General features: G+C 61.7%; 100 protein-coding genes, 4 tRNA genes, 1 pseudogene and 1 riboswitch (2 of these 106 cut by a window edge). Of the genes and pseudogenes, 45 read left to right on the top strand and 60 right to left on the bottom strand.

The window, feature by feature from the left end; all coding sequences use genetic code 11:
- A protein-coding gene (locus BBJ66_RS24510) for an AprI/Inh family metalloprotease inhibitor (RefSeq protein ID WP_071090512.1) crosses the window boundary here: on the top strand, positions 1-440 show its 3' portion. The gene continues 253 nt to the left of window position 1, outside the view; the window shows 440 of its 693 coding nt (coding positions 254-693); its start codon lies beyond the left edge, outside the window; the stop codon is at positions 438-440.
- 34 nt (positions 441-474) lie between these two features.
- Here BBJ66_RS24510 and BBJ66_RS24505 read toward each other — a convergent pair whose 3' ends face one another.
- Positions 475-1,209 carry a hypothetical protein gene (locus tag BBJ66_RS24505; RefSeq protein WP_071090601.1) on the bottom strand — a complete coding sequence of 245 codons (735 nt, stop codon included), beginning with the start codon at positions 1,207-1,209 and terminating at the stop codon, positions 475-477.
- A 206-nt stretch (positions 1,210-1,415) separates the two neighbouring features.
- Here BBJ66_RS24505 and BBJ66_RS35060 point away from each other — a divergent pair, with 206 nt between their 5' ends.
- A complete protein-coding gene (locus BBJ66_RS35060) occupies positions 1,416-1,574 on the top strand; it encodes a hypothetical protein (protein WP_003587211.1) in 159 nt (52 codons plus the stop codon).
- 166 nt (positions 1,575-1,740) lie between these two features.
- Entirely contained in the window at positions 1,741-1,878 is a 138-nt protein-coding gene (locus BBJ66_RS35055; protein ID WP_167347795.1) for a hypothetical protein, read from the top strand.
- Between the two features lie 75 nt (positions 1,879-1,953).
- Here BBJ66_RS35055 and BBJ66_RS24500 read toward each other — a convergent pair whose 3' ends face one another.
- Both BBJ66_RS24500 and BBJ66_RS24495 read right to left on the bottom strand, forming a co-directional pair.
- The gene (locus tag BBJ66_RS24500; RefSeq protein ID WP_071090509.1) at positions 1,954-2,295 is read right to left on the bottom strand and encodes a hypothetical protein; all 342 of its coding nucleotides are present in this window, start codon (positions 2,293-2,295) and stop codon (positions 1,954-1,956) included.
- Between the two features lie 183 nt (positions 2,296-2,478).
- Positions 2,479-2,554, bottom strand: a tRNA-Thr gene (locus BBJ66_RS24495).
- Positions 2,555-2,710: 156 nt separating this feature from the next.
- Here BBJ66_RS24495 and BBJ66_RS24490 point away from each other — a divergent pair.
- Genes BBJ66_RS24490 through BBJ66_RS24480 form a run of 3 tightly spaced genes read left to right on the top strand, consistent with a single transcriptional unit; the run spans position 2,711 to position 5,049 of the window.
- Positions 2,711-3,484, top strand: coding sequence for an NAD kinase (locus BBJ66_RS24490; RefSeq protein WP_049734088.1), 774 nt, complete (start codon positions 2,711-2,713; stop codon positions 3,482-3,484).
- 4 nt (positions 3,485-3,488) lie between these two features.
- A complete protein-coding gene (locus tag BBJ66_RS24485; protein WP_049734087.1) occupies positions 3,489-3,995 on the top strand; it encodes a hypothetical protein in 507 nt (168 codons plus the stop codon).
- Positions 3,996-4,029: 34 nt separating this feature from the next.
- The gene (locus BBJ66_RS24480) at positions 4,030-5,049 is read left to right on the top strand and encodes an alpha/beta hydrolase family protein (protein ID WP_049734086.1); all 1,020 of its coding nucleotides are present in this window, start codon (positions 4,030-4,032) and stop codon (positions 5,047-5,049) included.
- 56 nt (positions 5,050-5,105) lie between these two features.
- Here the strand turns inward: BBJ66_RS24480 and prfB are convergent.
- The 3 genes from prfB to BBJ66_RS24460 form a co-directional block, all read right to left on the bottom strand.
- Positions 5,106-6,237, bottom strand: a protein-coding gene (prfB, locus tag BBJ66_RS24475; RefSeq protein WP_003573848.1) for a peptide chain release factor 2 whose coding sequence is annotated in 2 segments (ribosomal slippage) — positions 5,106-6,167 and positions 6,169-6,237 — 1,131 coding nt in all. Because the reading frame shifts where the segments join, the coding sequence is not laid out codon by codon here.
- 100 nt (positions 6,238-6,337) lie between these two features.
- Positions 6,338-8,797, bottom strand: a complete 2,460-nt coding sequence (locus tag BBJ66_RS24470) for a penicillin-binding protein 1A (RefSeq protein ID WP_049734085.1) — start codon at positions 8,795-8,797, stop codon at positions 6,338-6,340.
- A gap of 363 nt (positions 8,798-9,160) precedes the next feature.
- On the bottom strand, positions 9,161-10,432 hold the full coding sequence (locus BBJ66_RS24460; protein WP_071090507.1) for an N-acetylmuramoyl-L-alanine amidase: 1,272 nt from the start codon (positions 10,430-10,432) through the stop codon (positions 9,161-9,163).
- Positions 10,433-11,056: 624 nt separating this feature from the next.
- Here BBJ66_RS24460 and BBJ66_RS24455 point away from each other — a divergent pair.
- Positions 11,057-13,942 (top strand): ribonuclease E/G, encoded by a 2,886-nt coding sequence (locus BBJ66_RS24455; RefSeq protein WP_071090504.1) that lies wholly within the window; start codon positions 11,057-11,059, stop codon positions 13,940-13,942.
- Between the two features lie 620 nt (positions 13,943-14,562).
- Here the strand turns inward: BBJ66_RS24455 and BBJ66_RS24445 are convergent.
- Positions 14,563-16,221, bottom strand: coding sequence for an acyl-CoA dehydrogenase family protein (locus tag BBJ66_RS24445; protein ID WP_071090497.1), 1,659 nt, complete (start codon positions 16,219-16,221; stop codon positions 14,563-14,565).
- Positions 16,222-16,400: 179 nt separating this feature from the next.
- Here BBJ66_RS24445 and BBJ66_RS24440 point away from each other — a divergent pair, with 179 nt between their 5' ends.
- From BBJ66_RS24440 to rpmG, 9 genes are all read left to right on the top strand, one after another.
- Complete coding sequence (locus tag BBJ66_RS24440; RefSeq protein ID WP_071090495.1) at positions 16,401-17,357, top strand: aspartate carbamoyltransferase catalytic subunit; 957 nt, start codon at positions 16,401-16,403, stop codon at positions 17,355-17,357.
- Positions 17,354-18,643 (top strand): dihydroorotase, encoded by a 1,290-nt coding sequence (locus BBJ66_RS24435; protein WP_049734079.1) that lies wholly within the window; start codon positions 17,354-17,356, stop codon positions 18,641-18,643. The genes BBJ66_RS24440 and BBJ66_RS24435 overlap by 4 nt, the downstream gene beginning before the upstream one ends.
- A gap of 45 nt (positions 18,644-18,688) precedes the next feature.
- Positions 18,689-19,309, top strand: coding sequence for a glycerol-3-phosphate 1-O-acyltransferase PlsY (gene plsY / locus BBJ66_RS24430; protein ID WP_049734078.1), 621 nt, complete (start codon positions 18,689-18,691; stop codon positions 19,307-19,309).
- Positions 19,309-20,451, top strand: a complete 1,143-nt coding sequence (dprA, locus tag BBJ66_RS24425) for a DNA-processing protein DprA (RefSeq protein ID WP_049734077.1) — start codon at positions 19,309-19,311, stop codon at positions 20,449-20,451. The genes plsY and dprA overlap by 1 nt, the downstream gene beginning before the upstream one ends.
- Positions 20,452-20,622: 171 nt before the next feature.
- Positions 20,623-23,277, top strand: a complete 2,655-nt coding sequence (gene topA / locus BBJ66_RS24420; RefSeq protein ID WP_071090494.1) for a type I DNA topoisomerase — start codon at positions 20,623-20,625, stop codon at positions 23,275-23,277.
- Between the two features lies 1 nt (position 23,278).
- A complete protein-coding gene (gene rnr, locus BBJ66_RS24415; protein WP_071090492.1) occupies positions 23,279-25,651 on the top strand; it encodes a ribonuclease R in 2,373 nt (790 codons plus the stop codon).
- Between the two features lie 69 nt (positions 25,652-25,720).
- Positions 25,721-26,173 (top strand): DUF983 domain-containing protein, encoded by a 453-nt coding sequence (locus tag BBJ66_RS24410; RefSeq protein WP_049734074.1) that lies wholly within the window; start codon positions 25,721-25,723, stop codon positions 26,171-26,173.
- Positions 26,174-26,431: 258 nt separating this feature from the next.
- Entirely contained in the window at positions 26,432-27,616 is a 1,185-nt protein-coding gene (locus BBJ66_RS24405; RefSeq protein WP_049734073.1) for an MFS transporter, read from the top strand.
- A gap of 92 nt (positions 27,617-27,708) precedes the next feature.
- On the top strand, positions 27,709-27,876 hold the full coding sequence (gene rpmG, locus BBJ66_RS24400; protein ID WP_003587245.1) for a 50S ribosomal protein L33: 168 nt from the start codon (positions 27,709-27,711) through the stop codon (positions 27,874-27,876).
- Positions 27,877-28,622: 746 nt separating this feature from the next.
- Here the strand turns inward: rpmG and BBJ66_RS24395 are convergent.
- Positions 28,623-29,996, bottom strand: a complete 1,374-nt coding sequence (locus tag BBJ66_RS24395; RefSeq protein WP_049734072.1) for a PleD family two-component system response regulator — start codon at positions 29,994-29,996, stop codon at positions 28,623-28,625.
- A gap of 18 nt (positions 29,997-30,014) precedes the next feature.
- Positions 30,015-30,386 carry a response regulator gene (locus tag BBJ66_RS24390; RefSeq protein ID WP_003547430.1) on the bottom strand — a complete coding sequence of 124 codons (372 nt, stop codon included), beginning with the start codon at positions 30,384-30,386 and terminating at the stop codon, positions 30,015-30,017.
- A gap of 133 nt (positions 30,387-30,519) precedes the next feature.
- Here BBJ66_RS24390 and BBJ66_RS24385 point away from each other — a divergent pair, with 133 nt between their 5' ends.
- Together BBJ66_RS24385 and BBJ66_RS24380 are read left to right on the top strand one after the other, a co-directional pair.
- Positions 30,520-30,828, top strand: a complete 309-nt coding sequence (locus tag BBJ66_RS24385) for a DUF3572 domain-containing protein (protein WP_049734071.1) — start codon at positions 30,520-30,522, stop codon at positions 30,826-30,828.
- 2 nt (positions 30,829-30,830) lie between these two features.
- Positions 30,831-31,508: a hypothetical protein gene (locus BBJ66_RS24380; protein ID WP_071090490.1), complete on the top strand. Its 678-nt coding sequence runs from the start codon at positions 30,831-30,833 to the stop codon at positions 31,506-31,508.
- Here the strand turns inward: BBJ66_RS24380 and BBJ66_RS24375 are convergent.
- Entirely contained in the window at positions 31,483-32,070 is a 588-nt protein-coding gene (locus BBJ66_RS24375) for a GNAT family N-acetyltransferase (protein WP_071090487.1), read from the bottom strand. The genes BBJ66_RS24380 and BBJ66_RS24375 overlap by 26 nt on opposite strands.
- A 75-nt stretch (positions 32,071-32,145) precedes the next feature.
- Here BBJ66_RS24375 and BBJ66_RS24370 point away from each other — a divergent pair, with 75 nt between their 5' ends.
- Together BBJ66_RS24370 and BBJ66_RS24365 are read left to right on the top strand one after the other, a co-directional pair.
- Positions 32,146-33,438, top strand: coding sequence for a DNA polymerase IV (locus BBJ66_RS24370; RefSeq protein WP_071090599.1), 1,293 nt, complete (start codon positions 32,146-32,148; stop codon positions 33,436-33,438).
- 91 nt (positions 33,439-33,529) lie between these two features.
- Complete coding sequence (locus tag BBJ66_RS24365; protein ID WP_071090484.1) at positions 33,530-34,786, top strand: L,D-transpeptidase family protein; 1,257 nt, start codon at positions 33,530-33,532, stop codon at positions 34,784-34,786.
- Between the two features lie 106 nt (positions 34,787-34,892).
- Here the strand turns inward: BBJ66_RS24365 and dnaE are convergent, their stop codons facing one another.
- Entirely contained in the window at positions 34,893-38,390 is a 3,498-nt protein-coding gene (dnaE, locus tag BBJ66_RS24360; protein ID WP_071090481.1) for a DNA polymerase III subunit alpha, read from the bottom strand.
- A gap of 257 nt (positions 38,391-38,647) precedes the next feature.
- Positions 38,648-38,902, bottom strand: a complete 255-nt coding sequence (locus BBJ66_RS34790) for a hypothetical protein (RefSeq protein ID WP_131819120.1) — start codon at positions 38,900-38,902, stop codon at positions 38,648-38,650.
- Here BBJ66_RS34790 and BBJ66_RS24355 point away from each other — a divergent pair.
- Positions 38,892-39,356, top strand: a complete 465-nt coding sequence (locus tag BBJ66_RS24355; protein ID WP_071090476.1) for a DUF5680 domain-containing protein — start codon at positions 38,892-38,894, stop codon at positions 39,354-39,356. The two genes, BBJ66_RS34790 and BBJ66_RS24355, sit on opposite strands and share 11 nt — an antisense overlap.
- Positions 39,357-39,364: 8 nt before the next feature.
- On the opposite strand, the gene BBJ66_RS24350 is transcribed toward BBJ66_RS24355, so the two are convergent.
- From BBJ66_RS24350 to BBJ66_RS24225, 26 genes and pseudogenes are all read right to left on the bottom strand, one after another.
- A complete protein-coding gene (locus BBJ66_RS24350; protein ID WP_049734065.1) occupies positions 39,365-40,048 on the bottom strand; it encodes an ABC transporter ATP-binding protein in 684 nt (227 codons plus the stop codon).
- Between the two features lie 14 nt (positions 40,049-40,062).
- Complete coding sequence (locus tag BBJ66_RS24345) at positions 40,063-41,367, bottom strand: lipoprotein-releasing ABC transporter permease subunit (RefSeq protein WP_049734064.1); 1,305 nt, start codon at positions 41,365-41,367, stop codon at positions 40,063-40,065.
- 15 nt (positions 41,368-41,382) lie between these two features.
- Entirely contained in the window at positions 41,383-42,705 is a 1,323-nt protein-coding gene (proS, locus tag BBJ66_RS24340; protein ID WP_071090472.1) for a proline--tRNA ligase, read from the bottom strand.
- A gap of 591 nt (positions 42,706-43,296) precedes the next feature.
- Entirely contained in the window at positions 43,297-43,572 is a 276-nt protein-coding gene (locus BBJ66_RS24335; RefSeq protein ID WP_049734062.1) for a DUF1467 family protein, read from the bottom strand.
- Between the two features lie 141 nt (positions 43,573-43,713).
- A complete protein-coding gene (mce, locus tag BBJ66_RS24330) occupies positions 43,714-44,118 on the bottom strand; it encodes a methylmalonyl-CoA epimerase (protein ID WP_049734061.1) in 405 nt (134 codons plus the stop codon).
- Positions 44,119-44,120: 2 nt separating this feature from the next.
- A complete protein-coding gene (locus tag BBJ66_RS24325; RefSeq protein WP_071090470.1) occupies positions 44,121-45,791 on the bottom strand; it encodes a ribonuclease J in 1,671 nt (556 codons plus the stop codon).
- Between the two features lie 17 nt (positions 45,792-45,808).
- Positions 45,809-46,573, bottom strand: a complete 765-nt coding sequence (locus tag BBJ66_RS24320; protein WP_049734059.1) for a biotin--[acetyl-CoA-carboxylase] ligase — start codon at positions 46,571-46,573, stop codon at positions 45,809-45,811.
- Positions 46,573-48,018, bottom strand: coding sequence for an NADH-quinone oxidoreductase subunit NuoN (gene nuoN / locus BBJ66_RS24315; RefSeq protein ID WP_071090467.1), 1,446 nt, complete (start codon positions 48,016-48,018; stop codon positions 46,573-46,575). Before nuoN ends, BBJ66_RS24320 begins: the two co-directional genes overlap by 1 nt.
- A gap of 18 nt (positions 48,019-48,036) precedes the next feature.
- The gene (locus BBJ66_RS24310) at positions 48,037-49,548 is read right to left on the bottom strand and encodes an NADH-quinone oxidoreductase subunit M (RefSeq protein WP_071090464.1); all 1,512 of its coding nucleotides are present in this window, start codon (positions 49,546-49,548) and stop codon (positions 48,037-48,039) included.
- Positions 49,548-51,548: an NADH-quinone oxidoreductase subunit L gene (gene nuoL, locus BBJ66_RS24305; protein WP_071090461.1), complete on the bottom strand. Its 2,001-nt coding sequence runs from the start codon at positions 51,546-51,548 to the stop codon at positions 49,548-49,550. Before nuoL ends, BBJ66_RS24310 begins: the two co-directional genes overlap by 1 nt.
- Before the next feature lie 7 nt (positions 51,549-51,555).
- On the bottom strand, positions 51,556-51,864 hold the full coding sequence (nuoK, locus tag BBJ66_RS24300; protein ID WP_049734055.1) for an NADH-quinone oxidoreductase subunit NuoK: 309 nt from the start codon (positions 51,862-51,864) through the stop codon (positions 51,556-51,558).
- A 22-nt stretch (positions 51,865-51,886) separates the two neighbouring features.
- On the bottom strand, positions 51,887-52,501 hold the full coding sequence (locus tag BBJ66_RS24295; protein WP_003573901.1) for an NADH-quinone oxidoreductase subunit J: 615 nt from the start codon (positions 52,499-52,501) through the stop codon (positions 51,887-51,889).
- Between the two features lie 141 nt (positions 52,502-52,642).
- The gene (nuoI, locus tag BBJ66_RS24290; RefSeq protein WP_003547385.1) at positions 52,643-53,134 is read right to left on the bottom strand and encodes an NADH-quinone oxidoreductase subunit NuoI; all 492 of its coding nucleotides are present in this window, start codon (positions 53,132-53,134) and stop codon (positions 52,643-52,645) included.
- Positions 53,135-53,174: 40 nt separating this feature from the next.
- Positions 53,175-54,218 (bottom strand): NADH-quinone oxidoreductase subunit NuoH, encoded by a 1,044-nt coding sequence (nuoH, locus tag BBJ66_RS24285; protein ID WP_071090458.1) that lies wholly within the window; start codon positions 54,216-54,218, stop codon positions 53,175-53,177.
- A 12-nt stretch (positions 54,219-54,230) separates the two neighbouring features.
- Positions 54,231-56,312, bottom strand: coding sequence for an NADH-quinone oxidoreductase subunit NuoG (gene nuoG, locus BBJ66_RS24280; RefSeq protein ID WP_071090456.1), 2,082 nt, complete (start codon positions 56,310-56,312; stop codon positions 54,231-54,233).
- Positions 56,313-56,536: 224 nt separating this feature from the next.
- Positions 56,537-57,241 carry a 5' DNA nuclease gene (locus tag BBJ66_RS24275; RefSeq protein WP_071090453.1) on the bottom strand — a complete coding sequence of 235 codons (705 nt, stop codon included), beginning with the start codon at positions 57,239-57,241 and terminating at the stop codon, positions 56,537-56,539.
- 2 nt (positions 57,242-57,243) lie between these two features.
- Positions 57,244-58,548 (bottom strand): NADH-quinone oxidoreductase subunit NuoF, encoded by a 1,305-nt coding sequence (gene nuoF / locus BBJ66_RS24270; protein ID WP_003573907.1) that lies wholly within the window; start codon positions 58,546-58,548, stop codon positions 57,244-57,246.
- Positions 58,549-58,558: 10 nt separating this feature from the next.
- On the bottom strand, positions 58,559-59,725 hold the full coding sequence (locus BBJ66_RS24265) for an NADH-quinone oxidoreductase subunit E (protein WP_071090451.1): 1,167 nt from the start codon (positions 59,723-59,725) through the stop codon (positions 58,559-58,561).
- Positions 59,726-59,741: 16 nt separating this feature from the next.
- Positions 59,742-60,014, bottom strand: a complete 273-nt coding sequence (locus BBJ66_RS24260) for a hypothetical protein (protein WP_071090447.1) — start codon at positions 60,012-60,014, stop codon at positions 59,742-59,744.
- Positions 60,014-61,204 carry an NADH-quinone oxidoreductase subunit D gene (locus BBJ66_RS24255; RefSeq protein WP_071090444.1) on the bottom strand — a complete coding sequence of 397 codons (1,191 nt, stop codon included), beginning with the start codon at positions 61,202-61,204 and terminating at the stop codon, positions 60,014-60,016. Before BBJ66_RS24255 ends, BBJ66_RS24260 begins: the two co-directional genes overlap by 1 nt.
- Before the next feature lie 60 nt (positions 61,205-61,264).
- Positions 61,265-61,595 (bottom strand): annotated as a pseudogene (locus BBJ66_RS24250) (four helix bundle protein).
- 94 nt (positions 61,596-61,689) lie between these two features.
- Positions 61,690-62,292, bottom strand: a complete 603-nt coding sequence (locus BBJ66_RS24245; RefSeq protein WP_071090441.1) for an NADH-quinone oxidoreductase subunit C — start codon at positions 62,290-62,292, stop codon at positions 61,690-61,692.
- A gap of 19 nt (positions 62,293-62,311) precedes the next feature.
- Positions 62,312-62,896, bottom strand: coding sequence for a NuoB/complex I 20 kDa subunit family protein (locus tag BBJ66_RS24240; protein WP_003578567.1), 585 nt, complete (start codon positions 62,894-62,896; stop codon positions 62,312-62,314).
- The gene (locus tag BBJ66_RS24235) at positions 62,887-63,252 is read right to left on the bottom strand and encodes an NADH-quinone oxidoreductase subunit A (RefSeq protein ID WP_007626195.1); all 366 of its coding nucleotides are present in this window, start codon (positions 63,250-63,252) and stop codon (positions 62,887-62,889) included. The genes BBJ66_RS24240 and BBJ66_RS24235 overlap by 10 nt, the downstream gene beginning before the upstream one ends.
- Positions 63,253-63,499: 247 nt before the next feature.
- Positions 63,500-63,576, bottom strand: a tRNA-Asp gene (locus tag BBJ66_RS24230).
- Positions 63,577-63,659: 83 nt separating this feature from the next.
- Positions 63,660-63,736, bottom strand: a tRNA-Asp gene (locus BBJ66_RS24225).
- Positions 63,737-64,119: 383 nt separating this feature from the next.
- Here BBJ66_RS24225 and BBJ66_RS24220 point away from each other — a divergent pair.
- Both BBJ66_RS24220 and BBJ66_RS35830 read left to right on the top strand, forming a co-directional pair.
- Positions 64,120-64,195: transfer RNA gene (locus tag BBJ66_RS24220), tRNA-Val, on the top strand.
- Between the two features lie 262 nt (positions 64,196-64,457).
- Entirely contained in the window at positions 64,458-64,670 is a 213-nt protein-coding gene (locus BBJ66_RS35830) for a hypothetical protein (protein ID WP_071090438.1), read from the top strand.
- A 406-nt stretch (positions 64,671-65,076) separates the two neighbouring features.
- On the opposite strand, the gene BBJ66_RS24210 is transcribed toward BBJ66_RS35830, so the two are convergent.
- Together BBJ66_RS24210 and BBJ66_RS24205 are read right to left on the bottom strand one after the other, a co-directional pair.
- A complete protein-coding gene (locus tag BBJ66_RS24210) occupies positions 65,077-65,625 on the bottom strand; it encodes a glutathione peroxidase (protein WP_071090435.1) in 549 nt (182 codons plus the stop codon).
- 133 nt (positions 65,626-65,758) lie between these two features.
- Complete coding sequence (locus BBJ66_RS24205) at positions 65,759-66,118, bottom strand: hypothetical protein (RefSeq protein ID WP_071090433.1); 360 nt, start codon at positions 66,116-66,118, stop codon at positions 65,759-65,761.
- Between the two features lie 163 nt (positions 66,119-66,281).
- Between BBJ66_RS24205 and BBJ66_RS24200 the strand changes: the two genes are divergently transcribed.
- Positions 66,282-66,887, top strand: a complete 606-nt coding sequence (locus BBJ66_RS24200) for a class I SAM-dependent methyltransferase (RefSeq protein ID WP_071090430.1) — start codon at positions 66,282-66,284, stop codon at positions 66,885-66,887.
- Between the two features lie 107 nt (positions 66,888-66,994).
- Here BBJ66_RS24200 and BBJ66_RS24195 read toward each other — a convergent pair whose 3' ends face one another.
- Entirely contained in the window at positions 66,995-67,396 is a 402-nt protein-coding gene (locus BBJ66_RS24195; RefSeq protein ID WP_071090427.1) for a (R)-mandelonitrile lyase, read from the bottom strand.
- Positions 67,397-67,547: 151 nt separating this feature from the next.
- Here BBJ66_RS24195 and BBJ66_RS24190 point away from each other — a divergent pair, with 151 nt between their 5' ends.
- Complete coding sequence (locus BBJ66_RS24190) at positions 67,548-68,534, top strand: aldo/keto reductase (RefSeq protein WP_071090424.1); 987 nt, start codon at positions 67,548-67,550, stop codon at positions 68,532-68,534.
- Positions 68,535-68,740: 206 nt separating this feature from the next.
- On the opposite strand, the gene BBJ66_RS24185 is transcribed toward BBJ66_RS24190, so the two are convergent.
- The 6 genes from BBJ66_RS24185 to clpP form a co-directional block, all read right to left on the bottom strand.
- Positions 68,741-70,939: an esterase-like activity of phytase family protein gene (locus tag BBJ66_RS24185; RefSeq protein ID WP_071090596.1), complete on the bottom strand. Its 2,199-nt coding sequence runs from the start codon at positions 70,937-70,939 to the stop codon at positions 68,741-68,743.
- A gap of 95 nt (positions 70,940-71,034) precedes the next feature.
- Complete coding sequence (ribN, locus tag BBJ66_RS24180) at positions 71,035-71,943, bottom strand: riboflavin transporter RibN (RefSeq protein WP_443217140.1); 909 nt, start codon at positions 71,941-71,943, stop codon at positions 71,035-71,037.
- A 183-nt stretch (positions 71,944-72,126) separates the two neighbouring features.
- Positions 72,127-72,278, bottom strand: a riboswitch (FMN riboswitch).
- Between the two features lie 122 nt (positions 72,279-72,400).
- The gene (hupB, locus tag BBJ66_RS24175; RefSeq protein WP_003573937.1) at positions 72,401-72,676 is read right to left on the bottom strand and encodes a DNA-binding protein HupB; all 276 of its coding nucleotides are present in this window, start codon (positions 72,674-72,676) and stop codon (positions 72,401-72,403) included.
- Positions 72,677-72,882: 206 nt separating this feature from the next.
- Positions 72,883-75,300, bottom strand: coding sequence for an endopeptidase La (gene lon, locus BBJ66_RS24170; protein ID WP_049734040.1), 2,418 nt, complete (start codon positions 75,298-75,300; stop codon positions 72,883-72,885).
- A 422-nt stretch (positions 75,301-75,722) separates the two neighbouring features.
- Complete coding sequence (gene clpX / locus BBJ66_RS24165; RefSeq protein ID WP_003573940.1) at positions 75,723-77,000, bottom strand: ATP-dependent Clp protease ATP-binding subunit ClpX; 1,278 nt, start codon at positions 76,998-77,000, stop codon at positions 75,723-75,725.
- A gap of 298 nt (positions 77,001-77,298) precedes the next feature.
- The gene (clpP, locus tag BBJ66_RS24160; protein WP_003573944.1) at positions 77,299-77,928 is read right to left on the bottom strand and encodes an ATP-dependent Clp endopeptidase proteolytic subunit ClpP; all 630 of its coding nucleotides are present in this window, start codon (positions 77,926-77,928) and stop codon (positions 77,299-77,301) included.
- A gap of 405 nt (positions 77,929-78,333) precedes the next feature.
- On the opposite strand from clpP, the gene BBJ66_RS24155 reads away from it, so the two are divergent.
- Positions 78,334-79,587 (top strand): GGDEF domain-containing protein, encoded by a 1,254-nt coding sequence (locus BBJ66_RS24155; RefSeq protein WP_049734149.1) that lies wholly within the window; start codon positions 78,334-78,336, stop codon positions 79,585-79,587.
- A gap of 140 nt (positions 79,588-79,727) precedes the next feature.
- Complete coding sequence (locus tag BBJ66_RS24150; protein ID WP_071090418.1) at positions 79,728-80,972, top strand: cytochrome P450; 1,245 nt, start codon at positions 79,728-79,730, stop codon at positions 80,970-80,972.
- A 47-nt stretch (positions 80,973-81,019) separates the two neighbouring features.
- Here the strand turns inward: BBJ66_RS24150 and BBJ66_RS24145 are convergent, their stop codons facing one another.
- Positions 81,020-83,143 (bottom strand): bifunctional diguanylate cyclase/phosphodiesterase, encoded by a 2,124-nt coding sequence (locus BBJ66_RS24145; RefSeq protein WP_071090415.1) that lies wholly within the window; start codon positions 83,141-83,143, stop codon positions 81,020-81,022.
- Between the two features lie 234 nt (positions 83,144-83,377).
- Positions 83,378-83,722: a cupin domain-containing protein gene (locus BBJ66_RS24140; protein WP_071090412.1), complete on the bottom strand. Its 345-nt coding sequence runs from the start codon at positions 83,720-83,722 to the stop codon at positions 83,378-83,380.
- A 166-nt stretch (positions 83,723-83,888) separates the two neighbouring features.
- Between BBJ66_RS24140 and BBJ66_RS24135 the strand changes: the two genes are divergently transcribed.
- Positions 83,889-85,085, top strand: a complete 1,197-nt coding sequence (locus BBJ66_RS24135; protein ID WP_083335614.1) for an adenylate/guanylate cyclase domain-containing protein — start codon at positions 83,889-83,891, stop codon at positions 85,083-85,085.
- Here the strand turns inward: BBJ66_RS24135 and BBJ66_RS24130 are convergent, their stop codons facing one another.
- From BBJ66_RS24130 to BBJ66_RS24120, 3 genes are all read right to left on the bottom strand, one after another.
- The gene (locus tag BBJ66_RS24130; protein WP_244511737.1) at positions 85,086-85,829 is read right to left on the bottom strand and encodes a hypothetical protein; all 744 of its coding nucleotides are present in this window, start codon (positions 85,827-85,829) and stop codon (positions 85,086-85,088) included.
- 166 nt (positions 85,830-85,995) lie between these two features.
- On the bottom strand, positions 85,996-87,279 hold the full coding sequence (locus BBJ66_RS24125) for an O-acetylhomoserine aminocarboxypropyltransferase (protein ID WP_049734034.1): 1,284 nt from the start codon (positions 87,277-87,279) through the stop codon (positions 85,996-85,998).
- A gap of 117 nt (positions 87,280-87,396) precedes the next feature.
- Complete coding sequence (locus BBJ66_RS24120) at positions 87,397-87,825, bottom strand: CoA-binding protein (protein WP_049734033.1); 429 nt, start codon at positions 87,823-87,825, stop codon at positions 87,397-87,399.
- 120 nt (positions 87,826-87,945) lie between these two features.
- On the opposite strand from BBJ66_RS24120, the gene BBJ66_RS24115 reads away from it, so the two are divergent.
- Complete coding sequence (locus BBJ66_RS24115; RefSeq protein ID WP_049734148.1) at positions 87,946-88,269, top strand: hypothetical protein; 324 nt, start codon at positions 87,946-87,948, stop codon at positions 88,267-88,269.
- A 475-nt stretch (positions 88,270-88,744) separates the two neighbouring features.
- On the top strand, positions 88,745-89,581 hold the full coding sequence (locus tag BBJ66_RS24110) for an EamA family transporter (protein WP_049734147.1): 837 nt from the start codon (positions 88,745-88,747) through the stop codon (positions 89,579-89,581).
- 217 nt (positions 89,582-89,798) lie between these two features.
- On the opposite strand, the gene BBJ66_RS24105 is transcribed toward BBJ66_RS24110, so the two are convergent.
- Positions 89,799-90,620, bottom strand: coding sequence for an enoyl-CoA hydratase (locus BBJ66_RS24105; protein ID WP_049734032.1), 822 nt, complete (start codon positions 90,618-90,620; stop codon positions 89,799-89,801).
- A 97-nt stretch (positions 90,621-90,717) separates the two neighbouring features.
- The gene (locus BBJ66_RS24100) at positions 90,718-90,948 is read right to left on the bottom strand and encodes a DUF1127 domain-containing protein (protein WP_049734031.1); all 231 of its coding nucleotides are present in this window, start codon (positions 90,946-90,948) and stop codon (positions 90,718-90,720) included.
- Between the two features lie 73 nt (positions 90,949-91,021).
- Here BBJ66_RS24100 and BBJ66_RS24095 point away from each other — a divergent pair, with 73 nt between their 5' ends.
- From BBJ66_RS24095 to BBJ66_RS24065, 7 genes are all read left to right on the top strand, one after another.
- A complete protein-coding gene (locus tag BBJ66_RS24095) occupies positions 91,022-91,921 on the top strand; it encodes a LysR family transcriptional regulator (protein ID WP_184342860.1) in 900 nt (299 codons plus the stop codon).
- A 315-nt stretch (positions 91,922-92,236) separates the two neighbouring features.
- On the top strand, positions 92,237-92,701 hold the full coding sequence (rplM, locus tag BBJ66_RS24090; RefSeq protein ID WP_010069368.1) for a 50S ribosomal protein L13: 465 nt from the start codon (positions 92,237-92,239) through the stop codon (positions 92,699-92,701).
- A 2-nt stretch (positions 92,702-92,703) separates the two neighbouring features.
- Complete coding sequence (gene rpsI, locus BBJ66_RS24085; protein WP_049734030.1) at positions 92,704-93,171, top strand: 30S ribosomal protein S9; 468 nt, start codon at positions 92,704-92,706, stop codon at positions 93,169-93,171.
- A 314-nt stretch (positions 93,172-93,485) separates the two neighbouring features.
- Complete coding sequence (gene cml, locus BBJ66_RS24080) at positions 93,486-94,670, top strand: CmlA/FloR family chloramphenicol efflux MFS transporter (RefSeq protein ID WP_049734029.1); 1,185 nt, start codon at positions 93,486-93,488, stop codon at positions 94,668-94,670.
- Between the two features lie 218 nt (positions 94,671-94,888).
- Positions 94,889-95,851, top strand: a complete 963-nt coding sequence (gene speB / locus BBJ66_RS24075) for an agmatinase (protein WP_049734028.1) — start codon at positions 94,889-94,891, stop codon at positions 95,849-95,851.
- A gap of 58 nt (positions 95,852-95,909) precedes the next feature.
- On the top strand, positions 95,910-96,842 hold the full coding sequence (gene argC, locus BBJ66_RS24070; protein WP_049734027.1) for an N-acetyl-gamma-glutamyl-phosphate reductase: 933 nt from the start codon (positions 95,910-95,912) through the stop codon (positions 96,840-96,842).
- A gap of 4 nt (positions 96,843-96,846) precedes the next feature.
- The gene (locus BBJ66_RS24065; protein WP_049734026.1) at positions 96,847-97,638 is read left to right on the top strand and encodes a sulfite exporter TauE/SafE family protein; all 792 of its coding nucleotides are present in this window, start codon (positions 96,847-96,849) and stop codon (positions 97,636-97,638) included.
- 18 nt (positions 97,639-97,656) lie between these two features.
- Here the strand turns inward: BBJ66_RS24065 and BBJ66_RS24060 are convergent, their stop codons facing one another.
- Complete coding sequence (locus BBJ66_RS24060) at positions 97,657-98,760, bottom strand: COX15/CtaA family protein (protein WP_049734025.1); 1,104 nt, start codon at positions 98,758-98,760, stop codon at positions 97,657-97,659.
- Positions 98,761-98,875: 115 nt separating this feature from the next.
- Between BBJ66_RS24060 and BBJ66_RS24055 the strand changes: the two genes are divergently transcribed.
- Entirely contained in the window at positions 98,876-99,085 is a 210-nt protein-coding gene (locus BBJ66_RS24055; protein WP_003573983.1) for a DUF2842 domain-containing protein, read from the top strand.
- Between the two features lie 119 nt (positions 99,086-99,204).
- A complete protein-coding gene (locus tag BBJ66_RS24050) occupies positions 99,205-100,446 on the top strand; it encodes a GNAT family N-acetyltransferase (protein WP_049734024.1) in 1,242 nt (413 codons plus the stop codon).
- A gap of 4 nt (positions 100,447-100,450) precedes the next feature.
- Here BBJ66_RS24050 and BBJ66_RS24045 read toward each other — a convergent pair whose 3' ends face one another.
- Positions 100,451-102,616, bottom strand: coding sequence for a GumC family protein (locus tag BBJ66_RS24045; protein WP_071090405.1), 2,166 nt, complete (start codon positions 102,614-102,616; stop codon positions 100,451-100,453).
- Positions 102,617-102,807: 191 nt separating this feature from the next.
- Here BBJ66_RS24045 and BBJ66_RS24040 point away from each other — a divergent pair, with 191 nt between their 5' ends.
- The 4 genes from BBJ66_RS24040 to BBJ66_RS24025 are packed head-to-tail and all read left to right on the top strand — an operon-like array spanning position 102,808 to position 107,405.
- Entirely contained in the window at positions 102,808-103,383 is a 576-nt protein-coding gene (locus BBJ66_RS24040; protein WP_003573986.1) for a polysaccharide biosynthesis/export family protein, read from the top strand.
- Positions 103,384-103,386: 3 nt separating this feature from the next.
- A complete protein-coding gene (locus tag BBJ66_RS24035) occupies positions 103,387-104,556 on the top strand; it encodes a glycosyltransferase family 4 protein (RefSeq protein WP_071090402.1) in 1,170 nt (389 codons plus the stop codon).
- Positions 104,557-104,610: 54 nt separating this feature from the next.
- Positions 104,611-106,176, top strand: a complete 1,566-nt coding sequence (locus tag BBJ66_RS24030) for an undecaprenyl-phosphate glucose phosphotransferase (RefSeq protein ID WP_071090399.1) — start codon at positions 104,611-104,613, stop codon at positions 106,174-106,176.
- Positions 106,173-107,405: an O-antigen ligase family protein gene (locus tag BBJ66_RS24025; protein ID WP_071090396.1), complete on the top strand. Its 1,233-nt coding sequence runs from the start codon at positions 106,173-106,175 to the stop codon at positions 107,403-107,405. The genes BBJ66_RS24030 and BBJ66_RS24025 overlap by 4 nt, the downstream gene beginning before the upstream one ends.
- A 113-nt stretch (positions 107,406-107,518) precedes the next feature.
- Here the strand turns inward: BBJ66_RS24025 and BBJ66_RS24020 are convergent, their stop codons facing one another.
- From BBJ66_RS24020 to BBJ66_RS24010, 3 genes are all read right to left on the bottom strand, one after another.
- Complete coding sequence (locus BBJ66_RS24020) at positions 107,519-108,349, bottom strand: carbohydrate ABC transporter permease (protein WP_071090393.1); 831 nt, start codon at positions 108,347-108,349, stop codon at positions 107,519-107,521.
- On the bottom strand, positions 108,349-109,242 hold the full coding sequence (locus BBJ66_RS24015; protein WP_064838032.1) for a carbohydrate ABC transporter permease: 894 nt from the start codon (positions 109,240-109,242) through the stop codon (positions 108,349-108,351). Before BBJ66_RS24015 ends, BBJ66_RS24020 begins: the two co-directional genes overlap by 1 nt.
- Positions 109,243-109,367: 125 nt before the next feature.
- On the bottom strand, positions 109,368-110,702 hold the full coding sequence (locus BBJ66_RS24010; protein WP_071090390.1) for an extracellular solute-binding protein: 1,335 nt from the start codon (positions 110,700-110,702) through the stop codon (positions 109,368-109,370).
- Between the two features lie 176 nt (positions 110,703-110,878).
- On the opposite strand from BBJ66_RS24010, the gene BBJ66_RS24005 reads away from it, so the two are divergent.
- The gene (locus BBJ66_RS24005) at positions 110,879-111,493 is read left to right on the top strand and encodes a GNAT family N-acetyltransferase (protein ID WP_071090387.1); all 615 of its coding nucleotides are present in this window, start codon (positions 110,879-110,881) and stop codon (positions 111,491-111,493) included.
- A 20-nt stretch (positions 111,494-111,513) separates the two neighbouring features.
- Here BBJ66_RS24005 and BBJ66_RS24000 read toward each other — a convergent pair whose 3' ends face one another.
- Positions 111,514-113,271: a glycogen debranching protein gene (locus tag BBJ66_RS24000; RefSeq protein ID WP_071090384.1), complete on the bottom strand. Its 1,758-nt coding sequence runs from the start codon at positions 113,269-113,271 to the stop codon at positions 111,514-111,516.
- Between the two features lie 362 nt (positions 113,272-113,633).
- On the opposite strand from BBJ66_RS24000, the gene BBJ66_RS23995 reads away from it, so the two are divergent.
- A protein-coding gene (locus BBJ66_RS23995) for an ROK family transcriptional regulator (RefSeq protein WP_071090381.1) crosses the window boundary here: on the top strand, positions 113,634-113,997 show its 5' portion. 818 nt of this gene lie beyond the right edge of the window; the window shows 364 of its 1,182 coding nt (coding positions 1-364); the start codon lies at positions 113,634-113,636; its stop codon lies off the right edge, out of view.

Genomic DNA, 113,997 nt, shown 5'->3' with positions numbered 1-113,997 from the left:
TCGACGGCAATGGCGGCGTCATCCTGATCGATGCGACGCGCAAGGTGCTCGCCCGTTTCGTCGAGAACGAGGGCTCGCCGATGAAGACGCAGGACGGCACGCCGCTTTTGCTGATCGCCGCCCCTGACGGCATCGATCGCCTGCCGAGCTTCAGCGGCCTTGCCGGAACCTGGACGATGCAACGACCGGACGGCGAAAGGCTCTGCGGTCTGACGCTCGACGGCCATGCCGATGCGGACGGCAATGCGCCGCTGTCGCTATCCGGCGACTGCGCCGCCAATGTCGCCAGGCTGAAACTCGCGGTCTGGCATATCGAGGGTTTCGGCCTGACGCTGATGGGCGGTGACGGCTCATCGCTTGGCTTCGACATGCGCGCCGACGGCAATTTCGACAAATCGAAGGAAGAAGGCGGCAAGCCGCTATCGCTCGTGCGTCAATGATTCGAAAGTAGCGGCGCATCCGTTAACACTCTGGTCAGCTCGGTATCCGGCAGACCGTCGTTCCTTCCAAGGGCCGGCGCGCCGTGTCACCAGCCGCATAAGTCAGTTCGACAGGATAGACGATCACGCTCGGCAGTTTCTCGATTTCGCCGGCATGGCCGGGGCTGCGTCTGATTTCCGCCTTGTAGGCGGCGGTGCAATCCGGCAGTTGCGACAGACCGGTATCGGCGGCGATCGTCTTCGCGCAGGCAGCACGCTCCAGATAGAGCGAACAGGACGCCGTGTAGACGCGGCGAAAATCGAGGCTCAGCTCCCCCTTCCCGCTCCTTATCGCGGCAAAATCGTCGCCCGCCAGGGAATCGTCGAGCAGCCGCTCGCCCGTCGCCGCATCGTAGACGACGAAAGGCAGCCCGCCGTTCCACCCGTCCGCCGCACGGAAAAAGACGAAACCGCCGCTGACGCCCATCAGATAGCCGGCGGTATCGTCGGCGATCACCCGTTCGCGCTCGCCGGCGCGCTCACACGGCGCATCGGGGGCAAGCAGCGCCAGCTTTTCGGCGCCGACCTCGCCGAGATCGACCTCCTTGACCATGAAGGCGGGATAGCGGCTGCAGGTGATCTTCGGTTTCGCATCGGGATTGAGCTCATCCTTCGGCAGCGCGACCACATCGACTTTTATCGGCTTGTCGAAAGCTCGCGCGTTTTCCGAGGCTCCGGCGAAGGAGACGAATGCCGCGACAATGACCGATGCTTTAATCGTGCGTTTCACGACGTCCGTCCCCAACTGTTTCAGGCATCCCTGACACAGTTCAACCCGCTGCGACAGATGGAAAACGGATGCCTGCGACAGCCACGCAAGGCTCGCGCGATGCCGGAGAAATTCGATTTTGCCTTGGAAAGACCTCCTGGAGCACTATGATCGGGCGATGACCGATCGCAACGACCGGTCGGAAGCAAGAAGGAACGATCCCCATCATGGCTATTCGACCGCTGATTTTCGGTATCCTCTTCATCGCGGTCTTCGTCGGGATCATTCTCAGCATCATCTGGGTGGACACCTCGCACCCGGTCCACCAGCCCGATCCGCTGTCGCCGACGGCGCCCGGCCCCGCGACGCCGGGGACGGTGCAATAATGCATGTCGCCCGGAAGTGTGCAGCGGTTCCGGAGTAACGACATGCATAAAAACAAAAGGCTAAAGCGCGTAGCATGAATCAAATTCGATGCGGCGCGCTTTAGTCCCGACAGGAACGCGGACGACAATGGTGCGTTAATCCCCACTGAACGAGGATTGAACGCCTATGCGCATAATGATTGCCGTCGTTGCCTTCATGGTCGCCTCCGTGCTCAGCATCGCAATCCTGTCGCCGTCGGGCGCCGGCCAGACTGGCAACGGCAACAAGCTCGAGGCAAGTGTCAACGAACCCGTCAGTCATTGAAAAACGGCCCGGATGATCCGGGCCGTTCTCTCGCCGCGCGTCTCGGGCGCGCAATGGATGCTGTAGCAGCTGGCGTCAGCCGCGGTAGAGCCAGAAAGGCATGTCACGATCGCGATGGCGCCACTCACGGCGTTCCTGCCAACGCTCGGCACGCCACCGGCGCCAGCGCCAGTCATCACCGCGCCAGTCGGACCGGCGCCAATCGCGCTGATGGCGCCAACCGCGGTCGTCACGCTCATCACGCCAGCCACGGTCGTCACCGCCGCGATCATGGCGCCAGCCATCACGAATTTGAACGATATCGCCCTGGGCCGACACCGCCGGCCGGTCGACGGGCATGGCGGTTGCCGGGGCGACGGATGCCAAAGCCGCACCGACAGACATGGTTGCGGCGAAAAAGAGATGTGCGAGCTTCATGGCTGTTTCCTCATTGATGATGAGGCGAAGTTAAACCGGCGCGGCTGAATTGGCGCTGAAGCAGCCCTTCAGACAAGGTTCATCAAGCGATGTGCGGTGGCTGGAAAAATCTGCCGGTGCGATCGAGCGAAGCGACGTCGAATCATAGCGATCGTCTGGGCAGGGATATGACGCGGAAAAAGATGGTGCCCCCGCCAGGGTTCGAACCCGGGACCCCCTGATTACAAATCAGGTGCTCTACCAACTGAGCTACAAGGGCAACAGGTGCCCAACTAGCAGATTCTATGGTTCTGTAAAGGAAAATTCGTGTCTGTGCGGACAGGTCGGCTGCCGCTCAAACGCCTGGCGATAGAAAACGTCCTTGTCGCGCCAGCCCTTTATCCGTTAGCTAGAGCAGCTTCACAAAGGGCATTGCATGGGCCGTTCATTTCAGACTCTTTCCTTTATCGCCTCGCCGACGACGGAGGCGCTCGCCGCGCGCGAGGAGTTGATTCGCATCTATGGCGACGTGCCGGCCGACGATGCCGATGTCATCGTCGCGCTCGGCGGCGACGGTTTCATGCTGCAGACGCTGCACAACACCATGAACTCCGGCAAGCTGGTCTACGGCATGAATCGCGGCTCGGTCGGCTTTCTGATGAACGACTATCGCAGCGAACAGCTTCAGGAGCGCATCTGCGTCGCCGTGGAAAACGTCTTCCGGCCGTTGCAGATGACGACCGCCAACGCCGACGGCACCAATTCGACGGCGCTGGCCATCAACGAGGTCTATCTTTTCCGCCAGTCCTATCAGGCGGCGAATCTGAGGGTGACGGTGGACGGGCGCGTGCGCCTGGAGGAGCTGATCTGCGACGGGCTGATGGTGGCGACCCCCGCCGGCTCGACGGCCTATAATCTTTCCGCTCATGGCCCGATCCTGCCGCTCGAGGCGCCGCTGCTCGCCATGACGCCGGTCAGCGCTTTCAGGCCGCGGCGCTGGCGGGGCGCACTGCTGCCCAACAAGGTGACCGTCGATATCGACGTTCTCGAGCCGGTGAAGCGGCCGGTCAATGCGGTGGCCGACAATACCGAGGTGAAATCGGTGCTGCATGTCCGCATTGCCCAGTCGGAGCATATGACGGCGCGTATTCTTTCCGATCCCGACCGCTCCTGGTCCGACCGTATTCTCGCCGAGCAGTTCAAGGATTGAGACGATGGCAATGCGACGGATAGTGATGACAACCGCTTTCCTCATTGGATGGTCGGCCGCAGCCTTGCCGGCGCAGGACGTCATCCTGCCGGCATCGGTGATTTTCGCGACCAGCACCGGGTATTGGGAGGATGACGGCAACGCACCTGATGTCGAGCGGGCGCCGACAGCCGCCGAGAGCGTTGCCAACTCGCAAGCAAAGGCTCAGCGCCACGGGTACTACAAGCTCTTTGCCGTCCGCCAGGCAGACAGGACCTCAAAGGTCTACCTGCAGCAGATTGCCCAGACCGAGACCGGCCCGGCGATCGCCTCTACCGTCGAGCTGCAGGAGATCAGCGACCTGAAGCCTTATATCACCGATATCCGCCCCGAGAATTCGAACGGCATCATCAAGCAGCCCGGCCTGTTCGCCACGATCTATCTGAAGACCGACCCCAATGCCGAGCCGGATGGCTGGACCGTGCTGATCGACGAATTCGGCGACATCACCGTCGAGAAAGCGACGAATTGAACCGCTGGGAATCGTTCGGGAAGGAGCAGGAGAGATGAAACTCGGCTTCCGTGACGGCGTCCTTTACGACCACAACAGGTCGAACTGGGACGCCAACGGCCCCAGACCCATCAGTTGGTCGCTGTGGTATCCCGCTGCCGATACGGCGCGGGAAAACGATACGGCGGAAAGAAGCTGGTTCAAGAAGGCGGTCGTCGCCCACGACGCAGCCATCCGGCCCCAGGCCCGGCCCTATCCCCTCGTGCTGCTGTCGCATGGCACCGGCGGATCCGCGGCGGGATTGGAGTGGCTGGCGCGACGGCTCGCCGATCGCGGATTTGCAGCGCTCGGCGTCAACCATCACGGCAATACCGGCAACGAGCCTTATCGCGCCGAGGGCTTTGCCTGCCTTTGGGAGCGGGCGCCGGATCTGAGCTTCATGCTCGACCACAGCGATGACTGGCTCGGCGATCTCTCCTCTTATATCGATACCACCCGCGTGTTCGCGGCCGGATTTTCGGCCGGAGCCTACAGCGTCATGCTGCTTCTCGGCGCCGTCGCCCAGTCTTCGCAGTTCGACCCATCCAGGATGAAGCCGGGCGGGGCGCGCGGACCGAGGGAATTTCCCGACCTTGCCGATCATATCCCGACCTTGCTTCGCACCAGCGACGTGTTTCGCGATTCATGGTCGCGCCTGTCGACGTCTTACCGGGACGACAGAATCAAGGCCGCACTCCTGTGCGCGCCGGGCCGGTCCGTTCTCGGTTTCAGCGAGGAAAGCCTGAAAACCGTCGACGCGCCCGCCCTCATTCTGGTCGGCGATGCCGACAGGGCGGCACCGGCCGAGGAATGTTCGGCATGGCTGCATGCGCGGCTCCCCGACAGCCGTCTTAAAATCCTCGGCGGCGGGCTTGGGCATTATGTCTTCGTGCCTGAAGGTACCGCCCTCGGCATGGCCTTTGCGGCGGAGCTCTTCACCGATCCCCCTGATATCGAGCGCGCCGCCATCCACGACGAGATTGCCGGTCTGTCGGCCGCGCTGTTCCAGGGCAACGACGTCAAAGCAATCGCCTGAACAACGAAAAAGCCCCGTCTCCGGGGCTTTCTCGTCTCAATCCCTGCTTTTGTCTATCAGTCCACGTCGTCGACGACCGCGTCTGCAGCGCCGCTGATGCGGTGGGCAAGAGCCGCTTCCATGAACTCGTTGAGTTCGCCGTCGAGCACGTCGTCCGGCGCGGTGCTGGCGACGCCGGTGCGCAGATCCTTGACCAGCTGGTAGGGCTGCAGCACGTAGGAGCGGATCTGGTGGCCCCAGCCGATATCCGTCTTGGAGGCGGCCTCGGCGCTGGCGGCGTCCTCACGCTTCTTCAGCTCGGCTTCGTACATGCGGGCACGCAGCATGTCCCAGGCCTTGGCGCGGTTCTTGTGCTGCGAACGCTCCTGCTGGCACTGCACGACGATGCCGGTCGGCATATGCGTGATGCGCACGGCCGAGTCGGTGGTGTTGACGTGCTGACCGCCGGCGCCCGACGAACGATAGGTGTCGATGCGGCAGTCGCCTTCGTTGATCTCGATCTGGATCGAGTCGTCGACCACGGGATAGACCCAGATCGACGAGAAGGAGGTGTGGCGACGCGCGTTGCTGTCGTAAGGCGAGATGCGCACCAGCCGGTGCACACCCGATTCCGTCTTCAGCCAGCCATAGGCATTGTGTCCCTTGACGAGCAGGGTCGCGGACTTGATGCCCGCCTCTTCGCCGTCATGGACTTCGAGAAGCTCGACCTTGAAACGCTGACGTTCGGCCCAGCGGGTGTACATGCGCAGCAGCATGTTCGCCCAGTCCTGGCTTTCGGTGCCGCCGGCGCCGGAATGAACTTCGAGATAGGTGTCGTTGCCGTCGGCCTCGCCGGAGAGCATGGCTTCCACCTGCCGGCGCGCAGCCTCGGCCTTCAAGGCCTTCAGCGTATCCTCGGCTTCCTTGACGACGCCTTCGTCGCCCTCTTCCTCGCCGAGTTCGATCAGCTCGATATTGTCGTTCAGCTGCTGTTCCAGCTGCTTGACGCCACTGATGCCGTCATCGAGCTGCTGGCGCTCGCGCATCAGCTTCTGCGCTTCGGTAGCGTCGTTCCAGAGGTTCGGATCCTCTGCCTTGTTGTTCAACCAGTCCAGCCGTCTTATCGCCTGGTCCCAGTCAAAGATGCCTCCTCAGCAGGGTGATAGCCTGCTTGGTTTCATCGACCACGTTTTCGATTTCCGCTCGCATTTTCCTGCTTCTCTGTCTCGGTTCTTCTGGTGCTGGTGGACATAGAGACGCCCGCCGCGGATGTAAAGAGCCGCGGCGGGCGTTCAAAATTCGGCGATGGTCAGAACAAGCCGGGCGTGCCGGTCTGGACGGCCTGGTTTGCCTGCGGTGAGGTCTTCAGGATCTCTTCCGGCGCCATGGTGCTGTCCATGCCGATGACGTTGAAGCTGTCGGCTGGGCCGGTGCCGGGTTTGAAGGCCTCGATGATGGTGTTCGGATCACCGTCGACGGCGGCCATGCCGGTCTTGCGGTCGATCGAAATCAGGTTCATGCCCGGCGGAATGACGAATTTCGATTCCGGCGCATCCTTGACGGCAGCCTGCATGAATTCGTTGAAGATCGGCGCGGAGAGACCGCCGCCGGTGCCGCCGCGGCCGAGCGGGGCCGGCGTATCGAAGCCCATATAAAGGCCGGCGACCAGATCCGGCGTGAAGCCGACGAACCAGGCGTCCTTCTCATCGTTGGTGGTGCCGGTCTTGCCGGCGACGTCGCGGCCGCCGAGATCGATCTTGCCGGCGGCAGTGCCGCGCTGGATGACGCCCTGCATCATCGAGGTGATCTGGTAGGCGGTCATCGGGTCGAGAACGGTTTCGCGGTTGTCGACGACATTCGGCTCTTCCTGGTTCTGCCAGTCGCCGGCATTGCAGCCCTCACAGAGACGCTCCTCATGCTTGAAGATCGTCTTGCCGTAGCGGTCCTGGATCCGGTCGATCAATGTCGGCTTGATCTGCTTGCCGCCGTTGGCGATGACCGAATAGGCCGAGACCATACGCAGCACCGTGGTGTCGCCGGCGCCGAGCGACATGGAGAGAACCGGCAGCATGTGATCGTAGATGCCGAAGCGCTCGGCATATTCGGCAACGATGTTCATGCCGAGATCGTTGGCCAGGCGCACCGTCATCAGGTTGCGCGAATGCTCGATGCCCGAGCGCAGCGTCGACGGACCGCCGACTTCGCCGCCGTAATTTTCCGGCTTCCAGACCTGGCCGCCGGAGACGATCTCGATCGGCGCATCCATGATGACGGAGGCCGGCGTATAGCCATTGTCCATTGCCGCGGCGTAGACGAAGGGCTTGAACGAGGAGCCCGGCTGGCGCATCGCCTGGGTGGCGCGGTTGAATTCGGACTGCGAATAGGAGAAGCCGCCGACCATGGCGAGCACGCGGCCGGTCTTCGGATCCATGGCGACCAGGCCGCCCTGCACCTTCGGCGGCTGCTGCAGCCGATAGGAGGTCGAGGCGTCGTCGCCGAGCTTTGCGACATAGATGACGTCACCGGGGGCTACGGCGCCGACCGGCGATTTCGTGCTCTTGCGGGCGGCGTCGGCGGAACGGAAGGCCCACTGCATATTCTTGGCGTCGATCGTGCCGCGTTGACGGTCCGGCGAAACCTTGCCGCTTCCATCCTTGGCCGGCTGCAGGCCGATATCGACATTGCTGTCGGAGACGGCGAGCACGACGGCAAGCCGCCATTCCGGCACGTCGGCAAGTGCCGGAATATCGGCAAGCGCCTTGCCCCAGTCACCGCTGGCATCGATCTGCTTGACCGGGCCGTGGAAACCGCGACGCTCGTCATAGGTCACCAGACCGTCCTGCAGCGCCTTGCGGGCAGCGAGCTGCATCTGCGGATCGAGCGAAGTGCGCACTGAAAGGCCACCCTCATAGAGGACCTTCTCGCCATATTGGTCGATCAGCTGGCGGCGCACGGCTTCGGCGAAATAGTCCGAAGCAAAAAGCGAGGGGCCGGTCGTGCGGGCGGTGACGCCGAGTGGCTGCTTCTTGGCTTCCACGCCGTCGCTCTGGCTCACATAGCCATTCTCGACCATGCGGTCGATCACCCAGTTGCGGCGCTCGAGCGCAGCTTCCGGATGGCGGAAAGGATGATAATTGGCCGGGCCTTTCGGCAAGGATGCCAGATAGGCGGCTTCGGCGACGGTCAGTTCGGTGACGGATTTGTTGAAATAGGTCAGCGCGGCGCCGGCGATGCCGTAGGAATTCATGCCGAAGAAGATCTCGTTCAGGTAGAGCTCAAGGATCTTGTCCTTGCTGTAGGCCTGCTCGATGCGGAAGGACAGGATCGCTTCCTTGATCTTGCGGTCGATCGTCTGGTCAGAGCTCAGAAGGAAGTTCTTGGCCACCTGCTGGGTGATCGTGGAAGCGCCGACGGGGCGGCGGCCGGAACCGAAATTCTGCAGGTTGACGAGGATGGCGCGGCCGAGACCAGTGAGATCGACGCCCGGATGATTGTAGAAATTCTTGTCTTCGGCCGACAGGAAAGCTGCCTTGACGCGGTCGGGGATGGCCTGGATCGGCAGGAAGAGACGCTTTTCCTTGGCGTATTCGGCCATCAGCGCGCCGTTGCCGGCGTGGACACGGGTGGTCACCGGCGGCGCATAGCTGTTCAGAACGGCATAGTCCGGGAGATCCTTCGCGACGTTGGCGAGATAGATGGCAACACCCGCCGCCGCGACCAGAAACAGGACGCAGGCCATTCCGAAGAAATATCCAAAAAGTCTAACCATATTTTCAGCTACCGGTCTCTTCGATCTTCAATCGGCGCAGAACGCAACGATTGCACGGATCAAGGCAATTTGCACGTTGCGCGGCTTACTCCATGAGCGCTACCGCCACAAGCCGATTCCGCGCCACAGGCTTACGAAACATAAGCCGGAGTAACGGCGCGATTGTGAGGAAAATAGGGCTCTGCCCGCCGCATTCATCGCTCCGGGCGCGTTTGATCAGGACTGTCACATCCAAGCAACGCCCGTCGCAGCCGCCCATCCGAGCCATCCTGCTCAGAATTTGAGTCATGCAACGCGCATTAAGTCTTTGTTTTCATGGATTCCGCCGACCCGTTACCCCATGGTTTCATGGGGCGGCAGACATCAGCCGCCATTGGCCATGACAGCGGCGCGGTAGCGCTTCACTGCGTCGGTCAAAATACCGACGATCTTGCCGCGCCAGGTCTCGTCGAGCAGCAGTTTCTCGTCCTCGGCATTCGAGAGGAAGCCGAGCTCGAGAAGGATCGACGGCACGTCGGGCGCCTGCAGCACGCGGAAACCGGCATGGCGGTGCGGATTGTTGATGGTACCGACCTGATCCCTGAAAGAATTCAGCACGCTTTCGGCCAGCGAAATCGAGAAGGCCTGAGTCTCGCGCCGGGTCAGATCGAGCAGGATATCGGCGACCTCGGGCGGCTCGGCAACCGTCTCCTTGCCCGCGATCTGGTCGGAGAGATTTTCGCGTTCGGCAAGGTCGGCGGCGAGCTTGTCGGACGCCTTGTCGGAGATGGTGTAGACGGTGGCGCCGCGGATATCCTTCTGCTTCAGCGTGTCGGCATGCAGAGAAATGAACAGCCCGGCGTGGTTCTGGCGGGCGATCAGCACGCGCTGCGACAGCGACAGGAACTCGTCGTCTTCGCGCGTCAGGAAAGCCTTGATGCCCGGCTCCTTGTTCAGCCGCTCGGTCAGGGCCTTGGCGAAGGCAAGCGTCACCTGCTTTTCCTCGGTCTTGGTGTCGACGCCAATCGCGCCGGTATCGATGCCGCCATGGCCGGCGTCGACGGCGATGACGAAATCGCCGGGGGCGGCTTTCTGAGGCGCCGGAATGGCGCTCGTCGTCTGGGCCACCTCGCTCCCATCGTTCCAGGCCCCATCGTTCCAGGATTGCGTTTTCACCAGTTCGGCAAAGGCCTGCTTGTCGATCATCTCGGCATCGAGCACGAGGCGATGCCCCTTGCCGGCCTCGTCGGCCTGCACCTTGGCGAGCGCCAGCTTCACCGGCCCTGCCGTCGTCAGGACGATGCGGGCACTCTCCTCGTCCATCTTGCCGTAGCGGATATCCTTGAACAGGCCGCGGGCAGCGAGATCCTTGGCCGGAAAACCGAAGGCGGTCGCCGGCAGGTCGATGACGATGCGTTCCGGATTGGCGATATAGTGGATGGAGAAGCGCGGTTCGTGATCGAAATCGATGACGATGCGGGTCCTTGCATCGTCGCCGACGATGCGCGCGCCATAGGCAAGCAGCGGATCCCCAGCCTCGACGGAACCAGCAACGGCAGGCAGCAGACTGACGGCCAGAAACGCGGTCAGAACCGCTCTTGCGAATGTCGATCGCCGCACTGCGAAATTCGCCGCGATCCGAGCCCTCTTAAACAATAACCCGCCACACCCTATCTGTATTGCGATGGAGCCGACGCGGCCGCGTCGAACGTCGCTTGGACGAAACACCCTTTGCGGCCGGCCGAATCGCGATCACTTTATCCCCAGCTTCTATGCGTTACGAAATCCATCAATATTATGGCACATTTGGCTTTTCCCTTGCTATTGTGACACAGAAAACATACAACGAATTTTAGGGTAAAGTGTTGACGGGATAGAGTCGCCGCAAAGGCTGCCAGCCAGATCAGGACCTGGCGCCACACCGGTCATCGTCCGCCGTCTCATGCGCTTCATCCCTAGAACTGGATCCTGATTTTCCGGCTCATTGTCGGAATTCATTGGTGGATCAGCCACCACGCTCTCAGGGAGCAAATTCATCGGACCCGAACGGGTCTTCGTATTTGTCGATCACGCTTGGTTGTTGATGGTTTCGCAGCAGGTTTTATCTGAAGTGTACAGGCCCCGGACCGAAATGGTTCCGGCTGCGGTCTGGCTGCTGCCCTCCCCCTCGCATCAGGCGCGACTTTCATTATCCGGCGCGGCTACAGTGGACCGCATTCCTTCTGTTTCAACAGCAGTCGGGAATGCGCTCTCGCGGCCACGCCGAGGAGCACAGCTTACATGGCAGACAAAATGCTTATCGATGCGTCTCACGAGGAAGAGACGCGCGTCGTTGTCGTTCGCGGGAACCGCATAGAAGAATTTGACTTCGAGTCCCAGCACAAGAAGCAGATCCGCGGCAACATCTATCTGGCAAAGGTAACGAGGGTCGAGCCCTCGCTGCAGGCCGCCTTCGTCGATTACGGCGGCAACCGGCACGGCTTCCTGGCCTTCGCCGAAATCCATCCCGACTACTATCAGATACCGCTTGCCGACCGTCAGGCGCTGCTTCGGGCAGAAGCCGAGGAGCATCGCCGCGACGAAGACGTCGAGCATGTCGAAACCGCGCCGATGGTCGATCTTTCCAAGCAGGAACAGCCGGATGTCGGCATCGTGCCGGCAGAGGCGCCGGAAACTGCAGATGTAACGGAAGAGCCGGCAGCGGCAGAGGCAGTTGCATCGCCCGAGGCCGCTGAGGAAGCGCCGGCCAAGAAGGCCAGACCGCGCCGCAGCCGCAAGAAGGCAGCCGAGCCGGCTGCCGAGACGACAGCGACCGAGGACGCCGTTCCCACTGATGTCGAAGCCGAAGGCGCTTCGAGCGTCGACAACGAGGATGACGGTTCGAGCGGCGGCGCGATGGCCGCCATGGTGGAAACAGACTCGATCTCCGAAGACGTCGATACCAGCAAGCGTCGCCACGATGATGACGACGACGATGACGATCACGGCGAAGAGGAAGTCATCGAATCCGTCGGCGCCGAAGACGCAATGGAAGAAGTGCCGGATCGCGTGCAGCGCAAGCCGCGCAAGCAGTACCGCATCCAGGAAGTCATCAAGCGCCGCCAGATCCTGCTCGTGCAGGTCGCCAAGGAAGAGCGCGGCAACAAGGGTGCGGCGCTCACGACCTATCTGTCGCTTGCCGGCCGCTATTCCGTGCTGATGCCGAACACGGCGCGCGGCGGCGGTATTTCCCGCAAGATCACCAACCCTGCCGACCGCAAGCGCCTGAAGGAAATCGCGCGCATGCTCGAAGTGCCGCAGGGCATGGGCGTCATTCTGCGTACGGCCGGCGCCAACCGCACCAAGGTCGAGGTCAAGCGCGACTTCGAATATCTGATGCGCCTGTGGGAGAACGTGCGCACGCTGACGCTGGCGTCCACCGCTCCCTGCCTCGTTTATGAGGAAGGCTCGCTGATCAAGCGCTCGATCCGCGACCTCTACAACAAGGATATCGGCGAGATCATCGTTGCCGGCGAAGACGGCTATCGTGAAGCGAAAGACTTCATGAAGATGCTGATGCCGAGCCATGCCAAGGTGGTTCAGCCCTATCGCGACATCCACCCGATCTTTTCGCGCTCCGGCATCGAAGCCCAGCTCGACCGCATGCTGCAGCCGCAGGTGACGCTGCGTTCCGGCGGCTACCTGATCATGAACCAGACGGAAGCGCTGGTTTCGATCGACGTCAACTCCGGCCGCTCGACGCGCGAACACTCGATCGAGGACACTGCGCTGCAGACCAACCTCGAAGCCGCTGAGGAAATCGCCCGCCAGCTTCGCCTGCGCGACCTTGCCGGCCTGATCGTCATCGACTTCATCGACATGGAAGAGAAGCGCAATAACCGCGCCGTCGAGAAGAAGCTGAAGGAATGCCTGAAGAACGACCGCGCCCGCATCCAGGTCGGCCGGATCTCGCATTTCGGCCTGCTGGAAATGTCGCGCCAGCGCATCCGCGCCTCGGTTCTCGAATCGACCACGCAGGTCTGCTCGCATTGCGGCGGCAGCGGCCATGTGCGTTCGCAGTCCTCCGTCGCGCTGCATGTCCTGCGCGGTATCGAGGAATATCTGCTCAAGAATACCACGCACAACATCAGCGTGCGCACCACGCCTGACATTGCTCTCTACCTGCTCAACCACAAGCGCCAGACGATCATCGACTACGAAAACCGTTTCGGCGTCGCTATCGTCATCGATGCGGATGGTTCGGTCGGCGCGCAGCATTTCGCCATCGATCGCGGCGAGGCCGTGGAAAACCCGGTCAAGATCGAGACACTCTTCAACTTCGCAGCCATTCCCGAGGATGACGACGACGACATCGTCATCGAAATGGATGAGGACGAAGACGAGGAACTCGAGGAAAAGCCGGCCGCTGCCGAACGACCCGTTGCGGCGCGCTCGGAAGGCGAAGGTGACGGCAACCGCAAGCGTAAGCGCCGCCGGCGCCGGCGCGGCCGCAACGGCAATGCCGAGCAGCCGGCATCGACAGCTGGCGAAGCCGGCGACGAGGATGAAGACGGCGACGACGAGGGCGGCGAAGGTGATGAAACCACCGAAGGCGCGCCCGAGACGCTGGCTGAAAGCGAGGAATCGCAGCGCCGCAAGCGCCGCCGTCGCGGCAAGCGCGGCGGTCGCCGCAACCGCGCCGAGGATGGTTCCGAACTGGCGGCCGGCGAAGCCGGTGAAGACAATGGCGGTGATGAGGGCGAAGGCGACGACGTTTCGAACGACGGCGCCCCCGGGGAAGCCGAAGCTGTCGAAGCGGTAGCCGAGCAGGCTGGTGAAAACCAGGCCGCAGCCGCCGCTGTCGAGGCTGCGGCCGTCGTCACCGAGGATGTGAAGCCCGCCCGTGGCCGCGGCCGCCGCAAAGCCGCCGCAGCGCCGGTCGAGGAGCCCGTGGCAGAGACGGCACCTGCGGCCGTGGCCGAACCGGAGTTAGTCGAAGCCTCAGCCGATCTCGAAACGCCCGCTCAGGAAGAGGCCCCGGAAGAAGCGAAGCCGGTTCGCGCCAACCGCGAATCCAACATCACCTCCTCCGAGCCGACGGTGAAATCCACCCGCAGCGAAAGTGGCGAAAGCGATGACGGCAAGCCGAAGAAAGCCGGCTGGTGGCAGCGCCGCGGCTTCTTTTGAACGCTGATTTTTGGACGTAAATAATCAATCCGGCTGCGGCGACGCGGCCGGATTTTTGTTTGTGGCGAGGGTATCGTCATTGATCTTGAGACCATCCGGCGTCTTTCTCGCGTCTGAAAAGACGCACAGCCCAAGGAGATCGCCGAGACCAGCCCCATCCGGCTGCTGCCACCCTGCCTGAGCCACTCGTCTCTGTCCTTCGTCCCGCCAACAGGCGAAGGGACATGCCGCGACCTCTCGATCCCCTCTTCTCCCCAGCGGGGAGAAGGTGCCCGTAGGGCGGATGAGGGGGCCGGCGAAGCCGGTCTTTTTCAACAACGCCCGGCGGATTTCAACCAAGCCGGCATTGTCTCAACGGCGTTCAGGGCGCGAGGGAACGGCGTCATCGTCGGCGTGGCGGAATAGGTTTTACGTGAAGGATGTGCCGTGTGGCCCCCTCATCCGACCCTGCGGGCCACCTTCTCCCCGCTGGGGAGAAGAGGGTTGCGGCAGCCTCTCCGTCCGTCGTTCGCCTCTCGCAGGGTGCGTCCCATCACCTCGTTTTTACGAGGGTCCGCAGGACGGGTTAGTGTGAGGGCGGCTATTTGCGCGAGCAGTAACCATCATTCCCCCGCCTGCGGTTAGGCCGCCGGCGGATAGAGCAGATCGACGATGTAGCTGGCGTCGAAGCGGGAATCGAGCATGCCGTAGGTGGAGCGCCAGCCGCCGGCAAGGCGCGTCTCGATGAAGGCATCGGCAATACGCCCAGCGCCCAGCCGATAGAGTTCTGCGGCGCCGGCGGCAAGCGCCAGTTGCTCGACGAGCAGGCGTGCCGCCCCCTCATCCTGTTCGCACAGCGCAATTGCGGCGCGCAGCACGTCGATCGTCTTCTTGCCGGCCGGGCCGAGATCGCGGGCAAGGCCTGAGAAAACCGTTTCGAACAGATCCTTGCCGCGGTTGAGCACGCGCAACACGTCGAGCGCCATGACGTTGCCGGAGCCTTCCCAAATGGCGTTGACCGGCGCTTCGCGGTAATGGCGGGCGATCGGGCGTTCTTCGATATAGCCGTTACCGCCGATGCACTCCATCGCCTCATAGATCAGCGCCGGCGCGATCTTGCAGCACCAGTATTTGGCGACCGGCGTCATGACGCGGGCATAGGCCGCCTGCTCGGCATTGCCGCGCGCCTTGTCGAAGGCGTCGGCAAGGCGGAAGGAGAGAGCGGTGGCGGCAGCGACATCAAGCGCCATGTCGGCCAGCACGCGCGTCATGATCGGCTGGTTGACGAGCATCTTGCCGAAGACGCTGCGGCCGCGGGTGTGGTGCACGGCCTCGGCCAGCGAGGCGCGCATCATACCCGACGAGGCCAGCGCGCAGTCGAGCCGCGTCAGCGTCACCATGTCGAGGATGGTGCGAATGCCGGCATCGGAGCCGCCGAGCAGGAAGCCGAAGGTGTCTGAGAATTCGACTTCGGCAGAGGCGTTGGAGCGGTTGCCGACCTTATCCTTCAGACGCTGGAACTGCAGGCCGTTGGCGGAGCCATCCTCCAGCAGGCGTGGCACCAGGAAGCAGCCCATGCCCTCCTTCGTCTGCGCCAGCATGATGAAGGCATCGCTCATCGGCGCGGACATGAACCATTTGTGGCCGGACAGCCGATAAATGCCTTCGCTGACCTTTTCGCCAGCGGTCCGGTTGGCCCTGACATCCGTGCCGCCCTGCTTTTCCGTCATGCCCATGCCGATGGTGACGGCGGACTTCTGCATGGCGGGCTTGTTGGACGAATCATATTTGCGCGAGAGGATCTTTGGCGCCCAGTCCTTCTGCACCGCGGGCGAAGCTGAAAGCGCGGCAACCGAGGCGCTGGTCATCGTCAGCGGGCAGAGATGGCCGGATTCCAGCTGCGCCGTCAGATAGAAGCGGGCGGCGCGAACCTTGTGGGCCTCATCCTTGGCATCGGTATCGGCCTGCGGATCCCAAACGGAGGAATGCAAGCCGACCGACATGGAGCGGCGCATCAGCGCATGCCAGGCGGGGTGGAATTCGACGACATCGAGGCGCTCACCGCGCGGACCGTGGGTGCGCAGCTGCGGCGTGCCCTGGTTCGCCATGCGCGCCAACTCCTGCGCCTCCGGCGAGGTGACGTAGCGGCCCATGTTTTCCAGGTCTTCGCGGATGCCGCGCGGCAGGGCCGCCGTCAGATCGACGATCAGCGGATCGGACCGATAGGCGTTGATGCCGGACCACAGGCTCGGCTGGTTGAGTTCTGCGAGTTTTTCGTCAGTCCGGTTGGCGGAGGTCATAATTCGCTTCTAGTGTAAGAACCCGGCAAAGGGAAACCGGAAGTTATGATTCGGTTCATTCTGCTCTATCGGAATTTTGGCGAAAATGCATGGGGACATAAGCCTTTGCCCACAGCGCATGCTTGCCCCGGCGGGCCGCACTCTTTATAGACCCGCCAGAGACAGCAAGAGGCAGGGTCATGGTCTTTTTCCCCCACCGCCACCTCATCGGCATCAAGGGCCTCACCGAGCAGGATATCACCTATCTACTCGACAAGGCCGACGAAGCCGTCAAGATCAGCCGCCAGCGCGAGAAGAAGACGTCGACCCTGCGCGGACTGACGCAGATCAACCTGTTCTTCGAGGCATCGACCCGCACGCAGGCCTCCTTCGAGCTTGCCGGCAAGCGGCTCGGCGCCGATGTGATGAACATGTCGGTCGGCAATTCCTCGGTGAAGAAGGGCGAAACGCTGATCGATACGGCGATGACGCTGAATGCGATGCGCCCCGACGTGCTGGTCATCCGTCATTCCAGCGCCGGTGCTGCCGCCCTTCTCGCCCAAAAGGTCTCCTGCTCGGTCGTCAATGCCGGCGACGGCCAGCACGAACATCCGACCCAGGCGCTGCTCGACGCGCTGACGATCCGCCGTGCCAAGGGCAAGCTCTCGCGCATCATCGTGGCGATCTGCGGCGACGTGCTGCATTCACGTGTGGCGCGCTCCAATATCCTGCTGCTCAATGCCATGGGTGCGCGCGTGCGTGTCGTCGCGCCCGCTACGCTGCTGCCCGCCGGCATCGCCGATATGGGCGTCGAGGTCTTCCATTCGATGAAGGAAGGGCTGAAGGACTCCGACGTGGTGATGATGCTGCGGCTGCAGCGCGAGCGCATGTCCGGCGCCTTCGTGCCTTCGGTGCGCGAATACTATCATTTCTATGGGCTCGACGCCGAAACACTGAAAGCGGCGAAGGAGGATGCACTGGTCATGCATCCCGGCCCGATGAACCGCGGCGTCGAGATCGCCTCCGAGGTGGCCGACGGCCCGCAGAGCGTGATCGCCGAACAGGTGGAAATGGGGGTCGCTGTGCGCATGGCGGTGATGGAGACGCTGCTCGTCTCGCAGAACCAGGGTCCCCGAACCGATGGATTGAAGGCATGAGCAACCCGATCGTCCTCCAGAACGTCCGTATCGTCGATCCCTCGCGCAATCTCGACGAGGTGGGCACGATCATCGCCGAAAACGGCGTGATCCTGGCCGCCGGCAGCGCAGCGCAGAACCAGGGCGCGCCTGAAGGTGCTGATATCCGCGACTGCACCGGCCTCGTCGCCACGCCTGGCCTCGTCGATGCGCGTGTCCATATCGGCGAACCCGGCGGCGAACATCGCGAGACGATCGCCTCGGCAAGCCGGGCGGCGGCAGCCGGCGGTGTCACCTCGATCATCATGATGCCGGACACCGATCCCGTCCTCGACGACATCGCGCTCGTCGAATTCGTCAAGAAGACGGCGCGCGATACCGCCGCGGTCAACGTCTATCCGGCCGCCGCCATCACCAAGGGCCTTGCCGGCGAGGAGATGACGGAGATCGGCCTGTTGATGCAGGCGGGCGCCGTCGCCTTCACCGATGCCCATTCCAGCGTCCACGACACGCAGGTGCTGCGCCGGATCATGACCTATGCGCGGGAATTCGGCGCCGTCATCTGCTGCGAAACGCGTGACAAATATCTCGGCGCCAACGGCGTCATGCATGAGGGGCTTTTCGCCAGCTGGCTCGGGCTCTCCGGCATTCCAAGGGAAGCCGAACTGATCCCGCTCGAACGCGATCTCAGGATCGCGGAGCTGACACGCGGCCGTTATCATGCCGCGATGATCTCGGTGCCGCAATCGGTCGAGGCGATCGAACGCGCCCGCAGCCGCGGCGCCAAGGTGACCTCAGGCATCTCGATCAACAATCTGGCGCTCAACGAAAACGACATCGGCGAATACCGCAGCTTCTTCAAGCTCTATCCGCCACTGCGCCCGGAAGACGATCGGGTGGCGATGGTCGAGGCGCTGGCAAGCGGCGCGATCGACATCATCGTCTCCTCGCACGACCCGCAGGACGTCGATACCAAGCGCCTGCCCTTCGGCGAGGCTGAAGACGGTGCGGTCGGGCTGGAAACCATGCTGGCGGCGGCTCTCAGGCTGCACCATGGCGGCCAGGTGAGCCTGATGCGCCTGATCGACGCCATGTCCACCCGCCCGGCCGAGATTTTCGGCCTCGCCGCCGGCACGCTGAAGCCGGGGGCGGCGGCCGATATCGCGCTCATCGATCTCGATGAGCCTTGGCTTGTCGCCAAAGACATGCTTCTCTCCCGCTCGAAGAACACGCCGTTCGAAGATGCGCGCTTCAGCGGGCGGGCAATCGCGACATATGTCTCGGGAAAGCTTGTCCACGCACTCTAGGAAACGGCATACTGGGGATAGGCCACGGAGGGGCTGAGGCGGCATATGTTATCCAATCTCATGTCATGGCAGATCACGCTGCCGGTCGCGCTTGCCGCCGCCGTCATCGGTTATCTCTTCGGCTCCATTCCTTTCGGCCTGATCCTCACCCGCGCCGCCGGCCTCGGCGACGTGCGCAGCATCGGCTCCGGCAATATCGGCGCGACGAATGTGCTGAGAACCGGAAACCGCAAGCTTGCGGCGGCGACGCTGCTGCTCGATGCGCTGAAGGCATCGGCAGCGGCCTGGGTCGTCGGTTATTTCCTCGGTGAGGAGGCTGCGATCATCGCCGGTTTCTTCGCTTTCATCGGCCACCTCTTCCCGGTCTGGATCGGCTTCAAGGGCGGCAAGGGCGTCGCCACCTATATCGGCACCCTGCTCGGCGTCGCGCCGATCATGGTCGTGCTCTTTGCCGCCATCTGGCTGGCCGTCGCCTTCACCACCCGCTACTCCTCGCTGTCGGCGCTGGTTGCCATGCTTGTCATTCCGGTTGCGCTGTGGATACTGGGCAATGAAAAGGTTGCAGCCGTCATGGCGATCATGACGCTGATCTCCTACTGGAAGCACCGGGCGAACATCTCCCGCCTGATGGGCGGTACGGAAAGCAAGATCGGGGCGAAGGGATAATGGATGCGCTGAGCGCGGGACCAAAAGGCACTGTGCTGAGCGAACGGCAGAGAATTGCCTGGCTGCGCCTGATCCGCTCCGACAATATCGGCCCGGCGACCTTTCGCGACCTCATCAATCATTTCGGTTCGGCCGAGGCAGCGCTTGCGGCGCTGCCGGAGCTTTCCGCGCGCGGCGGCGCGACGCGGGCGATCCGCATCGCCAGCGAGGCCGAGGCGCATCGGGAGCTGGAGGCGGCGCATCGCTTCGGCGCCCGCTTCGTCGGCATCGGCGAGCCGGACTATCCGCAGGCGCTGAAGCAGATCGACGGCGCGCCGCCGCTCTTGGCCGTCAAGGGCGCGCTTGCCGCCGCCAAACGGCCCGCCGTCGGCATCGTCGGTTCGCGCAACGCCTCGATCGCCGGCGCCAAGTTCGCCGCGATGGTGGCGCGCGACTGCGGCCGGGCTGGATATACCGTGGTCTCGGGCCTGGCGCGCGGCATCGACACATCGGCCCACCGGGCAAGCCTCGATACCGGCACGATCGCGGCGCTTGCCGGCGGTCTCGACCAGCCCTACCCGCCGGAGAATATCGGCCTGCTCGAGGAGATAACCGGCGGCAACGGCCTGGCGGTCAGCGAGATGCCTTTCGGCTGGGAGCCACGCGCCCGCGATTTCCCGCGCCGCAACCGGCTGATCGCCGGCATCGCGCTCGGCCTCGTGGTCGTCGAAGCGGCAACGCGCTCGGGATCGCTGATCACCGCACGGCTTGCCGGCGAATTCGGCCGGCTGGTGTTTGCCGTGCCCGGCTCACCGCTGGATCCGCGCTGCCATGGCACCAACGGCCTGCTGAAGGACGGGGCTTCGATCGTCACCACACCGGCCGATGTCGTCGAATCCTTGGCGCCGCTGGCGCAATTCGAGCTGTTCCCGTCGTCGATGGCCGAGGAACCGCCGCGTGACGGCGGGGCAATGACGATGCCGCCCGGCGATACGGATCGTAACCGCATCATCGATGCGCTCGGGCCGACGCCGGTCGAGATCGACGATATTATCCGCCATACCGGGCTCTCGGCATCGGCGGTCTATCTCATCCTGCTGGAGCTCGACATCGCAGGCAGGCTGCACCGGCATCAGGGCGGTCTCATCTCGCTTTCCGACTGAGGCTTGCACGATACGAGCGGGCCGCTTTACAGCAGCTGCAAGACGTAAAATTGTAGCAAACCCCTTGACCGCAGCGATTTCCCTGTCCATGTCGGAGGGCCGGTATCCATGTTGCGGTGTGTGTTGCGCTGGCTTCAACGCTGGCGTCGTTTCCTTTTTTAGAGAATCATCATGAATGTTGTAGTGGTGGAATCGCCTGCCAAGGCCAAGACGATCAACAAGTATCTGGGTTCGGGATACAAAGTGCTCGCCTCCTTCGGCCATGTGCGCGATCTGCCTGCCAAGGATGGCTCGGTCCTCCCCGATCAGGATTTCGAAATGCTTTGGGAGGTCGACGGGGCCTCGGCCAAGCGGATGAAGGACATCGCCGACGCGGTGAAATCCTCTGACGGCCTGTTTCTCGCGACCGACCCGGATCGCGAAGGCGAAGCGATTTCCTGGCACGTCCTCGACATGCTGAACAAGAAGCGGGTGCTGAACGGCAAGCCGGTCAAGCGCGTCGTCTTCAACGCGATCACCAAGAAGGCGGTGCTCGACGCGATGGCCGATCCGCGCGACATCGACGTGCCGCTGGTCGACGCCTATCTCGCCCGCCGCGCCCTCGACTATCTCGTCGGCTTCAATCTTTCCCCCGTGCTGTGGCGCAAGCTGCCCGGCGCGCGCTCGGCCGGCCGCGTCCAGTCTGTGGCGCTTCGCCTGGTCTGCGACCGCGAATCCGAGATCGAGCGCTTCATTTCGGAGGAATACTGGAACATCTCGGCGCTGCTGAAGACGCCGCGCGGCGACGAGTTCGAGGCAAGACTGGTTTCGGCAAACGGCAAACGGCTGCCGCCCCGCGCAATCGGCAACGGCGAGGATGCAGGCCGGCTGAAGGCCTTGCTGGACGGTGCGAGCTATGTCGTCGACACGGTCGAGGCGAAACCGGTCAAGCGCAACCCGGGACCGCCATTTACGACTTCGACTTTGCAGCAGGCCGCCTCCTCCAATCTCGGCTTTTCCGCCTCGCGCACCATGCAGATCGCCCAGAAGCTTTATGAAGGCGTCGATATCGGCGGCGAGACCGTCGGTCTCATCACCTATATGCGAACCGACGGCGTGCAGATGGCGCCCGAGGCGATCGATGCTGCGCGCCGCGCCATCGTCGATCAGTTCGGCGAGCGTTACATGCCTGAAAAGGCGCGCTTCTATTCCACCAAGGCCAAGAACGCCCAGGAGGCGCACGAGGCAATCCGCCCGACCGATTTCTACCGCTCGCCCGACCGCGTGCGCCAATTCCTCGATGCCGACCAGATCCGGCTCTATGACCTGATCTGGAAGCGCGGCATCGCCAGCCAGATGGCCTCGGCCGAAATCGAGCGCACGACGGCTGAAATCACCGCCGACAACAAGGGCGAGAAGGCCGGCCTGCGCGCCGTCGGCTCGGTCATCCGCTTCGACGGCTTCATTGCCGCCTATACCGATCAGAAGGAAGACGGCGAGCAGAGCGACGACGGCGACGAGGATGGCCGCCTGCCGGAGATCAATGCGCGCGAGACGCTCGCCAAGCAGAAGATCAATTCGACCCAGCATTTCACCGAGCCGCCGCCGCGCTACTCGGAAGCCTCGCTGATCAAGAAGATGGAAGAGCTCGGCATCGGCCGCCCCTCCACCTACGCGGCGACGCTGGCGACGCTGCGCGACCGCGACTATGTGACGATCGACAAGCGCAAGCTGATCCCGCAGGCCAAGGGCCGGCTGGTGACGGCCTTCCTCGAAAGCTTCTTCACCAAATATGTCGAATACGACTTCACCGCCGATCTCGAGGAAAAGCTCGACCGGATTTCCGCCGGCGAGCTGAACTGGAAGCAGGTGCTGCGCGATTTCTGGAAGGATTTCTTCGCCCAGATCGAAGACACCAAGGAACTGCGCGTCACCAACGTGCTCGATTCGCTGAACGAGGCGCTGGCGCCGCTGGTCTTCCCGAAGCGGGAGGATGGCAGCGATCCCCGGATCTGTCAGGTTTGCGGCACCGGCAACCTGTCGCTGAAGCTCGGCAAATACGGCGCCTTCGTTGGCTGCTCGAACTATCCGGAATGCAATTACACCCGCCAGCTCTCCTCCGAAAACGGCGGAGAGGCGGATGGTGCTGCCCTCAACGAGCCGAAGAACCTCGGCACCGATCCGACGACCGGCGAGGAACTGACGCTGCGTTCCGGCCGTTTCGGTCCCTATATCCAGCGCGGCGACGGCAAGGAAGCCAAGCGCGCTTCGCTGCCGAAGGGCTGGAAGCCTGAGGATATCGACTATGAAAAGGCGATGGCTTTGATTTCGCTGCCGCGCGATATCGGCAAACATCCGGAATCCGGCAAGATGATCTCGTCGGGCATTGGCCGCTATGGGCCGTTCCTTCTGCATGACGGCTCCTATGCTAATCTGGAAACGATTGAGGACGTGTTCTCGGTCGGCCTCAACCGCGCCGTGACCGTCATTGCCGAAAAGGCAAACCAGGCGCCTGGCCGGGGTTCGCGCGGCACGCCGGCGGCGTTGAAGACGCTCGGCGATCATCCCGATGGCGGCGCCATCACCGTTCGCGACGGCAAGTACGGGCCTTACGTCAACTGGGGCAAGGTCAACGCAACGCTGCCGAAGGGCAAGGATCCGCAGGCAATCACCGTCGAGGAGGCGCTCGCGCTGATCACCGAGAAGGCCGGCAAAGCGCCCGCCGGCAAAACGAGCAAGGCGAAAGCCAAGCCGAAGGCGGCGGCCGCCGAAGCCAAGACCACCAAGACGGCGGCCAAGCCAAAGGCAACGAAGGCGAAAGCGCCCGCGAAATCGAAAAAGAGCTGACGTGAGCAGAATACCGCGCGACAGAACGAACCCTTCGGGCAAGCGCCCGGGCAAGATCGGCCGTGCCGGCAAGGATGCTCCGGCCGTCGAGCCGCTGAACATCGTCCACGGCGCGCTGCCGTCGCGCGAGGTGATCCTGCGCTTCATCGCCGATCATCCGCAGAAAGCTTCCAAGCGTGAACTCGCCAAGGCTTTCGGCCTGAAGGGCGACAATCGCGTCGAGCTCAAGCACATGCTGCAGGAGCTCGAACAGGAAGGCATGCTGCAGAAGAACCGCAAGTCGCTGATCCGTCCCGGCGCGCTGCCGCCGGTCACCGTTCTCGATATCACCACGCGCGACAAGGACGGCGATCTGATCGGCCGGCCGGCGGAATGGCCTGAGGATCAGGGTGTCGCGCCCGCCGTCGCCATCCGCCAGCAATCGCCGGCCGGCCGCCAGGGCAAGGGCAAGGCGCCAGTCGCCGGCCTCGGCGACCGTATTCTGGCGAAGATTTTCCCGGCCGTCGATCGCGGCGGACCGGCCTATACGGCGCGGATCATCAAGGTGATCGACAAGCGCCGCGGCGCCTCGATGGGCGTTTTCCGCGCCGCACCCGGCGGTGGCGGCCGGCTGCTGCCGATCGAGCGGCGCGGCGAGGAAATGGTGATCGATCCAGACTTCACCGGCGGCGCCACGGATGGCGACTTGGTCGAGATTGAAGTCGCCCGCCTCGGCCGCTTCGGCCTGCCGCGCGCCAAGGTGCTTTCCGTCGTCGGTTCGGTCGGCTCGGAAAAGGCGATCTCGATGATCGCCATTCATGCGCATGGCATTCCGCATGTCTTCCCGCCTGCCGTTATCGCGGAGGCGGAGGAGGCAAAGCCCGCCACCATGTCGCATCGCGAGGACTGGCGCGACGTGCCGCTGATCACCATCGATCCGGCCGATGCCAAGGATCACGACGACGCTGTCTATGCCGAACTCGACCCCTCGCCCGACAATCCCGGCGGCGTCATCGTCACCGTCGCGATTGCCGACGTCTCCTGGTATGTCCGCCCCAAGTCGCCGCTCGACCGTGAGGCGCTGAAGCGCGGCAACTCGGTTTATTTCCCGGATCGCGTCGTGCCGATGCTGCCGGAGCGCATCTCCAACGATCTCTGCTCGCTGAAGGAAGGCGTCGACCGGCCGGCGCTTGCCGTGCGCATGAGCTTCTCCGGCGAAGGCCGCAAGATCGGCCACACGTTTCATCGCATCATGATGAAGAGCGCGGCCAAGCTCTCCTATCAGCAGGCGCAGGCGGCGATCGACGGCAAGCCGGACGATAAGACCGGGCCGATGCTCGAGCCGATCCTGAAGCCGCTCTGGCACGCCTATGAGGTGATGAAGCGCGGACGCGACCGGCGCCAGCCGCTGGAACTCGACATGCCGGAGCGCAAGATCCTGCTGAAACCCGACGGCACCGTCGATCGGGTCCACGTGCCGCCGCGACTCGACGCGCACAAGCTGATCGAGGAGATGATGATCCAGGCGAACGTCGCAGCCGCCGAGACCCTGGAAAAGAAACGTCAGCCGCTGATCTACCGCATCCATGACGGCCCGACGCTTGCCAAGCAGGAAATCCTGCGCGAATTCCTGGCGACGCTCGGCATCCCCCTTGCCAAGGGCGGCAACATGCGCGCCAACAATTTCAACGGCATTCTGGCAAAGGCGGACGGCACGCCGCACCAGACCATGGTCAACGAGATGGTGCTGCGCTCGCAGAGCCAGGCGATCTACGGCCCGGAGAATATCGGCCATTTCGGCCTCAACCTGATGAAATACGCGCATTTCACCTCACCGATCCGCCGTTACGCCGACCTCATCGTGCATCGCGCCCTCGTCGGCTCGCTCGGCTTCGGCGACGGCGGCATCACGACTGAGGAAGAGGCTGTTCTCGACGATATCGCTGCCGAAATCTCGACCTTCGAGCGCCGGGCGATGGCAGCCGAACGCGAGACGGTCGACCGGCTGATCGCGCATCATCTCAGCGGCCGCGTCGGCGAGGAATTTGCCGGGCGGGTCTCGGGCGTTACGAAATCCGGGCTTTTTATCGCCCTGCCGGAGTATGGCGCCGACGGTTTCGTTCCAATATCCACGCTCGGCACCGATTATTTCATCTATGACGAGGCGCATCAGGCGCTCTCGGGTGAAAGAACGGGGCTCGGCTATCGCCTTGGCGACAACGTCACGGTGAAGCTTGCCGAAGCGATCCCGCTTGCCGGCGCGCTGCGCTTCGAGATGATCAGCGAGGGCCGCGAGATGCCGACGGCGGCGCGCTCCTTCCACAAGGCGGGGCGCCGCGACAGGGGCCAGGTCCGCAAGAAGCCCGGAACGCGGCCGCCGCGCGGGCGGCGTTAGGGTATTCTGCGAAACTGCATCGGGCATGCATCACAGGCCCATGCTTTCGGCCTAAAAGAGGAACTTACCATGGGCACATCGACCGATCCGACCGTGCGCTACGGCGATAGGCCGGAGACCGAGCGGCCGCTGGGGCGTTCCATCATGCGCGGGCTGATGAACCGTTGCCCGGCCTGCGGCAGCGGCAAACTTTTCCGCGCCTTCCTGAAGCCGGTCGATCATTGCGCGTCCTGCGGCGAGGCGATGCATCATCAACGCGCCGACGACCTGCCGCCCTATATCGTCATCCTCGTTCTCGGCCATGTCGTGGTCGGTGGCTATATGCTGACGGACCTGACTTTCGTGCTGCCGGTATGGGCGCATATTGCCATCTGGGCGCCGATCACCGTCATCACCGCGCTTGCCTCGATCCAGCCGATCAAGGGCGGCGTCATCGGCCTGCAATGGGCGCTGCGCATGCACGGTTTCGGCGGCGAGAGCGACGGACCTGATGATTATGACATTGCCGGACGCCCGGATTGAGCGCCTTCACCTTCCAGACATATTTGACGTGTAGTGCCAGCGCTCCACCGACCACCACCTGAATGCGGCAGCCGACGATCCTCAACGACCCGACATGGTAAGCATTTCTTGGCCGAACGGGCTTTACATTCCGCAGATGGTCCCTCACATCGGAAAATACTGCGAAGCGGCATCCGTCACCCGGATTTGGCACGTCTGTGTCTATCTATTCGACGGGAACCGGCCGATTCGCTCGCGCAGCTTTCTAAGGATGGATAAATGTCTCAGCCGAGAAACGGCACACCGGGCGATGTCGAGGAAATCCATTGGCCTTCTCTGGTGGCAGCCGTCTCGTCCATATCGGCCGTCGGCATAGCAATCGGCCTCGGACTCCCGCTTCTCAGCATCATCCTGGAAAAACGCGGCATCTCGTCCACCCTGATCGGGCTCAACACGGCGATGGCAGGGGTCGCGGCGATGGCCGCCGCGCCCATCACCACCAAGCTCGCCCATAAATACGGCGTTGCGCCGACCATGCTCTGGGCGGTGCTGATTTCGGCACTGAGCGCACTCGGTTTCTATTATGCCGAGGATTTCTGGATGTGGTTTCCGCTGCGCTTCGCCTTCCACGGGGCAACGACGACGCTGTTCATCCTCTCCGAATTCTGGATCAACGCCGCCTCGCCGCCGTCCAAACGCGGCTTCGTGCTCGGCATCTATGCGACCGTGCTTTCGCTCGGGTTCGCAGCCGGGCCGCTGCTGTTTTCGATCCTCGGCAGCGACGGCATCTTCCCTTTCCTGATCGGCGCCAGTGCCATCCTGCTTGCCGCCATTCCGATCTTCATCGCCCGCGACGAAAGCCCTGTGCTCGAGGAAAAACCGGAGCTGCATTTCATGCGCTACGTTTTCCTGGTTCCGACGGCGACGGCGGCGGTTTTCATCTTCGGCGCGGTCGAAGCCGGCGGTCTGTCGCTCTTCCCGATCTTTGCGGTGCGCGCCCATTTCACCGAATCACAGGCAGCGCTTCTGCTCACCATGATGGGCGTCGGCAACATCATCTTCCAGATCCCGCTCGGCCTGCTCTCCGACCGCATCTCCGACAAGCGGCCGCTTCTGGCCGGCATGGCGCTGATGGGCTTCATCGGCTCGATGCTGCTGCCCCTGCTGCTCGACAACTGGCTGCTGATGGCCGGGCTCCTGCTTTTCTGGGGCGGCTGTGTCTCCGGTCTCTATACGGTCGGCCTCAGCCATCTCGGCTCGCGGCTGACGGGTTCCGATCTTGCCGCGGCCAATGCCGCCTTCGTCTTCTGTTATGCGATGGGAACCGTGGCCGGGCCGCAGGCGATCGGCGCAGCGATCGATGTCGCCGGAAATAACGGTTTTGCCTGGGCAATTGCCGCCTTCTTCGGCTTTTACGCCCTACTTTCCGGCATCAGACTGATGTTCATTCGAAAACGGACTTGACTTTTCGGGCGGGATTCGTAGTTTCGCGCCAGAATTTGCCGTGGAGCCCATCCGGCTTCCACGGCTTTCATTTTCTTAAAGGCAGGACGACCATGGCCAAGGCTACAACAATCAAGATCAAGCTGCTGTCGACAGCCGACACCGGTTTCTTCTACGTCACGACCAAGAACAGCCGTACGATGACGGACAAGATGACGAAGACGAAGTACGACCCGATTGCTAAGAAGCATGTCGAGTTCAAGGAAACCAAGATCAAGTAATCACTTGATCTGCGGATTTCGCAAAAAGCGCGCGCCCTCGGGTTGCGCGTTTTTTATTGCCCGAAATGCCCTCCTTGAAGATGATAGCGCAAACAGAAAAACGCCGCCCTTCCATCTTCGGGAAGTGGCGGCGTTTTCTTGAAAGGGGGTCGGCCAGCATGCAAAACGGCACGAGGAACCGCTATAACTTGCCTACTAGCCGACCGACCCCACGACCCAGGAGATGCGGCGGACCTGAGCATCATGGGGTATCGACAACTCCTCAGCGGGAGCGCTTCTCTTATGAGCCGATAATTTGCGCAAAAATGAAAGAAAATCAACAAATTCTTAATGATGATTTTTGCGGACTTGATTCTATGGTTAAAAGTGCAGTTTTGGTACATACAAAGATTTATCGACTCTGCTTAGGGATGAAGCCTAGACGTCGCCCCACCGAAGAAATTCGACAATATAGCGTAATAACTTACACCTCCCCTTCCCCTAGGTGAGGTGAGGCTGCGGCACTCTATTTTCCCCAATCGGCAGACAGCGCTTTTTATAGTGGCAATTTCATTTTTAGCTATGGCCGGACGCTTCCAAAACTATCGGGCAACGGCACATGCGCAGCAAAGCCGAAAATCCTTTTTTGGGCTATTTGATCGCAAACTTTTCACGCCACGCTGTGCGGGCGAGCATTAAAAATGTGTAACAATCCGCTTACCACGGTGGAAAACCCATAAACGGCACATAAGGCGGCAGATGATTCGTCAGGCGGCCGCAGCGACGACGCGATTGCGGCCGGTGTTCTTGGCTTCGTAAAGCGCAAGATCCGCCTGCTTCATCAGCTGATCGGGGGTCAGCACCGAGCCGATACGCGAGGCGATGCCGAAGGACGCGGTAACGTTCAGCGCCTCTCCCGAATGTTTCAGCCGGAAGGGTGCACTTTCGACGGCCGCGCGCAGGCGCTCGGCGACAGTGGCGGCAATTTCCGGCGAGGTATCCGGCATGACGACGACGAACTCCTCTCCGCCGTAGCGGCAGGCGAGGTCGGCGCCGCGGATGGTCGAGCGGACGCGATTGGCAAATTCCCGCAGCACCTCGTCGCCGCCGTCGTGGCCATAGGTGTCGTTCACCTGCTTGAAGCGGTCGATATCGGTGATCAGCACCGAGAGCGGCCGGCCCCGCGCCATCGAACGGTTGAAGAGCACGTTCAGGTGATTGTCGAGATAACGCCGGTTATAAAGCCCGGTCAGCGGATCGGTCACGGCCAGCTCGATCGTCTGCTTGACGCTGGCGCGCAGGCGGTCGTTGCAGCGCTTGCGGCGGATTTGCGTCAGGCTGCGGGCAACCAGCTCGTTGGGATCGACCGGGCGAATGATGTAGTCGTTGACGCCGAGATCGAGCGCCCGCACGACCATCTCGTCGGCACCCTGCTCGGTAATGATCAGGATCGGCAGAAAGCGCGTGCGCTCCAGCGAGCGCAACTGCGAGCAGAGGCGCAGCGGATCGTAATCGTCGAAATTGGCGTTGACGATGACGAGATCGAACGGGCTTTCAGCCGCTTCGAAGAGGGCTGCCTGCGGATCGGAAAGGGCAAGCACGTCGGCAACGGGCTTCAGCGCCTTGATGATGCGCTCCTGCGAATTGGCGCGGCCGTCGACGAGCAGGATCTGGCCGGTCTCGTCGGCGCGGCCCTCGCCTGCCCGCATGAGGTCGTCGATGCCCATCGTATGGGCAGTGTCGGCGCGGATGCGCAGCTCATCGCTCAACGTCTTCAACCGCAGCAGGCTCTTCACCCGGGAGATCAGCTGCAGATCATTGACCGGCTTGGTGAGGAAATCGTCGGCGCCGGCCTTCAGGCCGCGGACGCGATCGGCCGGCTGATCAAGTGCCGTGACCATGACGACAGGAATATGGGCGGTCTTGCGGCTGGCCTTCAGCCGCTCGCAGACCTCGAAACCGTCTATGCCGGGCATCATGATATCGAGCAGGATGAGATCGACTTGGTTGCGCTCGCAGATCGCCAGCGCCGTGTAACCGTCGGCTGCGGTCATCACGTCGAAGTACTCCGCAAGCAGCCGTGCTTCGAGCAGCTTCACGTTGGCCGGAATATCGTCAACCACCAGTATTCGCGCAGTCATAATCGTCTTTCCGATGCGTCAGGCATCGCCCAGATAGGTCTTGATCGTCTCAATGAATTTCGGAACCGAGATCGGCTTGGAAACATAGGCCTCGCAGCCGCCCTGGCGGATCCGCTCCTCGTCGCCCTTCATCGCGAATGCCGTGACGGCGATGACGGGAATCACGTGCAGTTCGTCGTCTTCCTTCAGCCATTTGGTGACTTCGAGGCCCGAGACCTCGGGAAGCTGAATATCCATCAGAATGAGGTCGGGGCGATGCTTGCGCGCCAGATCCAGCGCTTCCATGCCATTTCTGGTCTGGATCGTCGTATAACCGGACGCCTCGATGAGGTCGCGAAAGAGCTTCATGTTGAGCTCGTTATCTTCTACAATCATCACCTGTTTGGGCATGACAAGCTGTCCCTACGTCCGTTCGCGCAGCGGTTGGTCCCCATGAGAAAGGCACATGCGGACAATGGCTCCGTGAAACCGATAGCGCACGCTAGCGGCATTTGGTTGAAGAAAAGGTAACTTACCCCTCGAAATGCAAAGCAACTTCAAGACTTCGAAACAACAGGCCGCCGACCCGCACGCGACCGCGATCGCCGTGCTCGGCTGGCTTGCCGACGATCCCGACATGTTCGGCCGCTTCCTTGCGCTGACGGGCGTGACTCCCGGCCAGGTGCGCAGCGCCGTCAACGATCCCGGCTTCCTCGCCGGCATGATGGATTTCCTGATGAACCACGAACCGACGGCGATGGCTTTCTGCGCGGCGAGCGGCATCAGCCCGGAGACGGTGACCGCCGCCTGGCAGCATTTCTCCTCGCCCGGCCTCGATTCCGGGGAATACTGACGGTGACCGGCGTAAGAGAATTCGATATCTCGCATATCCGGCTCGGCGAAAGGCCGCTGATCGTCTGCGACGTCGACGATGTCGTGCTGCAATTCATCGGCCCGTTCCAGCTTTTCCTGCAAAGCCAGGGTCATGCATTTCTGCCGCGCTCGTTCCGGCTCCACGGCAACATCGTCTCGCAGGCCGATGGCGCGGAGATCGAGGACCAGCAGGTCAGCCGGCTGATCGAGGAGTTTTTCGAGGCGCAGGAGCAGTGGCAGACGCCGCTCGACCGCGTCGTCGAAACGCTCGGCCGGCTTTCGCAAGCCGCCGACGTGCTTTTCCTGACGGCCATGCAGCCGCGGTTCCAGGACCAGCGCCGCCGCCTGCTCGACCGGATCGGCCTGCTTTTTCCGCTGCTTGCCAGCGAAGAGCCCAAGGGGCCGATCGTTCACGCATTGCATGCCAGCCGCTCCCTTCCCGTCGTCTTCATCGATGATATGGCGCGCAATCTGCATTCCGTCAGGGACCATGTTGCCGATTGCCTGCTGATTCACCTGATGCCCGATTCGCCCGTCCATCGTTTCGCGCCGGCCGCCGCCGACGGCATCACCCGCGTGAGCGACTGGGCGCATGCGGCCGCGCTGATCGAGGCGCATTTCCTTGCCGGCGCGTTCAACCCCGCAGCTCCAGCCGCATGAGCGGACGGCCATCCTTGCGCCGCGCCACCGTCTCGAAACCGGCCGCATCGAAGATCGCCGTCGAGCCGATGCAGAGGGTCACCGATTTCGACTGCTTCACATGATCGATCGGACAGGCTTCGAGCAACCGCGCGCCCTGGCACCGCGCATGATCGATCGCTAGGGAAAGCAGGCGATGGCTCATTCCCCTGCCGCGTAAGCTCGGCAGCAGGAAGAAGCAACTGACGGCCCAGATCGACGGATCATATGCATCGCCCTCCTCCAGCGGCCGCGAGACTGTGCGCGGCGAATTGAACTGCGGCACGTCATGGCGCGGCCCGACCTGCACCCAGGCGACCGGGGCGCCGTCGGCATAACAGAGAATGCCCGGCGGCGGCCCGGCCTTGATCCGGTCGTGCATATGCAGCTTGCGCTCATCGGCCGCCATCTTCGTTCTTACCGCATGCGGCAGGCGCAGCGCGACGCACCAGCAATTATAGAAGGCACCCTGCGGCCCGAACAGGGTTTCGAAATCGTCCCAGCGTTCTGCCGTTACCGGCTCGAAACGAAGATCGTTATCCAAAGCAAAGCTCCCGGCCTCTCTTGAGACTCGGAAGCTTAGGGCGTAATGTCGCGGCGTTCAATCTTTGTTCTCATGATGACGCCCGCGCCCGACAAGACACCCGGCTTCTGTCGCGACTGCCTTGCCGAGCAGAAGGGCGAGGCGCGCCGCTGCGTGTCCTGCGGCAGCCCGCGGCTGGTACGCCATCGGGAGCTCTACGCATTGACGCTGGCGCATATCGATTGCGACGCCTTCTATGCGGCCGTCGAGAAACGCGACAATCCTGAACTTGCCGACAAGCCGGTGATCATCGGTGGCGGCAAACGCGGCGTCGTCTCCACCGCCTGCTATATCGCCCGCATCCACGGGGTGCGTTCGGCGATGCCGATGTTCAAGGCGCTGGAAGCGTGCCCCGAAGCGATCGTCATTCGTCCCGACATGGAGAAATATGTCCGGGTCGGACGGCAGGTGCGCGCCATGATGCAGGATCTGACGCCGCTGGTGCAGCCGCTGTCGATCGACGAGGCCTTCCTGGAGCTAGGTGGCACCGAGAGGCTGCATCACGACCCGCCGGCCCGCACGCTCGCCAAATTCGCCCGCCGGGTCGAAAAGGAGATCGGCATCAGCGTTTCGGTCGGGCTTTCCTATTGCAAATTCCTCGCCAAGGTCGCCTCTGACCTGCAGAAACCGCGTGGCTTTTCCGTCATCGGCCGCGAAGAAGCCGTCGAGTTCCTGGCGCCGCGTCCGGTCACCACGATCTGGGGCGTCGGCAAGGCCTTTGCGGCGACGCTGGAGGCGGATGGCATCCGCACCATCGGCCAGTTGCAGCAGATGGAGGAGAACGATCTGATGCGCCGTTACGGCAGCATCGGCCAGCGGCTCGCCCGGCTGTCGCGCGGGATCGACGACCGTGAAGTGCATCTCAACGATGCGGCCAAGAGCGTTTCATCAGAGACCACCTTCTTCGAAGACATCTGGCGTTATGACGATCTGGTCCCCATCCTGCGCAATCTTTCGGAAAAGGTCTCCTGGCGGCTGAAGAAAAACGACATCGCCGGCCAGACCGTGGTCCTGAAGATGAAGACCGCCGACTTCAAGATACGGACGCGCAACCGCAAGCTCGAAGACCCGACCCAGCTTACCGACCGGATCTTTCGCATCGGGCTCGAGCTTCTCGAAAAGGAGACCGACGGCACGAAGTTCCGGCTGCTCGGCATCGGCGTCAGCGATCTCGGCGATGCCGCACGCGCCGATCCGCCCGACCTCATCGACCGGCAGTCGGGGCGGCGGGCGGCGGCCGAAGCGGCGATGGACAAGCTGCGCGACAAGTTCGGCAAGAACACTGTCGAAACCGGCTACACCTTCGGCAGCGGCAAGCGCGATCACTAAAGCGTGAGCCGTGCGCGCCGCGCGGCCTATAAAATCTTCCTTAAACTTCGTCCCATAATGTGCCGGCTAGTATTGCGTATGGTTGGCTATCATGTTCTCGCGTCTTGTCTTCGGCCTCGGCTTGCTGTCGGCCACCGCACTCGTGCACCCTGCTCTTGCGGCGGATGCGCGCACGCTGCAGATCATCGTCTCGAAGGACAAGCAGTCGCTTGCGGTCTATGACGGCACCGAGGTCGTCGCGACGTCGAAGGTCTCGACCGGCAAGGACGGGCACACGACGCCGAGCGGCATCTTCTCGGTGCTGGAAAAGCAGAAATACCACGAATCCAATCTCTACTCGAACGCGCCGATGCCCTTCATGCAAAGGCTGACATGGTCGGGCATTGCGCTGCATGAATCCAATTCCGTGCCGCGTTATCCGGCCTCGCATGGCTGCGTGCGCATGCCCGGAACTTTTGCAAAAAAGCTTTACGGGATGACCGAGCCCGGCATTCCCGTCATCATCAGCGACGGCGAAGTGGTGCCGCAGCCGATCGACCATCCGACTCTTTTCCATCCGCAGGGGCCGGCGCAGATGCTGCTGCTTTCGGATGTCGAACTGCGGCCCTCGATGCCCGACAGCGCGGGGACACCGGTGCAGGTGGCGATGAACGACACGGCTGCGATGCCGATGCCGGCAGCGCCGCTGGTAGCCGCGCCCGAAGCCGAACCGCCGTCCGAGCCGATCAGCATGCTGATCACCCGCCGCACGCTGCGCGAGACGGTGATCGACATCCAGACACTGCTCAACCAGCTCGGCTTTTCCGCCGGCGATCCGGACGGCTTGCTCGGGCCGTCGACCGTGCAGGCGATCAAGTCTTTCAAGACGCTGCGGCCGGCGGAATTTGCCGGCGACAGGAGCCTGGTCTCCGACACGCTACTCAAATCCGTCTATGCGGCGACCGGCAAGGGTGAACCGCCGAACGGCGTCATCATGGTGCGCCAGGCGTTCAAGCCGATCTTCGAAGCCCCGGTGACGATTGCCGATCCCGGACTGGCGCTCGGCACGCATTTCTTCGCGCTGCATGCACTCGATGAAAATGCCGGTACGGCGGATTGGCTCGGCATCACGCTCCAAAACAATCTCTCCCGCGAGACGATGAAACGGCTCGGCGTCACCAATCAGGAAAGCTCAATCGTCAGCGGCAGGCCGATCGCCCGGTCGCTCAGCCGCATCACGATCCCCGACGAGACCCGCCGCAGGATCGAGGCGCTGATCGCGCCCGGCTCGACGCTGACGATCTCCGATACCGGCCTCGGCCGGGAGACCGGCGAAGGCACGGATTTCATCACCATCACAAGGGGTTGATGATCCCTAGCTAGGGCGATAAACCATCGCCCGGGATAAACCATCGCCCGTGGCGATAACCATCACCCAAGGTGATATGCGTCACTTAAGGTGAGGCGCATCACTTCTAGACAAGCTCGACATCGACGACGCCGGGGGCGGCGCGAAGCGCGGCGGCGATCTCAGGGGTGATGCGGTATTTCTCCGCCAGCGCCACTTCCACCTCGCGTTTGCCATCCTCCTTGATGACGATGAAGGAAACGAGGCCGTCGCCCTTGGCGTTGAGATGGCCGGCGACCATCTTCAGCGGCCCGGAATCTCTGACATAGACGCGCAGCGCCTTCTGCATCTGCAGCGATTTTTCCTCCAGCGACTGGATCGTCTGGATGCGCAGGCCGATGCCCTCCGGCCGCTCCTCCCCCGTCGCGGTCAGCACGAAGGATTTTCCCGACTCCAGCACGTCGCGATACTGGTTGAGCATTTCTGAAAACAGCACCGCCTCGAACTGGCCGGAGGAATCGGAAAAGACGATGATGCCCATCTTGTTGCCGGTGCGGGTCTTGCGCTCCTGCTTCGAAATGACGGTGCCGGCGAGGCGCGCATTGAAGGCGCCCTGTTTGATCGCCTGGGAAAATTCGGCAAAGGTCTGCACCCGCATCTTCTGCAGGAGGTTGTTGTAGGAATCGAGCGGATGTGCGGTGAGGTAGAAGCCCAGCACCTGAAATTCCTTGAGCAGCCGCTCGGAGGCAAGCCAGGGCGAAAACGGCGGCAGGGAAATTTTTTCAGGCCCCGAGGTCAGAGTGCTGCCGAATATGTCCGACTGGCCGCTCAGCTTGTTTTCCTGGGCGCGCTGGGCATAACCGAGGATGCGGTCGAGGCCGGCTGACAACTGGGCGCGGTCGGTGCCGAAACAATCGAAGGCGCCGGCAAAGATCAGGCTTTCGAGCACGCGGCGGTTGACTTGGCGCGGATCGATGCGCAGGCAAAAATCCTCGATGCCGGCAAAAGGCTTATCGCCACGCACCTCGACGATATGGTCGACGGCGGATTCGCCGACGCCCTTGAGGGCGGCCAACGCATAATAGATGCGGTTGTCGCCGGTCTGGAAATGGCGGAAGGAAGTCTGCACCGAGGGGGCGATCACCTCGATGCCGAGGCGCTTGGCATCCTGGCGGAAATCATTGACCTTTTCCGTGTTGGACATGTCGAGCGTCATCGAGGCGGCGAGGAATTCGACCGGATAATGCGCCTTCATATAGGCCGTCTGGTAGGAGACGATGGCGTAGGCGGCGGCATGCGACTTGTTGAAGCCGTAATTGGCGAACTTCGCCAGCAACTCGAAGATATTGTCGGCTTGCGGCTTCGATACGCCGTTCTTGACGGCGCCGACGACGAAGCGTTCGCGCTGCTGGTCCATCTCGGCCTTGATCTTTTTGCCCATGGCGCGGCGCAGAAGATCGGCTTCTCCAAGCGAGTAGCCGGACAGGACCTGGGCGATCTGCATCACCTGTTCCTGATAGACGATGACGCCTTGGGTTTCCTTGAGCAGGTGGTCGATCATCGGATGGATCGATTCCAGCTCTTCGTCCCCGTGCTTGCGGGCATTGTAGGTCGGGATGTTTTCCATCGGACCCGGGCGGTAAAGCGCCACCAGTGCGATGATGTCCTCGATGCAGTCCGGCTTCATGCCGATCAGCGCCTTGCGCATGCCGGCGCTTTCCACCTGGAACACGCCGACCGTCTCACCGCGCGACAGCATTTCGTAGGTTATCTTGTCGTCCAGCGGAATGGCCGCGAGATCGACATTGATGCCGCGCTTGGCAACGAAATCGACGGCGACCTTCAGCACCGTCAGCGTCTTCAGGCCGAGGAAGTCGAATTTGACGAGGCCGGCCTGCTCCACCCACTTCATGTTGAACTGGGTGACCGGCATGTCGGAGCGCGGATCGCGGTACATCGGCACCAGCTTGGACAGCGGGCGGTCGCCGATGACGATGCCGGCGGCATGCGTCGAGGCATGCCGGTAAAGCCCCTCGATCTTCTGGGCAATGTCGAGCAGGCGCGCGACGACCGGCTCCTTCGCCGCCTCTTCCTGCAGCTTCGGCTCCTCCTCGATCGCCTTGGAGAGCGGCGTCGGATTGGCCGGATTGTTCGGCACCAGCTTGCAGATCTTGTCGACCTGGCCGTAGGGCATCTCAAGCACGCGGCCGACGTCGCGAAGGGCAGCGCGCGCCTGCAGCGAACCGAAGGTGATGATCTGCGCCACCTGCTCGCGGCCATACTTGGCCTGGACGTAGCGGATCACCTCTTCGCGGCGGTCCTGGCAGAAGTCGATGTCGAAGTCCGGCATCGAGACGCGTTCCGGATTAAGGAAGCGTTCGAAGAGCAGCGAAAACCGCAGCGGATCGACGTCGGTGATCGTCAAAGCGTAGGCGACCAGGGAACCAGCGCCGGAACCGCGGCCGGGACCGACCGGAATGTCGTGCTGCTTGGCCCATTTGATGAAGTCGGCAACGATCAGGAAGTAACCGGGAAAACGCATGCGCTCGATGACGCTGAGTTCGAAATCCAGCCGCTCTCGATATTCCTTCTCGTCGTAACCCGGCGACATGCCGAGCGTGGCAAGCCGCATGTCCAGCCCTTCCACCGCCTGGCGCCGCAACTCGCTCGCCTCGGCGCGTTCGGCCTCCTCGGCATCGTCGGTCGCACCGGTGAAGCGCGGCAGGATCGGCTTTCGCGTCTTCAGCACGAAGGAACAGCGCCTGGCGATCTCGATCGTGTTCTCCAGCGCTTCCGGCAGATCGGCGAAGAGTTTGGCCATCTCGGCCCGGCTCTTCAGATAATGGTCCGGCGTCAGGCGAAAGCGGCTGTCGTCGGAGACGATGGCATTATGGGCGACCGCCATCAGCGCATCATGGGCGTCGTAATCGTCGCGTGTCGGAAAGAAGGCCTCGTTGGTGGCGACCAGCGGCAGGTCATTGCTATAGGCGAGCGCGATGATCTTCTGCTCGTGACGTTTGTCGTAGGTGCCGTGCCGCTGCAATTCGACATAGAGCCGGTCGCCGAAGAGGCGTTTCAGCGCCAGCAGCCGGGCCTCCCCTTGCGCGGGATGGCCCTCCCGGATCGCCGCGTCGACCGGCCCGGTCAGGGCGCCGGTCAGGGCGATCAGCCCTTCCGTGCCGGCCTCCTCCAGCCAGGACGCGCGGATATGGATAGCCTGGTTGCTGTCGCCGCCGAGATAGGCGCGGCTGACGAGATCGACGAGCCGTTCGTAACCGGCATCCGTGGCGGCGAGAAGAACGATCGACGGCAGCTTGACCAGCGCCTGCTGGCCGCCGCGCTTTTCCGTTTCCAGACCGTCTTCCATGTCTATCGAGACCTGGCAGCCGATGATCGGCTGCAGGCCTTCGTCCATCGCCTTCTGGGAGAATTCCAGCGCGATGAACAGATTGTTGGTATCGGTGATGGCGATCGCCGGCTGGCTGTCGCCGGTCGCCTTGTAAAGGATCTTCTTCAGCGGCAAGGCGCCTTCGAGAAGCGAATAGGCGGAGTGGACCCTCAGATGGATGAAGCTCGGCGTGCCGCCGATCGCCTCACCCGTAGAACCCTTTGCCGTATCCGCCATGTCATGCCTTCCCAATCACCCGAATGAATCGGACGCATTGTCGGCATAGAGGGCGATGATGTCCAGAAGAAGTCCCGCGTCCGGACCGCATGATTGCCATGCGGTCCCCTGAAAACTTTAGATCGCCATGACGATGAGCGAGAAGCTGGCAACGAACATTGCGATGGAGGTGAATGCTGCGATATCACGGATCATGTCAGTCATTTGGCTCTCCTTTACTCGTTATGTTTTTAATTTGTTCGATGTATGTTCCATTGTCAACAGGAATCTTTTCCTTCTTTCTTGCGTTTGAAAAACCCGAAACGCGCATTGCGAATCGGCAGGCGGCAGCGAGCGATCCGATTGGGCGGCTCCTCCCCTTCCCGATCCGTGACGGATCGGACACGCTGCCCGAGCGCCCGACCGCCTCTCACGGCGACCGCCTGTTTTTGGCTTCCGTTCTGTTTTTGTTCTTTACATGCCACAGCATCTTTGCCAGCATCCGGTCGAGAGGAGAACGGCATGTTCGACATTGCGATGCTCAATGAATTCGTCGTGGAGGCCAAGGCTGCGACCTATGTCGGCGGCGGCGTGGCGCGCGCGCCCTGCCGGCCGGGCGCTCACGATATCGGCTATGAGCGCGGCGACTGGCGCTATCTCGACAGTTATTTCGGCGGCACCGATTTCGCCGGACAGGAGGTTGTCTGGTTTGCCGGCGAACCCGTCTGGGTGATGAATTATTTCGGTTGGATCGTTGCGCTTGAGCTCATCGACGGCGCTGCCGCCGGTGCGGTGATCAAGGCGGCACTTTCAGCCATGTATCGGCAGGGACGCTTTCTCGGCGGCATGGAATTCGACCATCCGCTCGGCCGCTATCTCGATCGCAGCGAAGGGAACTGCGAGCGGTTCAGCGGCAATGAATGCATCATGGTCGACTTCAGGAAAGCCTATATGCTCGAATATCGCGGCGGATTGGTCGTCCCCTAATTTCAGTGTCAGAAGTCGACGACCTTGCCATCCGAGATCGTCACACGCCGATCCATGCGGCGGGCGAGCTCGTGATTGTGGGTGGCGATGAGGGCCGCGAGGCCGGACTGGCGCACCAGCGCCTCCAGCGCGTCGAAGACGTAACTTGCCGTTTCCGGGTCGAGATTGCCGGTCGGCTCATCGGCAAGAAGCAGGGTCGGTGCATTGGCGACGGCGCGGGCGATCGCCACGCGCTGCTGCTCGCCGCCGGAAAGCTCGCCGGGCCGATGGGCGCCGCGGTGGCCGATGCGCATATAATCGAGAAGCTGGCCGGCCCGCTCGCCGGCTTCCTTCCAGGACAGCCCGGCGATCAGTTGCGGCATCATGATGTTTTCGAGCGCGGAGAATTCCGGCAGCAGGTGGTGAAACTGGTAGACGAAGCCGATTTCACTGCGGCGGATCGCGGTGCGCTTCTCATCGCTCAGGCCATCACAGGCATGGCCGTTGATGTTGACCTCGCCGCCGTCCGGATGCTCCAGCAGGCCGGCGATATGCAGCAGGGTCGATTTGCCGGTGCCGGAGGGAGCGACAAGAGCGACGATCTCGCCCTTCGACATCGAAAAATCCGCGCCCTTCAGGATCGGGAGCAGCGTATCGCCCTGCCCGTAATGGCGCTCGACGCCGGTAAGCTTGAGAACGACGTTGCGTTTCATGAAGGCGGCATTCCTTATTCGTAGCGCAGGGCCTGCACCGGATCGAGCCTGGAGGCGCGCCAGGCGGGGAAGATCGTCGCGATGAAAGAGAGCGTCAGCGCCATGACGACGATCGAGATGGTTTCGCTGAGCTGCATCTCGGCCGGCAGCTGGCTGAGGAAATAGACCTGCGGATTGAAGATCACCGTGCCTGAAATCCAGGAGAAGAACTGGCGGATGGATTCGATGTTGACGCAGACGAGGACGCCGAGCAGCACGCCGGCAACAGTGCCAACGATCCCGATCGCCGCCCCGGTCATGAAGAAGATGCGCATGATCGCGCCGGCGCTGGCGCCCATGGTGCGCAGAATGGCGATATCGCTGCTCTTGTCCTTCACGAGCATGATCAGGCCGGAGATGATGTTCAGCGCCGCCACCAGCACGATCAGCGTCAGGATCATGAACATGACGTTGCGCTCGACCTGCAACGCCGAGAAGAAGGTCTGATTGCGCTGGCGCCAGTCGGTGAGGTTGATCTGGCGGCCAGCCGCCTCTTCCACCTTCGGCCTCAAAGCGTCGATATCGTCGGGGTGATCGACGAAAAGCTCGATCGACTGCACCAAACCCTCGGCATTGAAATAAAGCTGCGCTTCCTCGAGCGGCATGAAGATGATCGAGGAATCATATTCCGACATGCCGATCTCGAAGAGGCCGGAGATCTTGTAGGACTTGACGCGCGGGCTGACGCCCATCGGCGTGATGTCACCATCCGGCGACGTCAGCGTGATAAGGTCGCCGACGCTCAGGCCGAGCTGGTTGGCCATGCCGGTGCCGATCAGCACGCCCTGCCCGGAGGCAAAACCGACCATGTCGCCGGATTTGATGTTCCCTGAGATTGTTTTGAGCTTGGTCAAGTCCTCGGCGCGGGCACCGCGCACCAGCGCGCCGGTGCTGCCGCCGGCCTGGGCGGAGGCGAGCACCTGGCCTTCCACCAAAGGCAGCGCCATCTTGACGCCGGGCACGGCAGCGAGCCTGCTGGAGAGGTCGGCGTAATCGGTGAAGGGGCCATCCGACGGCTGGACGATCATATGGCCGTTAATGCCGAGGATGCGCGAGACGAGCTCGGTGCGAAAGCCGTTCATTACGGCCATGACGATGATCAGCGTTGCAACGCCGAGCATGATGCCGACGAAGGAGAAGCCGGCAATCACCGAGATGAAGGCTTCCTTGCGCCGGGCGCGCAGATAGCGCCAGGCCACGAGGCGTTCGAAGGTGGAAAATGGCTTGCCAGCCGGACCCAAGCCGGATTTTGAACTCCGGTCCACTGCTGCCTCTGCCATTTCGCCTCCGTTTCCTTAAGCCACGAACCTGTTGATCGCCGCTTCGATGGTCATCGTTTCGCGGGCGCCGGTCTTGCGGTCCTTTACCTCGACTTCGCCGTTTGCGACCGCGCGCGGGCCGGCGATGATCTGGAAAGGCACCCCAATCAGGTCGGCAGTCGCGAATTTCGTGCCGGCCCGGTCGTCGGTATCGTCGTAGAGCACATCCTTGCCGGCCTTGGTGAGCGCGGCATAGATCAGCTCGCAGGTATCGTCGCAGGCCTGATCGCCCGCCTTCATGTTGATCACCACGATATCGAACGGCGCAACCGAGGCCGGCCAGATGATTCCGTTTTCGTCATGCGATGCTTCGATGATGGCGGGAACAAGGCGGGTCGGGCCGATACCGTAGGAACCCATGTGAACGAAGTGTTCCTTGCCGTCGGGCCCCTGCACTTTCGCGCCCATCGCCTCGGAATATTTCGTGCCGAAATAGAAGATATGGCCGACTTCGATGCCGCGCGCCGACAGGCGGTCGCCTTCGGGAACGGCGTTGAAGGCCGCCTCGTCGTGCATTTCCGAGGTCGCTGCATAGAGCGAGGTCCACTTGTCGAAGATCGCCTTCAGGCCCTCAACGCTGTCGAAATCGGTGCGGTCGTCGGGAATATCGAAGCCGACGAAATCCTTGTGGCAGAACACTTCGGATTCGCCGGTGTCGGCGAGGATGATGAATTCATGGCTGAGATTGCCACCGATCGGGCCGGTGTCGGCACGCATCGGGATGGCGCGCAGGCCGAGCCGGTCGAAGGTTCTGAGGTAGGCGGCGAACATCTTGTTGTAGGAATGCTCCGCCCCTTCGCGCGTCAGATCGAAGGAATAGGCATCCTTCATCATGAATTCGCGCGAGCGCATGGTGCCGAAGCGCGGACGGATCTCGTCACGGAACTTCAGCTGGATGTGATAGAGATTGAGCGGCAGGTCCTTGTAGGACTTGACGGAGGAGCGGAAAATATCCGTCACCATCTCCTCGTTGGTGGGGCCATAGAGCATCGGCCGATCCTGCCGGTCCTTGATGCGCAGCATCTCCTTGCCATAGGCGTCGTAGCGGCCGCTTTCCTGCCAGAGTTCGGCCGACTGCAGGGTCGGCATCGACAGCTCGATGGCGCCGGCCCGGTTCTGCTCGTCGCGGATAATGGCGTTGACCTTGTCGAGCACGCGTTTGCCGAGCGGCAGCCAGGAATAGATGCCCTGCGACTGCTGGCGGATCATGCCGGCGCGCAGCATCAGCCGATGGGAGACGATTTCCGCCTCCTTGGGGTTTTCCTTGAGGATGGGCATGAAATAACGGGACAGACGCATGGCGGATTCCGAAGCAGTTGAGATCCCGCAGCGGGCGGAATCGAAAGACAATGGTTAACGTCGGGAGGTTCATAGCCGCTTCGCGGCAGGAAGGAAACCCGCAACTGATGCCGGCAACCTCCCCGAAGCGCATGTACGCAGCCACAAAATGAAAGGGCGTCAAAAAGCGCGTGTTTATAAGGACTTGAACGAAAGTCCTGTCAACAGAAAAATTTTACTAGAGTGTAGCAAAAATGCAAAAAAAGCTGATGACAAAGCCCAATGTTTGAGCTAGCTTTAGCTCACAAAACAGGCAAGAGAGATAAATTCTTGCCAAATTCGCGGTCAAGTCTTGGGAGGATCAGATCTTAGGCGCGCTCGTCGCTGCCCCGGCAACGGTTACGGATCACGCGATACTTAAAACAAGGCTTCTGGCCTTGTTTTTTTTTGGCTTTTAGACTTCACCCTATCCTGGAAATCCGGCCAACTTCCGTAAGGGAATGATCCTCATTCCCTTACGCCAGCTCTTTGCCGCAATGGCATGACGCTGGTATGACGAAGTTCGCTTTTTAATAATATACATATGCCCAAAGTTTGGGCAAAAGCGGACCCTTAGTAGAAGCTCGGCCCGAGTTGTGGAAGAGCATCGAAGCCCCAGCCGAAATACGTGTCGCAGACATACCAGGTGCCGTAGATCAGAGCCGAAATCAGCGTCGTCAGCGAAAAGGTGAAGACGGCGCGAAAGCGGCTCGGCGCGCTCGGAACAGTGCCCAGCACGACGTCATTGTCCTCAGCCTGGGTGCGCAGGCCGATCGGCAGGACAGCGAAAAGCGTCATCCACCAGACGATGAAGTAGACGGCAAATCCCTGTAGAAAAATCTGGAGCATTGGGGTTCCCGATAGTGTCGCGCCGACGGACGCAACAGACGTTCTGTCACTTTGAGCTAGGCGCCCTTATACGGCGGAATGGCAGCCAACTCAAAGCGGATGATGCGCTTGAGCGCCTCGGGGGCATTCTGCCGCAGGGGGTCACGCCTGTTCGAGTTCGATCAGCGTGCCGAAAAAATCCTTGGGGTGCAGAAAAAGCACCGGCTTGCCATGCGCGCCGGTCTTCGGCCGGCCATCGCCGAGCACCCTCGCCCCGGCCGCAACCAGCCGGTCACGGGCGAGAATGATATCGTCCACCTCGTAGCAGATGTGGTGCATGCCGCCGGACGGGTTCTTTTCGAGGAAGGCTGCGATCGGCGAGGCTTCGCCAAGCGGCTGCAGCAATTCGACCTTGGTGTTCGGCAATTCGACGAAGACGACGGTGACTCCGTGTTCCGGCAGAGCCTGCGGCTGCGATACCGCAGCGCCCAGCGTGTCGCGATAGGCGGCCGTCGCCGCTGCCAGATCGGCAACGGCGATGGCGATGTGGTTTACCCGGCCGAGCATGGTCAGACCTTGGTGACGAAGGCGGTGACGACGGGCTTCTTGCCCCAGGCATGGTTGGCAGCGGCGCGGATCGCCCGGCGCACTGCCTCCTGCACCATGTCGATATCCTTGCGGCGGGCGCGCGGAATGCTTTCGATGGCGCTGATCGCCGCTTCGAAGAGCGTATCTTCCATCTCCTCGCCCTCGTCGTCATAAACAGGCAGGCCGATCGAAACGAGATCGGGATCGCCGATGATGTCATAGCGAGCGTCGAGCACAACGCTGACCGCGACATGACCGACATAGGAGAGCTTCTTGCGCTCGCCGATCCCCATCTCGTCGAAATCGCCGATCAGCGTACCGTCCTTGTAGATGCGGCCATGCGGCGCCTCGCCGATCACCTCGACGGGACCGGGCGCCAGCCGCAGGATATCGCCGTTGCGCACACGCGGCACGATCGCGATGCCGGATTGCTCGGCAAGTTCCTTGTGCGCCGTCAGATGCGTCGCCTCGCCATGCACCGGCACGACGATCTTCGGCCGCGTCCACTCGTACATCCGCTGCAGCTCGTTGCGGCGGGGATGGCCGGAGACGTGAACCAGCGCCTCGCTATCGGTGATGATGTGCACGCCCTGCTCGACAAGGCCGTTCTTGATGTCCTGGATCGCCTTCTCGTTGCCGGGAATGGCGCGGGAGGAAAAGACGACGATATCACCTGCCGCAAAGGCCACATTGCGCATCTCGTCGCGGGAGAGCTTGGCAAGCGCTGCCCGCGCCTCGCCCTGGCTGCCGGTCAGGATGACGACGACCTTGTCGCGCGGGATGTAGCCGTATTCCTCCTCGGAGATGAAAGGCTTCACGCCCTCCATCAGGCCGATATCCTGGGCGACGTCGACGACCCGCTTCAGCGAGCTGCCGAGCAGCAGCACTTCGCGGCCGGCCGCCTCGGCCGCTTCGGCAACGGTGCGGATGCGCCCGACATTCGACGAGAAGGTGGTGATCGCCACCCGGCCTTCGGCATTCTCGATGATCTTGCGCAGGCTTTCCGACACATCCTTTTCGGAGGGCGAGACGCCGTCGCGTAGCGCGTTGGTGGAATCGCACATCAGCGCCAGAACGCCCTCGTCGCCGAGCTGGCGGAACCGCGTCTCATCGGTCAGTGGGCCGAGCGAGGGCTCGTGGTCGATCTTCCAGTCGCCGGTATGGATGACGTTGCCGGCTGGCGTGCGGATCATCAGCGACATCGGCTCGGGGATCGAATGGTTGACGGCCACGCCTTCGATGCTGAAGGGGCCGACATTGATCGTATCGCCTGCCTTGAACGGCGTCACCGGCACTTCGCCGATCCTCGCCTTCTCGAAGTTGCGCTTGGCTTCGAGCAGGCCTGCGGTAAAGCCCGAGGCATAGACCGGCACGTTCAAGCCCGGCCAGAGATCGGCGAGCGCGCCATAGTGATCTTCATGCGCATGAGTGATAATGATCGCTTTGAGGTTCTTGCGCTCACTGGCGAGGAAGCGGATATCGGGCAGCACGAGATCGACGCCCGGCAGGTCGGGGCCGGGAAAGGTGACACCGCAATCGACCATGATCCACTGGCGATGCTCGGGCGGGCCGTAGCCGTAAAGAGCGAGATTCATGCCGATCTCGCCAACGCCGCCCAGAGGCAGGAATACCAACTCGTCCTGTTTCGCCATAATTTTCGTTTTTTCCGCTATCCAAAAAACACATCACCGGCAGCAATGGGCATTATCCTGCCAGTGCCGGTATCGAGCATCAACAAGCCATTATCATCAATTCCGGCGAATTGTCCGGAAATCGATCGGTCCGGCAAATTCACCGTGATCTTTTCGCCGATGCCGCAGGCGATCGCGCGCCAGCGGGCGGTGATCTCGGCGATGCCGCGGCCCTGGTTCCATTGATCAAGCACCTCAGCCATCGCGGCGAAGAGATGGGCGAAGAGTTCCTCCGGCGACGCCGCGCTTGCATGCTGACGCAGGCAGGTGACGGGGTAGAGCGGATTATCCGGCATCACCGAGACATTGATACCAATGCCGACGATCAGCGCGTAGCGGCCATCGGGCAGCCGCTCGCCTTCGACGAGGATGCCGCAGGTCTTCTTTCGGCCGATGAGAATATCGTTCGGCCATTTGACCTCGAGCGGCTCGGAGCCCGGCGGCAGCACCTGGCGGATCGCCTGGTGCACGGCAACGGCAACTGCCAGCGGCAGAGAGCTCAGGCGCTCCATCGGCGCCGGGTCGATCAGCAGAAGAGAGGCATAGAGATTGCCGCGTTCGGAAACCCAGAGCCGGCCGCGGCGGCCGCGGCCGCCGGTCTGCCGTTCGGCCGTCACCCAGAGGTTGCCGCCATCGCCCGCCCGTGCCCGGGCGAGGCATTCGCTGTTGGTAGACGATGTTTCCGACAGAGCCTCATGCCGGAAATCGCCGAGCGATATCCGGCGCCGTCCGTCGGAAGCCATCAAAAGAGCGTCGCGGCGGCAAGCTCTGCCGCACCGCCGATCGGGCCGCCGATGAGGACATAGGCGGTGACGAAAAGACCGGAGAGACCGAAGACCAGACGCAACGAACCGGAGACGCGGGCGAATTCGCCGGTCGCCTCATCGAACCACATCAGCTTGATGACGCGCAGATAATAGTAGGCGCCGACGACCGAGGCGAGCACGCCGATGATGGCGAGCGCATACAGCTTGGCTTCGATGGCGGCGACGAAGACGAAATACTTGGCGAAGAAGCCGGCGAGCGGCGGAATGCCGGCGAGCGAGAACATCAGCGCCGTCAGCACCACGGCCATGAACGGGTTGGTGGTGGAAAGGCCGGCGAGATCGTTGACCTCCTCGACGACCGTGCCATCCTTGCGGCGCATCGACATGATGATCGCAAAGGTGCCGAGGGTCATGACCATATAGATGACCATGTAGAGCATGACGCCCGAGACACCGGTCTGGTTGCCGGCGGCAAGGCCGACCAGCGCGTAGCCCATGTGGCCGATCGAGGAATAGGCCATCAGCCGCTTGATGTTCTTCTGGCCGATCGCGGCAAAGGAGCCGAGCAGCATCGAAGCGATCGAGATGAAGACGACGACCTGCTGCCAGTCGGCCAGAACCGGCTGGAAGGCGGTGATGACGATGCGGGTCATCATCGCCATGGCGGCAACCTTGGGGGCTGCGGCCAGGAAGGCGGTAACCGGCGTCGGCGCACCTTCATAAACATCCGGCGTCCACATATGGAAGGGAACGGCGGAGATCTTGAAAGCGATGCCGGCGAGGATGAAGACCAGGCCGAAGATCAGGCCGAGCGAACGCGCGCCCTCGACCGAAAGCGCCTGGGCGATCTCGGAAAAATGGGTGTGGCCAGTGAAGCCATAGACCAGCGACATGCCGTAGAGCAGCATGCCTGAAGAAAGCGCGCCGAGGACGAAATATTTCAGGCCGGCTTCGGTCGACTTCAGGCTGTCGCGGTTGATCGCGGCGACGACATAGAGCGCCAGCGACTGCAGTTCCAGCGCCAGATAGAGCGAGATCAGGTCGTTGGCCGAGATCATCAGCAGGATGCCGAGGGTCGCAAGCACCAGGAGAACCGGGAACTCGAACTTGTCGAGCTGATTTTCGCGGGCGTGGCCGATCGTCATGAACAGGGCGACCAGCGATCCGATGAGCGCCACCAGCTTCATGAAGCGCGAGAAGCCGTCGGCCATGTAGACGCCGCCATAGGCAAGGCCTTCTGCCGGCACGAAGAGCAGCCACAGGCCGGCGGCGAGCAGCAGGACGATGGCAAGGCCGGTGACGACGAGGCCCGACCGCTCGCCCGAGAAGACGCCGACCATCAACAGGACCAGGGCGCCGACCGCGAGGATCAGCTCCGGCGCGGAAAGATGCAGACTGAGGAGAATTGTTTCAGCGGTCATGTCCGATAAGTCCCGTCATCAATTCATAGACAGCGCAACATTCTGCGCTGCGTGCACGGCGGCCGTGTAGTTGTTGACCAGCAGATCCACCGAGGCGGCCGTCGCATCGAAGACGGGAGCCGGGTAAACGCCGAAGAGGATGGTCAATGCGACCAGCGGGTAGAGGATCAGCTGCTCGCGGGGAGAAAGATCGAGCAGCGCCTTCAGCTTTTCCTTCTCCAGCGCGCCGAAGATCACCCGGCGGTAAAGCCAGAGCGCATAGGCGGCCGAAAGGATGACGCCGGTGGCGGCAAAGAGCGCGACCCACGTGTTGACCCGGAAGACGCCCATCAGCGTCAGGAATTCGCCGATGAAACCGGAGGTGCCGGGAAGCCCGACATTGGCCATGGTGAAGACCATCATCGCCACCGCATATTTCGGCATGTTGTTGACGAGGCCGCCATAGGCGTTGATCTCGCGGGTGTGGGTGCGATCGTAGACGACGCCGACGCAGAGGAAGAGCGCGCCGGAGACGATGCCGTGCGACAGCATCTGGAAGATCGAGCCCTGAACACCCTGCATGTTGGCGGCGAAGATGCCCATGGTGACGTAGCCCATGTGCGCCACCGAGGAATAGGCGATCAGCTTTTTGATATCGTCCTGCATCATCGCCACCAGCGAGGTATAGATGATCGCAATGACCGACAGAGCGAAGACGAACGGCGCGAAATAGTCTGATGCGACCGGGAACATGCCAAGCGAGAAGCGGATCAGGCCGTAGCCGCCGAGCTTCAGGAGCACGCCGGCCAGGATTACCGAGCCTGCCGTCGGCGCCTGAACGTGGGCATCCGGAAGCCAGGTATGAACCGGCCACATCGGCATCTTCACCGCAAAGGAGGCGAAGAAGGCTAGCCATAACCAGGTCTGCAGCGCCGGCGGGAACTTGTAGGCGAGCAGCGCGGTAATATCGGTCGTGCCGGCCTGCCAGTACATCGCCATGATGGCGAGCAGCATCAGCACCGAGCCGAGCAGCGTATAGAGGAAGAACTTGTAGCTCGCATAGACACGGTCCTTGCCGCCCCAGACGCCGATGATCAAGAACATCGGAATGAGGCCCGCCTCGAAGAAGACGTAGAACAGCACGATATCGAGCGAGACGAAGACGCCGACCATCATCGTTTCCAGGATGAGGAAAGCGATCATGTATTCCTTCAGGCGCTTCTCGATCGAGAGCCAGCTCGCCAGCACGCAGAAGGGCATGAGGAAGGTCGACAGGATGACGAACAGCATCGAGATGCCGTCGACGCCCAGGTGGTAGCCGATGCCGGTGCCGAGCCAGTCATGCTTTTCCAGCATCTGGAAGCCCGAATTGGCGTTGTCGAAGCCGATCCAGATGAGAAGCGAGACGACGAAGGTGAAGACGGTGGTGATCAGCGAGATCCACAGCACGTTCTTCCGGCCGGTTTCGCTCTCGCCGTTCATCAAGAGCAGGAGCACCACGCCGACGAGCGGCAGGAAGGTGACCGTTGTAAGAATAGGCCAATCGGTCATCAGAAGGAACTCCCGAGCATCATCCAGGTAACGAGCGCCGCAATGCCGATCAGCATGGCGAAGGCGTAGTGATAGAGGTAACCGGTCTGCAGGCGGACAACACGGTCGGTAACGGCGACGACGCGGGCGGCGACACCGTTCGGGCCGTAGGTGTCGATGACGCCGACATCACCCTTCTTCCACAGGAAGCGGCCGAGCGCCTTAGCGGTGCGGACGAAGAGGAAGTCGTAAAGCTCGTCGAAATACCACTTGTTCAGCAGGAACTGGTAGAGGACACGGTGCTGCCTGGCGAGGACGCGTGGCGTCTGCGGCGAGCGAATATACATGTACCAGGCGGTGACGAAGCCGAGCAGCATGGCGATGAAGGGGCTCAGGCCCACCAGCGCCGGCACGTGGTGGAACTCTTCGACGAGTTCGTTCTCGGCGCCGGTAAAGAGCGCCCCCTTCCAGAACTCGGCATATTCCTCGCCGTAGAACCGGCCTTCGAAGAAGTAGCCTGCGAGCACCGCGCCGACCGCCAGGAGATAAAGCGGCACCAGCATGACCTGCGGCGATTCGTGCACGTGATGCATCACCTCGTGCGAAGCGCGCGGCTTGCCGTAGAAGGTCATGAAGATCAGGCGCCAGGAATAGAAGCTCGTAAACAGAGCAGCGATGACCAGCAGCGTGAAGGCAAAGCCCGAGACCGGCGAATGCGATGCATAGGTCGCCTCGATGATCACGTCCTTGGAGAAGAAGCCGGCAAAGCCGATCGGCGTGAAGGGGATGCCGACGCCGGTGATCGCCAGCGTGCCGATGATCATCATCCGGAACGTCCACTTGATGTGCGGCCTGAGACCGCCCATGTAGCGCATGTCCTGCTCGCCATCGACGGCATGGATGACCGAGCCGGCGCAGAGGAAGAGCAGCGCCTTGAAGAAGGCATGCGTGAACAGATGGAAGATCGCCGCGCCATAGGCCCCTACCCCGAGCGCCACGAACATGTAGCCGAGCTGCGAGCAGGTGGAATAGGCGATGACGCGCTTGATGTCGTTCTGCACCAGGCCGACGGTTGCCGCGAAGAAGGCGGTGATCGCACCGATCACGGTGACGACGGTCAGCGCATCGTGCGACAGTTCGAAGAGCGGCGACATGCGGGCGACGAGGAAGACGCCGGCGGTGACCATGGTGGCGGCATGGATGAGGGCCGAAACCGGGGTCGGACCTTCCATGGCATCCGGCAGCCAGGTGTGCAGCAGGAACTGCGCCGACTTGCCCATAGCGCCCATGAACAGCAGCAGGCAGATGCCGGTCAGCGCATGCGCCTTGTCGAGCTGCATGCCGAAGAGGTTGAGGATCACTTCGCTCGCCTCGCCGCCGCCTTCATGCGGGGCGAAATTCGAGGCATTGGCGAAGATCGTGTCGAAATTGATCGAGCCGAACAACACGAAGACGCCGGCAATGCCGAGCACGAAGCCGAAGTCGCCGACGCGGTTGACGATGAAGGCTTTCATCGCCGCAGCCGTTGCCGAGGGCTTCTTGAACCAGAAGCCGATCAGCAGATAGGAGGCGAGACCGACGCCTTCCCAGCCGAAGAACATCTGCGCCAGGTTGTCGGCCGTCACCAGCATCAGCATGGCGAAGGTGAAGAGCGAGAGATAGGCGAAGAAGCGCGGGCGATGCGGATCGGTATGCATGTAGCCGATCGAATAGACGTGAACCAGCGTCGAGACCGTGTTGACGACGATCAGCATGACGGAGGTCAGCGTATCCACGCGCAGCGACCAGGAGACGTCGATGCCGCCCGATTGGATCCAGCGCAGCACCTCGACCTTGATCGGGCCGCCTTCGCCGTGGCCCATGCCGACGGTGAAGAAGACGTACCAGGAGAGGATGGCGGCGACGATCATCAGGCCGCTGGTGACATATTCCGAAGCCTTGGCGCCGATGGCGCGGCCGAACAGGCCGGCGACGATCGCACCGATCAAGGGAAGAAAGACGATAGCCTTATAGAGGAACATGAGCCACTCAGCCCTTCATCATATTGACGTCTTCGACCGCGATCGAGCCGCGGTTGCGGTAGAAGACAACGAGAATTGCAAGACCGATCGCCGCTTCGGCAGCCGCCACCGTCAGGATGAACAGCGCGAAGACCTGGCCGACGATGTCGTTCAGGAAGGAGGAGAAGGCGACCATGTTGATGTTGACGGAAAGCAGAATCAGTTCGACCGACATCAGGATGACGATGACGTTCTTCCGGTTCAGGAAGATGCCGAAGACGCCGAGCGTGAAGAGGATGGCGCTGACCGTCAGGTAGTGGGAAAGTCCGATGACCATGTTCTTTGTTCCTTGACCTGCCTTAGACGCCCTGCCCGGGCTTGACCGACACCACCTCGACGGCGGTGGCGGGCGTGCGGGCAACCTGCCTCGGGATATTCTGGCGCTTGATGTTGGTGCGGTGCCTCAGCGTCAGGACGATGGCGCCGATCATCGCGACCAGCAGCACCAGACCGGCGATCTCGAAGAAATAGACGTAGTTGGTGTAGAGCACGTCGCCGAGAGCGGCGGTGTTGGTGCGCTCGCTGAGCGCCGGGATCGGCATCGCGACGGATTTGGCGATCTCAGGCGAGATGACGCTGCCGCCGATGACGACGATCAGTTCGGCTGCGAGAATGATCCCGATCAGCCCGCCGATCGGCGCATATTCGAGAACCCCTGCCCTGAGCTCGGTGAAGTCGATATCGAGCATCATCACCACGAAGAGGAAGAGCACGGCGACGGCGCCGACATAGACGACGAGCAGGATCATCGCCAGGAATTCGGCACCCAGCAGCAGGAAGAGGCCGGCCGCGTTGAAGAACACCAGGATCAGGAACAGAACCGAGTGAACCGGGTTCTTCGCCCAGATGACCATGAACGCCGACGCCACCGCGACAAAGGCGAAAAGATAGAAAAATAGAGCCTGCAGACCCATGTTGGTGCCTTTTTCATCTTCCCCCGGGCAGCCGGGAGTTTATCTGCCCGATAGAGATTTGCGCGGCTGACCGGCAAAGCTCCTGTGCATATTGACCGTGACCGGAGCAGCTAGGCTCGATCGCGGCATTTCAAAACCCAATCAGCGGTACGGCGAATCGATCGCGATGTTGCGGGCGATTTCGCGTTCCCACCGGTCGCCGTTATCGAGAAGGCGCGCCTTGTCGAAATAGAGCTCTTCGCGGGTTTCCGTCGCAAATTCGAAATTCGGGCCTTCGACGATCGCGTCGACCGGGCAGGCTTCCTGGCAGAAGCCGCAATAGATGCATTTCACCATGTCGATGTCGTAGCGCACCGTGCGGCGGGTGCCGTCGTTGCGGCGCGGACCGGCCTCGATGGTGATGGCCTGGGCAGGACAGATCGCCTCGCAGAGTTTGCAGGCGATGCAGCGTTCCTCGCCGTTCGGATAACGGCGCAGCGCATGCTCACCGCGGAAACGCGGGGAAACCGGACCCTTTTCGAAGGGATAGTTGATCGTCGCCTTCTGGCGGAAGAAATAGCGCATCGACAGAAAGAACGCGCCGACGAATTCCTTGAGAAACAGCGAGCTGATGGAGCCGGACAAGCTTGCCATCTTCAACCTCCAATTTTGCCGGAAACGAGAGAGGGCGTCATCAAGCCCATCCCATCAGCTTCAGCACGAATGCAACGATGATGACCATGGCGAGCGACAGCGGCAGGAAGACCTTCCAGCCGAGGCGCATGAGTTGGTCGTAGCGGTAGCGCGGGACGAAAGCCTTGACCATCGCGAACATGAAGAACACGAAGCAGGCCTTCAGCATGAACCAGATGATGCCCGGGACCCAGTTGAGGATCCAGATGTCGACCGGAGGCAGCCAGCCGCCCAGGAACAGGATCGTCGTCAGCGAGCACATCAGGCAGACGGCCGCATATTCGCCGAGCATGAACATCATGTATGGCGAGGAGCCGTATTCGACCATGAAGCCGGCAACCAGTTCCGATTCGGCTTCCGGAAGGTCGAAGGGCGGGCGGTTCGTTTCGGCCAGCGCCGAAATGAAGAAGATGATGAACATCGGGAAGAGCGACAGCCAGTGCCAGTCGAGGAACGACGCCGGCAGGCCGAGCATGGTTCCCAGGCCGGTATGCTGCGCATTGACGATATCGGTCAGGTTCAGCGAGCCGACACAAAGCAGCACAGTGACGATGACGAAGCCGATCGAGACTTCATAAGAGACCATCTGTGCGGCCGAGCGCAGCGCGCCGAGGAAGGGATACTTCGAGTTCGAAGCCCAACCGCCCATGATGATGCCGTAAACTTCGAGCGAGGAGATCGCGAAGATGTAGAGAATGCCGACATTGATGTTGGCAATCACCCAGCCGTCGGCGAGCGGCACCACCGCCCAGGTGGCAAGCGCCAGAAGAACCGTCACCAGCGGGGCAAGCAGGAACACAGCCTTGTTGGCGCCGGCCGGAATGACCGGCTCCTTGAAGACGAACTTCAGAAGGTCGGCGAAAGACTGGAACAGGCCGAAGGGGCCGACGACGTTCGGACCGCGGCGCAGCTGCACGGCCGCCCAGATCTTGCGGTCGGCGAGCAGCACATAGGCGATGAAGACGAGCAGGCAGACCAGAAGCAGCAGCGACTGACCGATCATGATGATCGCCGGCAAGACATAGGTCGAAAAGAAAGAATCCATAGTCCCCTGCCCTTACTCTGCCGCGACTTTGAAGTTGTTGCGGGCCAATGCCGAGCACTCCGCCATCACTGCCGAGGCCCGCGCTATCGGGTTCGTCAAATAGAAGTCTTTCACCGGCGACGCAAACCCTGACTTGTTCATCTTGCCGGCTTTTTTCGCAACTGCGGCAATTTGGGCGCTATCGGTTTCGGCGATCTCGTCGATGGCGGCGAAATGCGGGAAAGCGGCATAGAGCTGGACGCGCAACTGGCTGAGCGAATCGAAGGGAAGCTTCTTGCCGAGCACGTCGGAAAGGGCGCGGATGATCGCCCAGTCCTCGCGGGCGTCACCCGGCGCAAAGCCTGCGCGGTTGCCCATCTGGACGCGGCCTTCGGTGTTGACCCAGGTGCCGGACTTTTCGGTATAGGCTGCGGCCGGCAGGATGACGTCGGCATGATGAGCGCCGTTATCGCCGTGCGAGCCGATATAGACGGTGAGCTTGGCCTTCTTGGCGGTGAAAGCGAGTTCGTCGGCGCCGAGCAGGAAGAGCACATCCATCGCCGTCAGCATTTCGGCGGCGTTGACGCCCTTGGCACCCGGCACGAAGCCGAGGTCGAGGCCACCGACGCGCGAGGCGGCGGTATGGAGGACGGCAAAGCCGTTCCAGCCTTCGACGACCGCGCCGACAGAACCGGCAAGCTTGGCGGCACTGGCGAGAACGCCGGCGCCGTCGGTGCGCGACAGCGCGCCCTGGCCGATGATGATCATCGGCCTGGCGGCGTTCTTCAGCACGTCGGCGAAGGCGTGGGTGCCGTCGACCAGATCCTTCAGCGTGTCGGGACCGCCGCCGAGATAATCATAGCTGTAGCGCAGTTCGCCCGGCTCGCCGATCACGCCGATCGGGAACTTGCCGCGGCGCCAGCGCTTGCGGATGCGGGTATTGAGGATGGCTGCCTCGAAGCGCGGATTGGCGCCGATGATCAGCAGCGCGTCGGCCTGGTCGATGCCCGAGATGGTCGGGTTGAAGAGGTAGCTTGCACGGCCGAGCGACGGATCGAGTGCCGCCCCATCCTGGCGACAGTCGAGGTTTTCGGAACCCAGCGACTTCACCAGTTCGGAGAGCGCGTACATTTCCTCGACCGAGGCAAGGTCGCCCGCGATCGCGCCGATCTTGTCGCCCGACGTGGCGCCGACGGCGGCCTTGATGGCGCCGAAAGCCTCGGCCCAGGTGGCGGGCTGCAGGCGGCCGTCGCGGCGGACGTAAGGCCGGTCGAGGCGCTGGGTCTTCAGGCCGTCCCAGATGAAGCGGCTCTTGTCGGAGATCCACTCTTCGTTGATTGCCTCGTTGACGCGCGGCAGGATGCGCATGACTTCACGGCCGCGGGTATCGACGCGGATCGCCGAACCGACGGCATCCATGACGTCGATCGATTCGGTCTTGTTCAATTCCCAAGGGCGCGCGGTGAAGGCGAAGGGCTTGGAGGTCAGCGCACCCACAGGGCAAAGATCGACGACATTGCCCTGCAGCTCGGAGGTCATCGCCTGTTCGAGATAGGTGGTGATCTCGGCATCCTCGCCGCGGCCGATCAGGCCGAGTTCGGAAATGCCGGCAACCTCGGTGGTGAAGCGGACGCAACGCGTGCAGTGGATGCAGCGGTTCATCACCGTCTTGACCAACGGGCCGATATACTTGTCTTCGACGGCGCGCTTGTCTTCCTGGTAGCGCGAGGTGTCGATGCCGAAGGCCATCGCCTGGTCCTGGAGGTCGCATTCGCCGCCCTGGTCGCAGATCGGGCAATCGAGCGGATGGTTGATCAGCAGGAATTCCATCACACCTTCGCGGGCCTTCTTGACCATCGGCGTGTTGGTGAAGACTTCGGGCAGTTCGCCGTTCGGGCCGCCGCGGATATCGCGCACGCTCATGGCGCAGGAAGCCTGCGGCTTCGGCGGGCCGCCCTTCACCTCGACAAGGCACATGCGGCAATTGCCGGCAACCGACAGGCGCTCATGAAAGCAGAAACGCGGAACCTCGGCACCGGCATCCTCGCACGCCTGCAACAGCGTGAAATGATCCGGAACTTCGATCTCGTTGCCGTCAATCTTCAGTTTTGCCATCGTCGCTCAGTCCTGTTTCCCGTTTGCCTGATGACGGCAAACAAACCTATTTTTGCAACAGTCTCATTGCCAAGCCGGATCTTTCATCCTGCCGACATCTGATGCCGCCCAAATTCTCTATCGCGTGTTCCAGGTCCGGAACCCGCACCGGCTTCTGCAGCGTGAGGCCCCCGCCCGTCCGCCGATCCGCCCATCTTTTCCGGCCGATTGCACGGCCGGACAGTTCATTTCTTCCGGCGGCCCCGCCCGGCCAGAACTTTCGCCTGACCGGTCCAGTCGTCGCGGCCGATGCGGCCGTTGAAGCCAAGCTCGGCGTCGAGCCGGGCAATGTCCTCGGCGCTCCAGCCGGCAATCTCGGCGAAGCTGCGAATGCCCCTGGCGTTCAGCACCTGCTCCAGCTTCGGGCCGATGCCGGCGATCAGCTTCAGGTCGTCGGCTTTTGCAGCCCGCGCTGCCGGTTTTGCCTTGACGGCCGGCTTCGGCTGGCTTGCCGGTACTGGTGCGCTGACCGGTGTTACAACAGTCAGTTTCGGCCTTGCCTTCGTCTCGACTGCAGGCTTGGCCTCCGCCGCCGGCCGGTTCGCGGCCGCCGGTTTGGCGACAACCTTGACGGCAGGTCGAATATTCTCCGGCCGGATCTCGACGTCGGGCGCCAGCGCATCCGGCGGCGTGTCATCGAGGGCGGCAGCGACCTTGCCGGTGGTTTCCAGCGCGCTCTGGAAGGCGCCGAAGAAGGCGCCCGCCATCTGTGTCGAGAAGCCGAAGCCGATCGCCGTTGCGGCGGCGAAAGCTGCGGCCGGATGCGCCATCAGCGGATGCACCGGCATCGCCCGTGCATTTTCCAGCATCTCGGCGGCAAGACGGCCGAAGCCGGCCGCGAAATCGGCGGCGTCTTCCTTCTGTCCACTCTTCGATGCCTTGTCCGCCATGACTATTCAGCCGCCTCCAGAACCGCGCCGTGATCGAGCGCGCTTGCCGTATACTGGTCGATGCGCTTTTCGATCTCGGGACGGAAGTTACGGATCAGACCCTGCACCGGCCATGCGGCGGCGTCGCCGAGCGCGCAGATGGTGTGGCCTTCGATCTGCTTGGTCACCTGGAACAGCATGTCGATTTCGCGCTTCTGGGCATTGCCCTTGGCCATGCGCTCCATCACCCGCCACATCCAGCCCGTGCCTTCGCGGCAGGGTGTGCATTGGCCGCAGCTCTCATGCTTGAAGAAGGCGGAGATGCGGGCGATCGCCTTGATGACGTCGGTGGACTTGTCCATGACGATCGCAGCCGCCGTGCCGAAAGAGGAGCCGACGCCGCGCAGGCCGTCGAAATCCATCGGGCAGTCGATGATGTCCTTGGCCGGAACGATCGGGCAGGATGCGCCGCCCGGAATGACGGCGAGCAGGTTGTCCCAGCCGCCGCGGATGCCGCCGGCATGGCGGTCGACCAGTTCGCGGAAGGTAATGCCCATTTCCTCTTCGACCGTGCACGGCTTGTTGACGTGGCCGGAGAGCATGAACAGCTTGGTGCCGACATTGTTCGGACGGCCGATGGCCGAGAACCAGCCGGCGCCGCGGCGCAGGATCGTCGGCGCGACCGCAATCGATTCGACGTTATTAACCGTCGTCGGGCAGCCGTAGAGGCCCATATTGGCCGGGAAAGGCGGCTTCAGGCGCGGCTGGCCCTTCTTGCCTTCGAGGCTTTCGAGCAGCGCGGTTTCCTCGCCGCAAATATAGGCGCCGGCGCCGTGATGGACGTAGATGTCCATATCCCAGCCGAGTTTGTTGTTCTTGCCGAGCAGGCCGTAATCATAACATTCGTCGATCGCCGCCTGCAGCGCTTCGCGCTCGCGGATGTATTCGCCGCGCACATAGATGTAGGCGGCATTGGCGCCCATGGCGAAGCTCGCGATGACGCAGCCTTCGATCAGCGTATGCGGATCGTGACGCATGATGTCGCGGTCTTTGCAGGTGCCGGGCTCCGATTCGTCGGCATTGACGACGAGGTAATGCGGGCGGCCGTCGCTTTCCTTCGGCATGAAGGACCATTTGAGGCCAGTTGGGAAGCCGGCGCCGCCGCGGCCGCGAAGACCCGACGCTTTCATCTCGTTGATGATCCAGTCGCGGCCCTTTTCGAGGATCTGCTTGGTGCCGTCCCAGTGGCCGCGGCTCATCGCGCCCTTCAGGGACTTGTCCTTGAGGCCGTAGATGTTGGTAAAGATGCGGTCTTTATCTTGTAACATGCTTCACCTCTTACCGCGGCTTCTTGCCGAAGACCTTGATATATTCCGCTTCGCCGCCCTTGGCGAGCGCCTTGGCCTGCTTGACCCAGTCGTCGCGCTCGATGCGGCCGCGGAAGTTCAGGTAGCCGTCGACCCATTCGCGTTCGGCCTTCTTCCAGCCCGCGACCTGCGAGAAGGTGAAGATGCCGATTTCGTTCAATGTCGCCTCGATCTTCGGGCCGACGCCCGAGATCATCTTCAGATCATCCGGCGCGGCGGGCTTTTCGATGCCGGCCGGACGGTTCTTGTCGGTGAGCGCAGGCTTTGCCGCCGGGGCGGCTTCGGCCTTGACGGCGGCCACTGGCGCCGGTTCGGCGGCCGCGGTGCCGGATACCGGCTGCTGTTCGGCAGCCTTGGCATTCTTTGCCGCGGCCTTCGGCGCCGTAGCCGGCGTCTTCAGCGCCGCATTGGTCTCGGCATCGGTGCTCTTCGGGCGGGCAGCCTCGGAGGGCGGAACCGGAGCGGCGTCGACCGGTGCCGACACGGTTTCGGCATCGGCCTTCTTGGCGCGTGTCCGTGTCTTCGGCTCTTCCGTCGTCAGTGAGGTCAGGCCGCCTTCAGGGGCCGAAAACACTCGGTCGATCTGGGTGCCCGGCTTGATGCTCGCGCCATTGCCGGCAGCGAAGCTATCGATGATCTCTTCGAGACGCGCCGGCGTCAGATCCTCATAGGTGTCTTTGCCGATCATCACCATCGGGGCGTTGACGCAGGCGCCAAGACATTCGACCTCTTCCCAGGACAGCGTTCCCTCGGCATTGCGCTCGAAGGCATGGGCATGGATCTTGCTCTTGCAGACCGACATCAGCGCTTCCGAGCCGCGCAACATGCAGGGCGTCGTGCCGCAGACCTGCACATGGGCACGGGTGCCGACGGGGTGCAGCTGGAACTGCGTATAGAAGGTCGCGACCTCGAGCACTCTTATATAGGCCATGTCGAGCATGTCGGCGATCTTTTCGATCGCCGCGCGCGTGACCCAGCCATCCTGCTCCTGCGCCCGCATCAACAGCGGAATGACCGCCGATTGCTGGCGGCCGGCGGGGTATTTCTGGATCGTCTTGTCCGCCCAGACCGCATTTTCATCGCTGAAGGCGAATGCGGCAGGCTGAAATTGATCTTCGGCTAATCGACGAACGGACATTCTTCCTCACGCCTTGTCAGTTTAGGGTTCCACACCGCGAAGCGGTCAAAGACTGCATTTCGCAGGCATAGGCCGACTGGTCTTTCTGCATAAATACGACGAATTTGCTGCCATTCGGAACGGCAGCCTTGATCTGATAGCCCTTGGACAAAAGCTCGCCCATGGACGTTTTTGCCGCCGGCGGCGTCACTTCCTTATGGCCCAGCGGCGTGCCGAGCGTATCGGTCTCCTGGGCCGAAACCCCGGATGCCGCAAGAAGAAGTGCGACAGCAAGCGGCAGAGGCTGCATCAGCGGTCCACCTCGCCGAAGACGATGTCGAGCGAGCCGAGCACGGCTGCGACGTCGGCAAGCTGGTGGCCGCGGCACATGAAATCCATCGCCTGCAGATGCGCATAACCCGGTGCGCGGATCTTGCAGCGATACGGCTTGTTGGAGCCGTCCGAGACCAGATAGACGCCGAACTCGCCCTTCGGCGCTTCGACGGCGGCGTAAACTTCGCCGGCCGGCACGTGATAGCCTTCGGTATAGAGCTTGAAGTGGTGAATCAACGCTTCCATCGAGCGCTTCATCTCGCCGCGCTTCGGCGGCACGACCTTGCCGTCAATCGACGAGAAGGGACCGGTCTTGGCATCCGACAGCAGGCGGTTGACGCACTGCTTCATGATGCGGACCGATTCGCGCATCTCGATCATGCGGATAAGGTAGCGGTCATAATTGTCGCCGTTCTTGCCGATCGGAATGTCGAATTCGAGATCGGAATAACATTCGTAGGGCTGGGAGCGGCGCAGATCCCAGGCAGCGCCCGAACCGCGCACCATGACACCGGAGAAGCCCCAGGCCCAGCAATCCTCCAGCGAGACGACGCCGATATCGACATTGCGCTGCTTGAAGATGCGGTTGCCGGTCAACAGATTGTCGATATCGTCGAGTGCCTTCAGGAAGGGATCGCACCAGTCGCCGATATCCTGGACGAGCTGTTCCGGCAGGTCCTGATGGACGCCGCCCGGACGGACGTAAGCGGCGTGCATGCGCGAACCGCTGGCGCGCTCATAGAACACCATCAGCTTTTCACGCTCTTCGAAGCCCCAGAGCGGCGGCGTCAGCGCGCCGACGTCCATCGCCTGCGTCGTAACGTTCAGGAGATGCGAGAGGATACGGCCGATTTCCGAATAGAGAACGCGGATCAGCTGGCCGCGAATCGGGATGTCGATGCCGAGCAGCTTTTCCACCGCCAGCGCATAGGCATGCTCCTGGTTCATCGGCGCGACGTAATCGAGGCGATCGAAATAGGGCACGGCCTGAAGATAGGTCTTGGTCTCGATCAGCTTCTCGGTGCCGCGATGCAGTAGGCCGATATGCGGATCAACCCGCTCCACAATTTCGCCGTCAAGCTCCAGGACAAGACGAAGAACGCCATGCGCCGCCGGATGCTGCGGTCCGAAATTGATGTTGAAGTTGCGGACGTTATGTTCGGTCATGGCGATCAACTCGCTTAGAGTGAGTAGTGATTAGTGAGTAGTCGTTAGTTTTTCCGCTCACTATTCGTCAGCTTTCCTGTGCTGAACGCTTCGGATAAGCGATCCCAGCATCTTTCCAATTTCGTCACATCGGTCGAGCAATTCGTCCAAGGCCGAGGCTTGAAGAAAGCCAATTCGTCCGGCGATGATCAAATGCGTCTCCAACTCTTTCAACGAGCCCCTGAGCAATCTTGAGAAATTGGGCAAACGAGCCTCGATTTTCTCTTCCATATCCCTCCGCGATATTCGCGGCCACGGAAGCGGAAGATCGTCTAATCTGGCTGGTCATTCCATAGATCTCTTCCCGCGGGAAGGTTCTCGTCACCTCATAACAAACAACAGACAGCTCGATAGCAAATTGTCAGACTTTCAAATCACGATAGGAGCTGATTTTCCCGGTTGTCACCCAAATATCTGCCCACTACTCACTACCGACTAATCACTACTCACTGCTTCGCTTTCTCATCCCCCGGCAACACATACTCCGTCCCTTCCCAAGGCGACATGAAGTCGAAGTTGCGGAATTCCTGTTTGAGCTCAACCGGCTCATAGACGACACGCTTTGCCGCGTCGTCATAGCGGACTTCGACAAAACCGGTGGTCGGGAAGTCCTTGCGCAGCGGGTGGCCTTCGAAGCCGTAGTCGGTCAGGATGCGGCGCAGGTCCGGATGGCCGGTGAAGAGCACGCCGTACATGTCCCAGGTTTCGCGCTCGAACCAGTCGGCGCCGGGATGGACGGCGCAGGCCGAGGGAACCGGCGTATCTTCGTCGGTTGCGACCTTGACGCGGATGCGGACATTCTGCTTCGGCGACAGCAGGTGATAGACGACGTCGAAACGCAGCTCGCGCTGCGGCCAGTCGACGCCGCAAATATCGATCAGGTTGACGAAACCGCATCTGGGGTCGTCACGCAAGAAGGTCAGAAGCGCAATCAGGTTTTCACCCGTCGTCGTCAGCGTCAGCTCGCCATACTTCATCTGCGATGCGGCGATCAAATTACCGCGCGCTTCACCAAGATAGGACGCAAGCTCAGTCAGGGCTTCACTCATATGCCTTGTCCTTAAACCCTTAGCGTTCGATCGTGCCGGTGCGCCGGATCTTCTTCTGCAGCAGAAGCACGCCGTAAAGCAGCGCCTCCGCCGTGGGGGGACAGCCCGGCACGTAGATATCGATCGGCACGATGCGGTCGCAGCCGCGCACCACAGAATAGGAATAGTGATAGTAGCCGCCGCCATTGGCGCAGGAGCCCATCGAGATCACGTAGCGCGGCTCGGGCATCTGGTCGTAGACCTTGCGCAGAGCGGGCGCCATCTTGTTGGTCAGCGTGCCGGCAACGATCATGACGTCGGACTGGCGAGGCGAAGCGCGCGGCGCAAAACCGAAGCGCTCGACGTCGTAACGCGGCATAGACAGCTGCATCATCTCGACGGCGCAGCAGGCCAGGCCGAAGGTCATCCACATCAGCGAGCCGGTACGGGCCCAGTTGATCAGCTCGTCGGTCGAGGTGACGAGGAAACCCTTGTCGGCCAGCTCATTGTTGATCTCGCCGAAAAACGCGTCGTTGCTGCCGATCGGCTTGCCTGTGGAGGGATCGATGATCCCCTTCGGCTGCTGGGCGACGAGCGGCTGATTGCTCACAGGGGCTACTCCCATTCCAGGGCTCCCTTTTTCCATTCATAGATAAAGCCGATGGTCAGCACGAAGAGGAAGACCATCATGGACCAGAAGCCGAACCAGCCGATGGCGCCGAAGGAAACGGCCCAGGGGAAGAGGAAGGCGACTTCGAGATCGAAAATGATGAAGAGGATCGACACGAGGTAGAAGCGGATGTCGAACTTCATGCGGGCGTCATCGAACGCGTTGAAGCCGCATTCGTAAGCCGAGAGCTTTTCCGAATCGGGCGCCTTGAAAGCGACGGCGAACGGCGCAATGAGCAGCGCCAGGCCGATAACGAGCGCGATAGCGATGAAGATAGCGATCGGAATATAGGAACTGAGCAGTTCAGTCATCATGTTCATCCCTGCTTGCCGGAGGCGCCAGGCGGCACATTTGGGCAAATGCCCGGCAAGCGAACGTGCGTTGCAACAAAGCCGTGGTTAGCGCAGCCGAAGCCCCGGCGCAAGAGATTTACAGAGGCAATTCGACGCGTCGCGCGCGGACATTATCAAGCAGATGCAACGATGTCGCGACAAATCCGCGCAAGCCGCCTGAAGCTGCATGCCTGACCACTGGAAACTGCATGGCTTTGAGAAGAAATGGCGCGAGTGACGGGGCTCGAACCCGCGACCTCCGGCGTGACAGGCCGGCACTCTAACCGACTGAGCTACACCCGCGCATCGATCGGCCATTTGCGGCCGCTGGGATGAAGAACACCGGACGAACGACAAATCACATTTGCGTTCTACAAGACTTGAAATGGCGCGAGTGACGGGGCTCGAACCCGCGACCTCCGGCGTGACAGGCCGGCACTCTAACCAACTGAGCTACACCCGCAATTCATTTCAAGCAGTCCGGATGCTTTCGCACCCTCACCAAAACGGCTGCCCGTTTCGATGAGCGGCTAACTACGGGGTTCGTCTTTTAGTGTCAAGCAGGTTTGGAGACAAAACCATGACAGTCGTTTGAATTGTTTCGGCAAGGCCGGCAATTCCGTTGCCCGCCATGGCACTGATGCCCGATCGAAGCCGGCGGCACAGTCGAAGTCGACATGCCCCCTCCCCTTTATCCACAGCCCGGCAGCGCTCCAGCCGCACCACAAGAAGCGGGACCGCCACCAAAAAAATCAAAAAATCTTCACAAACACTCTTGCGGTTTTGCCGCGATCCGCATAGATCACGGCCACCAACGCGGCAGGCCGATCCGGCTTCGCTCGCGATGGGCGATTAGCTCAGTTGGTAGAGCGCCTCGTTTACACCGAGGATGTCGGGAGTTCGAGTCTCTCATCGCCCACCATTCTTTTCCCTTAAGTGTGAGATAGCAGCTTTCGCAGGCGGATGCCTCAGCTGCGTCGTCATGTATTTGGAATTCCAATTGGATCCAGTGGGACGCCTGGCAGGTCGCGATGTGGCGCGGCGCCTGAAAGCCCGCGCTCCACCAGAACGGACTACTCCGGCCGCCTCGCCACCTCCTATTGGGCGAATGGATGGGCGCGGGCAAAAGTGGGAGAATTCGTCGCCCGGAAAATATCCGCGCTTGCTACACCTGGGGGTGCGCCATGAGGACTCTCTGCTCCGCTTTGACGCTATGCATCGCGATCGCCCTTTGCACGCCAAACGCCATCTATGTCAGCCTGCCCGGATACGCGTTCAAGACGAATCCGCAATGCCAGCGCCACGCACCAAAGGCGAGGTTTGACAGGAGGTGCGACTGGCCGAGACTGGGCTTCAAGGACTTCACGCCCCCGCTGGTGACCGTGCTTGGGATTTGACGACCGTCTCAGCGTCTTTGCGAATCATCGTGATCCAGTCGGGCTTGCCAGCACGACGGGATCCATCGCTTTTTGACTGCGACGCAGTTTCCGATCGTGACCAAGTGCCTTCGCTCTGAACTCCCACCAGACTCTATATAGCCCTTCGGAATCCCGAAATTGGTTGCGGGATTGAAATCATTGCATGATTTTTTCTGTCGACACCGCGCAAAGCGCCGCGGATTTCGGAATCCCGAAGCGGGGAATTTCGGGATTCCGAAGTGGCGTTCTAAAGCGCGTCGCGATCTTTCAGATTCGCTCCTGGCGCTTTAGCTCTTTGTTTTACGCATGTCGTTGCCGCAAAACCGCTGCACACTTTTGCGCGACATGCTTTAGAATCGTAACAGCCGGGCTCAGCGCCGACCATTCACCCCTTCGCCAGTTCCTTCTCCACCGCCGAAACCAGCCGCGAATCATCGGCCGTCACGTCAGGCGCGAAGCGGGCGGCGATCTTGCCGTCGCGGCCGATCAGGAATTTTTCGAAGTTCCAGAGGATATCGTCCTCGTCGCCGCCCGATATGCCATGGGATTTCAGGCGCTCGCGCATCGGACCGTCGCCTGTGGTCTTCACGCCCGATTTGGTCAGCTGCCGGTAGAGCGGGTGCTGGGTCTCGCCCTTGACCGAAATCTTCGAGAAGATGGGGAAGGTGACGTCATAGGTGCTGGTGCAGAAGTCGAGGATCTCGGCGTCGGTGCCGGGTTCCTGGCCCTTGAAATCGTTGGCGGGGAAAGCAGCGATGACGAAGCCGCGTTCGCGCTTTTCGCCATAGAGCTTTTCCAGCCCTTCATATTGCGGCGTGAGCCCGCATTTCGAGGCGACGTTGACGACCAACAGCACCCTGCCCTTGTATTCGTTGAGCGTGGTCTCACGACCGTCCACTGACTTGACAGGGATATCCAGCACGTTGCCCGTCACGGGAACCTCCAATTTTGGTCGGAACATATCCGCCAAACTTAGCGATATCGCAGCCGTTGTCATCAGCGTCTGGATCAACTCGGCGTCAACAAGAGCCGGCGCAGGCTTGCGGCCGGCGCCGGACTCAAGCCGCTCAGGCGGGGGATGTTTCCTTCACGTCGTCGAGCAGGAAGTGCACGACGAGATAATCCGTCTTGTAATGGCGACCGCTATCAGACACGGATTCGACGCTGCCGCCGTCCTTCGGGTGCCAGGCGTGGTAATGGGGGTTGGTGGTGATCAGGGTTATGGCCTTGCCTTCCAGGGCTTCCTCGCCGAGCCGGAAGCGCATCTCGGCCAGCGGCCAGATCCGCTCGTAATCCGCCATGCTGATGCGCGCCTTCAGCGCCTTGCGGTGCAGCGGCGCTTCGCCGGCCTCCGCGGGTGCTTCCAACATCACCTCCTCGGCTCCGTTGATGATGGCGTTGAACTCTTCAGGCCACATGCGTCTCATGAAATCGCTCCTCCCGGGGCTCTCGTCAGTCCACAGGTGAAACTTAGCGATTTGTTCGAAAGAAGCAAATTCCCGTCATGTGGTTGTCATCGAGGTCCGCTGCTCCTACGTTCCCCGCAGACCGCATCAGGGCCGTCAGACGCCCGCAATCCCGAGATCAGAGATGAAGACACGTGAAGACAGGCAGGCGCTCCGGGCGAGCATGCCGCGCACCCCGCTCAGCGCCCATCATATGGAAAACGCCCGTCTGCTGCCCGATCGCGGCGAGCTGCTCTACCGCATCCCGAACGGCGGTATCGGCGTCGAAGTGGGTGCTGCCTTCGGCGAATATACGGCCGAGATCCTGGAAAAGAATCGCCCGGCCCAGCTCTACCTCATCGATCCCTGGTCGATGGATCGCTACAGCTCCGGCCTCGATTCGATCCATACGAAATTCGCGGCCGAGATCGAGGCCGGCCGGCTGCATCTGATGCAGGGCACCTCGCTGGAGAAGCTCGCCGAATTCGAGGACGATTTCCTCGACTGGGCCTATATCGACACCGATCATTCCTTCGAGCTCACCTGGCAGGAACTGCTGCTCTGCGAAAAGAAGGTGAAGCGGACGGGGCGCATTGCCGGGCATGATTTCTGCACCGGCAATACGGTCAAGCCGATCGTCTATGGCGTCGTCGAGGCGGTCACCAAATTCTGCAAGGATTACGGCTGGCAATTCGAATTCCTGACGGTCGAATCACATGCGCATTTTTCCTATTGCCTGAAGCGGCTCTGATCAGCCGAAAGCGCGGCGCGATCTTTCAGATTCGCTTGGCCCGCGCTTTCGTTCTTTTTTGCGCATGTCTTTATCGCAAGACCGCTGCGCACTTTGCGAGACATGCTTTACGCCTGGCCGGAATATTGCGCGTCGCTGACCTGCTCCATCCAATCGACATGCCTGCCGTCCAGCGCTTCGTGAATGGCGATGTGCGTCATCGCCGTATCCGGGGTAGCGCCGTGCCAATGTTTTTCGCCCGGCGAAAACCATACCGTGTCGCCGGCGCGAATCTCGCTGATCTCACCGCCCCAGCTCTGGACGAGGCCCCTGCCAGAGGTGACGATCAGCGTCTGGCCGAGCGGATGCGTGTGCCAGGCGGTGCGGGCGCCGGGTTCGAAGGTGACGGAGGTTGCCCGCATCCGGGCCGGTTCGGGCGTCTCCATCAGCGGGTCCTGGCGGACGGCGCCGGTGAAATAGTCGGCCGGCGGCGTCATCGAGGGGCTGGAGCCGGCGGGTTTGATCTCCATGATCTTTCCTTTTCTATTCCATTGCGGTTGAAGCCTTACCGCGCTCCACGATATTTCAACGGGACGACCGATCAAGGCCGGATCGGCAATTGCCGCACAGTTCCCCGCCTGCTAGGCCGGTGTCTTTCATTACTTAAGAAGGATTTTTCTCATGAAACACCATGCTTTCGGCCGCATGCCCTTTACCGTCACCAATGTCGGCTTCGGCGCCTGGCAGATCGGCGGCTCCTGGGGCGATATCAGCGAGGCGGATGGACGCGCGGCGCTGAATGCCGCGCTCGATGCCGGCATGACCTTCATCGATACGGCTGACGTTTATGGCGACGGCCGTTCGGAAAAGATCATTGCCGACGTGCTGAAGGCGCGCGGCGGCGAACGGCCGATGGTCGCCACCAAGGCGGGCCGCCGCCTCAACCCGCATGTCGCCGAAGGCTATACCAAGGCGAACCTCGAAGGCTTCATCGACCGCAGCCTTGCGAATCTTGCCGTCGACAGCCTCGACCTCGTGCAGCTTCACTGCCCGCCGCGCGAGGTGTTTTACCAGCCGGAGGTCTTCGAAGGTCTCGATGCGCTGCAGAAGGCCGGCAAGATCAAGGGTTATGGCGTCAGCGTCGAAAAGGTCGAGGACGGGCTGAAGGCGATCGAATATCCAGGCGTCGTCAGCATCCAGATCATCTACAACATCTTCCGCCAGCGCCCGGACCACCTGTTCTTCCAGGAAGCCCGCCGCAGGAACGTGGCGATCATCGCCCGCGTGCCGCTGGCCAGCGGCCTTCTCTCCGGCAAGATTACCCGGGAGACCCACTTTGCCAGCGACGACCACCGCAACTTCAACCGCCACGGCGAAGCCTTCGATGTCGGCGAGACCTTTGCCGGCGTGCCCTTCGAGGTCGGCCTGCAGGCGGTGGAAGAGGTGCGCAAGCTGGTGCCCTCACGCGCCACCATGGCCGCCTTTGCACTGCGCTGGATTCTGATGACCGAAGCCGTCACCGTCGTCATCCCCGGCGCCCGCAATGGCGAACAGGCGAGAGCCAATGCGGCCGCCGCCGATCTCGCGCCGCTGTCGGCCGATGTCATGGCGGCGACACGCGAGATCTACGAGCGGCTGATCGCGCCGCATGTGCATCAGCGTTGGTAGGGCTGGAGCTGCTTGTTTTTGAGGGCTGCGGCACTACGGAGAGCCGCCCCTCATCCGCCTGCCGGCACCTTCTCCCCGTAAACGGGGCGAAGGGGATATGCCGCAACCTCTCGGTTGCCCTCCTACCTCTCGCAAGGCACGTCCCCTCTCCCCGTTTTTCACGGGGAGAGGGTTAGGGTGAGGGGCTTTTCCCCCTCTATCGCGACTCAGTTCGTGGCGCTCAGCTCCACCGGGAAGAACAGCGTCTCGCCTGAGGAATCACTGACGCCGTCATTGTCGGTGACGGCGTAGGGCTTGCCTGAGGCGTCGAAGGTGAAGCCTTCGAGCTTGTCGAGCACGTAACCGTTGGTCGCGCTCTTGAGTTCGCCGAGGAAGTCGTGGGCTTCGGTCTTCTTGACCACCGGCAGTTCGCCGCCGAGCTTGGCGGGCTTCAGCTCCGAGATCGCCACCTTGTATAGCTTTTTCAGCTTCGCGGCATCGCCGACGAGGTTGTCGCGCTCGATGATGTAGACGCTGTCGCCCTGAGCCGAAATCTCCGACAGGCCGACCCAGCCGCTTTCCGTCTTGTCGAGCGGATAGCGCACGGCGCCCCATTCCTTCTTTTTCGGATTGTAGGAGACGAGCTTGACGAAGCCCTTCTCGTCGTCACCCCACTCGCGCTGGACCGCCATCCAGAGCGTGGCGTCGTCGCCGGTGCCGATAATGGTGACGCCTTCGAAGCCGTAGCGGATTTCGTTGGCGGCGAGTTCCTTCGGCAGGGCGATCTCGGCCTTGATGTCGCCCTTGGCGTTGACGTTGTAGAGGGCGTGCGGGACGAGGCGCTCGCTGTAGCCTTCCGAGGCCAGCCAGAACGAGCCGTCGGCAGCCACCGCGATGCCTTCGATGTCGAGCTTCTGGGCTGGGGCGCCGTCGCGCTTGACGATCAGAGCGTCGGTGATGACAGCCGGCTTCCTGCTGGCATCGATCGTGTAGATCGTCGGCTGCGCGCCGAGAACGCTGTCGCTGACGGCATAGAGCATGCCTGGCTTGCCCGGCACGGCGGCAAGGCCGGAAAGGGCTGCGAAGCCGATCGGATTGCCGTCTTTGTCAGCAGAGACGATCTGCGGATAGGCTTTCTCGCCTTCCGAGCGCTGGTAGATCATCACATGCGAGCGTGCGCCGCCATCCTTGCCGAGGTCCAGTTCGTTGGCGGTGGCAAAAAGATTGCGCTGGGGAATGGCGATCCCGCCTTCCGGCGAAATGCCCGACGGCAGCAGTTGCACGAGTTCTGGATCGGCGCCGGTATCCTTATAGACGCCGACGACCGAGGCGCGCTCGGCGAGCAGGAAGAAATACTGCTCATCGCCGAATTTTGCCGCTTCGAGGCCTTCCGGCTCGACGCCCTTCGATCCCGAACGGCTTTCCGGATAGTGGCCGATATGGGCGACGGCGCGTTCGAAGGATGCGCCCGATTCGTAGAGAAGCTTGCCCGTCTTGTCGAAGATGGTGAAACCGCGCGAACCGCCCTGATAATCGCCTTCATTGGCGACGACGAGGCGGTTGTCGTCCAGCCATTTCACGGCGTCGGGCTCACGCGGCACGCCCTTCAATTCGCCGGTGAATTTCAGGGCGCCGTCACGCTTGGTGTCGATGCCGGTGAGATCGACGCTGCCGGCGGAGAAATGCGTTTTCACCTGAGCCGTATTGGCGTCGATGATGACGATCTCGTTGTTTTCCTGCAGCGTCAGGGCGATCTCGTTCAGGCCGTTGAAGGCGACGAATTCCGGCTCCGGATCTTCGGGTGCGACACCGGCGAGACCGGTCAGCGCCACGTGCTTGATGGTGCCGCAATCGACGGCGCCGTTCTTCAGCTGGAAGACGACCAGATCGCCAGCCGGCATCTGCGGGATCTTGCCGTCGTTGACCTCTTCGTCGCGCTCGTTTTCGATCGCGATGGCGCCGAGCGTCTTGTCCTTGTTGAGCGCGATCGAATCCGGCTGGCCGCCGAGATCGCAGCTGGTTTCGATCGTCTTCGTCGCCACGTCGACGATCGCCAGACGGCCCGAGGGCTTGGCCTTGTTTTCGGAGGTGTTGACGGCGACCAGCGCCTTGCCGGCGCTCGAGGTGACCGATGTCGGCTCGCCGTCCATCATCAGCGCGCCGCCTGATTTCGGGGCCTTGGCGTCGGTGATGTCGATGAAGCCGATCGCGCCGAGCGGGCTGTCGCTATAGATCAGCGTGTTGCCGTCGTCGGTCGCGGTGATGATCTCGGCAGAGCTCGGCGACAGCTTGTCCTTGGCATCAGGCAGATTCTGCGCGACCGGGAAGGACGCAATGCGGTTGAAGACCGGTTCGGCGGCGGCCGGGAAGGCAACGGAAGCGAGAAGCACGGCAGCAAGCGCTGCCTTGCGCGATGAAATGGTCATGAAATCCCCCATGTGTCGAACAGTCGAAACATGGGTTTTCTGCGGGAGCGGCATGACAGAGGCATGACAGAGGCGACATTTTGCGCCGGATCAGCTCAGGCGGGTTGCCGCTCCCTGCGCATCTCGTTGCGCATGATGAAGAGCGAGGCGGAAAGGATGAGGGCTGCTCCGAGCCAGAGGTAGCCCGCCGGCGCATAACCGAAGAACAGCCAGCCGGCGAGCACATTCAGCGGCAGCTTCAAATCGTCGAAAGGCTGGACGTAGGCGGCATCGGCTGAGGCGTAGGCAAGCGTCAGGAAATACTGCGCGACGGCGGTCAGCAGCCCCGCCAGCAGGAACAAGGCAAGCGTTGCACCCGTCGGCACTGCAAAGCCCGCCGCCAGCGCCAGCCCGCCGTTTATCGGGGTCAGCAGCACGAGCAGCCAGACGGTGATCGTCTCCGGCCGCTCGATGCCCGTCAGGCTCTTGGTGATCAGCGACGAGGCGCCCCAGAGCAGCGCCGAGAGCACCGGCAGCAGTGCTGCCCAGCCAAAGCCGTCCGACCATGGCTGCAGGATGATCATCGCACCGGTGAAACCTGCCGCGGTCGCCGCCCAGCGGGCCGGACCGACGCGCTCGCCGAGGAAAAGCCGGGCGCCGAGAATGATGAAGAAGGGCGAGGTCATCACCAGTGCGATCGCCTGCCAGATCGGCACCGAAGCAAGGCCAGCCACCCAGGCCTCGACGCCGAGCGCGGCAAGCAAGACGCGCGCGAGGTGACGCCAGGGATAGCGCGTGCGCATCGCCGCCAGGCCGAGTCTGCGAAGGAGCGGCAGAGAAAAGACAAAGGCGAAGCCATATTGCCAGAAGGCTGCCGAGGCCGAGGGAAAGGCAAGCTTCATCGTCAGCCATTGGGTGACGACGTTGAGCAGCGAAAAGACGATGCCGGCAAGGACCATCCAGAGTGCACCGACAACGGCGCGGGACGGCTCGACCGCAAGGGAATTCTGATTCATGTCTTTCATCCAAACGTACAGCGCCGCGCGTCCTTTCAGACGCGCAAAGGACGCTGTAGCACTTTGAATTGCTGCATAATTTCCTCCCTAAATCGATTCCGATTTAGGGAATTATGCAGGGACCAACATAAATCAGGACGCATGAGGCGACAGCACACTGACGCCGGCAGTCCCCTGCCCGCACGCGGCCATGCTCATTCTCTTTCATCCGGACTATACCGTCGGCTCCGGAATCGCACCGGATCTGCTGACCTTTCCCGGGCGACAGCTCGGCAAAGCGCTCGCGGGCTCGGGCCGAAACCCTTACCGCCGGTGGGGAGTTTCACCCCGCCCTGAGAACAGCTCTGTTGGTAAAACAAAGCGTCGCATGCGGCAAGCGGCGAAATCAAAAAGGGGTCCGGCAAAGCCGAACCCCTTCCAAATCCTGCGCAGCCGGTCTCGTTTACGGCTGGCGGATAATCTCAGATCAGCCGTTGACGGCGTCCTTCAGACCCTTGCCGGGCGTGAACTTCGGCACGTTGCGAGCCGGAATGTCGACTTCAGCGCCCGTCGACGGGTTACGGCCCTTCGATGCGGCACGATGAGAAACGGTGAAGCTGCCGAACCCGGCGAGACGGATGTCGCCCTTGTTCTTGAGTTCACCCTGGACAACGTCAAAAACCGCGTCAACAGCGGAAGCCGCGTCAGACTTCGTCAGTCCTGCCTTTTCGGCGACTGCGGACACGAGTTCATTCTTGTTCATGTTTCCACCCCTTTCTAAATGGTACGAAACGACTCAAAAGTAAGCTAGGCGCAGAATAGGTTTCATCAGGCCCGCCGGGAACCCAAAAGCCCTGCAAATCAAGGAAAAGCAAGCGTCTCCATGACGTTTTCACAAAAAAGGCTGGCGTTTTCGCCAGCCTTTTTCCGTCTTTTCAGCCAATGGGGCATAAATGTGGCCTGGGCCACTCAATGCGCTATGGTTGCGCCCGTCTCATCGAGGCCTTCGACCGAGGTGATGACAGGCGTTTCCACCGTGCCGTCCCATTCGATCGGCTCCGGCCGCCGGATCAGCGCATGCTTGATCACCTCGCCCATGCGGGACACCGGGATGATCTCCATGCTGTTCTTCACATTATCCGGGATCTCCGCCAGGTCCTTGGCGTTCTCCTCCGGAATCAGCACCTTCTTGATGCCGCCGCGAAGCGCTGCGAGCAGCTTTTCCTTGAGACCGCCGATCGGCAGCACACGGCCGCGAAGGGTGATTTCACCGGTCATGGCCACGTGCCTGTTCACCGGGATACCGGTCATGATCGAAACGATCGCGGTCGCCATGGCGACGCCGGCCGAGGGGCCATCCTTCGGCGTCGCGCCTTCCGGCACGTGCACGTGGATGTCGCTCTTGTCGAAGCGCGGCGGCTCGATGCCGAAATCGACAGCACGCGAGCGGACATAGGAGGCCGCTGCCGAGATCGATTCCTTCATGACTTCCTTCAGATTGCCGGTGACCGTCATGCGGCCCTTGCCCGGCATCATCACGCCTTCGATGGTCAGCAGTTCGCCGCCGACTTCCGTCCAGGCAAGACCGGTGACAACGCCGACCTGATCCTCGCCCTCGGCTTCGCCATGGCGGAAGCGCGGGACGCCCAGATAGTCGGAGATGTTGGCAGCCGTCACATGCACGGACTTCGTCTTGCCCTTGATGATCTCGGTGACCGCCTTGCGGGCGAGCTTCATCAGTTCGCGTTCGAAGCTGCGCACACCGGCTTCACGGGTGTACTGCTGGCTGATCGCCATCAGGGCGTCGTCGCTGACCGAGAATTCTTCCGGCTGCAACGCATGTTCCTTGATGGCCTTCGGCAGCAGATGCCGCTTGGCGATCTCGCGCTTTTCATCTTCGGTGTAGCCAGCGATACGGATGATCTCCATGCGGTCCATCAGCGGCGCCGGGATGTTCAGCGTATTCGCCGTGGTGATGAACATCACGTCCGACAGGTCGTATTCGACTTCCAGGTAGTGGTCCATGAAGGTCGAGTTCTGCGCCGGATCCAGCACCTCGAGCAGCGCCGAAGACGGATCGCCGCGATAGTCCTGGCCGAGCTTGTCGATCTCGTCGAGCAGGAACAGCGGGTTGGACTTCTTGGCCTTCTTCATCGACTGGATGACCTTGCCGGGCATCGAGCCGATATAGGTGCGGCGGTGACCGCGGATTTCGGCTTCGTCGCGAACGCCGCCCAGCGCCATACGGACATACTCGCGGCCGGTCGCCTTGGCGATCGACTGGGCGAGCGAGGTCTTGCCGACACCCGGAGGGCCGACGAGGCACAGGATCGGACCCTTGATCTTGGTGGCGCGGGCCTGCACGGCCAGATATTCGACAATACGCTCCTTGACCTTGTCGAGACCGAAGTGATCGGCTTCGAGGATCTTCTCGGCATTGTTGAGATCGGCCTTGATCTTCGACTTCTTGCCCCAGGGAATGCCGAGCAGCCAATCCAGATAATTGCGCACGACGGTGGCCTCGGCCGACATCGGGCTCATCTGACGCAGCTTCTTCAGCTCCGCATCGGCCTTTTCACGGGCCTCCTTGGACAGCTTGGTCTTGGAGATGCGCTCTTCCAGTTCGCTCATCTCGTCGCGGCCTTCCTCGCCGTCGCCGAGTTCCTTCTGGATCGCCTTCATCTGTTCGTTCAGGTAGTATTCGCGCTGGGTCTTTTCCATCTGGCGCTTGACGCGCGAGCGGATGCGCTTTTCGACCTGCAGGACCGAAATCTCGCCTTCCATGAAGCCGAGGGCCTTTTCGAGGCGGGCCTTGACGCTGGTGGTTTCCAGCATCTCCTGCTTCTCGGTGATCTTGATCGACAGATGCGAAGCAACCGTATCGGCGAGCTTGGAATAGTCGTCGATCTGGCTGGCAGCGCCGACCACTTCAGGCGAAATCTTCTTGTTGAGCTTCACATAGCTCTCGAATTCGGAGACGACCGAACGCGACAAGGCTTCCAGTTCGACCGGATCGTCATGCGGCTCCTCAAGCACGTGGCCGAGCGCCTCATAGAAATCCTCGCGGCTGGTATAGGTGTCGATCTCGGCGCGGGCGCGGCCTTCGACCAGAACCTTGACGGTGCCGTCGGGCAGCTTCAAGAGCTGCAATACGTTCGCCACGGTGCCGACCTTGTGGATCGCGGAGGGATCCGGATCGTCGTCACTGGCGTTGATCTGCGTCACGAGCATGATCTGCTTGTCGGAACCCATGACCTCTTCGAGCGCACGGATCGACTTTTCCCGTCCGACGAACAGCGGCACGATCATATGCGGGAAAACCACGATGTCGCGCAAAGGCAGAACAGGGTAGGCAGTACTGCTCGCTACAGACGTTTTCTTCGTCATTTTTAAGTCCTTTCCATCGTCCCGTTGCCGGGCTCTCTGCACGGCCGCTTGGGACCGGCCGCACTCTCACTTGTTGCTACAAGTGGAGGTTCTGACTACGCTTTTCAAGCCACGCTAACGCCCGCGTTCCCCGGATGTGACAGCTTTATTACAACGGAACGCCAACACTATGAAGCGCGTGGCTGGACCGGCGCTTACCATTTTTGATCGGCTAAAATACAAGCGCCGACAATGGGCTTACGGAATCACGGCATCATTGCCCAACCACTCTTCCTTGCGCAACATCGGCCCCTTCCCAACATCGGCAAAGTCAATTCCGGCTCCCACCGGCAAAATACTAACAGTGCCTCGGATGGTTTTTCAAATAGAAAGGGGCCTGCCGATGGCAAGCCCCCAAAATAATCGTGCGAAAGCGCAAAAGGTTACGCCGAAGCGTTGGCCTTTTCTTCCTGACGATCGGCATAGATGTAAAGCGGACGGGCTGAACCGCGCACCACTTCCTCGGAGATGACGACTTCGCGCACGCCTTCCAGCGTCGGAAGTTCGAACATCGTGTCGAGCAGGATCTTCTCCATGATCGAGCGAAGGCCGCGGGCGCCGGTCTTGCGGACGATCGCCTTGCGGGCGATTTCGCGCAGGGCATCCTCGTGGAAGGTCAGCTCCACGTCTTCCATCTCGAACAGCCGCTGATACTGCTTGATCAGCGCGTTCTTCGGCTCGGACAGGATCTGGATCAGCGCATCCTCGTCGAGATCCTCGAGCGTCGCCAGAACCGGCAGACGGCCGATGAACTCGGGAATGAGACCGAACTTGACCAGGTCTTCCGGCTCCAGCTCGCGCAGGACTTCGCCGACGCGGCGGTCGTCCTGGGCCTTGACGGTCGCGCCGAAGCCGATCGACGTCTTCTCGCCGCGGGCGGAGATGATCTTGTCGAGACCGGCAAAGGCACCGCCGCAGATGAACAGGATGTTGGTCGTGTCGACCTGCAGGAATTCCTGCTGCGGGTGCTTGCGGCCGCCCTGCGGCGGAACGGAAGCGACCGTGCCTTCCATGATCTTCAAGAGCGCCTGCTGCACGCCCTCGCCCGAGACGTCGCGGGTGATCGACGGATTGTCGGACTTGCGCGAAATCTTGTCGACTTCGTCGATGTAGACGATGCCGCGCTGCGCGCGCTCGACATTGTAGTCGGCCGACTGCAGGAGCTTCAGGATGATGTTTTCGACATCCTCGCCGACATAGCCGGCTTCGGTCAGCGTCGTCGCATCGGCCATGGTGAAGGGAACGTCGATGATGCGGGCGAGCGTCTGGGCGAGATAGGTCTTGCCGCAGCCGGTCGGGCCGACCAGCATGATGTTCGACTTCGCCAGCTCGACTTCGCCGTTCTTGGAGGCGTGCGCCAGGCGCTTGTAATGGTTGTGAACGGCGACCGACAGGATCTTTTTCGCCTGCCGCTGGCCGATGACATATTCGTCGAGAACCTTGATGATGTCCTGGGGCGTCGGAACGCCGTCGCGGGACTTGACCATCGAGGACTTGTTCTCCTCGCGGATGATGTCCATGCACAATTCGACGCATTCATCGCAGATGAAGACGGTCGGCCCGGCAATCAGTTTCCGGACTTCGTGCTGGCTCTTTCCGCAGAACGAACAATAGAGTGTGTTCTTGGAGTCGCCGCCGTTGCTGCCGCTGACCTTGCTCATATCACTTTCCTTCCAGCACGCCGCATTTCAAGGCGAAATCGCGGTCCACTCAATCAGCTCCTGGCGGCACTCCGTTATCGGAGCCTTTGCCGAGAAGGGCTTCAGGGGGTACGAATCGGGCCCAATTATGTCCGGGTTCCGGCGGCAACGAATTCCCCTTCGAATGCCGAATGCTATGTCATAAAAATTCAACATAGCATTAATGGCTACTATTAGCGTCTTCGTCGCCAGTTGAAAGCCTTGTTCGATCACAAATGAGATAGAACTGTGGCGACGAAAACACCATCCCAATTAATTACTAGGCCTGCTCGCCTTCCATTTCGAGGCGCGAGGTCAGAACCTTGTCGATCACGCCCCAGCCCTGGGCTTCGTCCGCATCCATGAAATGGTCACGATCGAGCGTCTTTTCAACTTCCTCGTAGGTGCGGCCGGTGTGCTTGACATAGACCTCGTTCAGGCGGCGCTTCATCTTGAGGATGTCGCGGGCGTGGCGCTCGATGTCCGAAGCCTGCCCCTGGAAGCCGCCCGAGGGCTGATGCACCATGATGCGGGAATTCGGCGTGGCGAAGCGCATGTCCTTGTGGCCGGCGGCCAGCAGCAGCGAGCCCATGGAGGCGGCCTGGCCGATGCAGAGCGTCGAAACCGCCGGCTTGATGAACTGCATCGTGTCGTAGATCGCCATGCCGGCAGTCACGACACCGCCCGGCGAATTGATGTAGAGGGCGATTTCCTTCTTCGGGTTTTCGGCTTCGAGGAAGAGAAGCTGGGCGCAGACGAGCGTCGCCATATGGTCTTCAACGGCACCGGTCAGGAAGATGATGCGTTCCTTCAACAGGCGGGAATAGATGTCGTAGGAGCGTTCACCGCGGTTGGTCTGTTCCACGACCATCGGCACGAGCGCCATTGCGGTATCGACTGGGTTTCTCATGTGCGTCCTTTGTCAACGTCTCGCCGGCCGGCGCCGGGAATCAAAGAAAATGTCTTATCCCTACATAGAGTGTCCCGGCCCTCCTCTTCAAGACACGCATGCGGATAACGTTAAGAAGCCGGGGCAAGACGGGTTTAGCTGGTAGCCTCTTTCCGCCAAGCGCCTGTTAACGGCGAGCCCATGGCACCGCCCTCCCCGGCTTTTCTCCGCGACAGGATGAAGGAATGCTTACTCCATTCGAGAGTGCTCACGCACGTTTACCCTAGGGAAAGCCTACCGGCAGATATCGGCGTAAAATCATGCCGCAGCGCAGCAGCATTAAGGAAGTGGCGAACTTCCTCGGCAAGGATGCAGGCCAATAAATCGGGGCCGACTTATAAGGCCGACGGGCAAGGGGTTGCTGCCGTGTTCAATATCGCTACAGGTCTCGCCATCTGGTGTTCCGAGGCCATGACGCTCGCTTTGGTGCTGTTCGTCGCCTGGCGCCACAATGTCAGGAACGAGGCCTATCTCTATTGGGGCCTCGGCTTCCTTCTGACCGGCATCGGCTTTGCGATGATCGCGCTGCGTGAGCAGGTCCCCAGCCTGCTGTCCATCGAGATCGGTAATGCCATCGCACTGCTCGGCCAGAGCGCCTGGGTGGCGGGTTTTCTGGCGCTTGACCGCAAGAAGATCGAATGGTGGGCGCTGCTGCCGCCGGTAATCTGGCTCGCCGGGGTCTTCCTGCCCTGGGTCAACAGCGACTATTCAAACCGCGTGGTGCTCTACAATCTCGCTTCGGCGACGGGTGCGACGGCGCTTGCCCTGGCGGTCGCCGCCGGCGACATGCGCCGTGAGCGTACCCGCGTCAAACTGATGGGCGTCTTCGTCATCCAGGGCTGCCTGTGCTTCGGCTCGGCGCTGACGATGGCGCTGACGCTGCCGAGCGATATCGAGGCAACCAATCTCGGCGGCGCCTCGGCCATGGCAAGCGCCTTCCTGCTCACCATCGCCTTCGCCTTCACCTGCCGGCTGATCATGGAGCGATCCGAACGGCACCTGCGCGCCCTCACCCTGACCGATTCGCTGACCGGCGTGCTCAACCGCCGCGGCCTGCTGGGTTATTTCGACGCCATCCAGGAAAAAGCCCATGACGAGCAGCGCCAGGTCGCGGTGATGCTCTTCGATCTCGACCATTTCAAGCGCGTCAACGACCGTTTCGGCCACCAGTCCGGCGATGCCGTGCTGACCGCATTCGCGCGCATGGCCCGCCAATATATTCCGAACAACATCTTCGGCCGTATGGGCGGCGAGGAATTCGCAGCATTCGCCGCAGTTGCGGACCAGACCGAAGCCGAGGCGATCGCCGAAGCGATCCGCACCGAATTCTGCCGCCTGCCCGTCAGCACCGGCGAAGCGATCGTCCCGGCCACCGTCAGCATCGGCATCGCGCTCGCCTCCTCGATCGAAGCCAATATCGACAAATTGATCTCGGCCGCCGACCGGGCGCTCTATGCGGCGAAGGGCGCCGGCCGCAACTGCACGGTTACCTTCGGCGAAGCGGAGGCCGCAGCCCCGGCACCGGCGACGCCCAGCACCACCGCCGGCGAACTCGTGCCGACGGTCGACGACCAAGTCGAGGCGCTGCGGCGCATGGGCACGCTGTCGCGGGCCGGTTAACCGGAAAACCGGAATCAATCCCCGGGGTTAGGCACGGATTTTAATGTGATCGGCGCGTCCTGCGGGCGCGTCGTTTCAGGATGCTCGCCCTCACCCCGCCATCTTTCCGAGGCCCGGCAAATCCGCTAAGCCTTCGGGTCATGACGATACCGCCCTTTCTCTCGATCGACCCCGCCAGCCGCCACGTCTCGCTGGATGCCCGCAATCCTGCCTTCTACGGCAACCCGAATGCCGTCTATGCCGCCCTGCACGCCCATTGCCCGACCTTCTACTGGCGCGAGCAGAAGCAATGGTTCTTCACCGGCTACGACCATGTGAACGGGCTGCTGCGCGACCGCCGCTTCGGCCGGCAGATTCTGCATATCGCCAGCCGCGAGGAGCTCGGGCTTGCCGAGCCGATGCCGCATCTTGCCAGTTTCGATCTCTCGGAACGTTATTCCCTGCTCGAACTCGAACCGCCCGAGCACACGCGGCTGCGCACGCTCGTCAACCGCGCCTTTGTCTCCCGGCATGTCGAGAAGATGAAGCCGGAGCTTGCCGAACTCGCCAACCGGCTGATCGACGGCTTCGCCGACAAGGGTGAGGTCGAGCTGCTGTCGGCCTTTGCCGACATCATCCCGGTGACGATGATCGCCCGGATGATCGGCATTCCCGAGGAGATGGGACCGCAGCTGCTCGCGTGGTCGCACGCCTATGTCCGTATGTACATGTTCGGCCGCACGCGTGCGCAGGAGGACGAGGCCGAACGGGCGGCGAAGGAATTTTCCGACTATGTCAGGACTGTCATCGCCGAACGCCGCGCCGAACCGCGCGACGACCTGCTGACCCACATGATCCATACCGAGCACAAGGGTCAGTATCTGACAGAGGAAGAGCTGATCTCGACGACGATCGTGCTGCTCAATGCCGGGCACGAGGCGACGGTGCACCAGATCGGCAATTCCGTGCGCACCATCCTCGAGAGCGGCTCGGATCCGGCGATGCTCTTCCGCGACGAGGCGGCGACGGAGCGCACCGTCGAGGAAACCCTGCGCATCTGCGCGCCGGTCCACATCTTCCAGCGCTGGGCGCTGGAGCCTGCCGAAATCGACGGCGTCTCCTTCCAGCGCGGCGACAAGGTCAGCCTCATTCTCGCCGCCGCCAATCTCGACCCGGCGAAATTCACCGATCCCCTCGCCTTCCGGCCCGACCGCAACGAGGCGGCAAACCTCTCCTTCGGCGCCGGCATTCATTTCTGCATCGGCGCGCCGCTGGCGCGGCTGGAACTCAACGTCGTGCTGCCGATTCTGTTCGAGCGGCTTTCTGGTCTGAAGCTGGCAAAGACGCCCGTGGTCAAGGATGTCTACCATTTCCACGGGCTGGACCGGCTGGACCTGCAGTGGTGACCCGTTCGGGAGCGCTGATCAGCCGTAGCGGCGGTGAATCCCCGGCGTCAGGCGGCTGACTCTTCCAGCTTGCTGGATATGTCGCGTGCCGACATGGGTCTGCCAATCAGATATCCCTGAAGCTGATCGCAGCCGGCCTCTCGCAAGATCTTCGCCTGGCGGCTGTTCTCGATGCCCTCAGCGGTCACCGGAATTTGCAGGGCGGTCGCCAGGGAAATGGTCGCCCGAAGGACCTCGGCGCCGTTGGCGCCTTCATCGAGGGCGGATACAAGCGAGCGGTCGATCTTCATGCGATCGAACCCGAACTGGCGCAGGGCGCCGATGCTGGCGTAGCCGCAGCCGAAATCATCGAGCGCGAACTTTATGCCGACGCGCTTGAGCTGGTCTATCGACCGGCGGGCCTGATCCGGATTCGTCATCAGCACGCCTTCGGTGATCTCCAAAGTCAGGCGCTTCGGATTGAAATCGAGTTCCTTCAGGACCGAAATCACTTCGGCGGCAAATTCGGGATTGCAGAGCTGGATCGGCGAGACGTTGACCGACAATGCGAGATCCGGCCAGCTCCTGGCATGCTCGATCGATGTTCTCAGCATGTGAACGCCGAGCGCATCGATGAGGCCGCACCTCTCGGCGAGAGGGATGAAAACTTCCGGGCTGATGTTTCCTGTCGGCGTTCGCCAGCGCGCCAGCGCTTCAAGACCGGTGACAGCGCCTGTCGTGGCAGAGACGAGAGGCTGGAAAACGGCCTCGATCGCACCACTGCCGATGGCGCCTTTCAAAAGGCCTTCCAGTTCGGCGATCCTTTGGCGCTCCTCGTCCAGTTCGGGGTCGTATTCGATCGCCTGGCCTCGGCCGTTTGCCTTGGCGCGATAGAGGGCCATATCCGCTCTGCGCAGAAGCTCCAAGGGTTCGATATCTCCATCGCCGGCGGCAGCGCCGATGCTTGCGCCGACTTCGATCGTCCGGCCGTCGATTTTGAAGGGATCGGCAAACAGCGCCAGAATGGTCTTTTCCATCTCTTCGCAGGTCGCGGCCCCGACATGCACCAGCGCAAACTCGTCACCTCCCAGCCGGGCCGCGGCAATGACTTCGGGATGGCAGCCCACCAGCGCGGTCGAAACCAGCCGGATCAAATCGTCGCCGACCGCATGCCCCCAGGCATCGTTCACGGCCTTGAAGCCGTCAAGGTCGACCAGATAGAGCCGTGGCGGCGAAGAGCCCGGCCCCTCCAACTCCGCCAGCAGGCTGAGAAGTCCATGCCTGTTCAACAGGCCGCTCAGGCTGTCATGGCCCGCTTCGAAAAGCGCTGCCTGCGCCAGTTGGCGCAGGCGCCGCGCCTCGGATGCGCCGACCATCAGCACGCCGATCAGGAACAGCGAAAGGATGGCGACGGCGGCCGCGACATAGGGCGCTACCTGCTGAAACACGGTGCTTCCAGGGGCTTTGCTCGGCCAGACGAGATAGCCGATGACGGCCCCTTTGATGTCGGTGATCGGCGTGTTCAGAAATTCCGGCCTGGGCTTCGTCTCAAGGTGCAGGCCTTCGAGTTCATGTTCGTTCGAGAGCATGTCGAGAACTTCGGGCGTAAATTCCTTGTAGAAGCTCAGCGTGCTGAGCTTCGGAAGCTCGGTAGTGGGCTCGTATGGCTGGATCGCCTGCGATGCGAGCAGGGCGATACCGCTTTCGGTCTTGATGAAATTAACCACCGGCGCCCGAGCGGGATCGGCAGCCGCGTTGGTCTGCCGAAAAAAACCTTCGCCGAAAAAGGCGGTCGGCTCGAACGGTTTGCCCTTGGCATATGCGGAGACGATCGAAGACCGGTCGGGGCCGATGACGACCGCGCCGTCATAGAGCGCGTAGTCCTCGCTGGTCTTTCCCCAATTTTCATAGGCCCAATCGGCGGCGGTCGGAGACGAGGCCGCACCATAGGCATCGTCCCATATGGCATTATCCGTTGTCGTCCCGCTCAGGCGCGCCACAAAGGCTGAGATCGCCGCGCGGGCGGCGCGCGTGGCCCGCGCATCATCGATCTCATTCGCCGACCGGGTCATCGTGACGACGACATGCGCCATCAGGCCGGTCAGGACGAGGGCGACGACGAGGAAACAGACCGTTGTCGCAATGATGGAGGACGTTTGAGTCCGAACGTACCTACCTGCAAGAGTCGACATGCAAATTCCGCAAAAGATTAATTGCAAGACCATGTCTGTGAGACGGCAGGAGACATCATGTCCGCTATGCGCTGCGGACGAGATATAGCATTTTGACGATGTAGGCCCGATTAATGGGATTGGTTAAAAGCGTTCTATCTGGGAAAGAGGCGCGGTCATTCGCACAAAGACCGGCCGTCCCCGCCGCAATTCGGGACAGGCCGACCATCATCGGCGGCGATTTGCCGGCGCAGCTTAAACCCTGATCACATAGTCCTTGCGAGTCGTTTCAACGACTTCCCAGGTTCCCTTGAAGCCGGGTCTCAGGATCATCCGGTCGCCCGTCTTCAGATGGACCGGCTCGCCGCCGTCCTCGGTGACGATCGAATGGCCGGACAAAAGGCTGAAATATTCCCATTCCTCGTAGACGATCCGCCACTTGCCCGGCGTTGCCTCCCAAACCCCGGAATAGAGGCCACCTTCGGCCTCCTCCAGGTTCCAGGTGCGGAATTGCGGATCGCCTGAGACGATGCGGCCGGGCTCCGGGGCACCGAACTCCGGTTCGATGCCGTCGATGCTGAAGGTGATGAAATGGGTCATGGTCGTCGTGAACCTCTTCGGTATCCGTGTCCTTCGCAGCAAATGGCAGAAGGGGCGCTGCAGCAACGCATTGCAGATGCCCTAATCCGTATTGGCGAGGCCAGCATTCTTTATCGATCTGTGATCAGCCTGTATATTTCCATGGTCGTGTACCCTGGGGGTCGATATGGGCAGAAGGCTTACCACCATTCTAGCCGCAGACATTGCGCAGTACAGCCAGCACGTCGAAAACGATGAATTTGCCACTCTGTCTCATCTGGAAAAACTTCGCGAGATTATGGACGCCATTATCCGGCGTCATGAGGGGACAATCGCAAATACTGCCGGCGACAGCGTCATTGCCGTCTTCGACAGCGCCGTCGAGGCGGTTCTTGCCGCCATCGACATTCAAGCGGCGCATAAGGCCTACAATGAAAGCGTGCCTTCGCCGCAGCGCCTGAAATATCGGATCGGAATCAATATCGGCGATGTCACCGTGCAGCCGAACGGCGATGTGCTCGGAGGCGGCGTGAACATTGCGGCCAGATTGGAGTCGATCGCGCAACCTGGCGGCATATGCCTTTCCGAGAGCGTCTTCGAACAGGTTGACCGAAAATTGCCGACCGATCTCAAAAAGATCGGGGAACATTATGTCAAGAACCTCGCGAAACCGATCAGCGTTTACGCAATATCGGACACCGATGAGGGCCTCATCGCGCGGTCGAAAAGAAAGTCCGCCGCCCTTGTTCGAAAGCCGGCATTTATTGCCGGGCTAGCAACCCTGACGGTGGCGGCTTTCGGTGCCTCGGTCTTTCTCCTGGCGCAGCAGCGGACACCGGAATGGGCGCAACGGACCTATAAAAGGGACGAGAGCGTTCAGGGCAAATCGGAGAAGGACATCCTGTCGAATTTCGATCTGGTGACGGAAGGGCGTCTTGGCCATTCGAGATATCTGGTCATCCGGACATGGGGAGCCAGCATGGCGGCGCTGCTGGACCTCGCCGCTGGTTTGAAAGGCCACCTTGCCACCATTACCTCCCGCGAAGAGAATGAATTCGTCTATAAGCTGACCCTTGAGAAGCCCGGTTACTGGGTGGTGCAGGATGTCGGCGGAGCGCCGCAAAGCAGCGGGCCGATGATCGGGCTAATGCAGGACGCTGGCGCCGAGGAACCAGCCGGCGGGTGGCATTGGGTCAACGGCGAACCGCTCTCCTATACGGCATGGGCGCGCTATCAGCCGGGGAATTCCGGCGGCCACCAGAATTACGCCCAGTTCCGCGCCGACGGTGCGCAACCGAAGCCCACCTGGGATGACATCGATCCGGCCCAGGATGCCGTGATCATCGAGATCGAGCAAAGCGAAGTCGGGCAGCGGACACCTTAGTTAAATCCGCAAAACCTGCATGCCGACCGACTTCATCTCGTAGTCGAATGGCTTTTGCGAATAGACGCCATGCTTCATATAGAACCGTTTTGACGTGACGAACTTCGGATCGCTCGATGGTTCGTACCTTCCGAACAAGACGCCGCTTCCATTGATCGCCACCGACACGTCGAAGCCGCCTTGTCCATCGAATGCGAGCGTGACGCGAAGATGGTAAGGCGTTCCGTCTCGCCTCAATCGAGGACCATGGTAGGCCGCACCCCGCAGGCCGCGGTTCGGCACGCAGCCCGCCATTCCTTTTCCGCGTGTATAATCGCTGTCGAACCGCAGGGCATCGCCACCCGTCCAGCGTAGGCTCATCGGCGGAGAACATCCGATCCGCCCGTCGTGAATCTGGAACAGAATGAAGTCGTCACTCTGGGCTGTCTTCATCGAAACGGTGGTGTCGAAGACGTATGAAACCTTGCTGCCGACCGAAATGTTGCCCGAATTGATTTCGGATCGTTGCTTGAAAATTCCGCCGCTGCAGTGGTTGGAGCTTCGGTGAAAGACATAGGCGCCGCCCGAACGGTTTATCCCGCCCGGATCGACACCGCATGAGGTCTGCCATCCAAGCGAAACCTTTCGACCTTCAGCCCCGTCGGCGGTCGCCGTTCCCATCGCCGCAGCAATGGCCGCGACGAGCACAAAAGTCATATTTCTCATATCCCCTACCCTCCGCAATCGGCACTCGCCATGCCTCACCGCATGGTATCACCGACAGCGACATCGCAGGATTCATCCAAAATAGGCAGGTCGTTGCCAACCGGTGGCTTAACCACACCGGCGGTTCTGGATCGCGACATCGTTTGAGGCATGGGCGGAGCCTCCGTCCATGCCTGTCACCTAGCTTCGGACGGGCGCTTTCCAATCAGATCTTCGAGAGCGCCTGTTCGAGATCGGCGATGATGTCCTTGACGTCCTCGATGCCGACGGAAAGACGGACGACATCCGGCCCGGCGCCGGCTGAGGTTTTCTGCTCGTCGCTCAACTGCCGGTGCGTCGTCGAGGCCGGATGGATGACGAGCGAGCGGGTGTCGCCGATATTGGCAAGATGGGAGAAGAGCTGCAGCCCCTCGACCAGCGTCTTGCCCGCCTCATAGCCGCCCTCGACGCCGAAGGTGAAGACGGAGCCTGCGCCTTTCGGCGAGTAGCGCTGCTGCAGGGCGTGGTTCGGGTCGTCGTCGAGGCCGGCGTAGTTCACCCAGGCGATCTTGCTGTGTGCCTTCAGCCATTTCGCCACCGCGATCGCATTGTCGCTGTGGCGCTGCATGCGCAGCGGCAGCGTTTCGATGCCGGTCAGGATCAGGAAGGCGTTGAACGGCGAGATCGCCGGGCCGAGATCGCGCAGGCCGAGCACGCGGGCCGCGATCGCAAAGGCGAAATTGCCGAAGGTCGCGTGCAGCACCATGCCGTTATATTCCGGCCGCGGGCTCGATAGCATCGGGTAATTGCCGGATTTCGACCAGTCGAAGGTGCCGCCATCGACGATGAGGCCGCCCATGGAATTGCCGTGGCCGCCGAGAAACTTCGTCAGCGAATGCACGACGATATCGGCGCCGTGCTCGATCGGGCGGATGAGATAGGGGGTTGCCATCGTATTGTCGACGATCAGCGGCAGGCCGTTGCGATGGGCGACATCGGCAATGGCGGCGATATCGACGAAGGTGCCGCCTGGATTGGCGAGGCTCTCGATGAAGATGCCGCGCGTCTTCTCGTCGATCTGGCTTTCGAAGCTTGCCGGATCAGCGGAATCGGCCCAACGCACCTGCCAGCCGAAATTCTCGAAGGCATGGCCGAACTGGTTGATCGAGCCGCCGTAGAGCTTGCGGGCAGCGATGAAATTTTCGCCAGGGCGCATGATGGTATGGAAGACGATCATCTGCGCCGCATGGCCGGAGGCGACGGCAAGGGCTGCCGTGCCGCCTTCGAGTGCTGCGACGCGCTCCTCGAGCACGGCCTGCGTCGGGTTCATGATGCGGGTGTAGATATTGCCGAAAGCCTGCAGGCCGAAGAGGGCGGCGGCATGATCGGAATCGTTGAAGACGAAGGCGGTCGTCTGATAGATGGGCGTTACCCGTGCGCCGGTCGCCGGGTCGGGCTGGGCGCCTGCATGTATCGCCAACGTGTTGAATCCCGGATCATTCTTGGCCATGTCGTCCTCCAATTATTGCTGACGGACGGGATCATAGCCGCTTGAAGACGAAAGTTAATCGCGATCCGTTTCAACCCAAGGGCGTTCGGTGGAAAATCCGTCTCTCCAGACCGCAACTCAGGCAATGAGACGGGGATATTCGATCGCCGGGCAGCGGTTCATCACCACCTTGATGCCGGCGGCCTCAGCCTTTGCCGCGGCTGCATCGTCGCGGACGCCGAGCTGCGACCAGATGATCTGCGGCAACCGCCTCAGCGCTAAGACCTCCTCGACAACGCCGTCCAAATATTCGGAAGCGCGAAAGACGTCGACCATGTCGATCGGCACGGGAATGTCGGCAAGCCGGGCATAGACGGTGCGGCCCTGGATCTGTTTGCCCGCCTGCCCCGGGTTGACGGGAATGACCTCATAGCCGCGCGACAGCAGATAACCCATGACGCCGTTGCTCGGCCGCGCCGGATTGGGCGAAGCGCCGGTCAGCGCGATGGTCTTTACCGAATGCAGGATTCCGGCGAGATAGTTATCCGTGTAGCTGTCATGATTCATGTCCGCTTCTCCGCTTGCGAAGGCCTTTGGCCACGGCGCGCATGATTTTTTGCTTTTGCATGAAACCAGCTGCGCGGCTTTCCCGTATATATGAATTGGATATTTCCTGAGGATGATTCGATGAAAAAAATCGCTCTTGCCCTCATGCTCGTGCTCGCAGCATCGCCAGCCCTGGCAATCTCGCGGTACAATCCGCTCACCATGAGCTGCGCCAGCGTGCGCGCCGCCATCCATAATCAGGGCGCCGTCATCTTTCGCTATCAGTCCCCCCGCGGTCTGCCGCTCTACGATCGCTACGTCCGCAACAGCAATTATTGCGACGCGACCGACTATGCGGAGTGGACCCACATCCCCTCGAAAGACGATCCCCGCTGCCCCGTTCTGAACTGTCAGAACATAGACAACCTTGACGGGATGCTGTTCGTTCCGCATTATCAGCTCTGATGTTTTTCTCCATCATGACCGACGCCGAACCGAAACGCCTTCCGCGGTTGCGAGAAGTTCGAACTCAATCGCGCGCTGCGATTTATTAAAGATAACACAACTTACGGCTTTGATTTTCCCCTATATCAAAGCTATAGAATAATATCTATATTTCAGCATCATAGAATAATCCTCTTCGGAATTCCGACAGGCACTTTCCCTTTTTGTTCATGATAAAACCCTTATGCGTTCCTACGTAAATTAGAAACATCTCATAGTTGAAAGCGTCACCTGGATTGAACGCATATCGCGCGCACGTAAAAATTGCCGCGACAATCAACATTGTTCCCCTACGGAAAGGATGTTATTGGACATATGAACGCATCCGGAACCGCCTCGCGTTCATTTTCGTGCAAATGCCAGTTGTCTTTTCAAGAGGTTGCCCCGCCCGAGGGCGAAGCGTCTTCTCTTCCCCATCTGTTTGCGGATTTATCCCTTGCCTCTCGACGTCATCCTGCTCGTTCTCTTCGGCGCTTTGCTGCATGCGACATGGAACGCCATCGTCAAGGCCGGCAGCGATAAATCCCTCGATGCGGCGCTGATCTCGGCCGGTGGCGCGGTTTCGGCGCTGCCGTTCCTGGCATTTCTGCCGTTGCCGGACAGCGCGTCCTGGCCGTTTATCGGCGTCTCTGCCATCCTGCAGTTCGCCTATTTCCAACTGGTCGCCGCTGCCTATCGGGCCGGCGATATCGGCCTCGTCTACCCACTGATGCGCGGCTGCGCCCCGCTGCTGATCGCCGCGACAAGCGGCTTCATTCTGAAGGAAAATCTTTCCGGCGGCGCCCTTGCCGGCACGATGACGATCTGCGCGGGCGTGCTCACCCTAGCTCTGGAGGCGCGGCACGGCAGCAGCCGCGCCGTCATGCTCTCGCTTGTCAATGCCTGCGTCATCGCCAGCTACACCTATGTCGACGGCATCGGCGCACGCATTTCCGGCAATGCGGTGTCCTACACATTATGGATGTCGCTGCTGCCACCGGTGCTGCTGTTTTCCTGGGCGGTTTCGCAACGCGGCACCCTGGCCGTGGCCCATCATATCCGCCGCAACTGGTGGCGCGGCCTGATCGGCGGCGCCGGCTCGATCGCCTCCTACGGGCTGGCGCTGTGGGCGATGACGAAAGCCCCGGTCGCAACCGTTGCGGCCCTACGCGAAACCGCGATCCTCTTTGCGCTGGTGATCTCGATTACCGTCTTCAAGGAAAAGGCCAGTGTCTGGCGCTACGTCGCCGGCGTCGTCATCGCCATTGGCGGGCTGGTTCTGAAACTGGCGTGATTACTAGAGGCTTTCCTGGTCAGATTAAAGCATTCTGTTGGCTCAAACGGAGTCGGGTGGTCGACCGGCCGGCGCGCGTCCGAAGGGCCGGGCATGTTTCCGCCAGGATCAGAGGCGATCGGCTCGGACGTACCAAGGGGTATGCCCACCGCCAATCGCCTCTGATCCTGACGAAAACCTGCTCCGGCAGAATGCTTCAAGCTGACCAGGAAAGGCTCTAGCCCTTCCATTCCGGCAGGCGCTTGCCGAGGAAGGCGCCGATCCCTTCCTTGGCATCCTGCGTCAGCATATTGTCGACCATCACCCCGGCGGCATAATCATAAGCGGCCTCGACCGGCAGTTCGAGCTGCCGGTAAAAGGCTTCCTTGCCGATCTTCAGGGTCAGCGGCGATTTGCTCGCGATCACGCCCGCATATTTGGCAACGACCTGCGCCAGATATTGCTTCGGCACGATACGGTTGATGAGGCCGAAATCCTTGGCGGTGGAGGCGTCGATCGTCTCGCCGGTCAACAGCATCTCCATCGCCTGTTTGCGATGGGCGGCACGGGAAACCGCCACCATCGGCGTCGAACAGAACAGGCCGATATTGACGCCCGGCGTGCAGAATGTCGACGTATCCGTGCAGATCGCCAGATCGCAGGAGGCGACGAGCTGGCAGCCGGCCGCCGTCGCCAGCCCGTCGACCTCGGCGATGACGGGCTTCGGCAGATGCGTGATCTTCAGTATCAGATCGGCGCAGAGCCGGAAGGCCCTCTCGAAGAAACCGGCTCCCTGATCCTCATCAGCACGATGGGCGGTGAGTTCCTTGAGATCATGGCCGGCTGAGAAGACATTGCCGGTCGAGGCGATGACGACGACGCGCACGCTCGCATCCGATCCGGCGTTTTCGAGTTCGGCGATCAGCGCTTGGAGAAGTGCGACCGTAAGCGCATTGGCCGGCGGGTTGTTGAGCACGAGGCGCAGCACGCCGTCGCGCAACGAGCGGAGCAGCAATCCATCTGCCCTGCCTGCGTCCGGGAAGGATACGATTTCGGCCATGATGCTGCTCCCTGCGCTCGATTTCCAGACTGAGGTATTGCCACAAGGCGCCGGCAATTTCGAGCGGGATTGACGCTTTTCACGCAAGCCTTCGCGGTCAGGACCAGAACCAGGATTTCGATATTTCAGCCTTTGCCTGCGCACGGGTCAGGCCGATATCGTGAAGCTCGTCCTCGGTGAGGTCGCACAGTGTGCGGCGGCTGCGGCGCTTTTCCAGGCGATGTTCGATAGCCGCCAGCAGCCGCCGGCCCCAGTTCGCCATCCCGTGACTTTCTGACCGAACGATATCGCGCGGCGTTTCGAGTATTTCGCTCCATTCCAGGGCCATCTCGTCTTCCTTTCTTCGACGGATGAAAGATGCGCTGGAGAATGCTACGAAGGAAGCTTATGGATATTATGAGATGCATAAGGATTCCTTTGGTATGGCGCTCAACCTCGATCAGCTTGCAACCTTCGTCAACGTCGCCGATCTTGGAAGCTTTACGGCGGCAGCCGACAAGGAAGGGCTGACGCAACCGGCCGTCAGCTTGCAGGTCAAGGGGCTCGAACAGCGGCTCGGCGTTCGGCTGATCGAGCGCGTCGGACGGCGGGCGCAGCCGACCGCGGCAGGCCTCGACCTGCTCGCGCATGCAAGACGCCTGCTCCAGGACGCGGCCGCCGCTGAGGAAGCGATGATGCCCTACAGGGATGGCGCCAGCGGCCGCGTGCGCATCGGCAGCGGCGGCACGGCGTCGATTCATCTGCTTCCCCGGGCCATCGCCGCCGCCCGCAAATCCATGCCCGGCCTCGAAATCACCGTCCATATCGGCAATGCCGACGACATCTTGCGCGATCTGGAGGCCAACAGCCTCGACATCGCCGTCATCGCGCTGCCGGCCTCGGGACGGAACCTCGAGATCGAAGCGTTCTACGAAGAGGAATTGCTGGCGGTCGCGCCCGCCGGCAGCCGCATGCCCGAAGGCGGACCGGACGCCGCCTTCATGCGCGACAGGACACTGCTGCTGTATGAGGGCGGCAATACGAGGCGGGCGATCGACGCGTGGTTGGCCGCCCCGGACACCAGAATCCGGCCAGCGATGGAGTTCGGCAGCATCGAGGCAATCAAGGAACTGGTGGCCGTCGGGCTCGGCTGGTCGATCCTGCCGGGGCTGGCGGTGAAGCGCGACCGCGCCGGCCTCGTGACGACATCATCGCTGCAGCCGAAGCTCACGCGCCGCCTCGGCATGGTTCTGCGCCGCGACAAACATCTGACGCGCGGCCTTCGCGAAATGATGAAATGCCTGCGCGCCTTCGAGGATTAGCGGCTGCTTTCGACAATGGCAGGTTCTTTCAAACCCGGCAGGACGATGCGAAAACGGTCAATTACGGCAGATCTTCAGCCGATAAATATGAGGTAACACGATACCGCATACTTAACTTATTGTTTTTGCTTGTAATTTTTTCCAAGCCTCGGGGAAGTCGATATTGACCCCATGTCACGTTCCCTTTATACACCGCGCCAGAACGCAGCCTGTCCGGGCTGCTTTCTTTTTGGCATGCCGCAAGCCTGTCAATCCAAGCAACAAGAAACGCCCTTCAAGCCCTCGGGCCAAGGGTCTCAAAAGAGAGTATTCACTATGGCAACCTTCTCCCAGAAGCCTGCAGAGGTGGAGAAGAAGTGGGTGATCATCGACGCCGAAGGGCTGGTCGTTGGCCGTCTCGCTTCCATCATCGCTATGCGCCTGCGCGGCAAGCACAAAGCAACCTTCACGCCTCACGTTGACGACGGCGACAACGTCATCGTTATCAATGCCGACAAGGTCGTTTTCACCGGCAAGAAGTATTCCGACAAGGTCTACTACTGGCACACCGGCTTTGCCGGCGGCATCAAGGAACGCACCGCACGCCAGATCATCGAAGGCCGCTTCCCGGAGCGCGTCCTCGAAAAGGCCGTCGAACGCATGGTTCCGCGTGGCCCGCTCGGCCGTCGCCAGATGAAGAACCTGCGCGTTTACGCCGGCTCCAACCATCCCCATGAAGCCCAGCAGCCGGTCGCCCTCGACGTTGCCGCGCTCAACAAAAAGAACGTAAGGAGCGCCTGATCATGGCTGACCTCTCCTCTCTGAAGGATCTCGGCACGGCTTCCGAAGCTGCTGCTCCGGCCCACGTCCGCAAGGTCGACTCGCTCGGCCGCTCCTACGCGACCGGCAAGCGCAAGAACGCCGTTGCCCGCGTATGGGTCAAGCCGGGCTCCGGCAAGATCATCGTCAACGGCAAGGAATTCGCGGAATATTTCGCTCGTCCGGTGCTGCAGATGATCCTGCGTCAGCCGATCGTCGCGGCTGCCCGTGACGGCCAGTTCGACATCATCGCAACCGTTGCCGGCGGCGGTCTCTCCGGCCAGGCCGGTGCCGTTCGCCACGGCCTGTCCAAGGCGCTCACCTACTTCGAACCGGGCCTGCGCTCGGTGCTGAAGAAGGGCGGCTTCCTGACCCGCGACAGCCGCGTCGTCGAACGCAAGAAGTACGGCAAGGCAAAGGCCCGCCGCTCCTTCCAGTTCTCCAAGCGTTAATCGCTTCGGACAGACGGAATTTACGAAGGCCGGGGAAACCCGGCCTTTTTGTTTTGCGCGTTCGATGAAAATTCTCGGCATAGCCTGCGCCAGCACGCATTTGCCGCATACCGGTTCCGCTGGTAGAAATCCGGAACAGCGCTTCGGGAACGTGCGAAGCAGCAGCTAAGGTCGCATGATGGGAACAACCAAGTCCGCAGACAGATAGGCCGCAACAACTCTGCCCTGTTGTTGCGGCGTCTGTCCGGCCAAATTCGATACTGATGAAAAGACAGATCGCCGCCGAATGAAATCATTTGAGCGGGTTCTTTCCCATGTCTTATTCCAAAATCCAGCGCTGGACCTATTCCGTGCCCGCAGCCTTGCTGCTGATGGCGCCTTTCGACATCCTGGCCTCGCTTGCCATGGATATCTATCTGCCGGTCGTGCCGACGATGCCGGAGGCGCTCGGCACCTCGCCTGCGGTCATCCAACTGACCCTCAGCCTCTACATGCTTGCGCTCGGTGCCGGACAGATCGTCTTCGGTCCCATCTCCGATATTATCGGGCGGCGACCCGTTCTGCTCGGCGGGGTGGCGCTCTTCGCCGCTGCCTCATTCTTGCTTGCCTGCTCCTCCTCTGCACCGCTGTTCGTGGCCTTGAGGTTGCTGCAGGCGATCGGCGCGTCGGCGGCTATGGTCGCGACCTTCGCAACCGTGCGTGACGTTTACGCCGGGCGTCCCGAAAGCAGCACGATCTATAGCCTTCTCGGCTCCATCCTGTCTTTCGTGCCCGCATTGGGCCCGATCGCCGGAGCCCTGATCGCCGATCACTTCGGCTGGCGCGCCATTTTTCTCGTCGTCGGTCTGCTGTCGGTTGCCGCCCTTCTCAACGCCGGCATGCGGTGGCATGAGACCCGCCCAGCGGCCACTGCGAAGATCGCTCTGCGCCCAATCCTCACAAGCTCTCCGTTCTGGGTCTATACAGCCGGCTTCAGCGCGGCGATGGGCGCCTTCTTCGTCTTTTTCTCGACGGCACCCCGCATCCTGATCGATAAAGCCGGCTTCTCTGGCATCGGCTTCAGCGTCGCCTTTGCCACTGTGGCGCTGGTAATGATCGTGACGGCGCGGTTCGCCAAGCGCTTCGTCATGCGCTGGGGCATCGCCGGCAGCCTTGCCAGAGGCATGGCCATGCTGCTTCTCGGCGCCGCGCTGCTGGCCTTCGGCGAGTTGTTTCTGCAGCCTTCGCTTCTCAGCTTCGTCGGGCCGATGTGTATCATCGCAATCGGAATCGTCTTTGCCACAGCAGTCGCCGCCAATGGTGCGCTCGACGCCTTTGGGGACATGGCAGGAACGGCCGTCGCGCTCTATTCGTGCATCCAGAGCATCATCGTCAGCTTTGCCGGATCCTTATTCGTGCTTCTGCTCGGCGGCGACAGTGCCTGGCCGCTCGTGGGTTATGTCTGCGTGACCGCGCCGACGACCCTTTCTGGATTGTGGTGCCTGCGAGAACCGGCCTGACAGCGACGAGAAGGACGGCCGCGCGATAACGACGAGCGGCCGTCGTCCGAACGACTGCTTGAAATCCGTGCGCACCTCGCCTACCCCTGTCTGCGCGACGGATCGGCCAATTCCTTCGCACGGACCAGGCACCGACGCTTTGACGTCGAGCATCCTGCAAATGCAGCGTCCGCATTGAACGCGACGATGGTTCTGCGACCGAAAAAAAGGAGCATGACTTGGCGAACAGATCGATTGATCACGCCTTCACGGCGACCAGCCTCACTTCAGCCGCCAGCGACCCGACCTTTGCCGGAGCGCTGTCCTTCATGCGCCGGCGCTTCACCAAGGAGCTTGCCGGCGTCGACGTCGCGGTCTGGGGTATTCCCTTCGATGCGGCAACGTCGAACAGGCCGGGCACGCGCTTCGGGCCGCAGGCGATCCGGCGCGCCTCGGCGATCTTCGACAATGACGCGCAATATCCCTTCAACCGCGATCTCTTCGCCGAGATGGCGGTGATCGACTATGGCGATTGCCTGCTCGACTACGGCAACCATCAGGATACGCCCGATGCCATCGAACGCCAGGCGAACGTGATCCTCGACAGCGGCGCCTTCCTGGTGACGCTCGGCGGCGATCACTACGTCACCTGGCCGCTGCTGAAAGCCCATGCTGCGAAACACGGTCCGCTGGCACTGGTGCAGTTCGACGCCCACCAGGACACCTGGTTCGACGAAGACCGGCGCATCGACCACGGCTCCTTCGTGGCACGCGCCGCCCGCGCGGGCATCATCGATCCCGATCGTTCGATCCAGATCGGCATTCGCACTCATGCGCCGGAGGATTGCGGCATCAATATTCTCTACGGCCATCAGGTCGAGGAGATGAGCGCCGGCGACATCGCCTCGGCGATCATCTCGCATACGCGCGGCGCGCCTGCCTATCTCACCTTCGATATCGATTGCCTCGATCCGGCCTTTGCCCCGGGCACCGGCACGCCGGTTGCCGGCGGGCCGTCGAGCGCCAAGATCCTCTCGGTGTTGCAGCGCCTGCATCAGCTCGATATCCGCGGCGCCGACGTCGTCGAGGTATCGCCGCCTTACGACCATGCCGATATCACCGCCATTGCGGGGGCAACGGTGGCGATGTATATGCTGGGGCTTCATGCCGAGCGACGCGCCATCGCCGTGTCACAAGGCTGACCAATTATCCCAAAATGAATCCGGAAATCTTCTGAACCCATTGAAAGCGCAGGTTAACATGGCACCGAAAATCTTCATCGACGGCGAACACGGCACGACGGGTCTGCAGATCCGGACGCGCATGGCCGGTCGCCGCGATGTCGAGCTTCTGTCCATTCCCGAAGCCGAGCGGCGCAACGCCGCCATGCGCGAGGACATGCTGAACAGCGCCGATATCGCCATTCTCTGCCTGCCCGACGACGCATCCAAGGAAGCGGTTCAGATGGTTTCGGCCAACAACAATGTCCGTGTCATCGACACCTCGACCGCCTTCCGCGTCAATCCCGGCTGGGCCTATGGCTTTGCCGAAATGGACGGCGCGCAGGCGGGCAGGATCAGAGCCGCCCGCTTTGTCGCCAATCCCGGCTGCTATCCGACAGGCGCGATCGGCCTCATCCGGCCGCTGCGGGCCGCCGGTCTCCTGCCGGACGGTTATCCGGTGACGGTCAACGCCGTCTCCGGCTATACCGGCGGCGGCAAGCAGATGATCGCCCAGATGGAAAATGCGGATCACCCGGATGCGATCACCGCGCCGCATTTTCTCTACGGCCTTCCCCTCACCCACAAACATGTGCCCGAGATGACCGTGCACGGCCTGCTCGACCGTGCGCCGATCTTCTCGCCGTCGGTCGGCAAGTTCGCGCAGGGCATGATCGTGCAGGTGCCGCTGCATCTCGGCGATCTCGCCGAGGGCACGACCATGGAAAGCATTCATGCCGCCCTCACCGCTCATTATGCCGGCCAGGAGATCGTCACGGTCGTTCCGCTCGCCGAAAGCAAGGCGCTCCCCCGCGTCAACGCCGTCGAACTCGAAGGCAAGGACACGATGAAGATCTTCGTCTTCGGCACGCCGGGCGGTTCCCAGGTCAATCTGGTGGCGCTGCTCGACAATCTCGGTAAGGGCGCCTCGGGTGCCGCCGTGCAGAACATGGACCTGATGCTCGCCTCGTGACGTCATGACGCTCGACGCGCTTATCGCCGGCGTGCACGCCTGGTTTGCCGCCGCCCTGCCCGACCATGGCATCTATGCGCTGATGGCGTTCGCCTTCGTCGCCGGACTCGCCCGTGGCTTTTCGGGCTTCGGCGCCGCGTTGATCTTCATTCCGCTCGCCGGCGCGATCGTCGGGCCGAAGCTGGTCTCGCCGATCCTGCTCGTCATCGACGGCATCGCGGCCCTCGGGATGATTCCGCCTGCCTGGCGCGGCGCCAACCGGCCCGAGGTCTTCGTCATGGCGGCCGGCGCCGCATTCGGCGTGCCGGCCGGCACGGCGATGCTGGCGCTGCTCGACCCGCTGCTCTTACGCTGGAGCATCACCCTCATCGCCATCGCCCTGCTTGCGCTTCTCGCATCGGGATGGCGCTATCACGGCGCGCCGTCGGCAGCGCTCAGCAGCAGTATCGGCCTGATCGCCGGGCTTTTCAGCGGCGCCGCGCAGCTCGGCGGACCGCCAGTCGTCGCCTACTGGCTTGGCGGTAAGAGCGACTTCACCCGCGTCAGGGCGAATGTCGTGCTCTATTTCTCGATCTCGTCGGTCTTCAGCGCCATCAGCTATTACGTCGGCGGATTGTTCGTGCCTGCCGTCTTCGCGCTGACCGCCGTCATCCTGCCGAGTTATGCGGTCGGGCTCTACGGCGGCTCGAAACTGTTCGGGCTCGCCGAGGAGCGGACCTTCCGCATCGCCTGCTACATCCTGATCGCCGCCGCCGCGATCATCGGCATGCCGTTGCTCGATGGGGTACTGCGTTAAACGCCTGACGCCACTGCTTCAGTCGTGTTCCGCGATCGCCGTCGCGTGCGGATATTCGCCGTAAAATCCGCGCCAGTTGGCGACGGCGAAACCGAAAACCACCAGGGCGCCGGCCTGATGCAGCAGGCCCCAGTGCAGCGGCACCTGCATCAGCAGCGTGGCGATGCCGATCGCCGCCTGCAGCGTCACCAGCGAGAAAAGCACGACGGCGCGGCGAGCATGGGTGGTCCAGGATGCGGCGCGAAGCGCGATCACCATGTTGATCAAGGTCAGTGCGAAAAGCGTATAGGCGCCGATGCGGTGGATGAACTGCACCGTCTTCGGGTTCTCGAAGGCATTGATCCAGAAGGGCTGCTGGATCAGGAGATCCGACGGGATGACGGCGCCATCCATCAGCGGCCAGGTATTGTAGGAAAAGCCGGCGTCGAGCCCCGCCACCAGTGCGCCGAGATAGATCTGGAACAGCGCGAAAATGGCGATCGCGGCGGCAAAACCGCGCGAACTGCGGGCCGGCGCCGGATCGCTGGAATGCGGTGAGAGGCCGCGCATGATCCACATGCAGCCGGCAAAGATCAGGCAGGCCATGACGAGATGCGTCGCCAGCCGGTACTGGCTGACGTCGGTGCGGACGGACAGGCCTGAAGACACCATCCACCAGCCGATAAATCCCTGCAGGCCGCCGAGCGCCAGGATGCCGACGAGCGGCCAGCGCAGGCGCCTTTCGATCCGCCCGGTCAGCCAGAAAAACAGGAGCGGCAGCGCGAAAATCACGCCGATGCCGCGGGCGATCAGCCGGTGCGCCCATTCCCACCAGAAGATGCCCTTGAACTCATCGACAGTCATGGCGCTGTTCAATTGCTGAAATTCGGGAATGCGCTGGTAGAGGCGGAATTCCTCCTCCCATTCGGCGGCCGACAGCGGCGGGATGACGCCGTGGATCGGCTTCCACTCGGTGATCGACAGGCCGGAATTGGTCAGCCGGGTGGCGCCGCCGACGAGCACGAGGCAGAAGAGCGCCAACAGCACGAAACCAAGCCAGAAGCGCAAGGCGCGGCGGTCGCGGTTCTGCTTTTGCACTTCGCTCAGGATCGCCTTTTCCGTGGTCGGGTTTGCGACGGCCATGATGTCTCCTTCTATCCGGCAGTTGATTTGCCCCACCGGCTCATGCAAAACAAGCCCCGAACCTTTGCGGCATGCCGTCGCGCCGGTCCGCCCCGTCCCTGCCGAGAGAGAATTGATGCCCGTCCGCCTCCGCAAATTCATCGGCACGATCCTCATCATCGTGCTCGTACTGGTCTATGCGCTGGTGGCGAATACGATCGCGGTGGCAACGCTCGGCAACGCGCCCTGGTGGGGCCACCTGCTCTATTTCCTGCTCACCGGCCTGCTCTGGGTCCTGCCGGCGATGGTGATCATCAAATGGATGGCCGGGCCGCGGCAGCAATAGGCCATTAACGGCCGAATAACCGTGATCGGTGGAAAACCTCGCCCAGCGCGCGCGAGTAAACCAAATATACGTCCTGCATTCCTACCTTCCCGTTCAGCATTCTTGACCGGAGAAAACCCGTGCAGACGCAAAAGCTCGATGTTCATGAACAGCCGTCGGAAGACATGGCGCTGGCCCAGACGGCCATTTCGCGCCTGCGTCAGCTGAGCATGAAACTCGCCATGGCCGAAGTCGATATCGAAGTCTTCGACGCAATGCAGCCGCTGGAGGACGACTGGCGGGCGCTGGAGCGTGACAATCTCCAGTCCCTGCATCAGAGCTACGACTGGTGCGCCGCCTGGGTGGGCGCCTTTCAACGGCCGCTGGCGATCCTCAAAGGCACCCATGCCGGTGAGACCGCTTTCATTCTGCCGGTCGAAATCGTCAGGTCGCGTGGGCTTGGCGTGGCGAAGTTCATCGCCGCCGATCACAGCAACATCAATACCGGCCTGTTTTCGGAAGGCTTTGCCGAAACCGGCGGGACCATCGATGCCGGCAAGCTCGCCGGCCAGCTTCAGCAGGCGCTCAAAGGCCGGGCCGATCTGTTGCTCCTACAAAACATTCCGCTGGAATGGCGCGGGCGACAGACCCCGCTCACGGGGCTGCCGATGGTGCAGAACCAGAATCATGCCTATCAGTTGCCGTTCTTTCCCGCCTTCGAGGAGACGCTGAAGCAGCTCAACGCCAAGAACCGGCGCAAGAAATTCCGTGTTCAATCGAAACGTCTCGAGGCGGCCGGCGGCTTCGAATATCTTGTCCCCGAGGCAACGGAAGAACAGCACCACCTGGTCGATATCTTCTTCCGGCTGAAGAGCGCCCGTTTCGCCAGCCTCGGCCTGCCCGACGTCTTTGCCGACCGGGAAACGCAGGCCTTCCTGCACGGCCTGATCGACAAGCGGGATGACGGCAGGCAATATTTCGGGCTGCAGATGCATGTGCTGCGGCTCAAGGGCGAGAATGAGGGCCGGGTCGCCGCGATTTCAGGGATTTCGCGCAAGGGCGACCATATCATCTGCCAGTTCGGCGCGATCGATGAAGAGCTGGTGCCGGATACCAGCCCCGGCGAATTCCTCTATTGGCAGACCATCTCGGGATTGCATGGCAAAGGTATCGCGCTGTTCGATTTCGGCCTCGGCGACCAGACCTACAAACGCTCCTGGGCGCCTGTGGAGACCGCGCATTACGACGTGGTGCTGCCGGTCTCGCCGTTGGGCGTCGCTGCCGGTGCGGCGCACCGGATCGTCACCCGCGGCAAGGCGCATATCAAAGCGCGCCCGAAGCTCTATAAATTCGCCCAAAACATCCGGGCACGGATCGGCTAGAGATTCAGGCCGCCTGGCCGAGCGTCTGCTCGCCCCCTTCCCCACCCGACATCAGCACGACGCGCTCGTAGCCCGCGGCCTGGAATTCCGTCATCAGGGTCACGAAGATCGTCTCCTCGATCTCCGGCAGGGAGAGAATGATCTCGACATCGCGGCTGCGCGTCAGCCGCGAGACACCGGCGACATCGGCCGAACCGCATTCGACCACCACGAGGTCATAGGCGGCGGCAAGCGCGTCGATCAGCAGCGACAGCCGGTCGACACCGCGCATGGCGCGGCGCACGTCGCTCTGGCCCTGGGGGATCAGATGGGCGTCGGAAAGGCGGTCGCCGTGGATGGTGTCGCCGAAGGCGGCCTCGCCGCACAGCAGATCGGTAACACCTGGAGCGGCCTGGTCCTCGGCCATCAGTTCCGTGGGATGACCGGAACCGGTCATGTCGATCAGGATGACGCGGCGGCCGGCGTCGGCGAGCATGCGGGTCAGCAAAACCGTCGCCGCCGAGCCATTGTCACCGGTCGGGGATATTGCGATTGCCAGCGGCGCACGACTGCCGGTGAGATAATCCGCAACGGAGGCGACGGAGAATTCATTGTCGTCCTCCGGCGGCTCCTCGGCAACCGGCACGTCTTCGATCGTATCGTCATCACCGACGACCGCGAGCATGCTCGGCTGGGCGGGCTTTCTGGGGGTTGCGGCAACCGGGGCGGCCTGTGGCGCATCCCTCTCCTCGACGAGGGTTTCCGCTTCGATCGTCTCAGGAGATACATCGATGGGACGCAGCGCCCGGCCGCTGAAAAGTTCGGCCAGCATGGTGACGATGGCGCTCAGGATCAAAGTGGCGACGGCAGCGACGACGACGATCGGCACCACCTTCGGGAAATAGGGATCGACCGGCTCGATGGCCTTGGAAACGATACGGGCGTCGGCCGGGCTCGAATTGCTGTCGGCGCGGGAAGCGGCCTCGCGGTAGCGCACCAGATAGGTTTCGAGCAGTTGGCGCTGGGCGGTCGCCTCGCGCTCCAGCGCATTGAGGCCGACCTCGTCCTCACCGGCGCGGGCGCTGTTGGCCTGCACCGTGTCCGACTGGCGCTCAAGCTCGCTGGCCCTCAGATCGGCGACATTGGACTCGTTTTCGATGCTCGTCAGGATTTTCTGTGTCTCCTGGCGGATCTGGGTACGGATATCGGCGAGCTGGGCGCGCAGGCTTTTCAGCCGCGGATGATTGTTGAGAAGGCTGGTCTGCAGATCCGAGATCTGCGACTGCAGGCCGGATTCCGTCGCTTTCAGCCGCTGGATCGCCTGGGAGGACATGATGTCGGGCAGCGTGTCGGAGGCCTCGCCCGAAGACAGCGCATTGCGCACTGCCTGCGCCCTCGCCTCGGCATTGGCCTTGTCGCCGCGCACGCGGGTCAGCTCGGCGGAGATGTCGTTCAGCTGCTGGGCCGGAAAGGTGGTGGTGCCGTTGGTCTGCAGCAGCCCGTGCGAGGTGCGGTATTCGGCGACCTTCTTCTCGGCTTCGCTGACCTTGCGGCGCAGGCCCTCGATCTCCGGCTCCAGCCAGCGCGTCGCTTCCGAATTGGAATCGAGCTTGGCGCCGCTCTGGGTCGAAAGATAGACATTGGCCATGGCGTTCGGAATGGCGGCAGCGAGCTTCGGGTCCTTCGAGGTGAAGCTGACGCCGATGACGCGTGAACCCGGCACCTGATAGACCTGCAGGCGCTCGACGAAAGCGTCGATCACCCGCTCTTCCGGCGGGTTCTCCATCGGATTCTTCTTCAGGTGCAGCTTCACCAGAATGCTGCTCATCGCCGAGCCGTTGGCGGCATCGTCGAATTCCGGCAGGTTGTAGAGCTTCAGATCGTTGATCACCTTCTTCAGGAGATCGGCCGATTGCAGCAGCTGCACCTGGCTGGCGATATTCAGCTCGTCCATCAGCGGGCCGGCGCCGGCGTCGTTGACCTGCTGGGTGCTGGCGAAGGCCGGCGCGCGGGGTTCGATCAGAATACGTGTTTCGCTGCGATATTGCGGCGACATGATCTTGGCGCCTGTAAAGGCGACGCCCGCCCCCGCAAGCGTGATCGCCAGAATCCTGAGCCGGCGCGCCCAAACGGCGCGGACCAACTGGCCGAGGTCGATGTCCACATCCTGATCACGCGCTACGCCGGACATGCTGTTACTCCACAACAAAGGTGCCGCAAGCGTAAACGACCATGGTAACTCAACGGTTAATGGTAATCCTGCCGAGTAATGAGCAACCGCCGCCAAAGGATAGTGGGAAATTGCAAGCGGCCTTTACCGGGCATTAACCCTAACGGATCGATAACGGCTCTACCGAGTTCATTTTCTGTGAGCACCAACGGATGTCTGTCGTCCAGCCCAAGATCCTTTTGGCCCTGAGCCTTGCAGCCATGACGGCGGCATTGGGCGGCTGCACGACGTACAAGCCGGCTCCGAAGGCGTTCAACGAGGCGACCATTCAGCCCTATACGCTGGATAGCGGCGACCGGTTGCGCGTTACCGTTTTCGACCAGCAGAGCCTGACCAACACCTATACGGTGGATCAGGCCGGCTATATCGCTTTCCCCCTTATCGGCCAGGTCCCTGCCCGCGGCCGAACCCTGCAGCAACTCTCGGGGCAGATCGCCCAGAAACTGCAGCAGGGCTATCTTCGCGATCCCGACGTCACCATCGATGTCGATCGCTACCGTTCGATCTTCCTCATGGGCGAAGTCGGCCAACCCGGCCAATACGCCTATGTCCCCGGCATGACGGTGCAAAATGCCATTGCGGTCGCCGGCGGCTTCACCAGCCGCGCCAACCAGAGCATGGTCGACGTCACCCGCAAGATCAACGGACAGGTGCTGACCGGCCGCATCAACATATCGGGGCCGATCATCGCCGGCGACACGATCTACGTTCGCGAACGGCTCTTCTGAGCGATGGCAACACAGAAGCCGCTCCGCATCCTCCATTGCTTCAGATCGCCGGTCGGCGGGATTTTCCGCCATGTCCGCGATCTCGTCGAGGAGCACAGCAAGGCCGGTCATCATATCGGCATCCTCTGCGACAGCTCGACCGGCGGCGAGTACGAGGACAGCCTGTTCGACGATATCCGTCCCTATCTGTCGCTTGGCCTGACACGGGTGCCGATCCGGCGTTCGATCAGCCCGTCCGATATTGCGACGATGTGGGATACATACAAGAAAATCAAAAGTTTGCGGCCGGATGTGCTGCACGGACACGGCGCCAAAGGCGGCGTGCTCGCGCGACTTGCCGGCTCAGCGTTGCGGGTGAACAGGTATCGCGTAGCCCGCCTCTATACCGCGCATGGCGGAAGCCTGCATTATTCGCGTTCCTCGTTCAGTGGACAGTTCGTCCTCAGGATGGAGCGCCTGCAGGAATATTTCACCGATGCGCTGGTCTTCATCTGCGAATATGAGCGCGACACCTATGCGCGCAAGGTCGGTAAGCCGCGGACGAAGACGAGACTGATCTACAACGGCATCGCCGAGCGCGATTTCGAGCCGATCCCCACCCGCTCGGATGCCGTGCATTTCATCTATGTGGGAATGCTCCGGGACCTCAAGGGTCCCGATCTGTTTGTCGATGCCTTCGCCAAAACCGAACGGCTGCTCGGCCGGCCGCTGTCGGCGCTGATGATCGGCGACGGACCGGATCGCGACCGCTACCGCGAAATGATGGTCGAACGCGGCCTCGGCAAGCGCATCGGCATGCTGCCGGCGATGCGGGTCCATGAAGCCTTCTCCATGGCGCAGAACCTCGTCGTTCCCTCGCGCGCCGAAGCCATGCCCTATATCGTGCTCGAGGGGCTCGGCGCCGGCAAGACGATCATCGCCAGCCGTGTCGGCGGCATTCCCGAAGTGCTCGGCGCCGACAGCGCAGCCCTTGTGGAGGCGGGAAATCCCGACGACCTCGCCCGCGTCATGGCGGAAACTCTGAGCACGCCCGACTGGCACGCCAGGACGATGCCGAAGCCCGAGGCGGTGAAGGCGGTGTTTTCCTCGGCCGTCATGGCACGCGATGTCCTGAAATTATACCACGAACTCGTCGAGCCCGCTGCCGGCCGAACAATGCCCGCCGCCCTGTAAATATTTCTTAGGGGCTTTCTGGTATTCGCTTGCTGACAACGAGCGAAAAGCCCCATGAACAAGCTGGAAAGAGGCGATCAATTCGACGTGGACGCTCTGCGCAAGCAGGTCTCCGACATCGAGGCGCGCGGCGACGCGGGTCAGGAAAAACCGTCCGACCCGACCGAAATCAACCCCTATGCCCGGCAGATCGCCGAACAGTTCCGCGACGGAACCAATTCGCCCGTGATCATCATCGGGCAATTGCGGCTGCTGGAATTCCTGGCGCTCTTTGCGATCGCCCTGATCGTGCATTATTTCTGGCCCGGCGACGGCAATGATTCAGCGCTGGTGCGGGTGGGCATGGCGACGATCGCCTCGGCCTTGACCGTCATCGGCCTGCAGCTTGCCGACAGCTACACCATTCCGGCACTTCGGGCCAAGCTGCGGCTGATCCCGCGCATCCTGGCGTCGTGGACGATCGCGCTTCTCCTGACCGTCGGCCTGTTTACGCTGGTTCGCGGCAGCACATGGGCGATGATCGCCGACGCCTATCTGCCCTGGTTCGCGGCTGGCGCGCTCTTCCTTGCGGCCGAGCGTTTCCTGGTCGCCTACGGCATCCGCAACTGGGCGCGCAACGGCATCATGGAGCGCCGCGCCGTCATCGTCGGCGGCGGCGAGCCGGCCAAGGAACTGATCCGCATCCTCGAACAGCAGGATGACAACGACATCCGCATCTGCGGCATTTTCGACGATCGCGGCGAAAAGCGCTCGCCGATCATGGTCGCCGGTTACCCGAAGCTCGGCACCGTGGCCGAACTGGTCGAATTCGTGCGGCTGACACGGATCGACATGCTGATCATCGCTCTGCCGCTGTCGGCCGAGGCGCGCATCTACGATCTTTTGAAGAAGCTCTGGGTTCTGCCGGTCGATATCCGCCTTGCCGCGCATGCCAACCGGCTGCGCTTCCGGCCGCGCGCCTATTCGCATGTCGGCTCGGTGCCGATGCTCGACATTTTCAAGAAGCCGATCCGCGACTGGGATTCCGTCGCCAAGCGCGGCTTCGACATCTTCTTCACGCTCGTCGCCCTGGCGCTGCTCTGGCCGCTGATGGTCGCGACCGCCATCGCCATCAAGGCGACCTCCGAAGGCCCTGTTTTCTTCATGCAGAAGCGCCACGGCTTCAACAACGAAATCATCAACGTCTTCAAGTTCCGCTCGATGTACACCAACATGGCCGACCCCAGTGGCAAGGCCGCGGTGACCAAGGGTGATCCGCGCGTCACCCGCGTCGGCCGCTTCATCCGCAAGACCTCGATCGACGAACTGCCGCAGCTTTTCAACGTGCTACGGGGCGAGCTCTCGCTGGTCGGCCCCCGCCCGCATGCCGTTCTCGCCCAGGCCCGCGACCGCGCCTTCGGCGATGTCGTCGAGGGTTATTTCGCTCGCCATCGCGTCAAGCCCGGCGTCACCGGCTGGGCGCAGATCAACGGCTGGCGCGGCGAAGTGGACAATGACGAGAAGATCAAGTTCCGCACCGCCTACGACCTCTATTACATCGAGAACTGGTCGCTCTGGTTCGATCTCAAGATCCTGTTCCTGACGCCGATCCGGTTGCTCAACACGGAAAACGCCTATTGAGCGCGATCGAGGCGACATATCCCCGTGTCGCCCAGCCGCAGCGGATGACGCTGCGCCTGATCGGCTCGGCCTTCGTGGCCTTCGGTGTTTTCCTCTCCGGTTTCGTGATTGACGAGCCGGCGCCCTACGAACTCTGGATGGCCGGGCTGATCGGCCTCTGGTTCATCCTGGGCCTCAGGATTTCGCGCGGCGTGGCGCCGCTGCTTGCGCTGCTGCTCACCTTCAATATCGGCGGCATGCTGTCGCTGACGCAGATGAAGGATCTGGCGACCGGGCCGATGTATATCGCGGTCTCGACCTTCCTGGCGCTGACGGCGGTCTTCTACGCGGCGATCATCGAGGACAGCCACAAGCGGCTGCCGCTGATCTTCAACGCCTGGACCTTCGCCGCGGTCGCCACCTCAGCACTCGGCATACTCGGTTATTTCCACGCCTTTCCGGGCGCGGAGATCTTCACCCTCTATGACCGCGCCAAGGGCGCCTTCCAGGATCCGAACGTCTTCGGCCCCTTCCTGGTGCCGCCGTCGCTCTATCTCGTCCACGGCATCCTGGTCGGCGACCTGAAGAAATCGCCGCTGAAGGCTGCCGCCCTGCTGGTGCTTGCGCTCGGCATCTTCCTGTCTTTTTCCCGCGCCGCCTGGGGGCTCTTCGCGCTCGGCGTGGCGCTCCTGATCTTCATCATGCTGCTCAAGGAGCGCAGCGGCGCCTTTCGTCTCAGGGTGCTGGTACTGTCGCTGGCGGCGATCATCATGCTGGTCGGCTCACTGCTGGTGGCGCTGCAGATCCCGAAGGTCGCCGAACTGTTTTCGGCGCGCGCCCAGCTGGTGCAGCAATATGACGGCGAGCATCTCGGCCGCTTCGAGCGTCACCGGATCGGCTTCTCCATGATGATGGAGCGACCGCTCGGCATCGGGCCGCTGGTGTTCGGCACGATGTTTCCCGAGGACGAGCACAATATCTGGCTGAAATCGCTAACCACCTATGGCTGGCTCGGCTTCGTCAGCTATGTCGGCATGCTTGTCTGGACGCTGGCGCTCGGCTTCCGATACCTGCTGCTCGACCGGCCGTGGCAGCCCTTTTTGATGATCGCCTGGATCTCGGTTCTCGGCCACGCCACCATCGGCAACGTCATCGATATCGACCACTGGCGCCATGTCTATCTGCTGCTCGGCACAGTCTGGGGCTGCGCCGCACTTGAAGTGCGTTATAAGCGCAACCAGAGACAATAGCGCCTGCGGCGCTGGAAGTGCGTCATAAGCGCGGCCGGAGGCAATAGCGCCTGCGGCGCTGGAAGTGCGCCACAAGCGCGGCCGGAGGCGATAGCTGCGAGCACGTGGCTCGCCTATTTCGTCGCGCCCGCCGTCAAGCCGGCGATGAACCGCCGCTGGAAAACCAGATAGGTCAGAATGAGCGGGAAAATGACGATCACCGCGCCGGCGGTCAAAACCGGCGTATTGACGGTGTAACGCCCCTGGAAAAACAGCATGCCGAGGGGCAGCGTCCGATAGGCGTCGTCATTCACAAGGATGAACGGAATGAGAAACTCGTTCCAGGTCCAGATGAACAAGAACAGCGCCAGCGTCGACATTGCCGGCACCATCAGCGGGATAACGATCTTGCGCAGGATGTAGAAGCGTCCGGCGCCATCGAGGACCGCCGCTTCGAGAACCTCCTCCGGCAATTGCTGCATGGCACTGGCGAGGAAGATCGTCGAGAAGGGTATCGACATTGCGATCTGCGGGATGATGAGAGCGGCATAGGTATTGATCAGCCCAAGATAGCGCATTTCATAATAAAGCGGGATGATGAAAGCCTCTGCCGGCACCATCATGCCGAGCGTCAGGATCGCGAACAGCGTGCGCCGCAGCGGAAACGACAGGTAGGCGAAGGCAAAACCGGTCAGCAGGCCCAGAAAGACGCTTGCGGCAACGACGGGTATGACGACGACAATCGAATTCCAGAAGTAAATATTGAAATGCCCGGCATTCCAGGCATCGAGGTAATTTTCGAAATGCGGATAGGCCGGGAGGGCGAATGCGCCTTTCAGCACGTCAGCCTTGCTCTTTATCGAGGTCAGCAGCAGCAGCAGGAACGGCGTAATCGTGACGAAGGCCAGGAGCCAGAGGACGATGCGAAGGAACAGCGCGGCGGGGATGTTGGACGAACGGCTCATCAAGCCAATCCTTTGCTTCTGGAGCCCACCAGCCGGTGAATTGCAAAATTGATTGCGAATGTCAGCAAGGCGCCGACGATGGCGATGGCGGCCGCGGCGCCGAAGCGGTTGAGCTCGAAGCCGAGCTGATACATGTAGATATTCGGCACCAGCGTCGCATTCGCCGGCCCGCCGCGGGTCATCGTGAAAATCAGGTCGAAGCTTTTGATCGAGGCAATAACCGTCAGAAGCAAAACCACCCTGATCTCAGGCATGAGAAGCGGCAGCGTTATCCAGAAAAAGGTCTTTCGCGGCGACGCGCCGTCGACCTTGGCGGCATCGAAAAGAGACGGGTCGATACGCTGGATTCCGGTGAGGAAGATCACCATGCAAAAACCGAAGAAATACCAGGTGGCAACGATCCCGACCGCGGGAAGCACGAAATTGAAATCTCCGAGCCAGGGCAATGCGAATCTGCCCAATCCCACCGCTCTCAGAAACTGATTGAACGGGCCGAATGCCGGATTGTAGAGCCATGCCCAGATGATGCCCAACACGGCAGTCGGCATGATGTAAGGCAGGAACAGGAAGGTTCTGAGGGCGAGCTGTTCGCGCTGCTTCAGATTCCACACACAGGCGGCGAGCGTTATGCCGAGCACGAGCGGCAGGACGCAGTAGAAGATCATGAGCTCGGCATTGTTGCGCAAGGCAATGTAAAAACGGCTGTCGGAAAAGAGATCGGCGTAATTGCCCAGCCCAACCCATCTGGGCATGGTCAGGCCGTCCCAGCTGGTCAGGCTCAAACCCAGAGCTGCGACAATCGGCCCAAAGACAAACGCCCCATAGAGCAGCAATCCAGGCAATAAATAGATGAAATTGGTCTGTTGCGTTCCATCCAGTGCGGAGCGTTTCATCCAGTACTCCCTGAAGCCAAAGCTCTGGTCATCGCGCAGCAAGCCGCAAGCTCGCAACGCTCATTTCAGCGTGAAGAACAGGACGCCGGCCGGACCACCCGGGCGCGACCGGCGTCCGCACTCCCTTATTTCTTATCCTTCAAATAGGCCTGATAGTCCTTGTCCATGGCATCGACAAAAGCTTCGGGCGTGATCTTGCTCGACAAGAGAAGCGGCGTGTTGTCATCGATTGTCTTCAGCATCGTCGGGCTCGACCAATCGGGGTAGTGGCCGAGCGCATCGTTGTCATTGAGCGTCTTCCACATCTCGATGCCGGAGGTCAGGAGCGGCGTGAGCTTCGGCTTTGCATCCGCCGGCAGCGATGTTGCAGGAAGATAGCCTGCCGCGGCCCAGCTTTCCGCGGCCTTTTCAGACACCATATAGTCGATGTACTCGCCGGCCAGGTCCTGCTTCGCCTTGTCTTTGGCAAGGCTGGTTATCGCCCAGGCAAGATCCACGCCGCCGACGCTCATGGGCTTGGAAACGCCCTTCGGAGCGGGAATTGCCATGAAGCCGATATCCGGATTGTTTTGCATGTCGCCGAAATACCAGGTTCCGGAGATCAGGAATGCGCCCTGCCCTGATATGAACAGCTGGACGGCGTCGTCACCCGAGATGCCCTCGAAGCCGGGATAAAAATAGCCGCCCTGTGCCCATTGCTGCACGAGTTTGGCCGATTCGATGTTCCCCTTGGTGTTCCAGGAGCCGCCCTTGCCGTAGATCAGGTCGTCAAGCTCGGCGCGATTGGCCGCGTCGATATGCGCCTGATCGATAGCGCCGATCATGTGCAAGGCCAGATGCTGCTTGGCTGAGCCCATCATGAAGGGCGCAACGCCTTTTTCCTTGAGCTTGTCGAGAGCGGCCAGAAGCTCCTCGAAAGTCTTCGGCAGCGCCACGCCCGCCTCGTCGAGGATCTTCTTATTGTAATAAAGGCCGACGATTTCGCCGAGACCCGATATGCCGTAGGTCTTGCCGACCCCGAATTTCGTCCCCTCCCAGCGGTCTCTGGCCAGCACGGAGTCCGACTGCCGCTTATCCCAGCCATATTTCTTGATGTACTCGTCAACCGGCAGAAGCAATCCTTCCTTGACCATCGCGCCCATGTCGCCGGCGCCCTGGTTGACTTTGGTGATGACGGGCCCGTCGCCTGCCGAAACCGCAAGTTTCAGCGTCAGCTTCATGTCATCGAAGGTGCGGGCGGTGCGTTTGATCGTGACACCGGGATGTGCGGCTTCGAACTCCTTATTCAGTTGCTCGATGACCGCGCTCTGGCCCTCAAAGGTTTGGTCGTCCCACACCGCCAGATCGTCGGCGCGGGCGGCGGAAAGGCCGAAACTCATAAGCGCCGCGCCGGCGAGCGCGACAGCTGCTTTCAATCGGTATGCCGGCATCATGCTGATCGATTTCACGGTTCTGTTCATCTGCTCCACCTCATTTGGTTTATTCTCCACTCCCCGTCCGCACCTCGCGCCTGGCGCCGGCCGAACGTTTTCTTCCCCAGAGCTTTGCCTGGCTGGCGAATCTGAGGTAATCGTCAATGCATCAGCCCCTCTCGCGATCCAGAATGACAAAGCGCCACGCAGGAGGTGGCAAAGCGATGGACAGCAACTGCTTCATCCGCCCGGCGATTGAAGCCGATACCGAGGCTCTTTTCGGCATCTGCCTGAAAACCGCCAACGGCGGCGAGGATGCCAGCACGCTTTACAGCGACCCGCATCTGCCCGGTTACATCTGGTCGGTACCCTATCTCAAGTTTGCCAGGGACTTTGCCTTTGTTCTCGTTCAGGGCGACCGGCCGGTCGGTTATGTCGTCGGGGTGCCCAATACCGGCGGGTTCGACAAAACCCTTGAGGCAAACTGGTGGCCGTTCGTCCGCCGAGAGATCGCCGGGCTGACGCCCACGCGTCCGCGCGACGCCGACGTGATCGAACGAATTCAAAATCCGCGCAGCGGAACGACGTGGCTTCAAGACGATTACCCGGCGCATCTCCATATCAACATTCTTCCCGGACTTCAGGCAGGCGGCTGGGGGCGCCGGATGATCAGCACCGAGCTTGAAGCGCTTCGCAATCACGGGGTCGCAGCGGTGCATCTCGGTGTCGATCCAAACAATGAACGCGCCAGAGGTTTCTACCGTCACCTTGGCTTTTCCGAACTCGAACGGGACGGCTCCGTCGCCTTCGCCATGCGGATCGATAAGGGATCTGACTAGAACCGACCGAACCGTCATGCTCATGAGATTGGCTCCGCATTTGCGGCGTCAAGTCCATATTTCAAAACGACCGCCGCCGGCATGGCGCTCCAGCCCTGAAGCAGGGAACCGCGCCCGTAAGGCGGCGAGAAATATTCCACCGCCCCGATCCAGCCATTGTCGAGGCAGGTTTGCCACCAGCGCGTCAGCGCGTAACGTGCGCCTCCAAGCCCGTGGCGAAGGCGTTCTTCGGCATAGGCGCCATCCCAATAGGGCCAGTCCGAACCATTATGGTAGCGGTAGGGAAAAGCCGTCTTGGATCGCAGATCGCCTGGCCGTTTGAAGGGCGGATAGGCGCACATCACCCCCCAGCTGCCATAGGGCTGCTGCTGATTGTTGCGCGTTTCCAGCTTGCTTTCAAAAGCTCTCAGCAAGCCAACGGCCTTCTGTGCTGAAATTGCTGCGAATCGCGACAAGGTCAGGCTGTCGAGAGCCAGATGATCCTCGACAAAAGCGCCAGGCGTTCCATAGTCGACATATCCTCCCGTTGCCGGAACGAAGAGTTTGGCCTCGATTTCCTGGCGGGCCAGATTCGCGACCTTGCCTGCGCGTTCGGCAAGAGCCGGATCGTGCCCTTCGCCAAGCCTTGCCACGGCGTCCATGGCGCCGACGAAAAGACCGAGATCATAGGAGACGAGGCCCTCGCGATAGACATTGTCGGCCCAGTCGCGGTCATTGCGCGGTTTCAGCGGCAGAACGCTGTCAGGACCGGCCAGGCCGAAATAACGATCCGCAATTGCCCTGACCGTTGGCCAATGTGCCTGTACCTCGGCCAGGTCCTTTGTTGCGCTGTAATAGTCGTCAATAAAAAGAATGAAGAAGAGCGGGCTGTCGAAGTGATCGCTCCACCAGTCTTGCGGACGGTTGTGGTATTCCGGAACGGCCTTTTTATGGGTTTTGGGATTGGCCTTGCTGTCTTCGACAAAGCGCTGCCACGCCTCTGACTGCGCAGGCCCGGTCAAGATCACCCCGCTCGGGGCTTCTCCATCCGGCTGCACCCCCTTGGCGAGCAGCCGGATCTCGTCGCGCACCGCCTCCGGTGCAAGCGTCAGAAGCGGCTGCATCGTCCAATAGCCATCGCGATAATAGGTCCGCGCTGGAGCGCTATAGGCCTGCCCCGCGGCGAGACCGGCGAAGGCACCGTTTTCGTCGCGCCGGATGCTGGAAAGGGCGGCATGGATGCCCTGGCTGACCATGCTGCGCATCAGCGGGTCGGCGTCGGGCGCCAGATCGCAACGCGCGGCATATTCGGCGGCTTCGGCAATGATCGCGTCGCTGGTGAGGCTGAGAGCCTTCTCGGCTTCGTCTCTCGAGGCGCCGACGGCAATCCGCAAATCGGAACCGAGAACCTCCACGATGAGCACACCCCAGCCCATTTCGGCAGTCTGCCGATGATGGGTCCGGGTGACTTTTGCCCTCGCGCCTTGCCCATCCGGCTCATGCCACCAGGCGCAACGACGCGCCGGATATACGCCCTGAAGGCGCACGCCGCTGATCAACATCACCGGCAGCGACTGCGCGACGAATATGCCGCCATGTCCGGAGACCATTCGGTTCGGAGCATAGGTATAAGGGCCACCGATGGCAGAAAATCTGACACGCCCCAGACTGCCGGCGCCCCACAGAGCGAGATCGGCATATCCGCCCGGATGAACATCCGCCTGAAGGCGTGGCGCCATGACAGGCAGTAAAACGCCTTCTTCGGTGGCAAGCTGTCCATCGGTCGAGGGCTTCATCATGGATAATCCCCCCGCAGCCAAGTTGAAGCCGCTGCAGAAGGCGAGAGAGAAAAATAGAGGCACGAGCCTGAGCCTGCTCCTCTTCGGGCGACCTTGGCTGGCGCGCGGCTATCCAGACGATGCGGGTGGCGCATACTTGTCTTCAACCCTCTTTATTTCATCGCGCATTTCATTGTGCGTTGAGATCAGCCTACAGCCGACCTCCTGTTTGTCAAGGACATAGACAAATTGCCGCCTTGGGTGTACTGAAATGCAGTAGAATGACGAAGTTGAAGCGCATACCTCCTTTTCGCGATGGTTGCGGGTCAATAGCGACCCGTTATTAGGTATATGCTCCGAACTAATTGGAACGAGCTAGCCGGATGGCACCGACACCTTCTGCCACGCAGCCTCCCATCGCACGAAAAATCTCGACCAATGCGGTGATCCGCACCGTGTTGGCGAGCGGGTCGATCTCCCGCGCCGATATTGCCAAGCTGACCGGCCTGTCGAAACAGACGATTTCCGATGTGGTGCGCGACCTCGAGGATGACGGATGGCTGAAACCTGTCGGCCAGACCGATGGCCGCCCGGGCCGCAATGCGATTACCTATGAACTCAATGCCAGGGCAGGTCTGGCCGTCTCCATCGATCTCGGCGGCACCAAGATCGCCGCGGCGATCTGCGATCTCTTGGGCAACGTCGTTGCCGAAACCAAAGTGGCGACCGACCCGCGCGGCGGAATGC

It is taken from the genome of Rhizobium sp. RSm-3 (genome assembly GCF_001854685.1).
Taxonomy (GTDB): domain Bacteria; phylum Pseudomonadota; class Alphaproteobacteria; order Rhizobiales; family Rhizobiaceae; genus Rhizobium; species Rhizobium ecuadorense.
The sequence above is the reverse complement of the archived record's forward strand: the minus strand, read 5'-3'. Positions and strand labels throughout refer to the sequence as shown.

What these genes read in the sequence shown, in the direction of transcription:
- BBJ66_RS24185 (WP_071090596.1), bottom strand. Translation starts at nt 70,939, where the DNA reads ATGACCATTTCATCGCGCAAGGCAGCGCTTGCTGCCGTGCTTCTCGCT.
- BBJ66_RS24480 (WP_049734086.1), top strand. Translation starts at nt 4,030, where the DNA reads ATGAAACTCGGCTTCCGTGACGGCGTCCTTTACGACCACAACAGGTCG.
- BBJ66_RS24065 (WP_049734026.1), top strand. Translation starts at nt 96,847, where the DNA reads ATGACGCTCGACGCGCTTATCGCCGGCGTGCACGCCTGGTTTGCCGCC.
- BBJ66_RS24355 (WP_071090476.1), top strand. Translation starts at nt 38,892, where the DNA reads ATGTTCGACATTGCGATGCTCAATGAATTCGTCGTGGAGGCCAAGGCT.
- plsY (WP_049734078.1), top strand. Translation starts at nt 18,689, where the DNA reads ATGTTATCCAATCTCATGTCATGGCAGATCACGCTGCCGGTCGCGCTT.
- nuoI (WP_003547385.1), bottom strand. Translation starts at nt 53,134, where the DNA reads ATGGCAAGCTTGTCCGGCTCCATCAGCTCGCTGTTTCTCAAGGAATTC.
- BBJ66_RS24395 (WP_049734072.1), bottom strand. Translation starts at nt 29,996, where the DNA reads ATGACTGCGCGAATACTGGTGGTTGACGATATTCCGGCCAACGTGAAG.
- BBJ66_RS35055 (WP_167347795.1), top strand. Translation starts at nt 1,741, where the DNA reads ATGCGCATAATGATTGCCGTCGTTGCCTTCATGGTCGCCTCCGTGCTC.
- BBJ66_RS24275 (WP_071090453.1), bottom strand. Translation starts at nt 57,241, where the DNA reads ATGGCGGACAAGGCATCGAAGAGTGGACAGAAGGAAGACGCCGCCGAT.
- BBJ66_RS24500 (WP_071090509.1), bottom strand. Translation starts at nt 2,295, where the DNA reads ATGAAGCTCGCACATCTCTTTTTCGCCGCAACCATGTCTGTCGGTGCG.
- BBJ66_RS24150 (WP_071090418.1), top strand. Translation starts at nt 79,728, where the DNA reads ATGACGATACCGCCCTTTCTCTCGATCGACCCCGCCAGCCGCCACGTC.
- BBJ66_RS24060 (WP_049734025.1), bottom strand. Translation starts at nt 98,760, where the DNA reads ATGGCCGTCGCAAACCCGACCACGGAAAAGGCGATCCTGAGCGAAGTG.
- BBJ66_RS24045 (WP_071090405.1), bottom strand. Translation starts at nt 102,616, where the DNA reads ATGTCCGGCGTAGCGCGTGATCAGGATGTGGACATCGACCTCGGCCAG.
- dnaE (WP_071090481.1), bottom strand. Translation starts at nt 38,390, where the DNA reads ATGGCGGATACGGCAAAGGGTTCTACGGGTGAGGCGATCGGCGGCACG.
- argC (WP_049734027.1), top strand. Translation starts at nt 95,910, where the DNA reads ATGGCACCGAAAATCTTCATCGACGGCGAACACGGCACGACGGGTCTG.
- mce (WP_049734061.1), bottom strand. Translation starts at nt 44,118, where the DNA reads ATGCTCGGCCGGGTAAACCACATCGCCATCGCCGTTGCCGATCTGGCA.
- BBJ66_RS24370 (WP_071090599.1), top strand. Translation starts at nt 32,146, where the DNA reads ATGACGCCCGCGCCCGACAAGACACCCGGCTTCTGTCGCGACTGCCTT.
- BBJ66_RS24385 (WP_049734071.1), top strand. Translation starts at nt 30,520, where the DNA reads ATGCAAAGCAACTTCAAGACTTCGAAACAACAGGCCGCCGACCCGCAC.
- BBJ66_RS24325 (WP_071090470.1), bottom strand. Translation starts at nt 45,791, where the DNA reads ATGGCGAAACAGGACGAGTTGGTATTCCTGCCTCTGGGCGGCGTTGGC.
- BBJ66_RS24010 (WP_071090390.1), bottom strand. Translation starts at nt 110,702, where the DNA reads ATGAACAGAACCGTGAAATCGATCAGCATGATGCCGGCATACCGATTG.
- BBJ66_RS24260 (WP_071090447.1), bottom strand. Translation starts at nt 60,014, where the DNA reads ATGCAGCCTCTGCCGCTTGCTGTCGCACTTCTTCTTGCGGCATCCGGG.
- BBJ66_RS24265 (WP_071090451.1), bottom strand. Translation starts at nt 59,725, where the DNA reads ATGTCCGTTCGTCGATTAGCCGAAGATCAATTTCAGCCTGCCGCATTC.
- BBJ66_RS24095 (WP_184342860.1), top strand. Translation starts at nt 91,022, where the DNA reads ATGCATAAGGATTCCTTTGGTATGGCGCTCAACCTCGATCAGCTTGCA.
- BBJ66_RS24195 (WP_071090427.1), bottom strand. Translation starts at nt 67,396, where the DNA reads ATGGAGATCAAACCCGCCGGCTCCAGCCCCTCGATGACGCCGCCGGCC.
- BBJ66_RS24245 (WP_071090441.1), bottom strand. Translation starts at nt 62,292, where the DNA reads ATGAGTGAAGCCCTGACTGAGCTTGCGTCCTATCTTGGTGAAGCGCGC.
- BBJ66_RS24390 (WP_003547430.1), bottom strand. Translation starts at nt 30,386, where the DNA reads ATGCCCAAACAGGTGATGATTGTAGAAGATAACGAGCTCAACATGAAG.
- BBJ66_RS24115 (WP_049734148.1), top strand. Translation starts at nt 87,946, where the DNA reads ATGAAAAAAATCGCTCTTGCCCTCATGCTCGTGCTCGCAGCATCGCCA.
- BBJ66_RS24485 (WP_049734087.1), top strand. Translation starts at nt 3,489, where the DNA reads ATGGCAATGCGACGGATAGTGATGACAACCGCTTTCCTCATTGGATGG.
- BBJ66_RS24000 (WP_071090384.1), bottom strand. Translation starts at nt 113,271, where the DNA reads ATGATGAAGCCCTCGACCGATGGACAGCTTGCCACCGAAGAAGGCGTT.
- BBJ66_RS24030 (WP_071090399.1), top strand. Translation starts at nt 104,611, where the DNA reads ATGAACAAGCTGGAAAGAGGCGATCAATTCGACGTGGACGCTCTGCGC.
- hupB (WP_003573937.1), bottom strand. Translation starts at nt 72,676, where the DNA reads ATGAACAAGAATGAACTCGTGTCCGCAGTCGCCGAAAAGGCAGGACTG.
- BBJ66_RS24120 (WP_049734033.1), bottom strand. Translation starts at nt 87,825, where the DNA reads ATGAATCATGACAGCTACACGGATAACTATCTCGCCGGAATCCTGCAT.
- rplM (WP_010069368.1), top strand. Translation starts at nt 92,237, where the DNA reads ATGGCAACCTTCTCCCAGAAGCCTGCAGAGGTGGAGAAGAAGTGGGTG.
- BBJ66_RS24190 (WP_071090424.1), top strand. Translation starts at nt 67,548, where the DNA reads ATGAAACACCATGCTTTCGGCCGCATGCCCTTTACCGTCACCAATGTC.
- BBJ66_RS34790 (WP_131819120.1), bottom strand. Translation starts at nt 38,902, where the DNA reads ATGTCGAACATGCCGTTCTCCTCTCGACCGGATGCTGGCAAAGATGCT.
- BBJ66_RS24470 (WP_049734085.1), bottom strand. Translation starts at nt 8,797, where the DNA reads ATGGTTAGACTTTTTGGATATTTCTTCGGAATGGCCTGCGTCCTGTTT.
- BBJ66_RS24435 (WP_049734079.1), top strand. Translation starts at nt 17,354, where the DNA reads ATGAGCAACCCGATCGTCCTCCAGAACGTCCGTATCGTCGATCCCTCG.
- BBJ66_RS24100 (WP_049734031.1), bottom strand. Translation starts at nt 90,948, where the DNA reads ATGGCCCTGGAATGGAGCGAAATACTCGAAACGCCGCGCGATATCGTT.
- proS (WP_071090472.1), bottom strand. Translation starts at nt 42,705, where the DNA reads ATGCGTCTGTCCCGTTATTTCATGCCCATCCTCAAGGAAAACCCCAAG.
- BBJ66_RS24405 (WP_049734073.1), top strand. Translation starts at nt 26,432, where the DNA reads ATGTCTCAGCCGAGAAACGGCACACCGGGCGATGTCGAGGAAATCCAT.
- BBJ66_RS24310 (WP_071090464.1), bottom strand. Translation starts at nt 49,548, where the DNA reads ATGACCGATTGGCCTATTCTTACAACGGTCACCTTCCTGCCGCTCGTC.
- clpP (WP_003573944.1), bottom strand. Translation starts at nt 77,928, where the DNA reads ATGAGAAACCCAGTCGATACCGCAATGGCGCTCGTGCCGATGGTCGTG.
- rpmG (WP_003587245.1), top strand. Translation starts at nt 27,709, where the DNA reads ATGGCCAAGGCTACAACAATCAAGATCAAGCTGCTGTCGACAGCCGAC.
- BBJ66_RS24020 (WP_071090393.1), bottom strand. Translation starts at nt 108,349, where the DNA reads ATGAGCCGTTCGTCCAACATCCCCGCCGCGCTGTTCCTTCGCATCGTC.
- ribN (WP_443217140.1), bottom strand. Translation starts at nt 71,943, where the DNA reads ATGAAAGACATGAATCAGAATTCCCTTGCGGTCGAGCCGTCCCGCGCC.
- nuoH (WP_071090458.1), bottom strand. Translation starts at nt 54,218, where the DNA reads ATGGATTCTTTCTTTTCGACCTATGTCTTGCCGGCGATCATCATGATC.
- lon (WP_049734040.1), bottom strand. Translation starts at nt 75,300, where the DNA reads ATGACGAAGAAAACGTCTGTAGCGAGCAGTACTGCCTACCCTGTTCTG.
- BBJ66_RS24035 (WP_071090402.1), top strand. Translation starts at nt 103,387, where the DNA reads ATGGCAACACAGAAGCCGCTCCGCATCCTCCATTGCTTCAGATCGCCG.
- clpX (WP_003573940.1), bottom strand. Translation starts at nt 77,000, where the DNA reads ATGAGCAAGGTCAGCGGCAGCAACGGCGGCGACTCCAAGAACACACTC.
- nuoN (WP_071090467.1), bottom strand. Translation starts at nt 48,018, where the DNA reads ATGACCGCTGAAACAATTCTCCTCAGTCTGCATCTTTCCGCGCCGGAG.
- BBJ66_RS24105 (WP_049734032.1), bottom strand. Translation starts at nt 90,620, where the DNA reads ATGGCCGAAATCGTATCCTTCCCGGACGCAGGCAGGGCAGATGGATTG.
- BBJ66_RS24410 (WP_049734074.1), top strand. Translation starts at nt 25,721, where the DNA reads ATGGGCACATCGACCGATCCGACCGTGCGCTACGGCGATAGGCCGGAG.
- cml (WP_049734029.1), top strand. Translation starts at nt 93,486, where the DNA reads ATGTCTTATTCCAAAATCCAGCGCTGGACCTATTCCGTGCCCGCAGCC.
- nuoF (WP_003573907.1), bottom strand. Translation starts at nt 58,548, where the DNA reads ATGTTACAAGATAAAGACCGCATCTTTACCAACATCTACGGCCTCAAG.
- BBJ66_RS24235 (WP_007626195.1), bottom strand. Translation starts at nt 63,252, where the DNA reads ATGACTGAACTGCTCAGTTCCTATATTCCGATCGCTATCTTCATCGCT.
- BBJ66_RS24005 (WP_071090387.1), top strand. Translation starts at nt 110,879, where the DNA reads ATGGACAGCAACTGCTTCATCCGCCCGGCGATTGAAGCCGATACCGAG.
- rpsI (WP_049734030.1), top strand. Translation starts at nt 92,704, where the DNA reads ATGGCTGACCTCTCCTCTCTGAAGGATCTCGGCACGGCTTCCGAAGCT.
- dprA (WP_049734077.1), top strand. Translation starts at nt 19,309, where the DNA reads ATGGATGCGCTGAGCGCGGGACCAAAAGGCACTGTGCTGAGCGAACGG.
- BBJ66_RS24145 (WP_071090415.1), bottom strand. Translation starts at nt 83,143, where the DNA reads ATGTCGACTCTTGCAGGTAGGTACGTTCGGACTCAAACGTCCTCCATC.
- BBJ66_RS24140 (WP_071090412.1), bottom strand. Translation starts at nt 83,722, where the DNA reads ATGACCCATTTCATCACCTTCAGCATCGACGGCATCGAACCGGAGTTC.
- topA (WP_071090494.1), top strand. Translation starts at nt 20,623, where the DNA reads ATGAATGTTGTAGTGGTGGAATCGCCTGCCAAGGCCAAGACGATCAAC.
- BBJ66_RS24055 (WP_003573983.1), top strand. Translation starts at nt 98,876, where the DNA reads ATGCCCGTCCGCCTCCGCAAATTCATCGGCACGATCCTCATCATCGTG.
- nuoL (WP_071090461.1), bottom strand. Translation starts at nt 51,548, where the DNA reads ATGTTCCTCTATAAGGCTATCGTCTTTCTTCCCTTGATCGGTGCGATC.
- BBJ66_RS24295 (WP_003573901.1), bottom strand. Translation starts at nt 52,501, where the DNA reads ATGGGTCTGCAGGCTCTATTTTTCTATCTTTTCGCCTTTGTCGCGGTG.
- BBJ66_RS24490 (WP_049734088.1), top strand. Translation starts at nt 2,711, where the DNA reads ATGGGCCGTTCATTTCAGACTCTTTCCTTTATCGCCTCGCCGACGACG.
- BBJ66_RS24255 (WP_071090444.1), bottom strand. Translation starts at nt 61,204, where the DNA reads ATGACCGAACATAACGTCCGCAACTTCAACATCAATTTCGGACCGCAG.
- BBJ66_RS24015 (WP_064838032.1), bottom strand. Translation starts at nt 109,242, where the DNA reads ATGAAACGCTCCGCACTGGATGGAACGCAACAGACCAATTTCATCTAT.
- BBJ66_RS24205 (WP_071090433.1), bottom strand. Translation starts at nt 66,118, where the DNA reads ATGAGACGCATGTGGCCTGAAGAGTTCAACGCCATCATCAACGGAGCC.
- BBJ66_RS24040 (WP_003573986.1), top strand. Translation starts at nt 102,808, where the DNA reads ATGTCTGTCGTCCAGCCCAAGATCCTTTTGGCCCTGAGCCTTGCAGCC.
- BBJ66_RS24240 (WP_003578567.1), bottom strand. Translation starts at nt 62,896, where the DNA reads ATGGGAGTAGCCCCTGTGAGCAATCAGCCGCTCGTCGCCCAGCAGCCG.
- BBJ66_RS24335 (WP_049734062.1), bottom strand. Translation starts at nt 43,572, where the DNA reads ATGCTCCAGATTTTTCTACAGGGATTTGCCGTCTACTTCATCGTCTGG.
- nuoG (WP_071090456.1), bottom strand. Translation starts at nt 56,312, where the DNA reads ATGGCAAAACTGAAGATTGACGGCAACGAGATCGAAGTTCCGGATCAT.
- BBJ66_RS24455 (WP_071090504.1), top strand. Translation starts at nt 11,057, where the DNA reads ATGGCAGACAAAATGCTTATCGATGCGTCTCACGAGGAAGAGACGCGC.
- BBJ66_RS24125 (WP_049734034.1), bottom strand. Translation starts at nt 87,279, where the DNA reads ATGGCCAAGAATGATCCGGGATTCAACACGTTGGCGATACATGCAGGC.
- BBJ66_RS24365 (WP_071090484.1), top strand. Translation starts at nt 33,530, where the DNA reads ATGTTCTCGCGTCTTGTCTTCGGCCTCGGCTTGCTGTCGGCCACCGCA.
- BBJ66_RS24445 (WP_071090497.1), bottom strand. Translation starts at nt 16,221, where the DNA reads ATGACCTCCGCCAACCGGACTGACGAAAAACTCGCAGAACTCAACCAG.
- BBJ66_RS35060 (WP_003587211.1), top strand. Translation starts at nt 1,416, where the DNA reads ATGGCTATTCGACCGCTGATTTTCGGTATCCTCTTCATCGCGGTCTTC.
- BBJ66_RS24345 (WP_049734064.1), bottom strand. Translation starts at nt 41,367, where the DNA reads ATGGCAGAGGCAGCAGTGGACCGGAGTTCAAAATCCGGCTTGGGTCCG.
- BBJ66_RS35830 (WP_071090438.1), top strand. Translation starts at nt 64,458, where the DNA reads ATGAGGACTCTCTGCTCCGCTTTGACGCTATGCATCGCGATCGCCCTT.
- nuoK (WP_049734055.1), bottom strand. Translation starts at nt 51,864, where the DNA reads ATGGTCATCGGACTTTCCCACTACCTGACGGTCAGCGCCATCCTCTTC.
- BBJ66_RS24200 (WP_071090430.1), top strand. Translation starts at nt 66,282, where the DNA reads ATGAAGACACGTGAAGACAGGCAGGCGCTCCGGGCGAGCATGCCGCGC.
- BBJ66_RS24440 (WP_071090495.1), top strand. Translation starts at nt 16,401, where the DNA reads ATGGTCTTTTTCCCCCACCGCCACCTCATCGGCATCAAGGGCCTCACC.
- BBJ66_RS24320 (WP_049734059.1), bottom strand. Translation starts at nt 46,573, where the DNA reads ATGGCTTCCGACGGACGGCGCCGGATATCGCTCGGCGATTTCCGGCAT.
- BBJ66_RS24350 (WP_049734065.1), bottom strand. Translation starts at nt 40,048, where the DNA reads ATGAAACGCAACGTCGTTCTCAAGCTTACCGGCGTCGAGCGCCATTAC.
- BBJ66_RS24135 (WP_083335614.1), top strand. Translation starts at nt 83,889, where the DNA reads ATGGGCAGAAGGCTTACCACCATTCTAGCCGCAGACATTGCGCAGTAC.